This window comes from Vibrio sp. St2, from assembly GCF_947311885.1.
GTDB classification, from domain to species: Bacteria; Pseudomonadota; Gammaproteobacteria; order Enterobacterales; family Vibrionaceae; genus Vibrio; species Vibrio coralliilyticus.
Genome location: NZ_CAMZNA010000001.1, coordinates 288,358 through 403,700, shown reverse-complemented (window position 1 = coordinate 403,700; position 115,343 = coordinate 288,358). Strand labels below are relative to the sequence as shown.

Sequence of the window (115,343 nt, the reverse complement as noted above, 5' to 3'; positions counted from 1 at the left end):
CCAATGTAGATATGGAAAATAAAGCCACAAATCAGGATCAGAGCAGCAACCATATGGACGAGATTCGACATCTCCATATCACGTCGCGTTTGTCCGAAGATCGGGAAGTCCAGAACTAAGCCACTCAGCGCAACCGCGGTTCCAACTACGATAAGTAGCCAGAACAGAGCCTTTTCACCTGCATTGGAAAACTCAGCAGAAGGATGAGAGCCTTTGTGTTTACCGACCATGCCACCCAACTTCATAAACCAAACAAGGTCGACTTTCTTGAAGATCGACTTGCGCCACCATTTCACTAGTACGCAAATCAGCAGCACATAGAAGATTGGCCCAATGTAGTTGTGGTATTGCTTGGCCAACATAATGATGAAACCCCACAACTCTGATGGAATGTACGGCTTAAGGAAGTGTTTACCGTAAACCAACATCAATCCACTAAAGGCTAATGTTAAGAACGTAAACGCCATACTCCAGTGCAATGCTCGATCAAATCGAGACCAACGCTTGATTTTTTTACCTGTTCTTGGCGCACTGAGCATCAGAGGGCCAATCACGATGTACATCAGTGTCACGAACGCAATACTGCCAAAGATGGCGACTGCGCCTGCCGGAGACATCCACTTTTCTTTGAGAATGTACCAAGTCTGGCCGGGAGCACTGATCAGCATCCCATGCTCTGGGAATTGAGAAGTCGTGTAGCCCTCTTCTCCCTGACGAACCTGACGCCAGAAATCCGCGCCAGCCAATTGAGACATTTCTCGTTGTGCAACATCAGCTTCTTCTTGCTCTGCCTGAGCAGGCAATGAAAAAGCAAACATTAATGCTGCCATGATCGACAGCATTAAAAGAGATGCACGTTTAAACATTGAAAACATGACCATCTCCAACGTTAGCTTTTGGTGGCGTCGTAAGACAGGTCATTACCGTTCGTCCAGCCTGCGCCCTTCGCGCCGCGCTCAACTACACGCTGACGGAAAATGTCCGAGACTTTCTCTGCATCACCCGCTAGCAAAGCTTTCGTTGAACACAAAGACGCACACATAGGCAGCTTACCTTCAGCAATGCGGTTTGCACCGTACTTCTGACGCTCTTCCACTGACCCTGCTTCGGTTTCAGGGCCACCAGCACAGAAAGTGCATTTGTCCATTTTTCCACGCTCGCCAAACGCTTCCTGCTTAGGAAACTGAGGTGCACCAAAAGGACAGGCAAACAAACAGTAACCACAACCAATACAAAGATCTTTGTTATGAAGCACAATGCCATCTTCGGTGTGTTCAAAGCAGTCTGCCGGGCACACCGCCATACAAGGTGCATCGGTACAGTGCATGCACGCCACAGAAATCGAGTTCTCGCCCGGTTCACCATCATTTAAAGTGACAACGCGACGACGTTGGATACCCCACTCTAGCGCATCATCATTTTCATTCTTACACGCAGTGACACAGCCGTTACATTCGATGCAGCGCTTGGTATCACAAAGGAATTTCATTCTAGCCATTGGTTAACTCCTTACGCTTTACGAATGTTACAGAGGGTGACTTTGGTTTCCTGCATCTGAGTGACAGGATCGTAGCCATAGGTAGTGGCAATATTGGCGGAATCACCAATCACGTAAGGGTCCGTACCTTCTGGGTATTTATCTCGCAAATCTTCACCCTGGAACTTGCCACCAAAGTGGAATGGGATAAATGCCATGCCCGGCTTCACTCGACGTGTCACCATCGCTTTGACGTGAATACGGCCTTTCTCGGCACCTTCAACCCAAACCATGTCTCCGTCGCGGAAACCAAGATCATTAGCATCTTTCGGGTTCACCTCAACAAACATTTCTTGTTGGAGTTCAGCAAGCCAAGGGTTTGAACGGGTCTCTTCACCGCCACCTTCATATTCGACCAAGCGACCTGAAGTCAGGATGATCGGATACTCGCCAGATTTATCCTGATCCTGAATTGATTTGTACATGGTTGGCAGTCGATAGATAGATTCACTGTCATCCCAAGTCGGATAATCCGCCACTAAATCTCGACGTGGCGTATACAACGGCTCACGGTGTAAAGGCACGCGGTCAGGGAATGTCCAGACAATGGCACGAGCTTTCGCGTTGCCAAAAGGGATACATCCGTGCTTAATCGCAACTCGCTGAATGCCTCCAGACAAATCTGTCTTCCAGTTTTTGCCTTCTGCCGCGGCTTTTTCTTCAGCGGTTAGATCATCCCACCACCCCAGAGATTTTAACAACTTATCGCTGAATTCCGGGTAGCCGTCTTCAATCTCACTGCCTTTTGAGTAGCTATCTTCTGCCAGAAGATTGTGGCCTTCATACTCAACACCATATCTAGCACGGAAATTACCGCCGCCCTCCGCAACCGGTTTAGACGTATCGTAGAGAATGTGTGTCCCTGGGTGTTTCATTTCAGGGGTGCCCCAACACGGCCAAGGAAGCCCATAAGTATCACCATGCGCTGGGCCACCTTCTGCCTCCAACGAGGTTTTATGGAAGGTGTGCCAGTTTTGCTGATGAGACTTCAAACGCTCTGGGCTTTGCCCGGTATAACCGATAGTCCACATCCCGCGGTTGAACTCACGTGTGATATCTTCGATGACTGGCTGGTTGTTTTCGACTTTAACATTCTTAAATAGCTGCTCTGCAAAACCGAGTTTCTTGGTCAGCAGATACATGATTTCGTGATCAGGCTTAGAGTCGAAAAGTGGTTCCACGACTTGGTCTCGCCACTGAATCGAGCGATTTGATGCTGTCACACTGCCGTGAGTTTCGAACTGCGTAGTCGCAGGAAGAAGGTACACGCCATCGGTACGATCGTTCATGACCGCTGCCACTGTTGGGTAAGGGTCCACAATGACCATCATCTCCAGTTTCTTCATCGCAGTGCGCATTTCAACACCACGAGTCTGAGAGTTCACTGCGTGTCCCCAGTAAAACATTGCGCGGATATTATCCTTTTGCTCGATGTTGTCTTTGTTTTCAAGCACACCATCAATCCATCGCGAAACAGGAATCCCCATGTTGTTCATTGGCTTTTTGCCGCGGTACTCATTTTGATCGAAACGCTTCTGAACCCATTCGTGATCGAGCCCCCACACTTTCGACCAGTGCTTCCAAGCACCATCTGACAGGCCGTAATAGCCGGGCAAAGTATGCGACAAAACACCAAGGTCGGTAGCGCCCTGAACATTGTCGTGACCACGGAAAATGTTTGCACCACCGCCGGATTTACCCATATTGCCCAATGCGAGTTCCAACACGCAATACGCACGCGTGTTGTTGTTCCCTGTTGTATGTTGAGTACCGCCCATACACCAGACAACACAACCCGGTCGATTTTCAGAAAGCAGCTTCGCAGTTTGGTATACATCCGCTTCAGTCACCCCCGTCACACGCTCTACTTCTGCTGGCGTCCATTTCGCGACTTCCTGACGGATTTCATCCATACCAAAAACGCGCTGACGAATGAATTCTTTGTCTTCCCATTGATTGGCAAACACATGCCAAAGGATGCCCCAGATAAACGCCACATCTGATCCCGGACGAAGTGACACGTAATGGTCAGATTTGGCCGCAGTACGTGTTCGGCGTGGATCTGCGACAACGATCTTACAGTTATTCTTTTCCTTGGCGATTAAGATGTGTTGCATCGCTACAGGGTGAGCCTCCGCGGGGTTAGAACCAATGAACAGCATCGATTTGCAGTTGTGCATGTCATTGAACGAGTTGGTCATCGCTCCATAGCCCCAAGTGTTCGCTACCCCTGCAACCGTGGTCGAGTGACAAATACGTGCCTGATGGTCGACATTGTTTGTTCCCCACAATGAGGCCATTTTACGGAACATGTAAGCCTGTTCATTACTGTGTTTCGCGCTACCTAGCCAGTAGACAGAATCTGGTCCGGAGTCTTTTCGGATATCCAGAATCTTATCGCCAATTTCTTCGATAGCCTGATCCCAAGAAAGCTTCTTCCACTTACCGCCTTCCAATTTCATCGGGTATTTCAAACGGCGCTCGCCGTGGCCGTGTTCACGCAAAGCGGCACCTTTCGCACAATGCCCACCAGCGTTAAATGGGTGGTCGAATGCAGGCTCCTGCCCTGTCCAGACCCCATCTTGAACTTCAGCGTAAATGCCGCAACCAACAGAACAGTGAGAACAAATCGTCCGCTTAACTTCTGTTTCCGCTTGAGGATCCACAGACTTTGCTTCTGCTTTTCTAATCATCCCTGGAGCAAACAATCCAGCGCCTACAACAGCGCCACCCGCCGCCAACGAAGAGTTTCTCATGAATGCACGACGCGATACGCCAAGCGGGTTCCGTTCTTTGCTCACGCTGTCTGAGCGTTTAACTAATTTCATTGCTCTGCTCCTTACAGCGTGTCGTAGTAATCACGAATATGTTGGGTTTCGCGATAACCTTTTGATTTCGCGGTTTCTTTCTCCGGCTGTACAGCTTCAGCCGCTGCCGCAGTTGTTCCTGCAACCACAGCCCCGGCAACAGCAGCTGTAGTCAGCCCCTTTAAAAGGTCTCGACGGCTGGTATTAACATCTTTATTGTCTTTCATTTTGCTTCCTTACCAATAAGGTATCTGGAGACTGTTGTCTCTCTTCTCGACGTGAATGCTTTATCGTTGAGTCTGCTCGTATTCAGCGGCGTTTTTCACATCAATTCTTGAATTAGCTTTAGCGCCCTTCACCTTTTCGCTGAACCGCACCTGTTCTAGTATTAAGAACGCTTCGCATAGCTGAGCCACAGAAAGGTAAAAACGTGCGTGCTGAGCCTGCTTAACCTGACGAACAAATGAGGTGAACCAAGGCGAAATGTGAGTATTAAAGAAGCGTTGTTGCTGAGGATCCTGCTCGCGCACGAGCACCGCCATCACTTCGCATAAGGCTGAAATATGGTCTTCTGGCTCTTTGATGTTTTCTTCTCTCTCCAGACCTAACAACTTCAGATCATGGCGGATGTTGGCAAGCGGCTTCTCCATCAAAGAACCAGTACGATGCCAAGATGCAAACGGAACGACTTCGCCACGGCCGATACCAATAAACAGCTCGTGATACTCGTCTTCAAGTGCTGAGGCATTTACGTCAAGTGCCGCCTGCTTAAGAGCCTGCCATGCCGACTGCATATCACTAGGCGCGTTTTCAATTTCCAAATCAGCCAAAAATCGCACCAATTCCACAGTAGGACATTGGCGATACAACGCTGATAACATCAAGTAGATGTCTGCTCTTAAAGTAAGTTGTTCTTCCACTTTCATCTCCTAATAGTTCAGCTGCTTGGTCGGATCGTCAGCCATCGCTTCAAACATATCGATGACTCGGCAGTCCTGACACATCGCGATACGGTTGAGCGCACTGTCATCATTAAAGTGAGAGTGACCACGTAACTTATTCTGAAGCATATCGATCATAGATTGAGGCGCGAAAGGTTTGTGGCAGCGTATACATTCCGCCGCCTTTTCTTCGTGAATGGTCGTAACTGACTGCCGACCAGTCGCATCCCAGTTCATTCGAGGCGTCATAGTGAGAGCATTTTCAGGGCAGGCTTTGGTACATAGCCCACATTGAACACAGTCTTGCTCAACAAATTTAAGCGATGGTGATTGTCCGTCAGTATGAAGTGCTCTAGTTGGACAAACCGCAACACAGCTCATGCATAATGTGCAGTCTTTACTTTCGCAAGAGATATTGCCGTATGGCGCATTAGCAGGTAGCTCAACAAGGTTTTCAATCGGAGTTCGAGTCTGGGCGAGCGAATCAAGAGCCGTAAAGAGTCGCTGCCTTTTGTTACCTTGTAAATCACCGAGTAACAGATCAAACGAGTCTACGCGCAATTGTGGGCGACTCTCACTTAGCGATTCCATGTAGAGAATATCGATAGTGTCTCGTTCTATGCCGATTTGAGACAGTAACTCCTGCGCTGTGGCAACTTCATTTTGCAAAACGCGTAATATCGTCGCTGGCATACGCTTGCTTGCGGCAAACAACACTTGTGTTGCTCCATTGACCAAAGCTGCAAACCAAGAGTCGATACCTACCGACGGAAGATCTTCAACCACAATAGGAACAACGTTGTCCGGCAACGCATTTAGCGCCATAACGTTAAAGTTTTCGTGACGCTCACTGCATATCAGTACAATCGGAGCAACTCCTCCAGCTTGGTGATAATTCGCCAAAGTACGCTCAATAAATTGCTGAGTTTCTTGAGGGTTCGGCAATGCATAGTGGATAGCTTCTGTCGGGCAAGCCGTTGCACACGTACCTACGCCCTGACACAAATACGGGTTGATTTCGATTCGATGACCCGTTTTGTCACTCCCTTCACTAGACAAAGCACCTGCGGGGCAAGCGTCAACACAGCGCTCACAGCCTTTAACCCCTCGCGAGCTATGCGCACAAAGGTCGGTATCTAGTCGAAAAAACTTCGGTTTATCGAACGTCCCCATTAAGTTTGGGATCTCTTCCAGAGCATCCGCAAGCTTTGGATAGCCTCTGCCTACAGGGAAGTAACCCGGAACAGGCACCTCCTCATCCATACAGCTATTGAGGCAAAGATCTAATACGATATCGAAGCATTGTTGATTGATGGCGACCTGAGCCAGATTGCTGCTCAAGCCATGGTTTTGTGTATGCACATCAAATGCGCCGAGAAACCCTGAGACTTGAACCTGACTGGCGTAATAAATATTGCCATGGCTGCCAGGCTCACCATCAGTAGATAGCAGTGTTAAGCTTCCCATTTGAGACAACTGCGCTGCGGCGCTTTCAATAATTGAAGTCGGCCCGATGATGAGTGTATGTCCTCCACTCTCATAACTGACCGTGGGAGGAATGAGGTTTGTCAGTTCAACGGTATTCTCAAACGCATAAAGACGCGCTTTACCATTCACTGACTGAGATTGTTGTAATAGTTGTTTTAGCATTGCTCTGTTCCAGCATTAAGAACATGAATTTTGTTTTATCCGTTCATTAGCAATTGCTATACCAATTTTAATATCAACCAGTTACAGTCATTCTTCTTACTAGAGAACCGAATAAAAAAAGGGTGAGACATTTTGTCCCACCCTCGTAATTGATTGTTTAGTCAAAATGTACCTATTTTTTGTGTGGTATATTTTGTCCCATCTCATCGACATCGGTTTCAGCACTTAAATCATTTTCTGTATTCATAGGCTGTTCAACATCTGAACTATCAGACTCCACGTCAGTGGAATTTTCTTGCTCATCATCTTGATTCACCCACTCCCGAAGCTTGGCGGCTACGTCGGTGGATAAACTCTTCACCGCTTTATAGTCGTGATCATAGTCATTGAGTCGATCGATCTCACTGAACTCACCGGATAAGAGCAGCTTTCTCAACGCCGCTTTCTTTACGGCTGATTCGGCTTCAGAGACCAATAACGCTGCCACACTCGTCTCTTCAGAGTCTTGTTCTAACGCGTTGTCTGTAGACCCATCGTCACCTTCGGCTTGCGCTACCACTTCTTCCGAAGGCAGCTCAGATAGGGAAGCGTTTTGCTCCTGTTCTCCATCAAGCTTGCGTTTAGACCAACGCGATATAAAGCTACTTGCCACTTGAACGCCCCGCTCCTTTACGCTTCTTACGTCTCACTTCAAGCAGTTCACCATGACGACCAATGTACGCCTCAATCCAAGCTTGAACAGGCAACGGCATTTCATTAGATAACACCAGATAATCACCATCCATATACTGGCCAGCCGCACTCTGCGAAGCCGTCAGTGAAACGATATGAGGTTGTTCTTCATTGTCTACAGCATCCAGGATCAAAAAAAGCTTTGGCTGTTGAGAACTCAGGTTGAAGCGGTAATCTGTTCTTTCATCTCGATGTAGTTGTAGCGTCGTTGTATTTTCGCTGTAACTGTCAGGTTGAAGCTCAAACCCAAGCAGCTGCCATTGCGTGGTTGACCATACTCCCGTCGAGATTTCATGGGATTTGAGGTCACAGTTCATTGACCACAGAGACTCAGATTTCTCTAGCTGAGCACCAACAATTTCTTGTTTTGACATACTTATTCGCTCAAATATTCATTTTGTTGTTTTCTAGCAATAACTGTACCTAAGGTCTGTGATTGGATTACGTCATGGGAACGGTATTTGCTTACCCCTTCAAAACCGCAAACAATCTAAAGCAGGAAACCTTGTAGTGAAACCTAACATCATCCGAACCAGTGAGAATCCACTGCAGACCATGGAAGTAGAAGTCTGCGATGAATATGGTGAAAAAATTGTCAAACAGATCGCCTGTGAACGCCCTCTTACTGTGATGCTCAACTGGAAAGAAATCGTCACGCTGATGACATTAGGATCACGCCCTGAGTCTCTTGTACTTGGATACCTAAAAAACCAGAGTTTTCTTTCAGACCCAGAGTCACTTGAGTCAGTCATCATCGATTGGGAAACCCATAGCGCAGCCGTTATCACGAAAGAAAACACTGAGCATCTTGAAAGTGCACTAAAAAAGAAAACCGTTACCTCAGGCTGTGGTCAGGGCACCATGTACGGCAATGTCATGAAGCAGCTTGAGAACTATCAGGTACCACAAGTGAAACTCAAGCAATCGGAGATTTATTCTGCACTTGAGGTGCTCACTCACTACAACGACACCTACAAAAAAGCTGGTGCTGTTCATGGTTGCGCGATCTGCCGACACAATGAAGTGTTGTCTTTTGTCGAAGACGTCGGTCGGCACAATGCTGTCGACACACTGGCCGGAGAAATGTGGCTAGAGAATCTGAGCGGCGAAGATAAAATCTTCTACACAACGGGTCGACTAACGTCAGAAATGGTCATCAAAGTAGCGCAGATGGGTATTCCAGTATTACTTTCACGCTCTGGCGTTACCCAAATGGGGTTAGATTTAGCTAAAAAGTTTGGAATTACGACGATAGCAAGGGCCAAAGGGCTGAGATTTCAGGTTTTCACCGGAGCAGAAAAAATCGTATTTGATGTAAAAGGTGATATGAAATGATATTTATAGCCAGCTAACTTGCAAAACACCTCTCCAATGCTATTAGTTTTATATTCGCATTAACAAAACTGTCATAAAGCACATAATTAAAGCGAATATTCAATGTCATCAGGCTACAGGGAGGTGTCCATGAACGGCTCACCTAAATCAGAGCGGTTTGCTTTTTCTTTTTCCATTCGTGCTAAGTTAATTCTTATCAATTTGACTTTACTGGTTAGCGTCGGCTTGTACGCTTATTACGAGCAAGTCAGTTTTAACAGCTTCGAATCCTTAGAACATGCGGCCATAGATAATCTACAAAGCTCCGTCGATCTGCTTATGTTACGTCGTCACGAAAAGGATTTTCTTGCGCGTAAAGATATGAAATACACTCAACGTTTCGACAAAACGTTTCAAGAGTTATCAGAACGTTTATCGGCCCTTACCATCGTTTTAAAGTCTCACAATCTTGATATGGAACAACGTACCTCCACTATTGTATCAACTCTCAATCAGTACCAAGTCCAGTTTCACCAGTTGGTAAACCAAGTTAACGCAATTGAAGGAGTTGATGTCGCGTCCAACTTAATTGCAGAATTGGAACGCTCTAGAAAAGCATTGAAAGTGGCTGCAGCAGACAAAGACAGTTTTGCGTTAGAAGTTGAACTACTTGAGCTAATGGAAGCGGATTATCGATATCTCGCTAATACCAATAAAGAAACAAGTGCCTCCTTCCTTGCCTCTCTAGATAAGTTTTCTGCAAGTGAGCATGTTCCTCAATCACTTCAGCCGGTGTTTACTGAATACCAAAGCAACGCAGAAAAATTAGTCGAGGCTTGTGAAATTCTCGGTCTGACCTCTAGCGAGGGGCTTAGAGGCGCACTAAGAGCTAACGTTCATAATACTGAAGAAGCCATCAACGGCCTGCAAACTGAGATAAGCCAAGTCATTTCTCGAAAGTCCTCAGAAATCAAAAGTCAACTTTTCTTAATTGGAGGAGCAATTGTTGTCTTACTCTCAAGCATGTTATTCCTTATTGGGAGAAGCATCCTAAGCCGTATTCAAGCCATAAACATTCTCATGGAAAACATTGCCAGCGGGGATGGTGACCTAACAGTCCGTATGAATGCCAAAGGTGATGATGAATTAGCCCAACTTGCTAACTCTTTTGACCGATTCATATCCCAACTTCATGGTCACATTAAAGAGTTAGCCAGTGTTATGTCGGTGTTGAGTGAAAGCTCATGCAGTTCAGAGCATGCCGCTGTAAAAAGTATGAATAATGCTGAGCAGCAGAAGGTACAGTCAGAATCTGTGGCGACTGCGGTCAACGAATTAGTGATGACCAGCAATGAGATTACCGCCAATATCGAGTCCGCAGCTCAAAATGCTGAGAGTATGAAACATCAGGCCGACAGCGCTCTAAATGTCACCCACTCAACCAGTGACAGTATTGAAGCTCTCTCGACGAATATTGAAGAGTCCCAAGCCTTAATTGAGGACCTAGCTGAGCAGAGCAAAGAGATTAATCAGGTGATCGCGACCATCCAAGGAATTGCAGAACAAACTAACCTCCTTGCTCTAAATGCTGCAATAGAAGCCGCTCGGGCGGGTGAAAATGGCCGTGGCTTTGCTGTGGTAGCCGATGAAGTCAGACAGCTATCGCTGATGACAAACAATTCCACCCATCAAATAGAAACCACAATTCAGACTCTGACATCCGGTATACAACAAACCGTTACGAAAATGTCTTCAAGCTTAGATCAAGCGCATCATACCAAGGCCAGTACCAAGGAAGTGGTCAAGGCGATTGACGCGATGACGTTGCGGATCAGTGAAATGTCGGACATGAATACACAAATAGCAACCGCTTCAGAAGAGCAATCCATGGTATCTGCAGAGATAGACCGCAACATTACCGAAATTGCACATTTAGCAGGCGATACACACCAAGTAGTAGCAGGTTCCGTTCGTTGTAGCGAACAAGTGTCAGGTGTTAGCCACAAACTGGAGCAAATTGTCGCTAACTTCAAATATTAATCGATTGATAGCTTTGGCCGTATCATTTGGGCAATGAAAATGATACGGCCTTTTTTGTGCGCCCAGCTCACCGATTTTACTTGACGGGTCTTCTTGACACTGGCGCATTTATAACTCCATGTGAAACATTAGAACGGTACCTAAATTTACGTAATTATCGACCTAGCATTCGCAGCAGCGTTCTGTCTTTGTCGATTAAGTGATGCTTGAGTGCTCCGACAATATGAAGAATGATCGCAGCAGGCAAGAGTGTTTCGCCGATGAAGGAGTGGATAGTATCCCCAATATCATCAAGAAGCGGATAAATAACCAGATTTTCTCCTGGATTAGCCGAGTCTGACGTAGCCGCTAAAAGATCAAAACTAAAAAAGTGTAAGCCATGCCCGCCGCCAATCGCCATCATCATGCCTGATAACGGCATAAGTAGAGTCGCAATCAGAAGTGCCCAATGTACTGCCTTACCACTTATTTTTTCAAACTGTGTGTAGTCTCCTACATGCTCCGGCCAGCCATTAGAGTAACGCCAGATAACTCTAGGAATGACGACCAATAAGATTGCCACACCAAACGAGGTATGAGAATCAAACAGCCATTGAATTCCGATGTCTTCCATAAAGAGGCCTGACATAACCATGTAGAGCATTAATACACCTACGACCCAGTGAAGTGTGATGGTAATCGATGATAGTTTTTCTTTGGTATCCATTTTCCTTTCTCCGCTAATGAAACTAGCAACAGGAACAAACTACTATTTACTACGTGAATGAAACATGAACACCTAATATGGATACTGAGCTACACACGACGCGTACCTGTATGCCATTCAATCAGTTCTTACTTAGGACGGAGCATCTCCCAGATAAAAGGGAGCCTCTACTTAGGCGCCCCTTTGTTTGAAAAACAGTGCTTACTTACACAAAGTCTAAAACGTCTAACGTTTCTCCATTGGCGCTACCTTCGATTGATGCGACGTACGCCTGAGCGGTGTCATCAGCAGAAAGGCCAGAGGTTGGATCCATACCCATCATCTCCATGGTTTCCTTTACAAACACTGGGCTGACAACGTTAACACGAATATTACGCTCTACTTCCAACGCAGCCGCTTTTGTAAATGACTCTAAAGCGCCGTTAACCATACTTAACGTGACTGAGCCCGGCATTGGCTGATGCGATAGCACACCTGATGTTAAAGTGATTGAACCACCATCAGACAAATACTTCTGCCCTACTCTCACCAGATTGACTTGTCCCATCAATTTATTGCCAAGTGCAAGTTGAAAGTCTTCATCTTTAGCTTCATTTAACGAAACGAAGTTGGCGGCCCCAGCAGTACTTACAATAGCGTCCAATGTCCCAACTTGATTAAACAGCTCCTCGATCGACGCCTTTGAAGACAGATCAACCTGGACATCTCCTCCTTTATAACCTGCACGGATAACCTCATGCTGCGTTGATAACTGTTCGACAACCGCCTTACCAATGGTACCTGTTGCGCCGATAACCAAAATTTTCATATCTTCTCTCCTAAACCATTACTCAATCTCAAACCTCAGGGCTGCCAACTGTTATTGGCATACCTTAGTTGATGAAGAAAATATAATTCGATAGTCTGTGCACGTAAATTAAGCAACATTGCAAAGGATGCTTGCATGAATGCACAGGACTTAGATTGGAATGACATTCCTTTTGTGTTAGCTGTTTGCGAGACAGGGTCGCTCTCTGCTGCGTCAAGAAAGCTGGGAGTAAATCACTCGACTGTATTTCGCCGTATCGAAGGCGTTGAGCTAAAGCTTGGCGTCACACTCTTTGAAAGGTTGCAGACCGGCTATGTAATGACAGCCGAAGGAGAAAAATTTTTCCAGTACGCTCAGGAACTAAAAGAAGGTGTTGACCGCATTCACAGAGAGCTAGGCGGCCAGAATTCTAGGCTTGAAGGCCAACTCACCATTACGACTACTGATTCTCTGATGTATACGCTGGTGGATATCTTTAGAGGATTTCAATATGCCTATCCAGATGTCGAATTGTGTATTTTAACCGGTGCGAAAAATTTAGACTTGGTTCAGCGTGAAGCCGACATAGCTTTACGGCCAACACGAAACCCACCAGAACACTGGGTTGGTCGGAAGCTCTCCGAAATATCTTATGCCACATATGCAAGCCACAATTATATAGAAACTATGGCCGACGATAAGCCAGAGAACTTTCACTGGTTAAGATTGATCGACAACCTTAATCAGTCATCAATGAACAAGATCGTTCACCAACTCAAACATGCCGATGCACCGGTAACAATTTCGAACTCGTTGATGGGTGTTCATGAATTTGCTGTCGCAGGCTTCGGAATTGCTGCTCTTCCACGTTATCTATGCGAAAGTAACCCTAACTTGCATTCGATACACAGGAACTTGAGCCAATATGACACTGAACTATGGCTGCTGGCGCACCCTGATATGAGGCGTAGTGCGAAAGTTCATGCGTTCTTCGAGTATGTGACACCATTAATTCGAGAAAAATTCGCCCAACTTTGAAGACTCGTACACCAATCAACACCTCCCGAGCAAGAACCAAGAGAATATGGCAGCTATCACTGGATCGTATTTAACAAATCAACGGGAGCCGAGGTGACGGTTACGTAAAAACATCGTGTTGCTTTTAGGCCTCCTGTACCTGCTTAATATTCCATCGAAAAAAGCACAAAAATCTATCGAATAAATTCATTGTTGCCTTGTCGTCTATGGGACTACTATGAGTCCGAACACTTATCAAAAGGATTACAATAATGAAAAAAGTTCTACCGGTTTTAAGTCTTGCTCTGGCTTTGGCATCTGCTCATTCGTTTGCTGCAGATAATTACCAACTGGATCCCTCACTTTCTTCAGTCAGCTTCGCAACGATTAAAAATCAGTTTGTTGTTGAGCCTGCAACAATTAACACTTTATCGGGCACTTTTGACAGTAGCGGTAAGTTTGAAGTGTCTATTGATTTAAAAGGCATCCAAACAGGCATTCCAATTCGTGATAGTCGCCTGAACGAGCTGTTCTTTAACTCTGCTAAGTTCCCGACAGTAACGGTAAGCGGTAACGTTGATACACAATCATTGTCTGATGCTCCACAGAAATTAAGAGTGCCCGCCCAGGTCACCCTTTATGGACAAACTAAGACCATTAACTTTTCAGTCGTGGCGTTCAAATCAGACGGTCACGTAATGGTCAGTTCGCTTTCTCCAGTGATTGTTGGTGCATCGGATTTTGGCATCCCTACTGAGAACTTAACAAACCTAGCAGCGACGGTTGGGGGGATTAAGATTTCAGATCGTGTGCCGCTTAATCTGACTCTGACTTTCAAAGAGAAGTAAGCTGGATCGACATAGAACTCTCTTCTATACATTTATCCCACTGTAGCTCTGCTTATACTCTCATCTAGAGGCCTTGTAGTCAGAGCTATCATCCATTTTTTGCCTCTCACTCTTCGCCATCGACACAAGTTCTGTTCATCATTCTATACAGCGTACGACAAAGCACTATTTTGGTACTAAGTGCACTACTTATTACACTTTCAAAACGGCAGAATTTTACTCTATTCAACATCGGCATATCAGGAGTAACACGCCGTATTAGGCTTAAGAGTCATTGGCATTTATTGCTAGTGAAGATCGCTTGCAGTGCTGCAATGATCAAAAGAGAAAAGATTACGAGCAGTCGTTCTCCTATGAACTCGCTGTCAGCTCGTAAGTTCACCATGTTGGGGCTTGCAAGCATAACAGTTGGCTGGAGAACATTATGAAAACACAACTTGGTACCTTGCTAATACTTTTTAGTGCGCAAGGATTCTCGCACTCTATTCTACCTACTATCGACACAGGTGAACTTAACCTTTCGACATTGGAGCAGCACAATATTCCAACTCTACTCACAGAGCAAAGTTTCGTCTACAGGCCAGTAACATACCCATTTTTGATCACTGATTACTTCGATGAAAACTCTAAGTGGCTAGTATTAGAAGAGGAGCTCAACCATTGGAGCGGAGCAATGGGGGTTGATCCTAGAGTGATTTTAGCAACACTGGCGGTGTCTCATGGCTGGACGCTTAATCACACATTATCTGAGGCTGAGTTAGAACACGTTAGGAGTGAAATTAGACACGTTGCAAATCGCCTTTCACAGTTTTTTTATCACACAAAGCAACAGCTGGAGACACAAGATCTCGCTGCAACCTATGCTGTTGTGTCATCACTCCAGAGTGTCGAACAATGGCCTAAGTGGCAGACGTTTTATTCTGAGCAATTTGGGACACCGATAGCTGCTGAAGAAACCTCTTTCGTTTCTCCCCCTGATATGCAGTGGCCTTGGAGGGTGGGATATAACTGGATACCAAACGGCCCACATTCGCACACAGGATCTGGCTACCCTCTGTCTTCAGTTGACGTATCTTATGACTGGCCACGCTGGGGCGAGCAAACTTATAGTGTCACCGCTGCACATAAAGGCTATGTTTCTGTATTTTCTCGTTGCCAACTGAGAGTAACGGCACCAAACGGATGGGCAACAAACTATTACCACATGGATGGAATACAGGTTCAAGATGGGGCTTGGGTGTCCAAGAACCAAAAGATAGGAACGTATGCCAGTCAAAGAAACATTGCTTTATGTCAAGGTGGTTCTTCAACAGGGCCTCACCTGCATTTTTCGTTATTGTATAACGGACGTTTTGAGTCGCTACAAGATATTTCATTTGGCCCATACACTGTTGACGTAGGCCGTTATAGCTATGATAACCATTGTAGCTATACGTGGATGCTAGATGCGAGAACCAACTCAAAACGATGCTTTTGGTATCGAGTAGACAATCCTTAATATGATGCAGCTATCTCTCGATTTCTCTTCGGGAGATAGCTTTAAGATTCATTGATTTAATAGAGATGTTCAGCTTGCAAGGTAATCTTCAAAGAAGTCTATCAAACAACGCACTGTCCGTGACAAGTGCTTTCGGGAAGAATACAAAGCATACACCTTCATCTGTTGTGGCCTCCATTCGGGGAGTATTTGTACAAGCTTACCGCTCGATAAATATTCATCAGCTAAGTACCTAGGCTGAATCGCTAAACCAGCCCCGGTCAGCGCTGCGTGTAATAACACGGTAGCCTCATTCGCGGTTAACTGACAATGCACCTCTACCGCTTTATGCTCGTCGCCTTTACTCAGATGCCATACGTGGCGCTGGAAGTTTTTGTACCCTAAGCACTGAAATTTCGATAAATCTTCCGGTGTACTCAGCTCGACATTTTCAACATAACTCGGAGAAGCAACAATCACAGAGTCACATACGGCTATCGGCTTGCCAATCAAAGACGGATCTGGATTAGAAGCGATCCTGACCGCTAAATCAATCTGGCTGTCTGCCATATCTGTCACTGAATCTTGAAGATCGATGTCAATACTGACCTTGGGATGCAGCTTCATAAACGCAGTAATCGCAGGTATGAGCTGTGAAAAGCCAAATGACATACTGGTCGCAATTCTCACCGTCCCTGTTAGTTCATCACCAGTATCCGTTGTCGCTGTTAGCTTATCAGCCTGCTCCAACCATTGTTCGACTTGCTTAAGGCAAGATTCACCTGCCGTGGTGAGAGAGACTTTTCGGGTCGTCCGGTGCAAAAGCCGCACACTAAGCCAGTCTTCCATTGCTTCAATGTATCTGGTGACCATCGGTCTCGACATATCTAGCCTATCTGCTGTGGCAGTAAAACTGCCCGACTGTGCGACATCGATAAATACTTTAGCAGCGGTAAGTCTATCCATATATATGTTCGAATTAAGAAACAATGTTGTCAACTTTGAGGTATTTTTCCGGTCAGGTCAATTTCCTATCATCCTCATGTCCCAACACACAGCCCAGTTAATGGAGAGAATGATGAAAAAACTTACCCTACTTGCAGCTTCGATGCTGATCGCGACGAATACTTTGGCAGCTGAACAATCAAACCTCACTTTTGATGTTTACAACGCTGACCAAAACAGTTTCCACGTTAATTCAACACTCATAATTGGCGAAAATGAGGTTATGGTTATCGACACTGGATTCACCAAAGCAGATGCACTTCGCATTGCAGCCAAAGTGCTGGATACAGGTAAAACCTTGAAAACGATCTTTATTAGCCAGGCGGACCCGGATTATTATTTTGGTGCGGAAGTCCTGCATAGCTTGTTCCCAGAAGCGCAAATCATTACAACGCCTGCTGTAAGAAAAGTTATCGAAGAAAAACTGCCGACCAAACTTAAGGTGTGGGCGCCGCGCATGGGCGATAACGCACCAGTAACACCTTATATTCCAACAGCATACACCGCTTCCAGTTTAACCATTGACGGCCATACCATTGAAATTCATGGTACTGATGGTGACATTGCCCACCGACCTTATCTTTGGATTCCATCAGAAAAAGCGGTACTTGGTAACGTTTCAATATATGGCACGAACCTCCACCTATGGATGGCAGATGCCCAAAGCAATGAAAGCCAAGCACTTTGGTCTAAACAATTGGAAGAAATCCAGTCACTGAAACCAGAAATCGTTGTTCCGGGCCATATGATCTCAGGCACTGAGTTAAACGTGAGTTCCATTCAATATTCTCGGCAATATCTCCAAGACTTTAAGCAAGCTAAGAAAACAACCAACAACAGCGAGCAGCTGATTGAGAAAATGAATGAGAAATATGGAGATGCGGCGTTGCCTGTTGCTCTCAGTATTGGAGCAAAAGTCCATAAAGGAGAAATGGAGTGGTAAGAATCAATTTGTGGTAAAAAACAATGTGTGGTTGGTGCTTCAGCACCACCACATCAACGGAGATAATTGAAAATCAAGCGTATTTCATTCTCTCTTGTACTCTATCGATATGATAACGCTTTAGCGAACAGACACTGTTTTCAATGTCTTCACCAGCAAATCATGAAGATAGTCTACCGCTCTGGAGCCTTTGGACGCTTTGCTACGATAAACAGCGACTTCCATTGGCTCCAATGGGCCCAATCCATGTTCGTGCCCCAATACTTCAAGATGCTCGGGCACACTACACTGGGTAAACACCGCTACAGCCAGTCCACTCTCAACTGCTGCAATTTGTCCAGCAACACTGGAACTGTTGTAAACCACTTTATAAGGCCTGCCATGCTGAGCCAAAGAGTTGATTGCACTGCGCCTAGCGAGACTTGAGCTTTCATAAACGGCAATAGGCAGAGTTTCTCTGCGCCAAACTTCAAATTGTGGCGCTCCAACCCAGACCATTGGCTCCTGAAAAAGCAGTGTTCCCCTACTGGCGTTATCTCTTGAAACCAAAGCCAAATCCAGATCGTTACTTTCAACTCTAGGAATCAACGAAGTGGACTGCTCACAATCAAGTTCGATTTCAACGCCCACAAAGCGAGAAGCAAAGTTTCTTAATATGGGAGTTAAATATTCAGCAGCATAGTCTTCGGGCACTCCTAATTTCACCTGGCCGACTAACTCATTACCATGAAAAGCAGCCTGCGCTTCTGAATGCAAATCGAGTATGCGCCTAGCATAGCCCAGCAACACCTGACCTTCTTCAGTTAAGTCGATGCTTCGACTGCCTCTGACGATAAGCCTCCTACCCGTCGCATTTTCCAGTTTTTTCAGATGCATGCTCACAGCAGATTGTGAACGGTGGACACTTGCCGTGGCATTAGATAGAGAGCCAGCGTCTACGATAGCTACAAAACTCTTTAACCAGTCAATTTGAAGATCTTGATTATTCATCATTCGATTTTCGAATGGGTAATTTCTGAATTATGCGCTTTTCGATTTCATCATTCCAGTTTACTGTTTGATTCACTTTGCATCACTCATAAAAATGGCTAACTCCATGCTCGAAAAAGAATTAAAACTAGAGTATCAATCCGTACAACAAGGCTTTATCAGCTTACTGCCGATCTCAATATTCGTTGTGGTCTTTGGCACTGCATTTGGTCTGGCGGCCGTTCAGGTCGGGCTGAGCGAATCTTCTTCTTTGTGGATGAGCACGCTGGTTTTTGCTGGCGCATCTCAGTTTGGCGCTTTAGATCTGTGGGGAACGCATGTCCCTGTTTTTCCTTTAGCTATCACGGTATTTGCCATCAATGCCCGCCACCTTCTTATCGGCGCAACACTGTATCCTCACATTAAAACCATGAAGGCTTTGCCACGTTACGGCGTGATGTTACTCGCTTCAGATGCCAACTGGGCAATGTCGATGAAGGCGTTTGCTAAAGACGAACACTCGAAAGGACTAGGTATTCTGTTTGGTGGCGGTCTGGCGATTTGGATTTTCTGGATTATCGGCACTTGGATCGGTGTTTATTTTGGTAACGCGATTCAAAACCCATCCGCTTATGGCATTGATATGGTCATGGGGTGTTTCCTGCTTACCATGGTGCTTGAGGGTAATAAAGACAACGGCACTTACATTATCTGGGCGTCTGCGGCGCTCTCATCCATTGCCGCGTATTTGTATCTGCCAGAGAACGCTCACGTGATTGTTGGTGCTTTAACCGGAGGCATTGCTGGTGTGCTTGTAGGAGAAAAGAAAAATGAACATTGAGACAACGGATCTAGGCACCTTGGCGATCATAGCGGTTATGACCATCGTCACCATTATTACTCGCTGGGGTGGCATCTATGTGATGTCTTACATTCCCATCAGCCAGCGCGTTCAGCAGTTTATCGCCGCTATGTCGGGCTCAGTGTTAGTAGCGATTATAGCGCCACTGTTTATTACCGGAGACATAGGCGCGAAGGTCGCCTTACTGGTGACGGCTATTGGCACACTGGCCTTTAAACAACCACTTACATCCATCACCCTTGGTATCGTGCTGGCAGCTTTGACTAGAGCTTTTTAACGGGAATGGCTATAGAAAGAGCCTTATTTGAGGCTCTTTCTAATTGAAGCTAAGTTGTCGCTGTTTTCAGGTTTCTAAACCACTTTTTAATCGGTTGAGCAATCCAGTATCGTGAAATAAAGAGCCCAATCTGAAATAAAATATACTGACGCCGGCAGTAAAGCATACAGACATAATCAAACTTCTCAGTTGGGCCTTCAAACAGGATATTGGGGTATATATACTTCTGTCTTTCAGCGACTTTAGGGTTGCGGGCACCTGACATGAAATAACGCTTCTTCATACGGTACGCGTCCCAGCTGGCATAGATAAAGACAAAACCGCGCTCAAAATCAGATAGCTCTCGCTCGACCCAAAGCCCTCCACCTTCAACGATGTTTTCCGTCGCATATTGAAGGGGGTGCGCTTCCATGTCTTTCGGTAAATCCGCGATATAGACCAAGGGGTTGTCGCAGTTGACGGTATACCCTGCGCACATCTCTCCTTTTGAGTCGTAAAACGCACGAACACACGTTCGGCTCTTCAATTGCTCTATCTTGCTCGTATTGCCTGATATGGATTGATAGTGCTTGGCAAACTCCAGAAAATCACTATCTCTGGAAAGGCGTTTGCTCGGTAAGATCATTCTTAACTGTCCTCCGAAAATTGGTAAGAAACACCCATCTGATAACGACCCGGAGAAACAATGTCATCGGGATCAAACGCGGCTTTAATACGGCTGCGCAGTTCTAGTGCGTCTTGCTCCAGCTCTAACTCACTATTGAATGGCATTTCATCAACGGCACGTCGATAACACGGCCACTGGTAGCGTCGATATAAGGCGCGCAATTTACGTACTAAATCTGTCGCTCTGGTAACTTCATCAGGATTACCAGAGTCATAGTAAATACTGATAATCGCCTGGCACATGTAAGCATTGACGGCAGTTAACGTGACACCAAATTCAAACCCTGCTTTGTCGAAGGTTTGCTGTGATAGACGCATACACTTTTCGACATCTTCGCCAACCATCGGTAACGTAGGTGCAACCCAATAAAAGCCAGCCCCGTCTTCCACTGGGTTCATTTTTTCGGGAATATTTCCGCGATAGCGCCAATAACAACCTTTGAGTGCCAAATCTTTAGGGTTCCCCTCTAGCATATCCATCATCTCAGTAAAATCATTGAGACTACTCTGCAAGCGCTGGTAAACGGGCAAGCGCCCGAGCAAACGACTGGCACTTATTGCTATTTGGTTCATTTGTTTCAGCTTTGCCAAGCTAACTACATTTACCTTAGCGATGGGCTTAAGCAGTGCTTTTACACGTGCGGCTTTAGCTTTTGCTACTGCCGTAGTGCCTGTGATAACAAACGCACCCGACCAAGGAGATAAGTTGTATTGGTTGCACAGCGATTCAATATCCGCCTGGTTCGCACCATCACTCGTGCTCCATTTGGTAAAATCGAATCGTTCCATCATGGTTAGCATTCGGTAGGTGTTACCCAAGTGAGGCAAACCATCAATGTTGCCTTCTGATTTTAAGCGGCGCATGATATCGATATAGGCAGGTAAATCATTCGCGCTTTTCAGGCGTACTAAACAACGCAAGCTCGCTTCTGGCCTAAGCATCAGTTCGAACTTAATTTTGCTGATCACGGCAATATTGTTCTGAGTGAACAACTCGTGAAGATTGGCAGCAAGGCCAGCTCGGCCACAATATCGCGCGCTCTGGTTTAGCTTCATCACGTTACCATTGGCTAAGATTAATTCGCTAATCGTAAAGTGCTGGCTTCGGTTACCAACAGGACCGTGACCAAATCCTCTCTCTAATATATTCCCCATCAGGCTGGTATCTGGCCCTGCTCCCGTGCAATCCAACATCCATGGCGTATGTTTGAGATATCCAGACACTTGACCTTGTGTTACACCCGGCTCGACCTCAATAACTCCAAGCTCTTCATCAAAGCTCAGTATTCGGTTCATGCCGCTAAGATCGAGTAACGTACAACCATCACTGGCAGGTGTTTTGTAACCGTACCCCCAGTTGTTGCCTTTCCCGACAGGATAAACAGGCAGTTTTTTTAAATACGCCTGTTCAATAACTTGTTGCAGCTCCATACCATTTTGAGGCTGAAGAATTTGCGGGACGATGCGCGAATGATGACCAAGGCCACTGCGCAGTTCGATTGGCTGATGCAATTCAACCTGTTCCACAACAGATGACACGTGTAGCTCCTTTACTGGTGAATAATACGGCTATCAAGGGATTACTCGATAACTTTGTCTGCTGTCTCAATTAGGGGCAGGATTATCTCAGCAGCTCAAATATCAAACAATACACATATCTGCGGGGTGAATGCATTCAGCAAAAACAAGTAGATAACAACATTAATATTGACGAAATAAATGCATAAAGACACGGAATTACAAACAATTAATGAGATGGGAATTCATGAGGGGAAAAGAATGTGCTCATATATTCAATGAGCACATTGAGGCTATCGGTGATGCTGGTACAACTCATCCAATGCGACAGATAATCCGTCTTCTTTAACAATACGTATATGTTCGCGAGCCAAGTCACGGGCATTGGTCACGCCACATGAGTGAGCGATCAGGCCAATACCGTAGTGGATGTATTTGTTGTAATTCGCGACACGCTCCATTTTGTCTTCAACGTTCAACCCTTGTTGCAGGCGCACGTCATGAGTGGTGATGCCTGTCGGGCACGTATCTTTATTGCATTGCAGCGCCTGAATACAGCCCAGTGCAAACATGTGGCCTCGAGCAGAAACAACAAAATCGGCACCTAGAGCAATCGCCCAAGCTACTTTGGAAGGCGTGATGAGCTTGCCAGAGGCAACCACTTTAATTCTCGGGATTAGACCACGCTCACCAAGTAAATTTACTACCAGAGGCAGGCTTTCTTTCAACGGCAGCCCTACGTAATCCATCAGTGGTTGAGGCGCGGCGCCGGTGCCGCCATCAGCGCTATCAATCGTAATAAAATCGGGGGCACTGTCATGGCCTCGCCTCTCTATTTCATCGAGAAGATCTTTGAACCATACTTGAGAGCCAATGACACTCTTAAAGCCAACGGGTTTGCCCGTCACCTCTCGAATACGGTGGATCATATCAAGTAAATCGCCCACATTACGGATATCTTTATGCCCATTCGGGCTGATAGAGTCGTGCCCCTGAGGGATACCGCGAATTTGAGCAATTTCAGCTGTGACTTTGCGCCCGGGTAGCATGCCGCCTTTGCCAGGTTTCGCTCCCTGACTGATTTTTATCTCAAACATTCTGACATTATCATGTGCGGCCAGTTCTCGCAGTTTGTCATCAGAAAGATGGCCTTCTTCGTTTCGAACACCGTATTTAGCTGTCCCGATCTGGAACACAATGTCGCAGTCGCCTTCCAAGTGATACGAGCTTAAGCCGCCCTCTCCCGTATTCATCCAGCATCCGGCGATCTTTGCGCCTTTAGACAAGGCTCGAACCGCGGGCTTTGATAAGGCACCAAAACTCATTCCGGAGATATTGAAAATCGATGACGTGGTATAAGGCGTTCGGCAACCTTCACCGATGGTGACCGCGGCTGGGGATACGGCATCTTCCTCCAAAGTGGGAAACGCGCAGTTCATAAACATGATGGTGCCCGTCGCGTCCAGATTACGGGTCGAGCCGAAAGCTATCGTACGATCAACATTTTTCGCCGCTTTGTATACCCAGCTACGTTCTGCACGATTGAATGGCATCTCCTCTCTGTCCATAGCAAAGAAATATTGCCTGAAGAACTCCCCCTGTTTCTCAAACAAGTAGCGAAAACGCCCAATAACAGGATAGTTGTGTCGAATGGCATGTTTGTGCTGGCGTTTGTCTGCAACGTACATGTACAGAACACTGATTACACCAAGCCCAATCGCGATAATGAAAAGCCCTGAGAATAGATCGATCCCGATGACAAAAAATTCACCCATTTTATGCTCCAGTAGCCTTTGTATTTTCTATTTGTATAGACCGTCTTCATCAATATAGTTGACGATCTGGAGCACTTTGAATTTTTTCAATCAATTAGCGGTTTCAATTCGTGATAAAGTAACTTGATCTACAACGCTCTGTTTTCTCGCTGGCATCTTTTCCGATCGTAAACCTTGGTCTTCAGCTCTGCTATTCCAAATGTAAACGGGGCCACTGCTTGCACAGTCATTGCAAATAATATGGTGTTCCAGCTCGTTAGAGTTCCACGCGCTTGGCTTCATTTCCTTTACCAAATGCGTGCTTCCACAGAATGGGCAGGGTTTTAAGTTCATGTTCAACCTTTGATTACAGAATGTTGAGGATTTCCGCTGCAGTACTCTTAAACGCGAACAGCAAAAACAATGCAAGAATGAAAAATTCGAAGCGCAGTAGTATTGAGTTCACCACCAAAAGCTGAGGCTGGGCGATACCTTTTATACCTCGTTTTTCAGTCTGGCTGTTTTCGTTGCTCGACTCGCTAGCTTCTGACGGATTGACTGCACTTAACGTGATGACTGACGCAATAAACTCGTAACCAGACTTTGGAACTGTTTTGATAAAGGCTGGGGACTTAGTAGAGTCGTTGAGTGCTTTTCTTAACGTCGATACTGATTGAGTCAAACTGGAGCTATCGACAAAAATCTCTCGCTCAATCCAGAGCACTTCGATTAACTCCTTACGCTGAATCGTTCGATGACTATGCTCGACAAAGTAATCCAGTAAACGACATTCGTTTGAACCTAAAAGTATGTCGCTATCGTCGCCTTCGATGTAGCTCAGCGTGTTTTTCTTAGGCCTAAAGAGAAATTGATTACCAATGTTATAAATTCTATCCATCGCAATTTAACCTAGCTCAAGTAAATGAATGGGAAAGAACGGTAGGAAACCATTTCCTACCGTCCAACTTGCTATACAGCGTTAGCTTCTGTCGTCAGCGTTCGCTGTGGTTCACTGACTTTGTTTTTATTGAAATCTTCAGCGATAGCAAGGTACACCGCGGGTAACACGAACAAGGTAAACAAGGTGCCGATAATCATGCCTGCGACTAATATGATGCCTATGCTGTTTCGTGCTTCTGCCCCGGCTCCTGTCACCAATACAAGCGGGAAATGCCCTAAAACCGTTGCTGCGGTCGTCATTAATATGGGTCTTAGACGAATCTTTGCCCCTTGAATGACAGCTTCCAGTTTCTGGTGGCCCTGATGTTGAAGTTCATTGGCAAATTCAGTAATGAGGATGCCATTTTTAGCCACCAACCCGACTAAGGTGATAAAGCCAATCTGAGCATAGATGTTCATACTCGTGAGCCCGAGAAAAGCAAACGACATTGCACCAGCTAACGCGAGAGGTACTGACCCTAACAACACAACCAGAGGTGAGCGGAAGCTGTTGAATTGAATCGACAACACCATATAGACAACGAACAATGCCACAGCTAGCACGGTAAACAGGCTGTTACCTTCTTGTCTTAGCTGGCGACTACTGCCTGCATAGTTGACTTGGTAACCTTTCGGCAAAATGTCACTCGCGGTTTGTTCCAGTAGAGTAAGCGCTTGATCCGGAGTCACGCCAGGGACCAATCCACCTAAGATTCGGAATGAGTTGAGCTGATTGAATCTTGAAATGCTGCGTACATTAACGGTCTGATCCAGCGATGCGACACTACTTAGAGGCACAAAGTCTCCTGCGGGCGTTTTGATCTGGAGATCCAGCAGTGATTCGCTGGTTGAGCGAGACTGCACATCGACCATAGGAATCACCCGATAGGCTTTCCCGTTGCTGTCAAAACGGGTCACCTCTTGTTCAGACACCATTAATGAAATTTGGTCTGTCACTGCTTTGGTTGTCAGGCCAAGATCCACCATTTTCTTATTGTCGAAGTTGAGCCGAGCGTGTGGCATATCAATTTTCAGATCGGTATCAACGAACATGAACTTCCCGCTTTGCTGCGCGGCTTCAAGCAGTTGATATGCGTACTGAAGCATGTTTGCGTAACTGTCTTGAGACTGAATTACCATTTCTACATCAAATTGTCCCGCAGTAGGCAATGGCTTCGGCATGGTTGGATAAACGCGAAGGCCCGTAACATCTTTTAGCGTAAAGTAAATGTTCTGCAGCATATCCGACACCGAGTAAGCACGCTCTTCATAGGGGACAAAATTAATCCCACTAAAGCCACCTTGCTCAGTCACGGTTTGCCAGACGATATCCACACCTTCCATCGGCAAAATTGAGCCGACAGCTTGCTGCATGTACCGATTGTTATATTCCAGTGCTCCACCTGATGGCGCTTCTGAGATAACAAAGATAGAGCTTTGATCTTCAACCGGAGCGAGCTCTTTCTGGGACAACAAATAGAAAGGAACGGTAAGCAATGACAACACAACCGCTGAAAACAGAATCGCTCTGCGATGAACAAAGACACCACGCAATGCAGACTCATAAACCGTCGATAAACGCTCAAATGCGGAGTTGATCTTCTGGGTTAGCTTACCCTCTTGGCCTTTTTCCGGCGACACATAGGCGCTCATAATAGGTGACAACGTAATGGCGACCACGCCAGAGAACAACACCGCAATCGCAAGCGTGAACGCAAATTCTTTGAACAAAGCACCGGATAGACCACTAACAAAACCTATTGGCGCAAACACGAGTGCAAGTGTAATCGTCATGGAGAAAATCGGGCGCAACAACTCCCGCGAACTGATCAATGCAGCCTCAATCCGCCCTTTCCCACTTCGCATATGGCGAGCAACGTTTTCAACCACAACAATCGCATCATCGACGACAAGACCAACAGATAGGACAATGGCTAGAATGGTCAAAAGGTTGAGTGAAAAGCCCGCCATTGCCATCGCAGCAACACTGCCCAAAATGGAAATCGGTATCGTGATCAAAGGCACTAATGCGGTACGGAATGACCCCATCAGAAGCAAGATCACAATGCCCACTAAGAGTACTGTTTCCGCCAGCGTGGTAAAAATTTCACGCAGTGCATCACGCATGTACAACGTACCATCATAACCAATCGTTATCGCTGTGCCTTGTGGTAAACGTTCGTTGACGACAGCCAACTGCTGGTAAAGCTCGTCACCAATTGTGATTTCATTTGACCCCGGAGAAGTGACAATACCAATAAAGACAGACTCATTCAGGTCAAGACGTGCCGTGTCAGAGCCTCGGTCTTCACCCATTTCAATTCTGGCTATGTCCCCCAAGTGAACCAATGTATCGCCATTTTTCTTGATGATTAGATCTCGAAAGTCCTGCGCATCCCGCTGAAGGGCATTACTCATGATGCTTATGTTCTGAACATCATTTTCCGCACTGCCCAGCGACGCGATAACATTGTTATCGTTCAGAGCCTGATGAACCTCTTGCGCGCCGATGTTCAAGCTCGCCATTTTTAGAGGGTTCAGCCAAACTCGGATTGCAGGCTTACGGCCACCTAATACATCTGCACTTTGCACACCTTCAATTGACGCGAACCATGGCGTCACATTTCGTTCCAGATAGTCAGTCAGCGCCGGTCGATCCATGGTTTCGCTTGAGACGTTCAGGTAGAAGGTAGCACTTGGTCGATCAACACGAGCCACTGAGACACTAGGATCTTGTGCACCTTCAGGCAATTCATACGCTATCTGGCTAAGCCTTGAGTTCAGCTCTGCAAGTGCATCCGTGCTGTTTTCATTCAGTTTCAGCCACGCGGTTACTTTACTCACGCCCGCAGTGGTCGAGGAGTCAACATAGTCAACACCAGGCACACTCATTGCGACCTTTTCAATTGGCTCAGTAATAAAGCCTTTAACCACGTCAGACGAAACCCCGACGTATTCTGTCGTGATAATCAGAGATGAGCTCTCAATTTGAGGAAACTGAGAGATAGGCAATCGGGAAGATGCCATTAACCCTGCGATTGTAATCACCAATGAAATGACAATCGCAAACACAGGTTTTTTAACAAACACATCCATGTTTACTCTCCAACCTTAGCCACAATAGATACTGGATCGCTTTGCTCAGGGTCCTTTGTGCGTACTAACAGGCCATCATAAAGCTTGAACGCGCCTGCAGCCGCAATGCGCTCACCTTCTTCGATACCATTCAGAATGAATTTTGCGCCTTCTCTTTCAGCAATGACCTCTACAGGGCGGCGGTTCGCACGAAAAGCGCCTGAACCTTCACCTTCCTCAGACAAACTGACAACGTGCGCACCATAGAGATCTTGGTTCACTGCTGCAACGGGTACTCTATATACGTTCGCGTCCGCACTGACCGGAATCTGAACTTCCATTGGCGTATTCGGGGCGTAGTCGACCTGCTCTCTGCTAATTTGAGCACGGTACTTTAGGCTTCTTGACGTGTCAGAAACACGAACGTCACGAGCAATGACATCTGCGATTTGGTAGGTTGCCTGACCAAACGCGTCAATGTGTCTCACCTCCACTTGATCGCCGACGCTTAATCTTGGATAAAACTGAGGCACGCTGAACTCGATCCAATTGTACTCTGTAATCCCTACAAAACTGGTGAGCATTTCATTCGCAGAAACGTAATCCCCGACTTTGACGTTATGCATCCCCACCATGCCGGTGAAAGGGGCATAGACTGACTTTTTCTCAATCGTTGTTTCAAGTACGTCAATTTCGGACTGAATTACAATCAGATCCGCATAAGCTTGATCATGCTGTTCTTGACTGATCGCGTTGGTCTTAAGAAGTTTTGTTGAACGTGTGTAGACGGACCGCGCGTGTTGTTCACGTGCTTTAGCTGAGCGAATACGTGCTTGTTCTTCAGATATATCGAGTTGGAACAAGAGATCGCCACTTTGTACACGCTGACCAGCCATCGAACCAACATGCGAGACTTTTCCTGAAAGCTCAGTAAAAAGCTCTGTTTGCAATGGAGAAACTGTATTTCCCAACACACTGACCGTAGGTACGTACTCGGCCCTTTCTACATAAGCCGTTTCCACCACCTCATAGTGCTCTGGAAAAGATTCCGCGATAGCAATCGCTGTCGTGATTTCTGAATATTTGTAGTATGCCAAGCCACCTATCACTGCGGTTAGGCCAGACGCGGCAAAAAGCCACGCTTTGATTGAAGACCGATTTTTTCTCATAACCTCACCGTTATTATCTGTACAATTCATTTATATAAACACATTCGAATATCATTCGAATATATTTCAAATGCTAATTTTGCAGATTTATCTTGTCAAACCATAGCGAGGCGGATAGTCATAAAAGAAGCCGTGAGGAAAATAATTTATCTTTTAGATAACAAACAGATAGAGCCTTATCATTGATATGAAAAATATATCAATTGACATTAATTGCTACTTGAGTACAGCTTTGAGGTAAAGATTGACTCGTCCAATCAGATTCTTTAGCATTCAAGCGAATGTTATTCGAATGAAGATCCAATATGCCCGCACCAAGACACTCATTTGCCGAACAAGAACGACTCGTGCTAGACGCCGCCGCTCAAAGCATCTTAGAAAGTTCACTGATTGATTTTAAGATGTCCAACATTGCTAAAAATGCGGGCTTGTCCATGGGGTCGGTATATAAGCATATTCAGTCCAAAGAGGATGTGCTTGTTGCACTATCTGTGCGTTTGGATAAACAAGCCACTGCCGCTGTAAAAGAAGTCTTAAGCCTGCCGTACTCTCTCCCTACGAAGATTGTTGCAATTAATCTTCTTTCCGAGAAAGCCATGTATCTCTACCCTTTCGGTTATCAATTGATGACAATGCTCAGTAGCCAGGATTTATTGGCCAAAGCATCAGAAAAATGGCTGAATAAGCTGAGCATTGCAGCAGAAGAAATTAGGCTTTGTTTTGAACAAGCACTTCGACAAGCCATTCAATCCCAAGAACTGCTTTGCAATGAAGACGAGCAAGAGTCACTCATCGAAGAGTTCTTACTCCTTAACTGGGCAATCAGTATCGGTTTTCCGCAAATCGTTAATCACCCGCATGACGTCTCAATCACTGAGTCAAAGCGAAACGTTAATATTCCACTTTCCCTTGAGCATCCGTTGATACGTGCAACGATTCGTATGACCAATAGCTACCCTTGGAGACATCCCGTGTCTATTGAAGAGTTATCAGAGATTGAACAAATTCTTCAGTCTCGTGGTATGAGAGAAAATAGCGAACCTAGTGCGTAAAGAGCCTCACATGAGGCTCTAATCAGAGCTGACATTTTCATAAATGTTTTTTCTATTTCCTGTAGCACAAATCAAACTTCCTACTCTGTTGACTTTCCCTTTACATCCATAGTGAGCCTTCAGCTAACGTATTGTTTTAATATGACTAAATCCTTTTAGAACATTTTACATTAGTAAGCGTTAATCAGTCGTAAAAATGTAAACACCACCACTAGAATGCAACAAGCTCGTTACATATATAGCAAGCAGTAGTGGATCACGGGTCATATCACACTAGAGATTTACCATCTTCAGGCACTCACCTATTGAAGGAATATTATGAAACTAACAGGAAAAAAAGCGTTCATTACTGGAGCAACTTCAGGCATCGGCTTAGCTATTGCGCGTCGTTTCTTTGAAGAAGGCGCGACAATTGCTATTAACGGACGAAATGCCGAAAAGTTGGAAACAATTAATAGAGAGTACTTCTCGAACAAAGCACTCGAAGTGGTCGCAGACATTTCCAAAGTGGAAGATATTGCTTCAGCGTATGAATTGCTTAAAAGAGAGTTTTCTGAACTGGATGTATTGGTTGTTAATGCGGGGGCCTATCAACTAAAGCCGTTTACAGAAACAACTGAACAAGACTTTGACGACATGTTTGCACTCAACGTTAAAGGCGCTTTCTTTACTATGCAATATTCAGCGCCACTATTGAGTGAAGGAGCATCGGTTATTTCTATTTCCTCTGTTGGTGCGATACATGCCAGTTGGAACCAAGCGCCTTACAACGCCTCAAAAGCAGCTATCTCTTCTCTAACGAAGAGCTTTGCCTGTGGACTCACTCATAAAAAGATCCGCGCCAATACCATTTCACCCGGCGTAACCGAAACTGAAATTTGGGACAAGGTTGATTACCGAGAGCAGGTTGACCAAGTTGCTAAAGACGGGATTCCTCTCGGAAGAAAAGGCGCGGTCGAAGAAGTGGCTGGCGCTGCGCTATTCCTTGCCAGCGATGACTCAGCCTTTATGACCACCAGCGATCTGATGATGGATGGCGGCGTCACTTATATCAATGACCCAGAGGAATGGGGCCATAAGCAGTAAACAAATAATTCCATTTTAAAAGAGCCTCGTCTGAGGCTCTTTTCGTTTTTGGAATAATCGGTTAAATTTTTTCCATTTTTGGAAATTAAAGTTTAACACCATTATTTCATCGCTCGATTCAATACTATCGCTAATCAATCCACGCCCACCTTCAAGCCAGATCATGTTTAGGAGATTCCTATGTCTAAAGCGATCCTAATAATCGATTTAATCAACGATATTGTTCATCCCGACGGAAAGATACCAAGTTGTGCTCAGCTTGCTAGTGAGATGGAGACAATCACTAATACCAATCATGCGTTGAACTATGCGATAAAAAACAACTGGTTAGTGGTTCACATCAAAGTAGGTTTTGATACCAACTATTCGGCGCAGCCCAAGTCCTCGCCTATATTTGGTAAGGCAGACCAGTATCAAGCGTTACAACTGGGAAGCTTTGGTACCGAATTTCATAGCGATATAGACGTTCGAGAAAATGAATCGATCATTGTGAAACCAAGAATTAGCGCGTTTTACAACACATCACTAGAGGCCACGCTCCGAGCTAACCATGTGACACAACTGTATCTTGCGGGTGTAAGTACAGAATGGGCAATTCAATCCACAGCCAGAGAAGGTCATGATCGAGACTATAAAATCACCATCTTGGAAGACTGTTGTGCCGCCTCTTCAAAAGAAGCTCACTCTACTTCCCTCGCTATGCTCAGTCGCATTGCGGACATAGTCACAGCTTCGAATTTATCAACAAAAGAACTTTAAGCGGCTATCTACGTTATAAAGGAGCTCGTTCAAGCTCCTTTAATCCCTGATAAGTGACTTTTGACTTAAATACCATAAGCCACAAATGACACCACTACTTAGTCACACATGACGGTAATGGTAAATCGGTCAGACGTTGTCGACGTTGATTTTACTGTATACGTTGACGGGCAATAACTTAGCTCTTTGTTCCATTGAGCAAAGCGCTGAAGATTCGTTGACTCGTCAAACGATTCTTCATCTGTGTAGGTGACTTGGACTTTTCCATCGACCACTTTTTGTGACACTTCTGCGGTGTATGAAGAAGCACAACCTGCCGCTACAGCAATACTTAACAAGACGAGTAATTTTTTCATGAGATACACCTTTCAGTTTAACCAGCATAGCGCTGACCTTGGATAAATTCGGACATTAGCCAATGCAACTGAAAGTATCTCTATCCTTTTCGCTAATCTACCATTTAGAGAAAGCTTTATGATTAATAATGCTTAACCATTCTTAACGCATTGAAGTAAAAAGCAGAAATAATATTTAGAAGGTAAGTTTCGTTGTGAATAAGCAATAAAAAAGCTCCATATCTATTATGGAGCTTTTTGCTTTTGTGATGTCAGCTAATTAACCGTCTATACCACGTGATTTCAGGAATTCAGCATACGTTCCTTTGAAGTCAGTGATCTTGTTGTCTTTGATTTCAATAATGCGCGTCGCCAAAGAGTCAACAAACACTCGGTCATGCGAAACGAAGAACAAAGTACCCTTATATTGCTCAAGTGCCGAGTTCAACGACTCGATGGATTCCATATCCATGTGGTTAGTTGGCTCATCCATTAATAACATATTTGGTTTATGCATCATGATTTTACCAAGAAGCATTCGACCCTGTTCACCACCAGACAGTACCTGAACAGACTTTTTGATGTCGTCTTGAGAGAACAGCATACGCCCTAGGAAACTGCGTACTACCTGCTCATCTTCACCTTCTTGACGCCACTGGCCCATCCAATCCATCAGATTCATATCTTCAGCAAAATCTTCAGCATGATCCTGAGCGTAATAACCGATGTTGGAGTTTTCAGACCATTTGAACTCACCAGAACGTGGTTCAAGAGCACCCGCCAGTGTGTTGAGAAGCGTCGTTTTACCTACGCCGTTCTCACCGATAATTGCAACGCGCTCACCAACTTCGAAAATTGCGTTGAAATCTGAGAATAGATCGTCTTCAAAACCTTGAGAGAGGTTTTCTACAATTAGAGCATTACGGAATAACTCTTTAGACTGCTCAAAGCGAATAAACGGGTTTTGGCGGCTTGATGCTTTCACTTCTTCTAGCTGAATCTTGTCGATCTGCTTAGCACGAGAAGTCGCCTGTTTGGCTTTAGATGCGTTTGCAGAGAAACGTGCAACGAAGGTTTGTAGCTCAGCAATTTGCGCTTTCTTCTTCGCATTATCAGACAACAGACGCTCACGAGCCTGTGAGGCGGCCGTCATGTATTCATCATAGTTACCTGGGTAGACACGCAATTCACCGTAGTCTAGGTCAGCCATATGAGTACATACAGAGTTTAAGAAGTGACGGTCGTGCGAGATAATAATCATGGTGCAGTTACGCTGGTTCAGCGTTTCTTCCAACCAACGGATAGTATCCATATCCAAGTTGTTGGTAGGTTCGTCAAGTAGCATGATATGCGGGTCTGCGAACAGTACCTGAGCAAGAAGAACACGCAGTTTCCAGCCAGGAGCAACTTCGCTCATCAAACCGTAATGCTGCTCTTCTGGTATACCAACAGCTAAAAGAAGCTCACCTGCTTTTGCGTCGGCCATGTAACCGTCCATCTCAGCAAATTCAACTTCAAGCTCAGCAACTTTGATTCCGTCTTCTTCGCTCATCTCTGGCAGAGAATAGATACGGTCACGCTCTTGCTTTACTTTCCACAGCTCTTTGTAACCCATGATAACGGTATCGATAACCGTAAACTCTTCATAAGCGAACTGATCCTGATTCAGTTTAGCAACACGCTCATTTGGATCGTAACTAACGTTACCTCCAGTCGGGTCTAACTCACCGCTCAGAATCTTCATGAAAGTCGACTTACCACAACCGTTAGCACCAATCAGGCCGTAACGGTTTCCTTCACCAAATTTCACTGAAATGTTTTCGAACAGCGGTTTTGCACCAAATTGCTGCGTGATGTTATTTGTACTTATGATGAGAGTATCCCCCTACAATTTCTCTATACTTTTCATCAAGATAGAGAAATCATTATTGAAACAGATAAGAATTTTCGCAGAGTATAGCAGTTTGGAACTGTGAACTACATCAATTGTTCAAATCCATTTAATTTTCAAGAGGTCTTTTGTCACCGTTGGTGGTTGCTCAAAAATACAAACGCCCTTTGAAGGGCGCTTTTCTTATATGGTTTAAATAGCTTGCCAGCTACTTAGCTCGACGCAACGTCCGCGATACAAGACTGCACTCTCTGGATCGCGATTTGCAGTCACCAATAGCTCAGAGCTGTTTTTTAACGCCTGCCACTCTGTAGGCGACATATAACGAACGTCATTCACGTTTTGCAAGCTATCGATCAGTTGGAGTTCACCAGTCTCGGAGTTTCTCATCCACACCATCGCCCTTTCCATCGGCACTTTATCCATGTTTAGATTGCGTTGCATGCGCAGACTTGATTGACCGGGTTTATCGCCTTGGTATGCCACCAGCGCAAAATGATTCTTCTGGGTGTCTGAAGACATCATGGCCAAATAACTCACAGGACGTACCTGAACGGTTTCAACAGGTAACGGGTTTTGCAACAAAATCGGTTGCAGCCAAACACCCGCAAACAACGAGAGCGCCATACCTGTTGGTAGCCACCACCAACGTATACGCTTTGCCCCACGACTAGGGCTAAATGTTTGCTCAGCGATATTTTTCCAAACCCGTTTTGGTGGGCGTTTTAGGCCATGTTCAGACGATCCAAGCTCTGTGGAAGGATTCAGACCAGATAAATGCTGTTGCCACTGTTCTACATGCTCCCACCACGTCGGGTCTGCTTGCATCAGAGCCTCTAGCCTTCGCCGCACCCGAGGCGTCTGCGTACCCAATACGTACTCACTGGCCAGCTTATCTCTTAGCTCAGAGTTCTGGTAACGGCGGCTCGTTAATCGGTCAGACATCGTTTCAGCTCCTGTAGCCCACGGCGAATCCAAGACTTTACCGTGCCAAGTGGTGTTTTAATGTGTTGGACGATCTCCTGATGGCTCATCCCGTGTTGGTACGCTAGCACTATCGCATTTCGCTTTTCTTCGCTGAGTGAATGTAAACAGCGATCGAGCCCAGAGTCTGAAGTCGATACAGCTTGCCGATCAACTTGATCCAATGACTTTTCCAGCGGTTCTTCTCCTCGCCTGCTGCGTTTCCTGACTTCATCAATAGCAAGGTTCCTCATACTTTGACACAGCCACGCCCATGGATAATCTAATGGGTATCGGTGGTCGCCATACCAAAGTTTAACGAAGCCTTCCTGAAGTAATTCCGCTGCGACTTGCTCGTCTTTTACAACACTGCAAATCAAGCTGAAAAGTTTTGTGCTGGTTAACTGATAGAGCGCTTCGAAAGCCTCCCGGTCTCGAAGCGCTACTTTGGAAAGCAGTAAACCTATTTGCTGTTTATCTGTACTCACACTTTCCTCATTGGGTAACAAGGTGCCAAACGTTTTTCACACCATCACCACTGGTGTCACCCGGATTCTGGTCTTTAAACCAACGATAAAGCGGCTTGCCCTCAAATGTCCATTGGTATGAGTGATCATTTCGCTGCGTAATCCCAAACCCTCCGGTTAATTTTAGGCTGTCGATGCCTTTCTCGGTCAGCTTAGAATCAACGTATGCTGGCGGCCATTTCACTTCGCAATCCCCATAACATGCTGACTTGTTCATCTTGTCTTTATCGAACGTATAGAGTGTTTGGTTACTACTATCGACCAAGAAGCGGCGCTTGCCATCGTTAAACAGTTTAATCGTCACATCGTCTGCTCGGGCAAGTGGCCACACACCTTTGACACCTGCTCCCGAAATATCCCCCGGCTGCTTATCTTTAACCCATCGGTACAGTGGTTTTCCTTCTAATGCCCACTGTTTGGCGCCATCTGCACGAACAATCTGGCTAAAACCTGCCTGACCCGCGAACTGCATACTATTGTGCCCTTCAGCCAATAGCGGTGGCCATAACGCCTCACAGTCTCCCTTACATACCGATTTCCCGATTGGGTCCTTAGCAAAAGTGTAAAGAGATTTACCTGTATCATCCGCGTATACCTCGCCGAAGCCAGTATCGACTGTCGATGCTGACGCCATGGCGTAGCTGGTTGGAATGAGCATTAGTGTTGAAACGAATAGTGCTTTCATTGTTGTTTTCCTTATTATCGGGTCCAGCCTTCGCGGGTGAAAAAGGGGCTACCTTCACTGCTGTTGACAAAGTTGATGAAGTCTTGAGTTTGCGGATCTGCCCCTTTCGTTTTAGCCAAGGTTAGATCACGGTAGATACGTCGCTCTGGCTCTATTTCCACGTAGTCAACCTTGTCCGCATGATTGAGAGGCCAGTGAATCCATGTAATCCAAGCGTCCGCGTTCTGCTGTTGAAACGCTTTAAAACTCGCACCACTGCCCTTGGCGTACGCAATGATCTTCTCACGGAAATTTTGCACATCAGCCAGCGAACCCGTTCGACCTGCAACATCTTCCCAGACACCTGTTCCAGAGGTGTTGTACACACCTAGTCCTTCGGTGACGACAATACGTGCGGGCTTATCCAGTAAATCTTTAATCCCCGAAATGTTTTTGGGGTTGCCTTTTGGAACTGCGATAACAGCACGGCGAAGGTAAACAGGCTCCACATCCTGATTGGTGATGAAAGGATACGTTTCAACAAAAGCACTCATTGATTGTTCAGAGGAACCAAAGATTAGGTCAGCATTCTTTTGTGCATCCTGAGTCCATTTCGACTCGGGACCGGCAATCACATTGACCTGTACACCACTTTTCTTGGTGAAAGCTTCAGCAGCGTGACGCAAAGCAGTATCAGGGCCTCCTGGTCCATAGACGTTAATCACATTATCTTTAGGCTGATGCGTGATGCTTGGTTCAAGCTGAGGTGAAGCCAATGCTGATGCACTTGCAATTAGCATGGCTAGGCTGGTCAAAGTCAGGTGACGCTTCATGTCTTCTCCTTAAATAAACGACAGTTTCAGACAAGAGACGTACGGCGATGCAGTTTGGATGCAGGAAAAAGAAAATATTTTCAAAACGTGTTGGCGTTGGGCGATCTTGCCCAGCGCCAACACCGGAGATGATTACAGATTGGTGATTTTCAAAGATGTGTCGGCGCGCTGTGGCAGGTATATACTGAATTTACTGCCTACACCCCATTTCGACTCGGCTTTGAGTTCTCCGCCAGTTTGACTAAGAATGCTCTGGGAAACGGATAAGCCCAGCCCTGTTCCCTCCCGCTTCGTCGTATAAAAAGGTGAGAAAATACGCGCTAAATTTTCTGGTTTGATACCGCAACCTTCGTCAGCAACGTGGATGATGGCGCCCAACTCCTGATCGTTTTCAATCCAATCTTCACTGCTTATCGTCAGTGTACCTTCTCCACTCATCGCATGAATGCCATTCATTTCAAGGTTGACCAGAATTTGCAGCAGTTGATGGCGGTTAACTTCGACAGAGTTTTTGGCTTTAAGATCAGTGACGAACTGGACCGCTCGCTTTTTTGACCCCGTTTTCACCAAAGTGATACTTTCTTCGATAATCGGGTTGATATGCTGCCAGGTGATCTCATCTTGTACTCCACCTTGGCGACTGTATTGCAGCAAACTTCGGGTGATATTCCTGACTCGATCAATCTGAGCGTGGATCGCGTCAATTTCCTCTTGTACCCGCTGAGAGTCGTCACCTAATTCAAACTGCATCAGTTCAACATTGCCGAGAATAACCGCTGTCGGGTTGTTAATTTCATGGGCGATGCCAGCCGTCAATTCGCCCAGTGCCGCCAATTTTTCATTAATGACCAACTTGTCACGGGTCTGATTGAGAAGCTGAATATGAAGTTCCAACTCTTCTGTTTTTTCTTTAAGGCTCGCCGTCCGCTCTTGTACTTTTTCTTCCAGCTCTCCTGCGGCCGCCTTTAGCTCATTCTTTCTTTGGTTGAGTAAATCGAGCATGTTATCAAACTGCTTTGCCAGTTGTGCCAACTCATGATTTTCATCAAGCCCAAGCGGACCAATGCGAGTTTCTTTCCCTAGCTGAATCATCTTTACGACGCGGTGAATGTGCTCGATTGGATTGAACAAATCACGCGACCCTCGATATACCATTAACCCAGACACCAGCAGAAGCACTAGAGTTGTAATGGAGATTTCAGCAATGTTGGTCATATAAGCTTCAACAAATGGCCACAACAAATACCCGGTATAAAGCATGCCAATAACATTGTCGTATTGGTCTCGAATCGGCTGATACGCAGTGATATACCAAGCATCATAAACATAAGCTCTGTTTACCCATTCCTTGCCTTCATGCAGCACCGTTCGATTAACCTGAGGTGATACGCGAGTACCAATCGCACGACCGATTCTTCCTTCACTGTCGAGAGGAACATTCGTGCTGACTCGAAGGTCATCAAGGAAGACTGTCAAGGTGCCAACTGGGCGCAAGCTGTCTTCTTTTGTTGGATATATCAGGTCACGAATTTGATCGACCAATACCGTGCTGTTGTTGAGCAGCAATCCTCCATCAAGAAAACCAATGATGTCATTATGGCGGTTGTAAATCGTAATTACTGTACGGCTGACCAGCCCTCGACCTTCGACTCGCTGACTTTTCAGGATCGGAATTTGCGCTCGTCTGGCTAATTCAGGATCAAGCCAATTCAGCTCATCTTGTTCTAAGACATCAAAGAACGACTCCTTACGAGTCAAATCGAGATAGCGGAACTTTTTTTCAATCGTATCAACGCGATGAAAACGAAGAAAATCCAACTTATAACGCTTCTTTTGCTCGGAAACCCAACGTTCAAACTCTTGGGTGTCACCGACTTGCTTCACTCTCGATACAAACCCATAGGACTCAGCAAACGCTTTAACGTGATTGGCCTGTTTTTCTTGTATCAATTCAATGCTATTTTGCGCCACACCTAAGCGCTCAGAGACATCAAGCAATGCACTCTGCCAAGTGTAGTGAATTGACCAATAAACCGTGATTCCAATGAGAGCAATCAATGTGAGTAAGATTGGCGCAGAAGTCAGAAACATAAGGCGATATCGAACCATAGTTTTGAATCGATAACGCCATTTGGACCACAAGCCGCCTTTACTCGGCATAGTTGGACTCCGCCACTTCCCACTCTTTAAATTTGCGCTCTAGTGTCTTGCGCGCCACGCCTAAATCACGTGAAGCCGCGGATTTGTTTCCATCGTGGTAATCAACCAGTTGTTGAATATGCGCTCTTTCAACTTCCTTGAGCGACCAGCTATTGGGGTAACCTTCTTTGGCTCCGCTATCATCAGGTAAATCCAGTACGGCGCTGCCGCTCGATACAGTCACAGACACATGCGTTTGAGGCAGGTATCCATTCACTTCTCGCCAATAATGCGCCGGTGGTTTGCCAAGTAAAATACAACGTTCAATCAAGTTTTTAAGTTCACGAATGTTGCCCGGCCAGTCATAGTCGTTCATCGCGATAATATCTTCATGCGCCCACTTAGGGTCAGGCATACCCAGTTCAGCCGCTAATAAACGGGTAAAGAAAGGGACCAAATCAAGCAAGTCGGCTTTGCGTTCTCTAAGCGGCGCGACATCGATTTTAAGCACATTCAATCGATAAAAGAGATCTTGGCGGAAATTGCCCTTCGACACTTCCTCTGCCAAGTTTCGATTGGTAGCCGCCACGACTCTGACGTCAACGCTGATCTCTTTTTCACTGCCCACGGGGCGAATCGTTCTTTGTTCGAGAACACGCAACAATGCCGACTGCATTTGCAATGGCATCTCGCCAATCTCATCAAGAAACAAGGTGCCGCCGCTAGCGACTCTAAATAACCCTTCGCGGTTTTTTTTCGCACCAGTGAAAGCACCGGATGTATGACCGAATAGCTCACTTTCAAGCAACTCAGGTGCTATCGCGCCGCAGTTGATAGGTACAAACGGCCCTGTTCGCTGACTCGCATCGTGAACACCACGAGCGACCAGCTCTTTACCTGTGCCGGATTCACCTTCGATTAATACAGACGCACGTGAAGGGGCAAATTGAGTAATAAGCTGTTTCAGTTGGCGCGTTTTTTCTGAACTGCCAACCATGTCAGTTTTTATCAGTCGCTTGAAGTCATGTTTTAGTGCATATTGAAGCCGCTCGTTCAGGCGCTTGTCCATGCAGCGTTGTACCGCTTTGAGCATCTGATCAAGGTTAAAAGGTTTGAGAATAAAGTCGGACGCACCGAGCTTAAGTGCTGAAATCGCCGTTTCCAAATCGGCATAACCCGTCATGAAAATCACATCTGACTTTCGGTCTTCGTCATTAAACGCCTCTTCCCAGTCGATTCCTGAGCGCCCCGGTAAGTTGATATCCAGTATGATCAAATCATAGTGGTTGACGACCCTAAGCGACTCCGCTTCCTCAATACTCCCCGACGTGTCCACTCTCGAAAACCACTTGCTGAGTGCTTTCTTGAGAATCGTCTGCATTCCCACTTCATCATCAACCACTAATACGGAAAATGCTTGATATTGCGCCACTTTATTGGGTTCTAACGTTGGGGACATATTGACTCATTACTCATTGTTATAATTGGGACAGAGTGTACCAAGAAAATTTAGGACGACGAGAATTAACGTGCGACATTTTGTCCCACATCAAATTTGCAAATACTATCTCATTGATATTTAAGACAAAGATATTCAGTATTTATTGGCATCAAGATTGCTATTCATAGGCGTTAAACATAAAGCCCTCCATAGATTGCTCAGAAGCGGTCGTTTGAGCAATAAAGTTAGTACGGAATAAATAGCCATGAAAGCAACAACGTTTACCCTTGCAGCGGCGTCTTTAGCCTTTATCAGTTCTTCAGCCTTTGCGGCGGATGACAGCCACCACATTCGCTTGGCGACCACCACCAGTACCTACCATTCTGGGCTGTTGGATTATTTACTCCCTCAATTTGAAAAAGAAACGGGCTACCAAGTCGATGTCATAGCTGCGGGCACGGGGAAATCACTCAAAATGGGCGAAAATGGCGATGTCGATTTAGTCATGACTCACGCCCCGAAAGCAGAAGCCAATTTCGTTCAAAAGGGTTATGGCGTCTTACCTCGTAAACTCATGTACAATGACTTTGTGATTGTCGGCCCCGACGCTGATCCAGCCAAGGTTCACGACTCACACGACGTTGCGGAAGCGTTTAAACACATCGCTAATATGAACGCGACCTTTATTTCCCGTGGTGACGATTCAGGCACACACAAAAAAGAAAAAGGGATTTGGCAACAGACCAAAGTCGAGCCAAACTTTGGCGGCTATCGCTCGGTGGGTCAGGGAATGGGCCCTACCCTGAACATGGCGAATGAGATGCAAGGCTACACCATGACTGACCGTGGTACTTGGCTGGCGTACAACAATAAACTCGATCTCAAGATCCTGTTTCAAGGCGATCAAAAGTTGTTTAACCCTTATCAGGTAATTTTGGTGAACCCAGAACGTTACCCAAGCATCAATTATCAAGGGGCTAAAGTTTTCAGTGATTGGTTGGTCAACCCTAAAGGACAGAAGCTAATCAACGACTATAAATTGCATGGCAAACAACTGTTTGTTGCCAATGCAAACGAAAAGTAACCCGTGATGAGCTTAGGGCAGACAACAATAGACGCCTTGGCGTTATTGGTCAGCTTTGATCGGGAGCTGTGGGAGATCGTAGCGGTCTCCTTCAGCGTCTCCATTACGGCCATTTCACTGGTACTGCTGCCAGCGATTCTGTTTTCTTTCATTCTTGCTTATACAGATTTTCGCGGAAAGTGGATTTTTTTGTCCCTGATTAATACGTTACAAGCAGTTCCAACGGTTGTAATTGGCCTACTCCTTTATATGATGTTATCTCGCTCAGGTCCTCTCGGGGACTGGCAAATGCTGTTTACCCAGCGAGCGATGATTGTAGGTCAAATGTTGATCGGCTTTCCGGTTCTGGTCTCTATGATGCACGGTGCGCTGCAATCCAGTGATCGCCGCGCTGTCGAAACGGCCATTACACTGGGAGCATCCCCTTCACGCCTTGCGGCGACCATGATTTGGGAAACAAGGTTTCCACTCATGGCAGCCACAATCGCAGCGTTTTCACGCATTGTGACTGAAGTTGGCTGTTCCACTATGGTGGGGGGAAACATTATGGGGATGACGCGTAACATCCCAACCGCGATCGCGATGGAGAGCCATAAAGGCGCTTTCGCCCAAGGCGTCGCTCTGGGCATGGTTCTACTCGCGCTGGCACTTGTCCTCAACTTTTTCCTGACCAGTATGCGCGGCAAAGGCTACCTCAGAACGTAAAGGCGAATTATGACCATCAAAATCACGGCACAAGATATTTCGATGCGCTTTAAAGAACGGGTACTCTTTCATATTCCCACTTTGAGCATTGGTCCGAACGACGCCATTTACCTCAAAGGCGACAACGGGGTTGGAAAAACGACGCTACTCAAAATTCTGTCTGGTCTGGCGAAGCCCACAACTGGGTACGTCAACGCCCCCTATGATACTTGGGTTAAGCGATTTTTTAGTCGAACAGGAAGAAGAGACGTCATCTATCTGCACCAGTCGCCTTACCTGTTTGATGGCACGGTTTATCAAAACGTCGTCTATGGCATCAGATACCAACAAGAATCACCTAAAATTAAGCGAGCTCAAGTTATTACTGCGTTACGCATGGTAGGCTTGGAAACTTTAGCGGATGAACATATTTCTGTGCTTTCGGGCGGCGAGAAACAACGCGTTGCGATGGCCAGAGCCTGGATACTCAAACCATCCATTCTTTTAATGGATGAGCCCAGTGCATCTCTCGATCAAGAGTCCATTGATAGGTTGGTGATAATGGCGAAAGATCTTCTGGCTCGGGGATCAAGTATCGTTATCACTAGTCACCAGGAAAATGCACTGACAGACTTATGCCGCAGGCAGTGGTGGATTAAAGATACGACTCTGATAGAGTCGCCACTGCTACACGTTATTAAAGATACAAGGCAAGAGAACACTTATGCTTCTTCCAACGCAAACTAGTTGGGTTATTTTAGCTGGCGGTCAGGCCAGACGTATGGGCGGGAAAGACAAAGGCCTTATTGAACTCGACAATAAGCCTTTGATTCAACATGTATATGAACGGCTGTCCACGCAAGTTTCTGACATCATGGTCAATGCAAACCGCAATCAAGATACCTATTCAAAGTATGGCGTCGTGGTCGGCGATAAAATCAAAGGTTTCCCTGGCCCTATGGGTGGTATTCACGCAGGCCTAGCGGCAGCAACTAAAGACTGGGTTGGGTTTGTTCCCTGCGACAGCCCACAAATCAGCATGGATTTGGTCGCTCGTTTTTGCTCTGCAGTTAAAGATGACTCTGACATTCTAGTCGCCCATGATGGTGACTATCAGCAGCCCGTCTTCACGCTCTACCACAAGCGTGTACTGCCGAAACTGACCGCGTTTCTTGAGCGTGGCGATAGAAAAATCATTCTTCTTTATAAAGAGTGCAAGACGCACTATGTGGATTTTAGCGATGCTACGGATTGTTTCGTTAACCTGAACACCCCAGAAGAACTGGCACAATTTGGAACCATACATTCATGAAACACTCGCTCCCTATCCCAATTCTGGGGTTTGCTGCTTATTCTGGAACCGGTAAAACCACGCTGTTGGAAGCTTTGTTGCCAAGATTAACTCAGGCAGGATTACGCATTGGTATGCTAAAACACGCACACCATAATTTTGATGTAGACAAAGAAGGCAAAGACAGCTTCCGACTGCGTAAAGCTGGCGCGTCTCAGATGCTCATTTCATCTCGTAATCGATACGCTTTAATGACTGAGACTCCCGAAGCTGAATCTGAATTTGAGTACCTACTTAGCCGCTTCGATACGGACACGTTAGACGTCATCTTGGTTGAAGGGTGCAAAAACATCGCCTTTCCAAAAATCGAGCTGCACAGAGAAGAAGTGGGTAAACCTTGGCTGCACCCTAACGACAGCAACATCATAGCTATCGCTGCAGACACGCATGTTGAAGATGCATCCCTACCTCAGATGAATATTAATGATCTTGATGCTATCGCACGTTTTGTTTGCGACTACATCAAGCCCGAGAAGCGAGAGCAAGTCGCTAAGACTTCAGGCTGTTGCGACACTTTGTCTCCCGCATTTCTTTCTGTCAGCGAAGGGCAAGACAAAATCCTTTCCTCAGTTCAATCCCTGACAGACGTGGAAACATGCGCTATCGAGCAAAGCTACGGACGCGTGCTGGCCAAAGATGTGAACTCGCCAATTAATGTGCCTCAATACACTAACTCGGCAATGGATGGCTATGCCATTCGCGGCGATGATCTGGAAAGAGAACAATACACCGTCGTTGCTGAAGTGCTTGCTGGGCACGCCTACGATGCACCTCTTCACAAAGGTGAAGCGGTAAAAATCATGACTGGCGCGCCAACGCCAGAAGGTGGGGACACCGTAGTAATGCGTGAGCAGGCAAAGCAAACTGGAAATCAGGTTTCTTTTGCGGGTGCATCAATTAAAGCTGGTCAAAATGTTCGTCAGGCCGGTGAAGACCTCCAAGTCGACAGTGTAGTTTTCAGTCAAGGCAAAAGACTAGAGTCACCCGAAATGGGGATGATCGCCTCATTGGGTTTTGCAGAATGCCCTGTTTTTCGCCGCTTGAAAGTCGCGGTGTTCTCTACGGGTGATGAAGTGCAGGCGCCGGGTACCGAACAAGCTCCGAATTCTATTTATGACTCCAACCGCTTTATCCTACTTGGCCTGTTAGAAAAATTAGGCTGTGAGATCCTCGACCTTGGTATCCTCGAAGACAATGAACAGAGCATGACGGAGGCCCTGCAAGCAGCCTCGGCTCAAGCGGATGCCATTATCACGTCAGGTGGTGTTTCTGTCGGTGATGCCGACTTCATCAAACTCGCTTTAGATAAATTGGGCAGCATTGACTTTTGGCGCATCAATATGAGACCGGGTCGCCCGCTGGCCTTTGGTCAGGTGAACGATAAACCCTTCTTCGGTCTACCGGGTAATCCCGTAGCCGTGATGGTGTCGTTCATTAACTTTGTTGAGCCTGCACTGCGAAAAATTCAAGGAGAGCAAGGTTGGCAACCATTGAAAGTCAACGCGGTCGCACTTGAAGACTTACGTTCTCGTCAAGGCCGTACCGAATTCAGCCGTGGCGTTTATGAGATAGGTCCTCAGGGGCAATTGACCGTCAGAAGCACAGGGAAACAAGGATCTGGCATTTTGCGTTCAATGAGTGAGGCCAATTGTTTAATTGAAGTTTCGCCAGCGATCGATACAGTAAAAGTCGGAGAAAGCGTGACAATCATTCCTCTTCAAGGCAGAATCTAGCGCAATCAAAGGCCAGCTCAGCTGGCCTCATTTATCTTAAGAGAAAGACATATGGCTCGCACAATCCTGTATACCTATAAGGGTGAAGACAAAACGCTGACTTTTTCCTATCAGCAACATCGTAATATTCATGAAGCAGTAGCCGAAGCAGAAGGTATCGATATTTCAGAGTTCCTTAAGATGGAACAACAAATTGAAGCGGTGTCAGATACTAAAGCAATGCGCAATTATCGCGACAACCATTTCAGAAAGTTGGGATTTGAGAAAATCACTCTCAAGCAAAAAGAGAACCGTGGTGTTGGTAAAAAGAACAAGTAGTTGTAAACAGGAGCCTAACGCTCCTGTTTTGCTTTAATTGCTTTGTAATTTTTGAACCATATGGATAAGCTCCCAACTCTCTCCGTCGAATTCTCGAACGCCTTGCTCTCTCTTCACTTCGACAAAACCTAGGGAGTGATAACAGCGAATAGCAGAATGATTGTGACTAAATACGCACAACGTAATTTCGCGATACCCTTGGTTTCTAGCTTCTCGAATCAACGCTTGCAACATGGTTTTCGCTACACCCTGCCCTCTAAATTGCGGAGCAACGAAGACCCGACAGATTCGAGCAATATCATTCGAATGATGATATAGCTCAACGAAACCAGCAGCTTGGCCCTGATGAGCGTACAAATACGGTTCAACCTCAGCCTGCGAGCAATGGGCATCGACGCTCTCAACTGTTAATGGATACTGATACGCAGGTCCACCCCACAGATAGTTAAGCTCAGCGGAATCGATCCAGTCGATAAGTTGCTTATAGTGTTCTTGTTGAAAGGCGAGCAAAGTCATTGTGATTACCAAAAAAAAGAGCCTGCCTAAGCAAGCTCTCAAATTTATGCAATCAAATCAAGATTATTTGATGTTGAGGAAGGCAGCCCCACGCACACCACCAGAATCGCCATGTTTTGCTTTGATAATCTTCGGACACTTAGCAACAGATAGCAGATACTTAGGCACACGCTTTGGCATCTCTTCGTAAATGAGTTCGAAATTAGACAACCCACCACCTAGTGCAACAACATGTGGGTCATTAGCAGTAAAGATATTAGCAAAGCAAATTGCCAACAACTCCATAAAGCGCTCAACATGCTCTGCTGCTTTAGCTTCGCCTTCCTTATATTCATTGATGATATCAATCGCTTTCTTCGCTTCGCCGTAATAGTGCTCGTATATTAACTCGAAACCACGACCCGATAAGTAGCTGTCCAAGCAGCCTTTTTTACCACAGCCACAACCTAGTAGTGGCGCGTTGTCTCCTAGGTGGAACCAAGCATCAATCGGTAAACGCATATGTCCAAGCTCACCCGCCACGTGGTTACGACCAGAAAATACTTTGCCGTCGTAAATCAATCCACCACCAAAGCCAGTGCCAAGAATCAGCCCCATAACCGAAGGCTCATCTTTAAGCTCTTCATCCCACGCTTCAGAAAGTGCAAAGCAGTTCGCATCGTTTTCAATTTTAACGCTACGGCCAATTTTGGCTTCAAGATCAGCGCGAAGTGGCTTACCTTTGGCCGCAGGCACATTGACCGTCAGAACGGTAGCATCATCGGCGTCTTCCATTCCAGGTAGACCTAGACCGATCTTTCCTTCGCAGCCAAACTGTTTGTCATACTTATTCACCAGTTCAGCAATCGTGCTCACCAATAAAGAATAGTCTTCCGTTGGCGTTGGTACGCGCTCTGTGGCAACACGCTCTAATTGTTCATTAAACGCACCAAATTCAATCTTAGTGCCTCCAACGTCAAAGCCGTAGTACATCGTATCTCTCCCAGAAACAAATATAAAAAAGTCAAAATCGGTTCATTATCCACATTGGTACGCCTACAATCCGTGACGTGGAACGAATTTAACCACTACCTAGACTTAACTGTGCAGACTATCGCCAACAAGCCCATTATTTTCAGACTGAATTCTCGTTTTTCATCTTCTGCAGATAATGCAGCAGCTGTGGTCGGTCGAAATTTGGCTTAATTCGGGTTTTGCTTAACAAGTAACTTTCTTTAAACACGTCAAACCACAGTTTAAGCGTTTGCGCTGTCTGCTCTTCACCTAGCTGTTTAAGTACTAACGTGGCGACTTCCGCCGTAGCAAGATGTTGCTCATTTTCAGAACGTCTCATGACGTACTGAGAAATTGATTCTGGCGACACTGACAAAACAGGAAGCGCGTTCAAATATGGCGACTTTCGAAAAACGCGCCTAGCTTCTCTCCAGCTTCCATCAAGAAAGACGAGTAGTGGTTTTTTATCACCACACTGCTGACGGGCGTCTTCTCCAAGCAAGCGAGACTTATCTTCAACATATTCATCAGGAAACACGACGATGGGCTGGTAATCTTCATGATTGAGCAACGACAACATCGCCTGATCGGGCTGTGTGCGACTCCATTGATACACATAACCTTCTTTTACCGTATCAAGGATAAGCCGCCCAGTATTGCTTGGTTTGAAGACTTCGTTTTCAGACACTAGCAGCATCACCGCCACTGAGCTGGAGACATCTGGCTGATATGCACAGATACAAAAGTGTTCAGCTACCTGACAGTACTGACAACGCTGGACTTTACAGCCTCTTGCATTAAACGGCTTAGTCGAGTGCTCTAGGCGATGTTGATAGAGACGGTGAAAAGCGTGGATTCTCATGTAAGTTGATGGATAATGATAAAGGGTGCAGAGTTTACCTTGAGACTAATCCGTTGCAAGTTCCATGTGGGAGAAAAACGTCGTATGCAGAATCCAGATCTTATTCGCTTAAGCTTTTTTCTTTCTGTGCTGATACTTTGTGGATTGTGGGAGTGGCTAACTCCACGAAAAAAGCTGACCCAGAATAAGCTCTATCGCTGGATGAACAACCTTGGCTTAGTAGCGTTTAACTCGGTCTTTCTCGGCATCTTTATGCCAGTGCTCGCCTTTGAGGCAGCAAACGTTGCTCTCAAACAACAATGGGGCTTATTCAATCACCTCGATTTCCCCTTATTAGCGGAACTCATCATGTGTGTCATCTTTCTCGATCTGGCTATCTACCTCCAACATTTGGTCTTTCATAAAGTCTCTTGGCTATGGCGATTACACAGAATGCATCATGCGGACCAGGATATCGATGTCACGACAGGCAGCCGCTTCCATCCAATTGAGATCGTGTTGTCGATGTGGATTAAAATTGGACTTGTGGTCGCACTGGGTGTTTCTCCTGTTGCAATCATCGTGTTTGAAATCGTTCTCAATGCAAGCGCGATGTTTAATCACAGTAACGCCAAGTTGCCAATCATGGTGGATGCTGTTCTACGCAAAGTCATTGTTACACCAGACATGCATCGTGTTCACCACTCAGTAATACCGCGAGAAACCCATTCTAACTTTGGTTTTTTTCTCTCTATCTGGGATCGCTGGTTCGGTACTTACATCGATCAACCTGAGCGTGGACACAACGACGTAAAGATTGGGATTCCACTTTTCCAGACGCCAAACGAACAAAGGCTGGATAAGATGTTAACCCAGCCCTTTCGAGAGAAATAAGTTACTGAGTCAATGACTATTGTGGCAAGTCGTACTTATGAAGCATAGCTTGTTGATGACCTGCAATTTCTGCAACTTGTTCTGAATTTTCAACCATTGATTCAAGTTGAAGTTTAGTTTGCTCTCCCTGTTCCGATACATGAGCGATGGACTGGCTTACATCCGCTGTTGCCCGCTCCTGTTCTTCCGTCGCTACAGTAATTTGCTCCACTCGAAGACGTATCTGATTAACCGCTTTCTCAATGTTTTCAAAGGTACTTTTTACTTGTTCACTGGACTCAAGAGCGAAAGTCATTTCCTCACGGCTAGCTGAAACTGCACTACGCGATTTCTCGGCAGCAGCAACCAATTCGCTCATGCGGTCGCGGATGTTTGACGTCTGTTGTGATGTATCGCTGGCCAGTTTACGTACTTCATCAGCAACCACGGCAAACCCTCTCCCTTGCTCTCCTGCTCGTGCAGCTTCAATAGCAGCATTGAGCGCTAATAAATTCGTATTCTCTGCAATACCGGAAATCATATCGACCATTTCACGAATCTGCTTCACTCGATTATCCAACTCAATCATGGAGTGTTCATTCATGTTAAGTGTGTCTTCTAAAGATTGAAGCCTGACTTGATTCAGCTCGATAACTTTCACCCCATTTCCGGAATACTCTGCCGCTTGTTGGGATTCACTGTATGACTCGTTGGTCACGGTTGCGATTTCTTTTATCGATGCTTCGAGTTGCGTGACTGTCTCAACCATGCTTGTGAGGGATTCATTCTGACGTGCCAAGCTCAGATTGGATTGCTCCGCTGCATCATGACTAATTTCCGCTGTTTGATATAACGTCTCGCAGTTTCTCGTCACCGTCGAGATAGAACCACGGGTTGACTCGATAACCTGATTCAGTTTGCGCGCCACTTCTTTCATTTCAAATGGTCCGAGCAAAGTAACCGTGTTGGTAAAGTCATGCTCAGTTAGCCTATTAAGATTACCAGTGATGTTTTTCAAGCCTCGATTAATCCAAGTTCGTAAAGAAGCCCAAGAAACAACAATAATAGCGACCAACACCAGACTACTAATAATCAGTACCGTATTGATGGAGTAGATAGTATTGCTAACGACACGTTTACTGTCATCGATTAGCGCTTCTGCTGTCTGAGAAATGTTGTTAAGCAGTTGGATTGTGTCATTGGCCAAAATCGCCGCTTGGGTAAGCTTTGCGCTCTGATTTTGTGCCAGTTCTAATTTTTTCAAAATTTGCTTTAACACCCCTGAGTCAGAAAACCCATCTTGGACCATATCGTATGGGGCGATTAAACTCGCAAACTCTTTAACCTCGGGGTGCCATTCTGAAAAGTCATCGAATGCTAGATTGATCCCAGCAATACGATTACGCATTTCCTTATACTCTTGCATTGCTTTGTCTTGATCCGTTTGCATCATCAAAACTAGAAATGTACTTTCCATAGAGCTCGCGCTGGCAATAAATCGATTCGCAGCATCTGAAGATTCAGGGTTATCAACGGCAAGAAAGGAACTGATTCGATTCATTTCTGGTCCGATTGAGCTCAAGCCATAACGGAATTCTGTCACTTGTGAATCTATACTCCCCTGCATTGTCAGTAACGACTTCTGAGCTGAAAGTATTCTGTTGGTTAAATCAGATAACGCTTCAATATTTTCTCTAAGTTCTAGTTCTTGCTGTTGCGATATGGCTTGATTGAATTCCGAGGAAATCGCAAAGACTTGCTCCACTAACGTCGACGTTTCATCCGAACTGTTAACGGTTTGTTCCTTGATTCTATTCAAGCCCTCAATATCTCTAACTTGAGAGCCGTAGCCGAGTTGCTTAACTTGTTCCAGAATGGCTTGTGTGAGCTTTGCATTGGTCATTGCAAGAGGAAGGGCCTGATCGGAAAGCGTCTCAAATTGAGCTCCAACTCTCTCAATCCCTTTAATACTGGTGACAGATAATCCAATGACCAGTATGGTTATCGTTAAGAATACAGCACTGATAGTTTGAATGAGCGAGAGTGAAAAACTCGTCTTTTGCTTAGGCATAATTTTGAACCGACATCATACAAAAGTTTAATCAGTGTGCGATTCTATTTAGATAATATTACATACAAATGTCATTAAGAGGTGAAATAGACGCCATGAATAGAGTTGCGCCGCAATTTTCAATCGCTTTGTTAATTCTCCTCTTAGCAGGATGCTCCAGTTCCCCTTCCTCAACAGACTTCAATACCTTAGATAGTGGTAAAAATATCTCTTCGTATGAAAAAGGTGTGCAACAAGAGTTTCTTGAGGTCTATAAGGATTGGAAGGGAGTCCCCTATCGCCTAGGGGGCAACAATTACAACGGTATTGATTGTTCCGCTTTTGTTCAAGTAGCTTACAGAGACGTCCTGAACATCCACTTACCCCGCACCACATTGGCACAGGTAAGCATCGGAAACGAGCTGAGTTATGAACAAGTTCAAGTGGGAGATTTAGCCTTTTTCAAAACATCAAGAAAGGTTCGTCATGTAGGCGTGTATATTGGTAACAAGCAATTTATGCATGCTTCAACATCAAAAGGCGTCATAATTTCTAGGCTTGACAATCCCTATTGGGCATCGAAATTCTGGCATTTCAGACGGGTTGCCAAGCCGCCTGTGGTGAATTGAAATCAGTCGTATTTGGCGACTGCGGAATCAAATAGATTTTTGACCAGTGCGATATACTCATCAAGGAATGTTATCTGATCATTGGTTGCAGGTTTAGCCCACACACCCGCTAACACCTCTCCTAAATCTTCTACAACTGAATCTGCTTCCTTAAGCAATTGGAAGCGAACACTAGAGTGCAGTTCTGGGTTCTGCTCAAAAATGGCCATGATGTTACTCGCTACCATATCGGTAACGACATCTTCGACACTTTCAGCACCCGTGTCTCCATCGTCAGATGAAAAGACATCAAGATTAAAAGCCAGATGCTCAATAAGTGCTAGGTAGCCATCGGTTTCAACAACCACTGTCGTTCTCCATTCATTATTCTACTTTCGAGTCACTATCTAATACTAAGACATATCAATGAGTTTTCACAACTCAACTCGACTCGGACGCTGATAAAATTCAAAAGTTGTTTATACCTTAGTTGAAGAGTTTGGTTTAATTTCCAACTTATTGCTTTGAACTAGGATCAACTTTTATCAGGCTAAACTATTTTACTAGCTTATAGGCTCTAACCAGATATGACAAAGTTCACAAATTGATAAGCCCAATGAATCCGCCCACTAAATGATTGAATTTTTTGCAGTCTGATTCAGAATTAACCAATTCCTTATTCTACAATGTTAATACTCAACTGCGGAAACGGATCTTGATATGTGGCAAGCCATAACTGAGCAACTGTCTGAAGCATTAATGTTTTCTTTTGATATTGTCGAAAAAAACCGCTTACATGGCGGTGATATCAGTGACTGCTACATGATAAGCGATGGAGAGCAGCGCTACTTTGTGAAAGTCAATCTGCGAGACTTTTACGCTAAGTTTGAAATAGAAGCGGAAAACATCCGAATTTTACGTGAGAGTTCCACCGTTTTCGTACCGGAACATATTCTTACTGGAAAGAGTAAAGAACATGCCTTCCTGATTCTGAACTATCTCCCTACTAAACCACTCGATGACAGCAGTAACAGTTACAAATTTGGCCAACAGCTTGCCAAACTCCACCAATGGGGAGAACAGAAAGAGTATGGGTTTGATCAAGATAACTTTATTGGCTCCACCTTACAGCCCAATAAGTGGGACCGAAAATGGGGGCGTTTCTTTGCTGAACAGCGAATTGGCTGGCAACTTCAGCTAATGAAGGAAAAAGGAGTCACTCTGGTTGATATCGGTGATTTTACCCATCTAGTAAAGGACAGGTTAGGTAACCATAACCCTCGTCCATCTTTGCTGCACGGTGACCTCTGGCATGGTAACGCAGCCAACTCAGTATTTGGCCCCATTTGCTACGACCCTTCCTGTTACTGGGGAGATCGAGAGTGCGACATTGCGATGACCGAGCTTTTTGAAGGGTTCCAGCCAGAATTCTATCAAGGCTATGAGAGCGTGCTACCGCTAGATCTTGCCTATAGTGAACGTAAAGATATTTACAACCTTTATCACCTACTCAACCACTATAATCAGTTTGGTGGACATTACTTAGATCAATGCGAACGCTTAATCAACAAAATACTCACATACTAATTTGTAGGAATTTTCTTATTTAACAACAGATTAGAATCATTCAATCGAAAAACTTTCAATCCAAATCAAAACACTGAGCCCAGCCTTGGTGTTTTTTATTAGCTATCTCAAACTTTGTACTTAATTTACGTCTATTACTAACTTAACGACTTAAGATTAATTTGTCGGAGCCAATAATAACGGATTGAACATACTCAAAGCGTGACCAAGTAAATCACGGGTATGTAAGGCTTGGGCATTGATCTCATCAAAGACGTAAGGAAGAGAGCTATGCGAAAATACACAGAGAAAAGAGTTACCTGCCCCCATTGTGGGCACTCAATTGGTATCACGTTAGATGCAACGAATGGTAGCCAGAATTTTTACGACGACTGTCCTGCCTGTTGCAACGCCATCCACCTCAGTATGATGGTTAACGAACAGTTGGACGAAATCGAACTCTCAATTGATGCCGACGATGAACAAATTTTTTAAAAAGCGCCGAAAGGCGCTTTTCTATTTCTCTATGCTCAAAGCATCTCTTTAGCTGCTAGAACACGCTCGACTGAATCCACGATAGCCTGAGTCTGAGGATCAATTTCGACATTCACTTTGTCACCTTGCTGACGCTGACCAAACAATGTTCTCTGTAAGGTTTCCGGAATTAAATGAACGGAGAAGCGATTACCTTCAACTTCACCAATGGTAAGCGAACAACCATCTAACCCAATGAAACCTTTCGCCAATACATACCTCATCATGTTCTCAGGTAACTCAAGCCAAACCGTCCTATTGTTCGGTGTATCGATCACTTCAACAATTTCACTCATCATGGAAATATGTCCAGACATGGTATGACCGCCAATCTCGTCACCAAATTTGGCAGCGCGCTCAATGTTAACCGAATGACCAACCTCCAGCTCACCAAGATTGGTTAGCTTTAAAGTAGACTGTATCAGATCGAAAGAAACGTGTTCTCCATCAATTTTTGTTACGGTCAGACAACAACCGTTATGCGCCACCGATGCACCTATAGATAAGCCTTGACCCATTGATGAATTCAATCGAACTACATGAGTTTGAAACGACTCTTTCTTCTCGATAGCGATGACTTCCGCCATTCCCTGAACAATTCCAGTAAACATTGCAAATTCCAACAGTTTTTCGTGGAGGTTAGTGTGACATTTAATTATCATTTAGCACAACAGCACCATGTATAAATTATCGATAACAATGGTGTTCACCTCTTTGATTTTCGTGTTGATTCCATAATTTGATTCTGCAGAAGTCAAAGCATCTTTGCTTTCATTGGAGTTTTTACGTGCATCGTTATAAACAAGAAGCGAATAAGCTGATCAAATTGGCCACGCCAGTACTGATTGCTTCCGTCGCGCAGACAGGCATGAGCTTCGTCGATACCGTCATGGCAGGCGGTGTCAGTGCGACCGATATGGCTGCTGTATCCATTGCATCAAGTATCTGGCTACCTTCAATACTATTTGGCGTTGGCCTGCTCATGGCCTTGGTCCCAGTTGTCGCTCAACTCAATGGATCAGGCCGACAGGTTAAGATTCCGTTTGAGATTCAACAAGGTGCCGCAATGGCATTGCTCATCTCTATACCCATTATTGGCGTGCTTTTTCAGACTCAAAATATAATGGGTTTGATGAATGTCGAGCAGTTAATGGCTGAAAAAACCAACGGTTACATGCATGCTGTCATTTACGCTGTGCCCGCCTTTTTGCTTTTCCAAACCTTGCGCAGTTTTACTGATGGTATGTCACTCACCAAGCCCGCAATGGTCATTGGTTTCATTGGGCTGCTGTTTAATATCCCGCTAAACTGGATTTTTGTTTACGGTAAATTTGGTGCTCCTGCGCTGGGCGGTGTGGGTTGTGGTGTCGCAACAGCCATCGTTTATTGGCTAATGTTGTTTATGTTGCTGTTCTATGTCGTGACATCCAAACGTGTTGCCCATATCAATCTGTTCGGCCAATTCCACAAGCCTCAGCTAAAACCTCTTGTTCGTTTATTCAAGCTAGGCTTTCCAGTAGCAGCCGCGTTATTCTTTGAAGTTACCCTATTTGCTGTCGTTGCACTCTTGGTTGCCCCACTCGGCTCGCTGATTGTCGCAGCGCACCAGGTTGCGATTAACTTTTCGTCGTTAGTCTTTATGCTGCCAATGAGCATTGGTGCAGCGACCAGCATTCGTGTTGGCCACAGCCTTGGAGAGAACAATGTAGAAGGGGCTGCAATCGCATCTCGTGTAGGTGTCATTGTTGCTGTGTTGCTGGCCTTATCCACTGCACTATTCACGGTTCTGTTCAGAGAGCAAGTTGCATTACTTTACACTGACAATCGCGCTGTTATAGAGATTGCTTTGCAATTGCTGCTATTTGCTGCCATCTACCAAGTAACGGATGCCGTGCAAGTCGTTGCGGCTGGTGCCTTGAGGGGATACAAAGACATGGCCGCAATATTCAACCGTACTTTTATCGCCTATTGGATTTTAGGCCTCCCGATTGGCTATGTTTTAGGAATGACAGATTGGATTGTTGAGCCTATGGGCGCTCATGGCTTCTGGATGGGTTTCATTATCGGTCTTTCATCAGCTGCAATCATGCTTGGTCTGAGACTTCGTTGGATGCATAGACAACCTGATGATATCCAATTGGAATTTTCCTCTAAATAACCGAAAAAGGTCAGCTATGCTGACCTTTTTTGCATTTACTTCGTAGACTAATAACAAATCTTGATTGTTTCCTTATTTATCACACCTATGCGTATCTTTATTGTTTTGGTATCACTCTTGTCCCTTTCTGCTTGTGATTTTATCAAGAGTCCAATGGACGCCAGTTTGGACACCTATTTAGCCCGTATCGCCAATGTCCAAGATAGACCAGCGATACCAATGCCGGATAACGTCAATGTCTTACTGCCCACGAAACGAGAACTGCATATTACTATCCCTAGTATCAGCATAGGACTACTCGACAGTTATGAGCTTCGAAAATGCGGTTTATTCAATCTTGTTGCAGAGAAAAACTCGGTATTAGGAAAGATTCAGGACCAATTTCGAAATTTCGATTACCAACTCCAAGTGAGTTACGGCATAGAGCGCTGCTTAATGAGCCCAGATATATCCTCTGCACTTAAAACACAACTAGCTTCAATCCAACAACAGAAGCTCAAACAATTACCAGCGCACTTTACCAATTTGGTGTTTTCAAGTGACGCAATGCGTAATCAACTAGAAGCGACGGGATGGTTATCCGTCGATCAAGGTAGAGGAAGCACTCAAGTCATACAAGCGCTCGATCAAATAGATTCCGGATTTTCAGCTAGCAAAACACTGGATTACACCAGCACTTTAAACGCACTAACACCCTACCAGGAAGTCTTAGAAAAAAACGCAGTTTTAGGCTCGCTCAGCTATTCAATGCTCAACGCTGGAAACAAGTTGAGCGTCATCACTCAACAACTAAAAGCTCACGATGAGGCTATCCTATGCGGTCAGGGAAGAAATACAACTAAATTTCGCTATCTCAGAAACGTGTTTAACGAGTTTTTCATTGGTCAAATACAGCCATACCTCGCCAAAATCGATAGCATTTACAATGAACTGAACCCTTTAATAGATTTTGTTGATACAAGCCACGCCAATTACCAATACCCGATTAAGCAATATCACCAAGCTTTCAGAGCTGCTACAAAAGAGCATGTTGAGTATTGGCAAGCCTTGTTCAAACGTTGTGGAGCATCCCCTACTCGCTAGTATATTCTGGCCTTTCTCTCATATAGCGCGCAAATTTAGGAATACCGTTTTGCGTATAGCCATTGTATCTAAATGTAATGATTGAACCGAGCTTAGGGGGCTGGCGCCGCTGCTCATCAGTAAAGCCACTACCTATATAAAATTCTATACCTGAATCCAGCTGGATAAGTAACGCCCCCATCTGCCCGCTGTACTTTCCCTTACCGACTTTGTAGCCAACAACTAAGCCTTCTGCGTCCTGATGTTTCTTCATCTTCAGCAAGTCACTACTACGACCAGCCTGATAACGACTGGTCACCTTCCTTAACATCAACCCTTCGCCTTTTTGCTCGCTGACGTTGTCTAAGTAATGAAAAAGCTCCTGCTCAGAGCGAATTGGCGTATGCTCGACTAACTTGATGTGTGGCGCGTCAATTGAGTCAACCAAATATCGAATATTGTAGTAGCGCTTTTGATAGTCTCCCGCAGCTTGCGGCATATCAAACAACATGAAATCAATCTGCTTCCAAGAAGGTTCAACGGGTACTTTGTCTAAAACCGTCTGTTGGACAATATGGAACTTTCCTCTCCCCGCCCATAGCTCTCCCTCGACGGCATAGCTCGGTAGAGGTTTAATGAACCAATCAGGCGTATGTATGACTTTACCATTGCGCGTAGTTAATTGAGAACCATCCCAAATAGCACGAATACCATCTAGCTTTTCACTTTTCCAGTAATCCTCAATATTCGTTCCATACTCGTAGTCATTGGCCTGAACCAAAGGCATATAACTCAAAGAATGACTCTCTGACCAAGCGTTGCAAGATATAGCAACAGCAATCGCGACACTGGTTAACTTAATTTGCATCCCTAACTCCAGACATTTCCATCCGAAGTGATTTTCAAGGCTCGATGCATAAGTTCAATCAATGCAAGCTAACAATACGAGTAACATCAAAAGTTCTTTCCTCCTACAGATGTGTCAGTTACAGCCTCCAGCGCCATTTTTCATTTATAGACATGATTCTCAGTCTGAGAAAACACGTTTCTCAAATTGAGAAATATAAGAACCATCAACTTAACCAATTGATTTTAAAGTGCATATTTTTTGGCACACAAAGTGCCTTATCTAAGAAAACTATCTGAGGAGATATCGTCATGGAACTACGTAAAATTGAACTAACAAATGAAATTCTTACCCTTCAAATTGATGGCAACTTAGATGCTGACGGCAGTCGATACGCTCAACAACATATTGACGACATTATCGCTGATCAACATGGCGAAGTTGAAATTGATTTCCGCAATGTTCGTTTTCTTGATTCTTCAGGTGTTGGTGCACTGGTTTACCTATACAAACGCCTAGTCGAGCGTGAGCGTCAGATGCGCATCGAGAATGTCACTGGCCAACCACTTGAAATCATCAATCTGCTTCGTATCGACAAAGCAATCCCTGTGAACTCTCGCACTCACTAAAACAATAAACGAGATTTCACCCACTAACAGAGGAAGTTGGCATGGTTAATTACATCAAACACATAGCCCTAATTGTACCTATAGTAAGCTCGATTGGCTGTAGCAGTTACCCCGAAGAGGGTCGCGGAGGCCTTGCTGAACAGTACATCCAATCTAATTTCACTCCAGTCATGCCTGACGAGCCTCTTGGCCCAGAGCATGGCCTGCGCTTCGATTGGCAATTAGCAAAACTTCACCTCGATGCACTCATTCGTGAAGGTGCTCGTTGGTGTTTCCCGGCAGCTGTCGTTCAGGCTCTTGAAAAACAGAATCGAATTGCAAGGGAACTAGAAGGTGGGTTGTTGTTAGACGCCGCGAACGACATCGTTATTCAGCGTAAACGCCTGGATGAACTTGAGAGGCAGCTTGATTATGTGACATCTCAAGCTAAATGTGTCCCACCACATGATGAGTTTTCTTTCAAACAACAATTGGCAATCATCGACAAGCTCTACAACCTGCTAAACGTTGATAATCAGTTTGCGTTCAATTCTACAGAAGTGAACCCCAAATATATGGGGCACCTTGCCCAAGCAGCCAACATTCTGCGAGAGCATAAGTCACTAAACCTAACAGTCACTGGTCATGCCGATTCGGTTGGCGATGAACTCCAGAACCAGCAGCTCGCAATGGGCAGAGCAAAACAAGTGAAACGCTACCTGACCATTTTTGGCCTTGAGCCGAAAAGAATAGAAGCAAAATCGCTTGGTGAATCCCTACCTCTTTTTGAAGGTGAATCAGACGGAGTTCGACTCACAAACCGTAGGGTTAGCATCGAAGTCGTTGAAACCAACGAGCTAGCAGAGAACAAGTTGAATGGAGGCTATTATCATGTGGAATAAACTCATATTAATCACCCTAGCATTCCTGTTTGCAGCTTCCGTAAATGCCGAGATGGAACGTGTTCAAGTCGGTGACATGATTCAGGTGAATCTACCAGGCGAAGAAACATTAAATAAAGGATTCCAAGTTGATAAACGAGGCCGAATCAACCTACCTGAAGTTGGTGCGCTATACGTCGCAGGATATACAGAAAACCAGCTTCAACAGTCAGTGCTAAATGCACTAAGCAAAGTTTATCGAGATCTTTCTACTGCATCGGTTTACATCTCAGAGCAGCAAGTTCTTATCTCTATTCAGGGGTACGTAAACTCTCCCGGCGAATACACTTTATCGAAAAGTGCAGATGTTCAAATGGCAATTCACGCTGCTGGTGGATTACGTTCGGGTGCGCAGTTAAATAACCTGCTTCTTAAGCGCGGCAAAGACAAATTTCCTTTTAATTACAAAAGCTTTTTAGATACAGGTGATGAGTCCCTGCTACCTAAACTCAAATCTCTAGACACTATATTTGTACCAGCTTCCCCCTTGGTGGGTAACATCGAGCAACAGTTTGATGCCAGTAAGTTAGCTAATTCTGGTGATAGTGCTGACAACAGAACTGCGATCAAGGTATTTGGTGAAGTAAATGCACCGGGCTCTTTCACTTTCAAAAATACTGCAGATTTGGTTGATATCCTCATGCGCGCCGGCGGCGTGACACGTTACGCTTCTGTGGAACAGATCCGTGTTATCAGCAACAACAAGCCTCAGATTTTCAATCTGAAAGAGTATTTAGACAGCGGGGACACTTCTCTGCTTCCTAACCTTCAACCAGGCACAACGATTTTCGTCCCTAAACAGGAAGAGGAAATCCGCGCAGGTTCGAACGTTATCTACATCATGGGTGAAGTGAAGAGCCCTGGCGCCTACGAAGGTAAAAAAGGTGCTTCTTTTATGGACATTCTGGCCAACGCCGGCGGTCCAACCCGTTACGCAGAATCTCGTCAAATTCGCCTTATCAAAGCGAATGGGCAAGTTATCAAGTTTGATTTAACGGCTTACACAGAAGGTTTGACTACCAAGGCTCCACCTCAAATCAATCCCGGTGATGCGATATTTGTTCCAGAGAAAACCGACATGAATGAGAAGTCGTGGCTAAAGATCTCGCCAGACCGTGCTGTTAATGTCATTGGTGAAGTGGTTCGCCCAGGACGCATCGAATGGTCTGATGAAATGGACATGATGCACCTGCTGGCACATGTTGGAGGGCCAACTCTCCGAGCCGACACGTCAAAAATAGAAGTGGTAACACCTAACGGAAAAATGAAAACGTTCAATCTGGACGAGTTCATTTTAAACGGAGCACCTATGGCGGAGCTGCCTGTCATCAGCGCTGGTACTATTATTCGTGTTCACGATTTACCTCAAGATCCATCTGACAACAAATCACAATGGGTACGTCAAAGCTCTGATGCTTCTATATACGTCTTCGGTCAGGTTAATGCTCCGGGTCGCTACCGCTTTACAAAAGAAATGCATTTTCTGGACATCCTGTCTGCGGCTGATGGTCCAACTAAAGATGCCGATATCCATAACATCAAAATCACTCACAGAGACAAAACCTATTCAAAAGTCAGCAAACTTAACTTGTCCCTGTATTTCGAAACTGGGGATGAGAGCCTTCTACCAAAGATAACCATGGGTGATACCATTTACATCCCTGAGAAAGATAAGATTTGGTTGGATACCAGCAAAGAATCAACAGTTCGAGTGCTGGGTGCAGTTAACAGCCCTGGTCGCTATGTCTTTGATGACAACATGACGATTCTGGACATTCTAGCTGAAGCTGGTGGCCCCTCTGAGCGTGCATATTTGGAAAAGATTTCAATCGTCAATATGTCCTGCTGCCAAGGACAGGCTCGTACCTTTGACCTAATAGATTTCAGCAAAACTGCCAATATTTATAAGCTTCCAGTGCTTCGTGCAGGTGACACGATTTACATCCCAGACCGCAGCGAAAGCATTCTTGAGAGAGCACGAGTAGGCCTTGAAGACATCCTACGATTGACAACCACCATCGTATTGATAGGAGCGCTGTAATGATTATTCCTGCTACATTAACCGAGGTAGAGCAAATCTACCTCGCGGCCGAATTGGCCGAGGCGCGTTCAGTTTGCCTCACAGGCTGCAACTCAGGTGACGGCGTCACGTCAATTGCATCTGCTTTGGCGGAGCGATACTTGCTCGGTGGGCATAAAACCCTTCTGGTGGATCTGAACTTATTCCATCCTGCATTTGAACCTGCACTAGTCAACGCTGACCAGGGTGATGACATAGGTGTGTTACTGGAACATAAATCATCCCACCAGCTTTTCACGGGCTTACCTGTGCCGGAACAGACTTCGACGCTTCTAGCTTATAAAGATCCAAGTGTTTTAAGCAACTCAGTAGATAAATGGTTACAGCACTACGATAGAGTCATTTGCGACACCTCGCCTCTGCTTCATGTAAACCGAGGGAATATTCCCGCCCAGGTCGTCGCCAGCGCATGTGACCAAACCGTATTAGTGGTCATGGGAGGGAAAACATCAACCGGTCAAATCCAGAAATCGCAAGAGCTCCTCCAAAGCCCGAAAATCTCACTACTAGGCTCCATTTTGAACTTGAAGAACCAAGCAACACTGGGGCAGGAAATGGCGAGAGAGATAAGAAGACTGAGGTTTCTTCCTCAATCATGGAGAGAAAAATGGGCACAAAAACTCCTGGCTAACGAGTTTCTGGCTCATTCAGCCTAAGGATTGATTATGAAAAAATTTACTTATCTTGCTCTGCTTACACTCCTCTCGGCGTCCTTACATGCTGAATCAATCACTTTTGGTGTTGTTCCCCAGCACTCTGCGAGCAAGCTTGCCAAACAATGGGCCCCTATCATCGAGTACCTTTCCGAAAGAACAGGGCAAAAGATCATATTTAGCACAGCATCTGACATTCCAACGTTCGAACAGCGTCTGAGAAACGGGGAGTATGATCTCGCTTATATGAACCCCTACCATTACACCGTCTTCAGCGAATTGCCTGGCTACAAAGCGATTGCAAAAGCTAAAGACAAACGGCTTAAAGGTATCATTGTCGTCCGAAAAGACAGTGATATTTCCAAACCTGAACAACTGCAAAATACAGAACTTGCTTTCCCCTCACCTGCGGCCTTCGCGGCAACTGTATTGACTCAGGCCTATCTGAAACAAAACAACATAACGTTTGAGCCGTCTTACGTATCATCTCATGATTCCGTCTACTTAGCTGTCGCGAAAGGCTTCTTCCCCGCAGGTGGTGGAATAATAAGAACCTATATGGCGTTACCTGAGGAAACTCGTGATCAACTGACTCCGATTTGGACCACCAAAGGGTATACCCCCCACGCTATCGCAGCTCACCCCAATCTCGATAGCAACATGAAAAGCAAAATTCAACAAGCGCTTATAGAGTTTGACGACTCCCCAGAAGGCCTCGCTCATTTGGAGAAACTTAAACTCAAGGGTTTTATTTCGGCACAAGATAGCGATTGGAATGACGTTAGAGCGCTCAACATAACACTATTGGATTAGTCATCGACGGGAGTACCTTGCTATGTCATTTAGAATGAAAACCATACTTGGGATCGCCTTTATTGAGGTCGTTATGCTGGTAGCGCTCACATTCAGCGCGATGAGCTTTCTCTCTGAGTCAAATGAAAAACAGCTAATCCAGCGAGCTCATTCAGCCGCTTCAATGTTTGCTCACGCAGCCAAGGATGCGATGATCGCCACCGACATTGCGACTTTAGACGACTTGGTACAAGAGTTTATGACCATCGAAGACATCGCATACATTAGAGTGACGCGCGGTGACAAAGAACTTTCCAGTGACGGTAATGAAGCATTGCTGCAACGAACAATGTTGATCGACTACAACTTAGATTCTGTCGTTGATGGAGTCTTTGACACTCAGGTTCAGGTCACTAACGGAGGAGCAAGCTATGGCACTATAGACATTGGTTTCGAAGTCTCCGCCATCAACTCTATGTTGACCAGTGCCCAGAAAGCAATAATAGGTATAGCTTCCATCGAAGTCATATTAGTAGCAATCTTTTCGTTCTTCCTTGGAACCTACTTAACCAAAAGCTTGGTCAAGCTTATCGAGGCAGCGAATACCGTCAGTGAACAAGGGCCTGGTTTCCAGCTTAATGATCAGTCTAAAGACGAGTTGGGGGACGTTGCACGAGCATTTGACGATATGTCTGTAAAACTCGAAAAAAGCTATCATGACCTTAAGAGCGCTCGCTTCGAAGCAGAACAGGCAAACGAATCGAAAAGCCGCTTCTTAGCCTCGATGTCACACGAAATTCGTACACCGATGAACGGTGTGTTGGGCATTTTGAACATTCTTGAAGAATCAAAACTCTCTCGTGAACAGAAAAAACTAGTCAACACAGCAACTGAGTCAGGCCAATTCCTCCTTAGTATCATCAATGACATTTTGGATTTCACGCGAATGGAGTCCAACACACTACGATTAGAACACAAGCCGTTTAATTTTCGTCAGTGTGTCGAAAATGTTGTTGAAACATTTCAACCATCAGCGAAAGTCCGCTCTCTTGACCTGAACTGTATTCTTGATGGTTCAGTACCCGCCAATGTGCAAGGCGATGAAAACCGCGTTAAACAGATCCTTCACAACTTGATTGGTAATGCAATGAAGTTCACCAAAGAAGGCAGCGTGACAATTCAGGTACACGCCGACATCCATGAAGGAAATCAAGTCAAGATAGTTTGCAAAGTCATAGACACCGGTGTCGGCATCAACCGCAGCGCAATGGATTATCTGTTTGATGAGTTCACCATGGTCGATCAAACCTATTCTAGAAGTCAGGAAGGCTCCGGGCTGGGTCTTGCTATATGCAAACGCCTATGTGAGTTGATGGACGGCTACATTGAGGCAGAGAGTACGCCATCAATTGGCAGCACTTTCTCCTTTTCAATCAAACTGGAACTCGCAGACCAACTCATTAGCTCAACTCACCAGAGCCAAAACAATACCGAATTGCTGGTATCAGATGCCAGCATATTAGTGGCAGAAGACAACAAAGCGAACCAATTGGTGATAAGAGAGATGTTTAAGCGCATGGGGCTCTCGATGGACATCGCAGAAAATGGTCGTCGTGCCATCGAGATGGTCGAACAATACCATTACGATCTTATCTTTATGGACATATCTATGCCAGAGATGGACGGAATGGAGACCTGCAGAGCCATACGTTCAATGACTGATGAGAAGACATGTCAGATACCTATCATTGCACTGACAGCCCACTCTTTATCTGGAGATAAAGAGCAGTTCCTTGATGCAGGGATGAACGACTATTTGTCAAAACCGATTCGCTTGTCACAACTAATTGAAAAAATTAATCTATTCTTAAGTGATGACGCGATCAACTTTGCTGAAAAATCTGATAATTTAGAGAGTGAATCGCAAACTCTTACGCAGGCTGTAATCAATCATTCTATGAATCAGGACGTACAAGTGGATTTAGAACTCGTCGACGAAGAAGTCTTAGAGCAAATGATAGAAGACACAAGTGCTGATGTTCTTCCTATGCTAATTGATCATTACATCGAAGAATCTAATGAGCGCTTAAGAAAGATTTATCAAGCAATGCAAGACCGAGACAAAGAAACGCTAGAGTTTGAAAGCCACACACTAGGCAGCTCTTCTCTAGCGTTAGGAAATCGAGTGTTGTCCAATCTTGCACGAAAGATTGAGTGTATGTGTTTGGAGAATCATGAACAACAAGCATTTGAACTCTCTGAAGAATTAAAAGAGCTAGCTGAAAAGTCGCTCGCTGCTCTTGAATATAGAAAAACGCTGGGCTTCATCGAACCAGCTGGCTAGATACAACAAGGATGACGTCACATGAGAGCAAAAGTACTACTGATTGAAGACTCCACATCTCTGGCAGTCCTTTACAAACAGTACGTAAAAGATGAAGCGTTTGACCTGTTTCATGTTGAAACAGGTCGTGATGCCAAAGCATTCATAGAACGAAACGTACCACAACTTGTGATTTTAGATCTCAAGCTTCCGGACATGAACGGCGAAGATATCCTGGACTGGATCAACGAGAATCAAGTACCAACCTCCGTCGTCGTTGCAACCGCACACGGTTCCGTGGATATCGCGGTAAGCTTGCTTCAGAAAGGGGCTAAAGACTTTCTCGAAAAGCCGATTCAGGCAGACCGACTCAAAACGTCGATAAACCTCCACTTACAGCAAGCTAAACTCGAACACTTAGTCGAAGATATCGAAGCGAAATTCGACAGAAATCGCTTCCATGGATTCATCGGCTCTTGTCTACCTATGCAGGGCGTATACAAAATCATCGACTCTGTTGCACCAACAACAGCGAGTGTTTTCATCATTGGAGAAAGCGGCACCGGTAAAGAAGTGTGCGCAGAAGCAATTCACAAAGAAAGTAAACGAAACGATAAACCTTTTATCGCCATCAACTGTGGTGCTATTCCGAAAGATCTTATGGAAAGCGAAATTTTTGGCCATGTAAAAGGTGCATTCACAGGGGCGACTACGGACAGAAAAGGCGCGGCATCTTTAGCTCATGGAGGAACGCTCTTCCTTGACGAGTTATGTGAGATGGAGCTGGAAATGCAGAAGAAACTGCTACGTTTCCTGCAGACAGGTACTTTCACCCCACTCGGGGGTTCGAAAGAAATGAAGGTCGATGTGCGGATAATCTGCGCGACCAACCGTGATCCATTGCTAGAAGTTGAAGAAGGCCGATTCCGAGAAGACTTGTACTACCGCGTTCATGTTGTGCCGATTGAGATGCCTCCTTTGAGAGAGCGTGGGAATGACATCACAACACTAGCGACTCATTTCCTTAAGCTGTTCGCTAAAGAAGACGGTAAGAAGTTCAATGGTATTAACCGAGACGCTGAATCTTTACTCAAGCACTACTCCTGGCCCGGTAATGTGAGACAGCTGCAAAATGTCATTCGCAATATAGTTGTTCTCAACGACGAATCAAAGCTCTCTGTCGCTCACCTTCCTGATCAGATTTCAAAAAGCAATAAATCGGCTAAGCCCAGAGCGGCCCAAGCAGCAATCCGCTATGAAGCTCCTGCTCAAGCATCACCAGTAGAAGCGGTGGATACGGCAATACAAGCATCAACTCCAGTGGTTGAGAGTGTTAACACACAAAGTTCTACGCCGGTAACAATACGGCCAATGTGGCAGGTAGAGAGAGAAACCATTCAGCAAGCCATTGATTTTTGCGATGGTAATGTCCTCAACGCAGCGGTATTACTCGAGTTGAGTCCATCAACCGTTTATCGTAAAAAACAGGCTTGGGAAGCCGAAGAAGATGAGCAGCAATACGCGGATTGATGTTTGGCTAGTCATCGATAGCCTGACGTTTGGCGGCATTGAAACCTACGTACTTGAGCTCGCTAAAGGGCTCAAGCATCACAACACAAGTGTTGAGGTGTTGCTGATAAAACGTTATCAACAGCGTTCTCCCCTCGTAGAAAAACTGGAAAAAGAAGCGATCCCTTACCAGTACTTATCTGACCTGGCCACTCAACCTTTGTTCGCACTTATCCAGAAAATTAAACATTCACCAACAACTCTTATCCATGCTCATGGGTACAAAGCTAGTCTGCAGTCTAAATGTGCACGTGTTTTGACCGGAGCCAAACAAATAACCACCTATCACGCTGGCGAAACACCAACAGGTAAAGTCTGGGCTTATGATTTTGTCGACCGCTACACGGCGCTTATTTCTACGCTCTCACTTGCCGTCAGTGAGAAAGTGAGCCAAAAGATCCCTGCTACCACCCTTAGGTTGAATAATTTCATTGATGATTCAAAAGCCAGTGTAAGCACAGGAGAGCAGATCGCCTTTGTTGGTCGCCTAAGCCATGAAAAAGGACCGGACAGGTTCATTCGATGCGCTAAAAGCCGCCCAGATTTATCCTTTCACATCTATGGCTCAGGTCCGTTAGAAGCAGAGATTTCTCAATTAGCGCCGCAAAATGTTCAACTCCATGGTCATCAAAGCAACATGGATTTGGTTTGGGGACACATAGGCGTACTTATCATTTGCTCTCGATTTGAAGGTTTGCCTATGGCGGCGCTTGAAGCCATGTCCAGAGGGTGTATTGTCATCGCGTTAAAGGTTGGAGATCTTCCTAAACTGATTACCAGTGGTCAGAATGGATATTTGGTCGATACGGCTGCTCAGATTGCTGATGTTTTACGAACTCTAGAACAGTTAACAGACGACGAAAGACAAAAGATATCTCAGCAAGCGATTTGCACAGTTCGAGAACAATTTTCCTCTTCTGCAGTCATTCCTAAATTGCTACAACTCTACAAAAAATCTGGTCGTCAATCTGATTCTCATATTGAGAAAAACACTCTCGTAAAATAGTTAATATTTTTTTTGTCTACTTTTCATAAAGTTAGACAGCCTTAAATCTTGGCATCTCAATTGCGTTGTTCCTCGTATAAATGGCAAAGGGGAATAACAATGAAGAAAAAAATACTGTTTGTTCACTACGGAAATGACTGGATTCGCGGAAGCGAGCAGTGCCTCATTGACCTAATGGAACAGTGCTCTGACCAGGGATTCTCTGTACATCTATGGACCAATAACTCTTCTTTGCACCGTTATGCCTTGCGTAACAACATCTCATCCGAAGCCGATGCATTCCCTCTCCTACTTGGATGGCTCGCCCCCAGATTCGATTTTCTAGGTTGGGGCTATCTGGTCCGTAAAGCTTGTAAAATCCTCCAAAGAGAAAGCATTGACGTCGTTCATGTCAACAGTGGTGCCCCATGCCAATGGATGGTACTCGCAGCCCGAATTAAACAGGTTCCAATGGTGACTCAGCTACACAGCCCCTATCCTGCAAGAGACCGATTAACACTAGGCCTGCATTTATCCCCACACATCATCTCTGTCAGTGAATATGTTGCCAGCCAGCTCAAATCTGAGGGGTACCCTCGTGAGCATTTGTCAGTCATTCATAACGGATTGCATGTTTCTAAACTCGACGAGCAACAGACTGTCGAAACGAAAAAAGTACTCGGAATAAACGACAACGACTTCCTTTATGCAACAGTCGGTTCTCTAATTCACCGCAAAGGTATCGATCGGCTTATCGTAGCGTTAAGGCATTTGAACTTTGAATATCCGAATACACACCTTTTGGTCATTGGCGACGGTCCACTCAGAAACGAGCTAGAGAAGCACGCCAAGAAGTTGTATTTGGAAAACAGGGTTCACTTTGTCGGTGAACAAAACAATGCAGTAGGTTGGTTGAAAGGCTGTGATGCCTTTGTAAGCGGTGCTAGAAGCGAAGCTTTTGGACTTGTTATTGCTGAAGCCGCTGTTGCCAAGATTCCAGTTGTAGCACCTTTTGAAGGTGGTATCCCAGAGTTTGTTCAACATGGTGAGACCGGTATTCTCTACCCCAACAGTGGCGTGGGTCCATTAAGCAAGGCCATGAGAGTATTAGTCGACAACCCTGACTTTGGGCGACAACTCGCCAGTAATGCCAGTGAACACATCGAAACCAAATTCAATGTTTCGCTATCAAGCCATCGTATCATCGGTGTTTACAAGAAAATTATGGTATCCCACCAACCTTCAGTCTCTTTCTGGCGCACATTTATCCCGCTAAAAACCTATTTGGCAAAGCGCATTGCTATGGGAGGTCAGCATGGTTAATTCAAACGTGACAAAAACACTGATCTTCGATCCAATAACATTCAAAGGCGGATCAAAAATCGCCACTGTCGAAGCGTTAAGTTTGTGTCGAGCCGATATCAACCACTTTGTTATCGCCACAGCTGATGTGGAATTCTGGAAGAGCTGTAAGCTTACAGCATCACACTCAGTAGATATAGTTGCATTGCCTCTTATAAAACCATTGGCTAAGCAGCATTACGGCCTCCTATATTGGCTAAGCCAGTGTTATACCGCCTTATGCCTTCTATTTTTCTTGATCAAGTACAAGAGCATTGACAGAGCTATCGGCGCATCTGGGCCAGGTATGGACATGCCACTTTACATTGTAAAGTTATTAAAAAACATTGAATTAGTTCAGTTTATTCATGGGCACGTTGGAAATTCAAGGTCTATCGGTTACTGCTTAACTGTTGCTGACAAAGTGTTTTATCTGCCCTCCTGCAGACCAAGTATTTCTGTCGCGCTGAGAACATATCTGGAGCGCAAAACGTCCATAGAAGACTCAGGTTCCCTTGTGGAGATGTATTTGACGTCTCGCAAATACCATACCTTCGTTAACGGTTTACCCGAGGACAGATGGCCAACACGTTGCCAAACAGATTTCCCCGTCTGCTTTTGGGCTGCATCTTTATTAAAATGGAAAGGACTGGACTTGTTTGTCGAGGCACTTAAACATGCTGCACATATCAAACCAATTGCATCTAACATCTGTTACATCAGGCCCGTTGATACAGCCATTCCGACAAGTACCGCGCCCGTTGTAATTAAGTACACGAATTGGTACCAAGACCCGCAAGAATTAGACACGATTAGAAGCCAATCCAACATCTTTGTTTCCACCAGCCACAAAGAACCGTTTGGTTTGTCCATTTTAGAAGCCTTAGCTGCGGGGATGTGTGTCGTTATCCCTCAAGATGGTTCTTACTGGGATAAACGCCTGACACACAATCTCAACTGCATCAAATATTTACCTGATGATGCTAACTCGTTGTGTGATGCCCTATTATATGCCGTTAAAGATCGCACCAACTTCAAACGCTGTATTGATAATGGAATGATGATTGCTGAAGAGTATCGAGCAGAACAGCGCTACTTAGACTTTGTTAAAACCATAGACCCTAATCCGTACCTAAAGCTATCTCGTGAGCCTAAACCTCAGAGCCACTAAGGAACATGTTATGCGACATAGAATATTGCAGTGGTTTAAACAAGACAACGTCACCAGTATGGCGCTCTATGCTCTGAGCCTGCTTATGATGAAAGGGACATCACTACTCATGCTCCCCTTCATGGCAAGTTACTTAACACCATCACAGTTTGGCCACCTTGAATTACTTTCTATCACCACTGTTTTTTTCAGCCTGATGGTCGGTTTAGCAATGCACGAAAATCTTTATCGCTTCATCGGTACGATAAAGGATGCATCAACTCGCTTTGCTCGAGTATGCGAATTGTACTCCAGTTCTTTTTCGACATCCTTGCTACTCGCAGGGGTATTATTCGCAGGTTATTTTGCCGTGTCTCATGCAGCGTTAACCATCAACACTGAACAAATGACACTGATAACGATCGTAGTAATAGTTGAGGCACCTCTCGCAATTTGCTTAGCTTGGTTAAGACTAAACAACAAGGCGGTGACTTTTTTCAAAATCAGTTTTGTTACTTTGCTCATTCAGGTCTCTCTGGTCATTTTGATACTCACCAACAATCCAGACGTTACTTTATTATTTAGCGTTGGCGTTCTGTGTGCCGTACTTCAGGTAACTTATCTCCATTTCCACAACAAGCTTTCTTTCAAACTGCCTACCCTTGTTCACTACAAACGCTACATCCAATACTCGTTCCCTTTGATGCTATCAGCCGCAGTCGCGTTTGGACTTTCTGGCGCCGAGCGATGGATCATTGCCGAAGCGCACACATTAGAAACCTTAGGTATCTATGCAGTTGCCGCCAAATTTGCCCTTGCGTTGGGGATTCTGATTCAACCCTTCCATATGTGGTGGATGCCAAAGCGCTTTGAAGTACTTGAAACTGTCGGCAAAGAAAAAGTCGCGCTTAACACTCAACACGGCATTATCGCTTTGTGCTTCCTGGGTGTCATTGTTATGTGGATTAGCCAATGTTTTATCAGCCTTGCGCTACCCAGTGACTACCAATCTGCTGGTCAGCTTGTTGTTCTGTGTATCGTAATAATGTTGCTCAAAGAAATGGTAGAAATGCTCAATATCGGTGTGTTGTATGCAAAGCAGACAAGCAAGCTTTTTGTCATCAATATTGTTGCGACAGTAGTGGCACTCGTCAGTGCTTGGCTGACTAAAGAAACAGGCGTGACAGCTATCCTACTCTGCCTGTGTATGGGCCAATTTATTCGCCTTACTTTGATATACCACCTAAGCCAGTCACTATGCCATATTCCCTATCGGTATGGCGCATTGTTGGCGTTTGTCCTTATTAGTTCACTATTCACGATCAGTGGGTGGTTCAATCACTCATTAGAAACAGCTGGAGTAATGCTTGTATTGCAACCTATGGCGCTAATCGCATTGCTGCACAAACTAAGATTTATTTCGCTTTCTGCAAGTTCTGTCCAAAAAGCTCATCGTCATAATCATGTGGAGCGCACACTATGATACATGCAGATAAGCTTTATCCGGCCGTCATTACCTCTGGCGTGTGTATCTTTATTGCACTGGTTTGGAAGCTCGTCCCTCATCCCGCTGTTGCCATTGTGCTTAGCATGATGCCGCTTGGGATACTTTTCGTGCTAAACCAAACTTTTTGGTTGGTCAGCTTATTTGTCTTGTTTTCATTTTTCAGAATTCACGAAGCTATCCCTGCTCTTTACTCGCTAAAAATCCCTTTGTTACTTTCAGTAGGAGCCTTAAGTGCTCTGTTGTGGCACAGTTTAATCAGCAAGAATCTTCAGATGTTCTGGCATCAAAGCCTGACTTGGTTCGCAGTGTTTTGGCTGTTGGTGCTCGTTGGAGCCGTATTATCATCCAATCCCGGTTTAGCTATTACCTACTTCAAGTCGATCTATTGGAAGATCATCGTCATGACTCTGGCAATCGCATGGCTCGTAAATAGCGTTCAAAATGTCAAACGCATTAGTATTCTAATCGTATTAGCAGGAAGTCTGATTGCATTTGTAGCCCTATCCAACTCCATTAATGGCATTGGCCTAGTAGAAGGAACACGTGTCACCATTGGCCGTCAACTTGGTTCAGTTTTGGGTGACCCAAATGATTTGTCACTAGTGCTTATGTTCCCCCTTGCCTTTGCCATCAGTTTGATGACCACAAAAAACCTTGGCAGCGTTCGAATTCTGGGTTTAGTCGCTACGATATTGGCGTTGAATGCTGTTATCGCAACCCAAAGCCGAGGTGGATTACTCGGCTCAATCGCGGTATTCGGAATATTCGGCTTGCGTATTATACGTTCCAAGTTTCTACTCGCGTTGATTGGAACTATCGGTTTACTTGTTCTGTTTGCAGCAGCGGGGATTTCTGACAGACAATCAGGAGGCGCCGCTGAAGAAGGCATTGATGCTTCAGCGATGGGTCGGCTCTATGCTTGGGAAGCGGCATTTGGTATGGCTGTCGCCAATCCTTTAACAGGCGTTGGACTGAACAACTTCTACGCTAATTACTTTTTCTATAGCCCTCACTGGGACGGACTAAACCATGCCGTACATTCGACCTGGTTTGGTGTGCTTGCAGAAACAGGTTTCCTTGGCCTGATTGTATTCATTGGGTGTATTTACTCACTGGTCAAAACCAGCAAACAAACGCTGTCACTTCTAGATGCAGTGCCAGATAATTACTCTCCTTACCTTCATGCAACAGCCGCAGCAGTATACGCTGGCATTATGGGGACAATCGTGTCGGGCACATTCCTCACTCAAGGTTTTACCTGGCCTATTTATATCCTTGCCGCTCTATGTATCGCCCTGAATCGTATTGTTCAAAACCATTCTCAAAATGAGAATACGCAGATAAGCGACAAGATTAATACATAACCAATTGTTTTTAATAACTTTAATTTTTGGCACGTTACGTGTAACACCTCCTATTGAATTATAAATATGCGGAGGCGCTTATGCTGGCTACACACATTAACGAGGTCAAGATTTGGCTAAAAGAGAACCCGAACCCTGTTTATCGCAAATTGTTTGTCATTTTGAAAAACATTCGCGCTTGCGACCTTCCAACTCCAAGTATCTTCAATAAAACAACTGCTTTTCTCTACAACGGAAGCAAAGCCCTCTTTGCCAATATGGTTAGAATTCTGATTCAAACGCCAGCCTTTAAAGGCCGCCTCACTCAATTTGGCAAACGACTTTATCTATTTGGTGGTGTTCCACTCGTAACCGGCCCCCTTAAAATTTATTTGGGAGACGACTGCAGGATCTCAGGACAAAGCACATTCAGCGGTCGCACCCAATCATTAGAAACAGAGCTTATCGTTGGCAATAACGTCGACATAGGATGGCAAACTACAATAGCGGTTGGTAAACGCATTGTTATTGGCGACAACGTAAGAATGGCCGGTAGAGCGTTTCTCTTTGGTTATTCTGGCCATTCTTTACACGCGGGGAAAAGAGCCTTGGGGGCTGGCGATAGTGAAAGAGACATTGGCAACATCACCTTAGAAAGAGACGTTTGGTTAGGCACAAATGTTACCGTCTGCCCGAACGTTACTATCGGTCAAGGTACCATCGTAGGGGCTGGCAGTGTCGTAACGAAAAGCCTTCCTTCCTATGTTGTTGCAGCTGGCAACCCCGCCAAAGTGGTTCGTAAACTAACGAGTAAGGAGATGGAATAATGCGTGATCTCATCGTATTTGGTGAAGACTTTGGAGGCTTACCTTCAAGTACACAACACATCGTTTCTCGACTAGCTGCGAATAGAAAAGTGCTTTGGGTTAACTCAATCGGCCTACGTCAGCCTAAGCTTAATAAAAAAGATTTTGCTCGTGCTTTCGCCAAACTACTAGGCCAAAGCAAAAAAGGCTACTCGTCGAAGAATGAGCAACTGAGTACAAATATCACTGTCGTAAACTTAAAAACTATCCCTGCTCCAAAATCTTCGTGGGCAAGGGAAATAGCAAAGTCCATGCTATTAGCTCAACTCAAGCCCATCATCGAAAAGCTGGGGCTAACAAAACCGATTTTGTGGACTTCTCTTCCGACTGCTGCGGATTTATGTGGCAACCTAGATGAAGCTGCGGTTGTTTATTACTGTGGAGACGATTTCAACTCGCTTGCTGGTGTTGATCATGAAACAGTGAGTAATCATGAGAGAAAGCTAGCTGAAAAAGCTCACCTTATCTTGGGTGCAAGCGAGGAAATCTGCAAAAAGTTTGACGGACTAAAAACCGCGCACATCCCTCATGGCGTAGACTATGAATTGTTTAACACCTCAATAAGCCGTGCTCGAGACCTTCCCTTAGACGGTAAGCCTATTGCTGGTTTTTACGGCAGCATATCCCAATGGCTGGACTATAAATTGATAGCTCAAGTCTGTTTGGATAATCCTCACTGGAACTTCGTTTTTATCGGGCCATTGGAACTAGATCATAATCCTTTGCCGAATTTTCCAAATGTATTTTACTTAGGCCCCAAACCACACCGAGAGTTGCCTCGATACAGTCAACACTGGGATGCGAGCATGCTGCCTTTCTTGTTCAATGATCAGATTCAAGCCTGTAGCCCTTTAAAACTGATGGAGTATCTAGCAGCCGGAACACCTGTTGTTACAACGCCGTTTCCAGCACTTGCTCCTTATCGATCACACGTCAGTATTGCCAACGATGCGAGACAGTTTAGCCAATCACTCAATCAGGTTCTCAGTATAGAAAACACTGATACCGAGATTGTTCGTCGCGACAGCTGGGATGCTCGAAGTCGAGTTGTCAATCAGCTTCTGGAGTCACTATGAATGAACTGAAACTGCGCTTTATAATTATCCTTAATGCAGCTTGGAGGCAGAGGTACGTAATTGTTCTACCAATGCTGATCATGCCTTTTGCTGGATACTTCGTCGGGAAAATGGCTCCGGAGAAATACGTTTCCCATACCAGTATGCTGATTCAGGAAACAGCAAAAATGAACCCGTTTCTGGAAGATATCGCAGTTTCAACCATGCTCAAGGAGCGTTTGGCAGCTCTGAGTACCTTGCTCAAGAGTCGACATATTTTAAGATCCGTTGCCAAAGAGCGTGGACTGATTGACGATTCAATGTCCCCTTTTCAAGTGGATCAAGTTATCGCAGAGCTCGCAGCAAGCTTAACGGTTACCCAACCTGGAAAGGATTTCCTTAAAATCCAGCTTTCTTCTGCTCAACCTCAAGGCATGAAAGAACTATTAGAATCTGTCAGCGAGCACTTTATAGAGCAAATGCTGGCCCCAGAACGCTCTTCAATCAAAGATTCAAGTGAGTTTCTCACCATGCATATTGATAAACGAAGAGAAGATCTCGACTTAGCAGAAACAGCGCTTGCTAATTTTAAGAACAAAAACGCCTCCGTTACGCCTGAAATGCAGAGCCAGAGTCTTGCGAGGCTTGCTAGCCTGAAGCAAAACTTAGCCGAGAAAGAGGCGGAACTTGCTGGGGTTGAGCGGAGTCTGGGCTCACTCGATCAGCAACTGTCTAAAACCAACCCCGTCGTTGGTAAAATTGAAGATCAAATCATAGAAATTCGCAGTGAGCTAACTTTACTAAGAGCTAAATATACTGATAGTCATAGCGCTGTACTCGGCAAACAGCGGGAACTTCGTCGACTTGAAAACGAACGTTCGGAACTTCTTAAAGTTGAGCAGCCAAATATCAGCAGCGACCAACTTTGGGATATCGCGAGTAGCAACACATTGTCTGACATCAGCCAAATTCAACCTTTGCTCGTTACCCAACTACACAGCCTTCAGCTAGTGCGGGGAAGGTTTGAATCCCTGAGTGAAGAAACCAAAAGCTTGCGTAAAATGATTGAAGAGCTTGAACAACAAGCGAACCGCTTCGGCGACAACGCAAAAGACATGTTCCAGTTGCAGAGGGATGTTCAAATCAAAAGACAACTCTACGATGAGTTGATTCAAAGGTATGAAATGGCTCAACTTACTGGCTCATTAGGTATCTTTGAGCAAAACAAGCGAGTCAAGATCATTGATTTACCTTATACGCCAAGTTCACCAGCTAACCTACCCATAGTCATATTTATTATCGCAGGGTTCGTCGCAGGTATTGGCCTAGGCTGTGGTATCGCTACGCTCATTGAGCTTTTTGATACTTCGGTTCGAAGCGCGAGTGAGTTGCAGTCTCTAACAGGCAAACAGGTGATCACTGCAATTCCTAAAATAAAACCGTTTCAATCATAAAGAATCTCAAAATAAAACACCTCACACATGAAAACTTAACACACTGTTATATAGGGACTTTTTTTTGGCACAGGTTATGCTATTTCTAATTTAAACCATCGAACACCAAGGAAATAGCATGACCAGTCAACCGAAAACAACCATACATGTTGTTCAGCATTTGGCACCAGGTGGATTAGAAACATTAGCCATCAACATGCTCAAGTTTGCTAAACCAGACGAGAATGTTTTCCTGATCAGTCTCGAAGGAAGTCGCTGCGAAACATTGGCTAACTGGCCTAGCTTAAAGAACGTTGAAGATAAACTTATCTTTCTAACAAAGAAGCCCGGTTTTGATTTCGAGGCGATATCTAAACTGCGTAAACTATTCAAACAAATTAAACCTAGAGTCGTTCACACTCACCACATTGGGCCTCTGATTTATGGAGCGACTGCAGCTAAACTGGCAGGTGTACAACACATAGTCCACACAGAACACGACGCTTGGCATCTTAACAACCAAAAACATCTTCTGTTGCAAAACCTTGCCTTGAAACTATCCCGTCCCAATCTGGTGGCAGATGCTGGGCTAGTTAAAGAGCAATTAGATGAGAAACTCAACTATGCCAATATCACTGTAATAAAAAACGGCATAGACTGTGAAAGATTCAAACCGGGATCTCAGGCACAGGCACGCTGTGAGCTTGGCCTACCTACGTATGGAAAAATCATAGGCTCCGCTGGACGCCTCGAAAAAGTAAAAGGTCACGATATCCTACTCAAGGCACTCCCTCTCATTAATAGCAATGTGACTCTCGCTATTGCAGGCATAGGAAGCCAAAAGGACGCATTAACACGACTGGCTGAAGACTTATCTATCTCTCATCAAGTACGGTTTCTCGATTTAGTTGAGGACATGCCAACCTTTTATCGTGCTCTCGATGTATTTTGCATGCCATCAAGATGCGAGGGTTTCCCCCTTGCTCCACTGGAAGCGCAAGCGTGTGGCGTTCCTACCGTCGCGACAAACGTTGGTGGCACCAATGAAACGTTATGTCCTATAACAAGTCAGCTCGCGGAAGCAGAAAATAGTAGCGAGCTTGCTTTGAAGCTATCCCAAATGTTGCTTGAGTCCCCTCAATCCTCACCACGCCAGTTTGTTGTCAACAATAACGACATTCGAAAAATGGTGGATGCCTATAGCGCAATAACACAGGAGGAATACGCATGATTGATCTGACTATTGGAATTTTCTTCACAATCTGTGCTGGGCTCATCGTCTATCACCATGTTGGCTACCCTCTTGTACTTGCTTGGTATTCTAAGCGCCACCCTGTGGAAGAAGTAAAACCAATCGAACGTGGTTACAAGATCGCTCGTTCAGATAGACAATGTGCTGACATCACCATTCTTATCCCTGCATATAACGAAGAGCAGTGGATCGCAGACAAAATTCGCAACTTAGCCTGTCTGGATTACCCGAAAGAGCACTATAAAGTCATCGTCGCTTGTGATGGTTGTACCGACAATACTGCTCAAGTGGCTCAGAACACGATTCAAGAAGCCATTTGCTGTGATACACATTTTGAAATTCGAGTCTTTGAAGAGAACCGCGGAAAGGTTGCACTAGTGAATGAGCAGATGCTAACGATATCAAGTGACATTACAGCATTGAGCGATGTGTCAGCTCTGATTTCTGTCGATGCCCTGCTGGTCGCCAACCAACACTTCAAAGATAAAACTGTAGGTGCTGTTAACGGACATTACCAATTACTTTCTAGTGGCAGTGAAGGTGAAAGCAAATACTGGCAATACCAAAGCAGAATGAAACTGCATGAGGCGAGTTTGGGTAGCACACTTGGCGCTCATGGGGCTTTCTATTTGTTCAGAACTCACTTGTTTGAACCGCTCAAGCAAAACGTTATCAACGACGATTTCATCATTCCAATGGAGATTATTCGTAAAGGATATCGAGTGGATTATGACAAGGACATGATCGCATTAGAGCTTGAAGCAACCAACACCGACAACGATTTTAAACGTCGACTCAGAATTTCTGCTGGCAACATGCAGCAAGCCCTGCAATTGGCGGAATTGTTTTTGCCACGATACAAAGGCGTCGCTTTTGCTTTCTTTTCAGGCAAAGGTTTAAGACTAATAACACCATACCTCATGATTCTGTGTCTAGCGCTTTCTGTCGTACTTATTCACCACCCAATATTTTTCATTGGGACCATTGCACAACTCGCTGTTTACTCAATTGCGATTCTTGGGCATGTGTTCCCACATATATTTAGCCATAAATACTGTCAGTTAATCACATACATAGTAGCAGGACACTTTGCCAACCTAATTGGTGGCTTACGCTATTTGTTCGGTTTCGAAGCCACTCGTTGGACAAGAATTCAATGATAAGGAGCATCTTATGAGCAACGTATCTTCTTTATATTCAATCTGGTTAGCAAAACGTATCTTCGATTTTCTATGCGCTGTAATCGGGCTTTTGATGCTTTCACCCATCTTGCCCGCGATTGCCTTAGCCATAAAACTCGACTCCAAAGGACCTATTTTCTATAAGCAGCTGCGTGTGGGCAAATCGACACCAGAACAAATGATGTTCTTTGAAATCATTAAGTTTCGCACCATGTATGTCGATGCAGAAACGCGTACAGGTGCAGTCTGGGCGACAGAGAACGACCCACGAATTACTCCAGTTGGTCGTTTCCTGAGAAAGACACGCCTAGATGAGATCCCGCAGTTGTTTAATGTAATCCGAGGCGATATGTCATTGATTGGCCCACGCCCTGAACGCCCTAGCTTTTATAATAAGCTAGAAACGGCCATACCTTACTTTGCTGACCGTACCTATGGAGTAATGCCAGGCATCACAGGGTTAGCGCAAGTTAACCAAGGCTATGACACCTGTATCGATGACGTTCGCAGAAAAGTCGGCTTTGACCATAGTTATGCCTTATCACTGCGTTCGCTAAAATCTTGGATTCTGATGGATATCAGCATCATTACCAAAACACTCATCGTCATGGTCGACGGGCGAGGACGATAAATCAATCATTTAGAGGAGAGCAATCCCGCTCTCCTTTTCCATTTTGGTATAAAAAAACGCCAATTCGATTAGTTGTGAAGCAAACAGTTTAAAAACCAATAATTTGCTCTTGCACGACCCAAAAAGTCTCGGTAATATCCATCTCGTTCTTAAGGAATGGGTCCGTAGCTCAGTTGGTTAGAGTACTACCTTGACATGGTAGGGGTCGGCGATTCGAGTTCGCCCGGACCCACCACTCCTTGCTTAAATGCACTAAGAACAAAAATTTGGGTCCGTAGCTCAGTTGGTTAGAGTACTACCTTGACATGGTAGGGGTCGGCGATTCGAGTTCGCCCGGACCCACCACTCCTTGCTTAAATGCACTAAGAACAAAAATTTGGGTCCGTAGCTCAGTTGGTTAGAGTACTACCTTGACATGGTAGGGGTCGGCGATTCGAGTTCGCCCGGACCCACCACTCCTTGCTTAAATGCACTAAGAACAAAAATTTGGGTCCGTAGCTCAGTTGGTTAGAGTACTACCTTGACATGGTAGGGGTCGGCGATTCGAGTTCGCCCGGACCCACCAAATTTTATAACAAAGCCCGCTGAAAGCGGGCTTTGTTGTTTTTGGAGATATCTCATTAGATTGAGTTAATCTAATGCGCTTCCTCTAGCCGTTTTTCATTACCGAGTATCGTGTACTCTTGGCTAGCCTGCTCTAGCGTGTTCTGATATCCATCATAAGAACACTCTCCAATATCGTTTCTCGGACATATGGAAACATGATTCTTATCGATCATCTCTATTCCACAGTTCGGGCAATATCTATCCATGGCAACCTCCTGACGTTGTCTGCCTTGTACATACAGGTTCATAACCCTGCACTAGTCACTCTAGCTATTTTCAGATTCGAAACCAGCGATACCGCTCTCGGGTTTACAGCTTTTTACACTCTATTACAGTATCTGCTGTACTCATCATCATGTTTGCATAACAAACATGATTTCCAGCACAAGCTAACTTTCTATTGCAAATTCAGGCTTGGCTTGTAACGTTCTTGCAATATAGGCAATTATCAAGAGATTAACGATAAGTATCACAGCTCCAATTATGCCCGGGTGATGAATCAGGCCATACACTTCGAAAGGCACGTAGATCACACAGCCTATCAGTGCTAGCCACTCCGTCCAACGAAGCCCTTTCCATAAGCCATAAGCCTCAACCCATCGAATAACTGTGTATGCCAATGCGCCCAACATAAACCATTGAACATTGCCTTGCGGAAATCGCCCCATCGCTTCTATGAACACACCCGGTAAATGATGGGCAGGGTTTAAATGAGCATGCAGAACTAAAGACTCAGCCCACTGCTGCAAATCTTTTCCGGCTAAAAGGTGTAGACCTAATGCTACCGCAAACGACAGCAGCCCTTTCAGTGCTTCGAGAATCGCAATCAGCTTTAACCCTGGTTTCGCTTGTACTTGCATCTATTCAACTTCCTCATGCAATACGTTGAGATATAACCCAACCGAAAGTAACACGTTGATTAATTGCTTCATGAAGATTGTGTCAATTTTTCACTTTGACCGAACATGCTGAATCACGCATAGAAGAAGAGAAATGGCCTAATATGGATTAGGCCATTCGATTTACTACGTTTAATAAGGATTGGAAGCTTCGACACTCTGCTGAGTAAATTGCGGGAACCCAGCTGGTCGCCACTGATTAATGTGAGTCAGAAAAGAGCTGTCTTTCACTTTGATTGACGCTTTTCCGTAGTCAAAACTATTGAGTTTATTGCGCATAGCTTCATTGGAGAGATTATCACCTGACAGTTCATACCAAGAAGTTACTGGCGGCGTTACAAACTGCCCATAGTGGTTTTCTGCAACCTCATTGTCTTTGGCAAAACGGATACAATGAGTCAAAATACCATCCTTGTGGTAAACCACTTTTAGATGTTCGCCTTCCATTGGTAATTGTTCTCTTGGCTTGGTTTCCAAATCGCCATGACAGCTCACTGAACCATATGCAACAGCATCATCAATTGTCCAGATGATGACTGATTCCCAGTCGTGGCGATGGCCCCCTAACCCTATCCCCGGAATTGCCTGATCTTTTTCGTAATAGGTGTCATAGGCTTGAGCACAGTACTCCTGCCCATCACTTCCCTGTATGCAAGCGTAACGGTGAAGGGTATTGGAAATATCGAGAAAGCCTGCATCTCTACAACTTCCATTGAGCGCTCCAGTTGGTTTCAACCCCGGATTCATCTCTCCATTACGGCTTACACCCGCTGCGGGATAGCAACCATCACCATCCCAATCGAAAACAGGAACCTGAGCCGATATATCAATCAAACTGGGTAGTGCTTCATCCAATCGTGGGAACTCTGCTGCATTGAGCGAAATAGGAGCACTGAGTAGAACGGTAGTTATTATTTTCTTCTTCATAAAAGCCTCTGGACCAACGTTGTGTTTAATGTGGTGGTTTTATAACCAGCACAAACATAGGCGTGATGAAGAAACAACCGTCAGAGCTCGCTCACAGTTCTTTGATTCTTCTTAGTTATAAAGCATGTTTTTGTTTATTAAACTCTTAATTATCAATAAGTAATTCCAAAAACAAAAAGGCCGTAACACTGTATGTTACGGCCCTTATAGTCTGTTTGATGCTTTATGCTTCTTCTGCGACTTTTTCTGTTTCAAAGTTCGCAAATAGCGAGTCTACAATCTCTTTCGAACGCACTGCCAGAACAGAAAGCAAAGTATCGCTCAGGCCATGGGATGATTCACAGCAGCCTTGAAGGAATACGTTCACTTTGCAAGATTCCTGCATTGGAAGACGATAATGACGCTCAACCTGCTTGTCCGACATTAGTGGTTCTAGCTTGTTCAACATTTGGTTGAACTGATCGTAGCGATAGCCAGTAGCAAGGACAACCGCATCGTAGTCGTGCCAGTTTTGCTCGCTATGAATGCGATCGTTATAACGAAGCGCAATCTTACCTTCTTTCTGCCCTACTTCTTGAATATCGTGGCAGCGCAGATGTTGGTGCTTGCCTTCGCCAGTTACGCGCTGAAGGTATAGACGCTCATAAATCGCGCTAAGCTCTTCGGTATCGACAACTGAATAGTTTGTGCCATTGAATCGAGAAAGGATAGTTTTACGCTCTTCATCAGTGCTCTTGTATACGTGATCTGTGAACTCAGGATCGAAGATCTCGTTAACGAATGCACTGTCATCTGCTGGGTGTAGGGCAAAATTACGGTTAACTAAGTGAACTTCACCTTCTTCATAACGGTTTGTCAGGTCAACGAAGATCTCGGCAGCACTTTGACCAGCACCGACAACCGCAATCTTAGGTGTCTCCGTACCAGCATTAAACTGTTCACGCCACACCTTGTATTTCGATGAATGGATCACCTTCTCGTCACTCAGGCCGTTAAACAGCTCTGGAAGTTTCGGCATACCACCCATACCAATCAATAGGTTTTTCGCAATACGTACTGTTTGATTGCCGTTGATATCCGTTGAGACAACGCGAACTTTAGTAATTTCGCCATCAACTTCAATCGGTTCGATGTCGATAACGCGTTGTCCATAAGTCACGACAGAATCAAACTGGTTTGCAACCCAAGTCAGGTAGTCATTGAATTCGACGCGTGAAGGGTGCAAAGAGCCCAAGTTGATGAATGAACTTAAGCGGTCATGTGAATGTAGGTAGTTTACAAAGGAATAAGGGCTGGTTGGATTGCGCAGCGTCACCAAATCTTTCAAACAAGAAATCTGCATTCGAGTGCCATCTAGCAACATGCCACCATGCCATTCGAAATGAGATTTCTGCTCTAGGAAGCAGTAGCTTAATTCTTGGTTCTGCGCCGTTTCTTCTAACGCAATCGCAATTGACAGGTTAGCAGGGCCAAAGCCCACGCCAAGCACATCATATTCCTTAATCTGGTCTGTCATTTTTGTAACCTCATGTTTTTCCGTTGAGCTCTTTGGCTCTCTATCCCCGAGACACCCTAAAACTGGGTCGCGATACTAAAAGCAATCGCTAAAGAAGGTATCTCTCAACTGACACATTAGAGCTGCCCTCTTATGAGGGAAGTCGAATTCTTTTAATTTGGCGAAACCGAATTTCTGCAGATAGCCAATCATCTTGGCGTTATCTGCTCTTGGTTCGCTGACGATTTTCTCTGTCCTAGGATCGGACAGGTAAAGGAAGTGGCATACTGAAGGGAGCCAAGCGGCCACCTTATGACTGCCGCGGTGATGCTCTTCACCAACAAGCATGTGAATACCGCGATCGTAATCACCTGCTGCATAATAAGGCGCGATGCGATCTTCTTTTGTCCAATAGGCTTCAATGTAAGCAAAGGGTTCGTTATTGAGGCACACAATCAAGAGTTGGTTTTTATCATTGACCAACTGCTCTTCCAGATAAGCTTTATGCTCTTCTAAAGTACCAGTCTGCTCCCAAAACGCAGCCACTCGTTCACTGTTTTGCCATTTTGAAAACAGCTCAGCATGCTGCTCTACATCAAGCCCAACCAGAGACAGCGTCTGCTCTAGTTCTGGAATATAGCGGCTGTATAGCTCACCATTTTGAGGTCTTGGACGAAGAGGATGGTAGCCATTAGAAGCGAGAATCTGCTTATGCGGAATAGCGCGACGCTGCTGCTTTAGCCAAAGTTCTGGCAACTGCAGCAAAGCCTCTCGCCAAATCAGACGAATACCTTCACCTGTGACATGAGTGATGTCGTTTAATGATGAGAAAGTAAACTCGCCAACATCAATACAACGAATATCCATTCGGTGCTCAAGCAAAAGTACAAAAGCTTGAACTACTTCCTTATCGTTGATGGCACTGCTGGTCACACGCCAATAACCGCCACTTTCCTTGCTAAGTGTTAACTGACCACTTGGCATCTCAACGCAACATGTATCCCCTTGTTGCTGAACACTCTGCCCAAAGGACAGAGTGTTGAGGGTATCGCTGTTACCAGTCATAGCTCACGCTCGCGATAACATTGCGGCGGTCACCGTAGTAACACCATGTATTACTCGTACAAGTTGCCACATACTCTTTATCAAAGATGTTTTTCGCTGCAACCTGAAATTTATAATCATCAAATCGATAACTAACTGTTGCATCATAAAGTGTGTATGAAGGCACTGTATTCTGGCCGTTGTTGCCAGTATAGGTATCACCTGTATAACGCAGGCCGCCACCAACACTTAACCCATCAAGAGCACCACCAAAGAACTGGTATTTAGCCCATGCAGAAGCCAATTTGTCAGCGACTTGCTGTGGTTGCTTGCCGATAAGTGAAGCATCTTTGTCGTCTTTGATTTCAGAATCAACGTACGACAAGTTTCCTATTAGGGTTAAAGCTTGAGTCACATTCGCAACGGCTTCTAACTCCAAACCGCGGTTACGAATTTCACCAACTTGCTTGATGTCAGTGCCATCGACTTGTACAACATCCTTCTTAGTAGCTTCGTAAACAGAAACATTAAAGTAGCCGTCGAAGCTTCTAGGTTGGTATTTAACACCGGCTTCATATGCTTCACCACGTTCAGGTTTTGCGGGTTGGTTATTTACAGTCTGAAGCTTAGGCTCAAATGACTGCGCATAGCTAACATACGGTGTAAAGCCATTAGACATTACATATGCTATACCCGCATTGGCAGTCCATTCTTCATAATCAGCTTTATACGTCACATTTGTTGATTGGTTAGTTTGCTCGTTGGAAGTATCATCATAGCGAGCACCTACCTGGACGACCCAATCTTGGTAGCGAATTTGATCTTGTACATAAAGACCAAACTGACTGTTATCGGTTACAGTCGTTTGCATATCCGATTCACTTAACTGACCAAAGGTCCCTGAGTTAGAGTCGAGTAAAACAACATTGTTACTGTAACTAGGGTTGAAAACGTTAAACGTTGGGCCAGCGATAGTACCTAGACCAGGAACAGTAACACTACTGTTGCCGTCAGCGACTAAAGGATCATTACCAGCATAGTCTTTACTATCAATTTCGATCACTTGGTAATCTAAACCAGCAAGCAGAGTATGTCTGACATCACCAGTTTTAAAATTGAACAGCAAGCGGTTATCGATGTTGAACGCGTCTGAATGACCTTGCTCTGTCGTCACACCTCTTAAGATGGTCTGTCTAGAACTGGTTGGATCAAGCACTGCTCCTAGAGCAGAATCAGCAGCGTAACCAGCAAAATACATCTGACGAAGATCAATATCCATACGACTGTATCGAGCAGATTGAGCAAAACTTAGTGCATCACTAAACTGGTGTTCAAACTCGTAGCCTAAAGACAATTGCTCGCGCTCAAACTTTTCCCAATCGGTGTTACCTATTGCCAGCTCATCGCTAATCTGACCGTTTGGGTTGCTGGTCAAAGTACCTTCAACAGGCAAAAACTGTAGATAAGGGTTGGAATCGTCTTTCTGGTAGCTTGTCAGAAATGTAATACTGTTCTTATCGTTAATATTCCACGCTAATGATGGTGCTACAAAGATACGCTCTGCATCAACATTGTCGACTTTAGTACCATTCTTGCGGCCCATAGCCACTAGGCGGAAAGCGACATCTTCATTAAGTTCGCGATTAACGTCCAAGCTAATTTGAGTTCTATCATACGAACCATATTCAACGGCCACTTGACCTGAACCGCCATCAAATTGAGGACGCTTGCTTACCGTATTGATCAACCCACCCGGTGGATTTTGTCCGTACAAAACAGAAGCAGGGCCACGCAGAATCTCTACGCGCTCTAAACCAAACGGGTCAATCTGCCAGCTGTAAAAGCCTGCTGAATATAGACGCGTACCATCTTGATAAAGACCTGTACCTGCCTGTTCAAAGCCACGTACAACAAACCAATCTTGCTTGTTATCATCGCCGTAATAGTTGGTCTGGATACCTGGAGTGTACTGAAGTGCGTCTGAGATGCTGATTGACGCGCGGTCGTCCATTTGTTCGCGAGTAACAACCGAAACAGCTCGTGGCGTTTCATGGATTGCTAAATCTGTTTTGGTTGCTGTACGACTTTTTTGTCCTAGATAACTGAAATCTGGTCCTACGGCACTATCGTGCTCTTGACCTACTACCACTACTGTTTCGTCTTCCGCTGCGTTAACTACGCCAGCAGACAGAGCGAACGCTACTGCCAAACAAGCCGGGCTCAGCATAAACTGCCGATTCATGTCTTTCTCCTTAACTCTCGGTTTTACCGAATATTATATTAATAATTATGATAACCATTATCATTAGCATTTCGAATGCGAATGGAGTGTAACGAGTTTTATAGAAAAATGGAATCTATAAATTAGTCGTTATGGATCTATAATGTATTGATTATTAATAAGTGGCGTAATTTCTCGATCAGTGCACTGTCTTGCACTATTCCTAAATGATCCGTATCCAGCACTTCACTGCTTAACTGAGCGTTAACTTTCGACAATTCCGAACTCAGCAGTTTGTGTCGACCTTCAGGTTGCCCTGCCCAATATGCGGTTGGTTTGGTATTGATTTCAGGTAACTGATACTCATGACACAGCGCTCTCATATGCTGCTCTACCGCCCAGCTGTAAAGCATTTGCTGTGCACTTTCAGACAAGTAGTGATCGAAGTTTTGTGACGCCAGCCAAGATGAGAATACGTTTGGCCATTTATCCGGTGATGATTGGTCAAACCCTGTAAGACAGGTTTGCTTTTGCCCTTCCGATAACTTACCTAATAGCAATTCTAGATGCTCAATCAGCTTGGCTTTTGCTTTCGGCGATTCCCATTGGTCTTCTGCGATTTCAGTGCCCGGAACATAGCAGTCCAACAGCCCGAGGAAAGCAACACTTTCACCCGCCGCCTCGAGACGCGCTGCGACTTCTTGACACAACGCGCCGCCGAGCGACCAACCAATCAATGTGTAAGGCCCTGATGGCTGTATTTCACGAATAGTCGCGCAATAAGTATCAGCCATTGCGCTAAACGAAGTGTCAAAGCGATTTGGATAGACGAAGCTCTGAGACTGAACACCATAAACGGTGCGTTTGCCCGCCAATGCTTGAGCTAATTTTTGATAACCAACTGTTCGGCCCGTCACTGGATGAATACAGAATACAGGTGAAATCCCGTCAACATCGGTATTAAGCTTTTCGATCAATTTGAGGTCAGCTTTGGCTGCTATCTCCTCGCCTTTTTGAGACTTAGATGCCGAGTGTATCAATTCAAGCTTTTCTTTCCATATAGTCGCTTTGGTCTCGATATCTGATTGCGAATAGTGACTCGTAGCATATTCAAAATCAGCGCTCAATACACCATCCACAACTTGGGCATTGATGACCAAAGGCGTCAACATGGTGTTATCATCTGCTTGATCACGCGAGTTTGACGACACTGGTTGGCACCAATGAGCAAAACTATTGCCTTGATACTGCCCTAGGTAATTGAATGTAAGCTCCGCAGTTTGTTCTTGAGGCTCACCCTCTAAGTAGCGCAGTCCATAGCCAATGCCTGAGTCTTGGCTCAATAGTGCCATACGCTTAGCGATATCATCTCGAGAATCTGAGGTATTCAAAGTCATCGGATGTAGGCTCGTCATCCAGCCCACCATGCGGCTTAGATCTAACCCTTCAAAGACAGACTCGTCGCGACCATGACTTTCTAGGTATACGCTTTGACCATCTTCGTTGCTTCCCACAATTGCTGTCAAAGCAGAAACAAGTTCAACGGTGATGTTTTCAGAACTCAGTAAAGCTGACGTCACCTCACGGCTTAGCTCAACCTTGAGTGAGCGCTTGTTACCATAGATTGCTTTAGCGTGTGTATTTTCCAAATGGAAAGCTTGTTGTTCCCAAACTGCTTTCCTAGCTTTGCCCTGTTCTGTTGATGCCCAGTTGTTGAGGCTATCCACCGCCATATCCAAAGAGGTGTAAACAGGTGGTAGCTCAACTGTTTTCGTTGAGTTTTCGTCACTAGAAAGCGTTTGCTGATAAGCACGCCATAAGTCATCCATAAGGATTCGCCACGAGACGCCATCTACAGCCAGGTGATGAATTACAATCATCAAGCGAGATTTCTGCCCCTCGATTTGAGCGTAGCCTGCTTGAATCAGTCGGCCTGCTTCGATATCAAGGCTTGTTTGCAACTCGTGAGCAAACACTTCGAATGCCTCTAAGCTGTCTAGCTGAGTTTTCCATAGAAGATCATGGGAAACATGCTCGACGTATTGCTGCTGCCATTTACCTTCAGTTTGAGAAAACGACAATCTCAACGCGGGATGATGCTCCACCAACCCTTTAAGCGCAGTATCCAGTGCCTGAATATCCATGTCCTGCTTCAACTCAACACACACATGCTGGTTCCAGTGGTTTGGCTGAGCAAAGTTTTGCGCCATGAAATGAGCCTGAATTGGCATCAGACCAAATGGTTCTTTTGGTAACTCTCTTTGCTCTTGCTCAACCGCTGCTTCAAGTACTTGTGCTAACTCGCTCAGTACTGGCGCTTGGAATACTTGCTTTGGAGATACGTTGAGACCTGCCAGTTTCAATTTACTCACTAGCTGAAGGCTCAATATAGAGTCTCCACCTAGCGCGAAGAAGCTGTCTTTTCGGCTAACAGAATTAATACCGAGTAGCTCTTGCCAAATCTCAGCAAGGAGAGTTTCTTTCTCACCTTCTGGTGGCAAACCTTGCGACAGCTCAGATTTGAATTCTGGTTCCGGCAGCGCTTTTCGGTCCACCTTACCTGCTGGAGTTAACGGCAATTCACCTAGCACCACAAGATGCGCTGGAACCATATACTCAGGCAGATGCTCAGCAAGCTCAGATAATATCGAAACGCTATCAGCCTTGTTTGCATCAGCGCCATGCAGGTACCCGACAAGGTGGGTCATAGAGCCATGACGATGCGCCGCAACCACGCAAGTCTCGACACCGGATATTTGCTGAAGCCTTGATTCGATCTCACCCAGCTCGATTCTGAATCCACGGATTTTTATCTGTTGGTCAACACGGCCAAAATACTCCATGACACCGTCTTCTCGCCAACGAACTAAATCACCAGTGCGATACATACGCTCGCCATTATTGGTAAATGGATCCGGCATAAATCTCTCAGAGGTCATATCCGGCTTACCCAGATACCCGCGTGCGAGGCCGACTTCTTCACCAATGTACAACTCCCCGACTGCGCCTTCGGTAACTTGGTTAAGCAAACCATCTAACACATAAAGTCTGCGAGCCCCAACAGGTTGACCGATGGGTGCATAGGCGCTGGTTAGCTTATCTTGTGAGTAAGCACGCCAGATCATTGGTGTCACCACGGTTTCCGTCGGCCCATAGCCGTTGATAATACGTGGTGGGTTTACAACAGATTGCAGGCGGTCATAGGTTTCACGAGTAAAGGCTTCACCACCCAAAGTCCAAGAACGTACATTCAACTTAGGCTGAGTCGTCTCTATCCAATCCAGCAACGGGCCAACATAACTTGGAGGGAAACAGGCTATCGTAACCCCTTCCTGTTTGAGAACATCGCAAGTCTTTTCCGCACTCCAAAGTTGCTGATCGCGAATCACCAAACGAGAACCAAACGCCAATGGCACTGTCCAGCGCTCTACCGCTCCATCAAAACTGATTGACGCAAAGTGAAGTTCAACGTCATCTTGCGTCATTCCATATTGAGCACCAATCGTCTGGACATGCATGCTCAGGCCATCATGAGCAATCGCCACACCTTTAGGTTTACCCGTCGACCCTGATGTATAGATGATGTAAGCCAACTGCTCTGGCAAGAGTTTTACTTCTGGTTTGGCTTTTGAGAGACCTTGCCAATCTAGCTCACCCATATAAAGCGGTGAAACTGAAGTCGCCTGCTCCGCATGTGAGAGGACGTGCGAATTAATCTCTTCCCAACGTGAGCGCAATGATTGATCGCTGATGACCAAGCTCGCAGCAGAATCCTCGATCATGTAAGCCAGTCGGTCAGTCGGATAATCAGGGTCAAGTGGTAGAAACGCCCCACCAGCCTTCATAATGGCGATCATTGCTATGATCATATCGTTGCCGCGCTCAAAAAGAACGCCCACAGCTTGATCGCGAACGACACCCTGTTCCACTAACTGGCTCGCCAGCTGGTTCGATTTTTCTTCCAGCTGTTTAAACGTGACACTTTGCTGACCATGTTTTAATGCAATGGCTGACGGTTGCTCAATACCCTGAAGATCGAACAACTCAGTGACTGGTTGATAACGCCATTCACCTTCTGGCTGCGACAGTTGCGATAATCTGGCGAGTTGAGCCTCATCCAGTGAGTTAAGCGCAGCCAATGATGTATTCAGGTTTTGTTCTGCTTGTGAGACCAACAGATTCAGAGTACTAGTAAGCGAAACCATCATCTCGGGGTCGATACGATCTTTGGCATAGGTCAGCGTAACCTGAGTACCGCTAGAATATTCCAACACATCCAAAGCAACATCAAACAGTGCGAAGTTACCTTTAAGCGCCAGTGGCTTTACCGCTACACCCGGAGAAAACTCGACCGACTCGATTTGATTGACCTGATGATTAAACAGCACTTGAAAGTAAGGCGTTTCGCCAACCAACCTTTCCGTCAACAATGAAGAAACCACACGATCAAACGGCAATAGTTGGTGCTCCTGAATCTCCAGCACTTTGCTGTGAGCTCTAGTCATGATTTGACCAAAACTCTGATCAGGTTTTACGTCTTGCGCGACCACATTAGTGTTTACGAAAAAGCCAATAACGTCAGACACTTCTGGTCGGGCGCGGTTAGCCATTGGCATACCAATATTGATATCGTTACGTCCTGTCAACTTGAACAGCGCAGCCTGCCAAATGGCTAGCCAGAAACTCGAAGTGGTGACGTTATTTTGCCTTGCAAGGCGTGCAATGCGTTCAGAAACATTACCATCAAACTTTAGGCTTACCTGCTGTGCTTCTCGACGCTGATTAGGTGCAATATCGCCCGTCCACTCAAACAGTTTTGGCGGCTGCTTCTCACCTAACTCTTGCTGCCAGAATTGAAGATCCTCATCCCCTTTACCCGCTTTTAGCAGTGCATCCTGCCAGACAGAAAAATCACTGTACTGAATGCTCAATGGCTCTAGAGACTCACCCTGATAGGCGGTGACCAAGTCCCGCATAAATAATCCGATAGACCAGCCGTCAGACACAATATGGTGCATCACGATGATCACATGAGTTTTGTCTTCAGATGCACGAATACACGCCATTCGCACCGGCATCTCATGAAGCAAATCAAACGGCTTAGCGATAAATTCCGCTGTCCATTCGCACAGCTGACTTTCCGTTAAGTGCCTAGCATCTTTAAGCTCAACGTGAGCAATACAGTGCTGGTCAACATGTTGCTTCGGTTCACCTTGGTTCGAAACAACAAAGCGTGTTCTCAAGGCGTGGTGCTTGCTCATGACTTCAGCAAGCGCCAGTTCCATTTTGTCGGTAGAGAGATCACCAGTGAGCTCAAAACCACCACTGATATGGTAAGCACTATTACCAACATCAAGCTGGTAGATGTCCCAAAGTCGTTTCTGCGCCGGAGAAAGAGGCACATCACGCACCTCTTCTGCTGAGACAATCGGTAGCTTTTCAAAGCTCATTCCTTTGACGTCAAGCAGAGCGATAAATTTCGCCTGCTCTTGCTCGCCAAGGTTTAGAAAACGTTTTGCTAATGCAAATTTGTCTATTTTTGGTTTTTGTTGTGCTTTTGAATTTGATTCTTGGGTCATAACAATTCCAACTCGTCCATTAGTGCTGCCATGGCGTCGAGTTCATCCTGTTCTTGTTCATTGTTTGCCTGATACTGAGACTGAAGTGCATCCGTTAACGCCTGTAACGTCCCAGCGGCAAAGAAGTCTTTTAATGAAATAGCTAAGTCGAGCTCTTTTTGTGCTTGAGCAACGATACGTGTGGCTAACAGAGAATGGCCTCCGAGCACAAAGAAGTTATCGTCTAAGCCCACTTTTTCTGAGCCAAGGACTTGCTGCCATGTGTTGGCAAACCAAATTTCCAGTTCACTCTCTGGGGCGCGATATTCCACCCGACTCCACTCTGGAGAAGGCAGCGCTTTGCGGTCACGCTTGCCATTTGGTGAAAGAGGCATTTCATCCAGTGCAACGTAGATGGCCGGAACCATGTAGTCGGGAAGGTGGTCATTCAAATGCGCTTTAACAGCGGTTTCTTTTTCTGAGTCCCACTCACCACAAACCACGTAAGCGACAAGCTGCGTACCTGTTTGATGTTCATAAGCAATGACTGCCGATTCATCGACGTCATCATGTTGGTTAAGAACATTCTCAATTTCTTCCAGCTCAATACGAAGCCCACGAATTTTTACCTGATGATCTAATCGGCCCAGATATTCAAGTCTGCCATCTGGCATGCGGACCACTTGGTCACCGGTGCGGTACATACGAGAACCGATGTTTCCATCTTGCTCGCACGCAAAAGGATTTGGCACAAAGCGATCGGCGGTCAAATCCGGTCTGGATAGGTACTCACGCGCGAGGCCATCCCCCGCAAGGTATAGCTCACCCGGCACACCGACTGGGACTGGATTCCAACAATCATCCAATACATGAAGCTGAGTGTTGCTAATCGCATGACCAATCGGGATGCGCTTACCGACAGGTAAATCACATTGCCAGTAAGTCACGTCAATAGCCGCTTCAGTCGGACCATAAAGGTTATGCAGCTGGCAACCTGGCGCGCCCGTCAACACTTTTTCAGTCAACTCAGCAGGTAAAGCCTCACCGCTACAAATAATGCGGCGCAGGCTGCTGCACTCCCCAATATCAGTCTCACTTTCAAAAGCATGAAGCATTGAAGGAACGAAATGGATCGTCGTTACGCCCTGCTCGCGAATAGTGTTATGCAACAGCTCAGGTTGTCGGTGATGATCTGGCTCAGCAATAGCTAGTCTTGCACCATACATAAGCGGCCAGAAGAACTCCCATACAGAGACATCAAAGCTAAACGGTGTTTTCTGGAGGACACAGTCACTGGCATCTAACTGATACTCGTTTTGCATCCAAGCCAAGCGGTTGTGCAGTGCCGACTGGGTATTTACCACGCCTTTTGGTAGTCCTGTAGAACCGGAAGTGAAGATGACATACAGCGACTGTTCAGCCTGCCAATTTACCACCGGAGCCTCAGTGCTCTGCTCGTTAATTTGCTGTAAGATCTCAGCCTGATTTAGCGCCACATACTGACATTGAGGATTTTCTGGCCATAGTGGCAAGGTCTCACTATCGGTCAGTAAGATGGATACGTCCGCAGACTCAAGAATGTAATTCAAACGTTCTGCTGGATAACTTGGGTCTAATGGCACATAAGCACCACCGGCACGAGTAATCGCGTGTAATCCAATCACTAGTTCAAACGAGCGTGGTAAACCAAGGCCGACTCTGGTTTCTTCGCCCACACCTTGTTGGCGTAGCCACTGAGCCAACTGATTAACTTTGCTGTCGAATTCAGCGTAAGTCATTGACTGCTGCCCCATGGACAAAGCAATCGCCTCAGGGGTGCGCTGTGCTTGAGCTGCAACAGCGACTGGTGGAGGGAGCATTTCACCCCAAGATTTCTTCGTCGCGTTGAATGCTTCAATTTGTGCGAACTCGTCAGAATCAACCAACTTGAGTTCAGACAACATCGAGTTAGGATTCAATGCAACTTGCTCAAGCAGCTTGAGCCAGTGACCAAGTAACGCTTCTACAAACGTTTGATCGAATACTGGTGCTGCATAGTTAACAAAACCACTCCATTCGCCGTCATCATAGGCCTGAACATCTAAGCTCAACTCTAACTGAGCCGCGACCACTCCCGGATCAAACGCTTCTGCTTGTAATCCTCCCCATTCAGCGAGAATTGAGCGCTCAATACGTTGGAAGTTGAAACTCGTCTGGTACAACGGATGGTGCTGCAAATTACCCGTCACGCCAAGTGACTCTACCAATACCTCAAATGGCACATCCTGATGCGTCAACGCCTGCTCAGTAAAACGTTTTGTGTCTTGGAGCAGATTGTCGTAACTCATTGCCGCGTCTAACTGCGCAGGGATCACCAAGTTGTTAATGAAGCAGCCTTGCATCTGCTGAGTGTCTGGCTGTGTTCTGCCTGCGACAGGGATACCAACTCGAATTTCATCACGCCCAGAATACTTGTGAAGCAATAAATACCACAGGCTTAACATAACGTTAAAAGGAGTCGTTGCGCTTTGTGCAGCAAGAGTCTCAATCGCGTTGACCTGCTGCTTGGTCAGAGTGAAGTGATGACGCTGACCGGTGGTTTCGAGCTGATCTCTTGCGACATCGCTATGGAGAACAAGCGGCTCAATATCTTTCGCTAATGCCGCTTTCCACCATGAAAGTGATTCTTTGGCATTATCTGACTTTAACCACTCTTGCTGCCAACTAGCGTAATCAGCGTAATCCAGAGCGTCAGTCTTTATGTTTGACTCAAAGTGTCCAGAATGACTGTACGACGAATAAACAGCCGACAGCTCTCGCATTAGGTTTTGAATCGAAATGCCATCAGAGACGATGTGATGGACAACTAGAAGTAGCTCAAATTCCTGTTCTGGATGCTTGATTAAGTATGCTCTCAATAATGAAGGCGATGACAAATCAAAGGTTTCACCGATCCAGTTAAGGCGCTGATCCTCTATGCTAGAGAACTCATCAGTTGAGTATTCTTCTAATGCAAATTGACTTACATCGTCATCAGAATGGATAGACTGCATCAGCTCACCATCTACCTGCACGAAGCTGGTACGCAGAGCTTCATGGCGGCCTATCACAGTGCGCAACGACTGCTCTAACCACTCTCTATTCACTTCACCTTTTAACTTAAGTCCAAGCGGCATGTGATAAGCAGAGCTTTCAGGCATCAGCTGTTGAACAAACCATAAACGCTTCTGTGAAGCGCTCACTGGCATGTATTCCATGCGCGGTACTGCTTTGATCGTGACTGCAGGTTCTTTGAGCGATGTACACTGAGTTGCCATCACATCTAGTCTTGGAGAATCAAAGACACTCTGAAGTAAAAGACGAATCTGGTGTTTTTGCTGCAAACGTCCAACGAGCTGGGTAGCAAGTAATGACTGACCACCCAAAGCGAAGAAATCATCATTACGACTCACCTTCTCTAGCCCAAACAAGGCTTGCCATTCTTGTGCAAGAAGCTGCTCAATCTCACCTTCTGGCGCTTCATAGGCTTTGTGCTGAACATGGTTATCAGGCTGCGGCAGCTTTTTCTTGTCGACTTTACTTGCTGGCGTCAATGGCATCGAATCCATAACCACAAGCTGTGAAGGCACCATATAGTCAGGCAGTGATTTCGCCATTTGAGCGAGAATATCATCGCCGTTTATTAGGTCTGCCTGACCTTCTACGTAGCCGACCAAGTATTTTCCAGCTGAACCTTCAAAGGCGGTGACAGCACTCAATTTACTACCACTGATACTCTGTAATCGTGACTCGATTTCACCCAATTCGACACGGAAGCCTCGAATTTTTATTTGGTCATCAGCTCGACCCAGATACTCCATTACACCATCTTCGCGCCAGCGAACTAAGTCGCCAGTGCGATACATACGCTCTCCATTATTCGCAAATGGGTCTGGAACAAAACGCTCGGCTGTTAAGTCTGGACGATCAAGATAACCGCGAGCTAAGCCAACTTCTTCACCAATGTACAGTTCGCCACTGACACCAGACGGAACCGGACGAAGGTCGCTGTCCAATACATACAGACTACGTGCACCGACAGCAGTACCGATAGGGGCATAAGCACTTTCTAGCGGCGTTTCAGGATAAGCCTGCCAGATCATTGGTGTCACAACAGTTTCCGTCGGGCCGTACCCGTTGATTATACGCTTCGGATTCAGTACCTGCTGAAGCTTGAAATAGGTCTCTCGTGTAAAGGCTTCACCACCCAGAGTCCAAGAACGTACGGCTAATGTTGGCTGTTCAACCTCAATCCACTCTAGCAGTGGTCCAACATAGCTTGGCGGGAAGCACGCAATGGTCACGGCTTCACGCTCAAGCACTTCACATGTCTCTTGAGCACTCCAAAGCTGCTGGTCTCGAATCACCAGCTTTGAACCAAAGGCCAGAGGGACAGTCCATCTCTCAACGGCACCATCAAAACTGATCGAAGCAAAGTGCAGCTCGACATCTTGTGGCGTCATGCCATATCGTTGGCCAATAGTTTGAACGTGCATACTCAGACCTGAATGAGAAACACACACACCTTTAGGTTTACCCGTTGAGCCGGAGGTATAGATCACATACGCCAGCTGCTCTTCCAAAATTTCAGGGCGATTTAAAAGAGGCTGCTGAAGGTCGATTTCAGAATACGCAATGATGTTATCTGGCTGACAAATCTCACTTGCCAATTGTTGCGAACTACCGTCAGAAATCAGCCATTGAGCATCGCTATCTTCAACCATGTAGGCCAGTCGGTCTTGAGGGTATGAAGGATCTAAAGGTAGGAATGCAGCTCCGGCTTTCAAGACACCGATCATTGCCACCAGCATGTCTGCGCCACGGGCAAACATTACACCAACTCGCTGATCTCGTTGAATACCGCGCGCAATTAGCTCAGCAGCCACACCATCACTGAAGTTATCCAGTTGTTGGTATGTCAAAGCAAGCCGTTCCGAGCCATTAGTTGATAAGGCCGTTCCCCCAAGAGGATTCGCCACAAGCGCTTCACTATCTGGTTGTGCAAGCACCTGCTCTTTTAACAGTTCAGTGAAGGGTTTGTAAGTCCAAGGTTCAGACGTTTTTACATGACCAGACAAGCGAGACTGTTGCTCGGCGTCCAATACATCAATATCACTCAGATTATGAGCCAACTTATCGACAAGCTGCTCAAGATAATGAGACGTCGTTGCTGACAGCGCATCAATATCTGACTGTGAGAATTTCGCTGAGTCGTACGCAAAAACAATGCGTAATGATTCACCTGGCAATACCGCCAACGTTAGCGGGTAATGTGTAAACTCATAACTGTCAGGCTCGCCAATTTTAAGGCCAGTTTCACTAAACAGGCTCTCATCCAATGGGTAGTTTTCAAACACCACCAACGAATCAAACAGATTCTCACTAGCCAGTGGAGATTGTGCTTGTACCTCTGACAAAGAGACGTGGCTGAATTCACGCTGCGCGCTAGCCTGCTCTTGTATATCGGCAAGCCATTGATTGGTTTTCGCCTGCCAGTCCACCATCGATGTAACAGGCAAGGTATTAATGAAAAGCCCAACCATGGCTTCACTGTTTGCCAGTGACGATGGTCGACCTGCAACCGTATTGCCGAAAACAGGCTGAGACTGACCCGTGTAACGTTGAAGCGTTAGTAACCATGCGCCCTGAATGAGAGTGTTTAGCGTGATGCCAGATGACTTCAGTTGAGACTGCCAACCACTTAGTACCTCAGCACTGAAGTCCATGTTGTGGCGCACATGCCCTAGTTTATCTGTGTTCGAACCGTATTGTTCAACCAACATTGTTGGCGCTTCTACACCATTCAGATAACCACGCCAGTACTCTTGAGCACTTTCAGGTTCTTGCTGTACAACCCATTCCAAATAATCCGCAAAATCATGACTGACGACAGGCAGGCTCATGTTTTGATAGTGGGCAAACAGTTCGCTGAGCAAAACACCGGTGCTCCAACCATCCATCAGAATGTGGTGAATCGTGAAGATACAAGCGATCTCATTGTCGCCCGTTGTCACTAGATCTACTCGCCACAAAGGTTTTAGCTGCTGGGCGCTCGTATCTTGTTCCAGTTCGAAACCTTGTTCAATGAGTGAACGTTTATAGGAATCCAGTTCAAAGCCAGCTTCCTCTCGCCCATCAAAGACTCTGCTCGTGATAGGAAGGTCATCCCAAACATACAGGTGTGCCTGACCTTCTACTTGATGCAGCGTACTACGTAGAATCGAATGACGCTTCATCAAGGCTTTCCAACCCTCTTCTAATTGAGCAGCGTCAGCTCCCGATATAGGCAAGGTAATTTGGTTGACGTAGGTACTTGTGTCTTGCGATAGTTGAGCGTGGAAGTACAAACCTTGCTGTAGCGTAGACAACGGTAGAATTTGATTCGGAAGTTGATGAGCGTTACCACTTACTTGGCTTAGCGTCACGAGACTCAGGTTAGTGTTTGGCGCATCAGCTTGTGTCAAAACGGCTGAGTTAGACGTACAATGTTCCGTTACTACTTTGATTGCTGCCTCTAAGTGATGAACATACGCTTCACACTCAGATTTCGATAAAGCAGAAAGTGAAAACTCCAATTCTACATCAAAGCCATCATCAGTTTCGCTGATATTCAGTACAATTGCAGCATCAGCTTTAGCGTCTTCTGGTCGCCATAAGCCAAACTCACCCAGTTCAGCCCCTTTCACATCAGCCTGCGTTGCTCGGCCTAGGAAGTTAAATAGCACATCAACATTGTCTTGATACTGCCATTGCTGCTGAGCTACGCCAGCTGAGTAACTCAAGCCACCATCGGTGATTGCATGTGAGCCATCTTTTACACTCGCTAACAGTTCACTAATGCTGTCACTTAACACAACTTTTTGCGGGAACAGCGCAGTATGCCAGTTAACACTGCGTGAAAGATCCAATCCAAACGACTCACTGAATCGACCATGGCTTTCGCGATGAATTACGATCTCATTTGCAGAGGTTATTTGTTTTACTGCAAGTGCAGACAATGCCATTAACGTCTGCTCTTTGCTCATTCTGGCGAAGGCCTGAGTCGATGCAAACAATGTCTCGGCGAGCTCTTTGGTTAAATGGTAACTGTGCTTATGAATTCCTTTGCTTTCGCCCTCCTTAGCTGAACCTTCAGCAAAAGCAGGTTCTGCTCGCTGAGCATTCCAGAATTCGGACTGTTTATGACTGATATGAAGATTCTCTAGTGCCTCATACCAATCGGCCTGATTGTGAGTTTTAGAGGCAAACACATAAGAGTCAACACCCATTTCTTGCTGGTAACTTCCAAGCAAATCTTGAATTAGCACAGGCCAAGAAAGCGCATCAATGACAAGGTGGTGAACGGCAACCAGCATTTCGCCCGTCTCAGTATTCAGGCCAACGGACAATTGCTTACCAACAGACGGATTAATCGCACTCTGCACAGCATCGATGTCTATCTGCTCGGCATAAAGGTGGAATGCAAAATCTGCGGTAGTCACATATTCAGCTAGATACTCTGCTGCATTAGGTGTTGTGGTATTGGGAGCCTCGAAAGAGAGGCGCAAACTATCGTGATGCTGCACCACTTGCTTGAGTGCTCGGACAATCGCGTCTGCATTAACCGGAGCTGGCAAGTTGAGTTTTGCGTACTGGTTACATAGTTCTAGCTGACCATTCTTATCCAGATAGTTCTCAATGAATCGCTTCTGCATTGGCAGCAAGGCTACTTTGCCATTCAGCTCACCTTGTTCAGCTGGTTTGATTTGGCTATCGAGAACACATAGCGCCATTTCACCAAGTACAGGGTGGTCAAACACTTGCTTTGGTGTCAGCATCAAACCTCGTTGACGAAGCTTCCCTACCATTTGTAGCGCAGTAATTGAATCTCCACCAAGTGCAAAGAAATGGCTGTCAGAGCCAATAGACTCTAGTTTTAGCAGCTCACACCATATTTCAGCCAGCTGATGTTGGATGTCTCCTTCCAGCGACGCTCCCGCTTTCTGTTCTTCATCCCAATCCGGTGCGGAAAGTTGCTTACGATCCACCTTACCAGCAGGTGTCAGAGGGAGTGTCTGGCTAACAATGATGCGTGACGGCACCATATAATCTGGCAACTGGGAGGCTAACTCTATACGCCATTGAGATTCAGATTTTTGCTCTGTTTCACTCAATTGAACGTAACCGACTAGGCGCTTTCCTGTCGGCGACTCGTGTGCGACAACAGCACAGAACTCAGCGTTAGAAAGCGTCTGTAGGCGAGATTCAATCTCTCCGAGCTCGATACGGAAACCACGAATTTTTACTTGCTGATCGGCACGGCCAAGGTATTCAACAACACCATCTTGTCTAAATCGAACCAAATCACCAGTGCGGTACATACGCTCGCCGTTTTCGGCAAATGGATCCGGAATAAAACGTTCAGCGGTCAAGTCAGGTCGTTTCAAGTAACCACGAGCCAGGCCAGACTCCATGCCAATGTATAGTTCGCCAACCGATCCAAATGGTACCTGTTTAAGGTTCTCATCCAGCACATACAACTTACGGTCACCCACAGGCTGACCAATCGGTGCGTACGAGCTTTCCAGTTTATCTTCTGGATAAGCACGCCAGATCATCGGAGTAACGACCGTTTCTGTCGGGCCGTAACCATTGACGATACGAGGTGGATTAACCACCCGTTGAATTCGTTCAAATGTTTCTCGGGTAAATGCCTCACCACCTAGTGTCAATGAGCGAAGAGCCAAATCTGGCTGAGTTTGTTCAACCCAATCTAGCCAAGGTCCTGCATAACTTGGCGGGAAACAAGCGATGGTGACTTTCTCGTCTACCAATACTTGAGTCGTTTTTTCTGGTGTCCACAACTGTTGGTCACGAATGATCAGCGTTGAGCCAAACGCCAGTGGAACAGTCCAACGTTCCACAGCGCCATCAAAACTGATAGAAGCAAAATGCAGCTCTGTGTCTTCAGGCGTCATGCCATATTGCTCGCCAATCGTCTGGACGTGCATTGTCAGTCCGCGATGACTGACTGCCACGCCTTTAGGCTTACCTGTTGAGCCAGAGGTGTAAATCAAATACGCCAGCTGGTCTAAGTGGATATCTGGATATGAACACTCACCAAGCTCAGAGACTGGAACCTCAGTTGCTAACAAAGATTCAATAGCAATACACTCTTGAGCACTTTCAGAACGGGTGAAAAGATCTTGAGCCTTACCCATCAAGTGCTTCTGAGTCAGTAACTGCTGAGCTTCGCTGTCTTCAAGCATAAAGCTAATGCGTTCCGCAGGGTAATCCGGATCAAGCGGCAGAAATGCGCAGCCTGCTTTCATGATGCCCAGCATGGCGACCAGCATATCGGTGCCACGCTCCATCACCACACCGACAACACCTTCTGATTGAACCTCTCTTTGACGCAATGAGTGTGCGACTACATTTGATTGAGCATCTAACTCAGCGTAAGTCAGTGTGTTATCGCCATGTTTTAAGGCAACTTTTTCAGGACGCAGTTTTGCTTGCTCAGCCACCAGCGCCATAAAGGTCACTGGAGCCCATGTTTGTTGTACCGCTGAGTGCGTTTCAAAGGCCAGTGTATCTGAGCTAGAAAGCGCGTTAGTCTGTGCTAGAGACTGTTGAGGAGATTGGCAGATCTGGTTCAGAACATTTTTGTATGTGCTTAAAATGCTGTCAATTTGAGCTTGTGTGAACTTCTCTTGTGCATAAACAAGTCGCAGCGATAGTTGCTCTCCTGCAATAGCATCAAGGACAAGTTCAAAGGGTGTTTCGGTCACTGGGAATTCTTCAAAAACGCCTTTAATTGTGTTGCCATCCTCGCCGATGCTTTTCACAGCGAGCTTATGCCCGTGACTACGATAATTGAATGCAACAGTAGGAAGCGGCGTCTGGCCTAAAAGCTTCTCAATAGGTAAATGAGAGAACTTCAATGAGTTGCGCAGATTGCTTTTCACCTGCTGCACAACTTCTTTCAAGTTCAACTCTGGATTTGCCTGAACACCCAAAACAGCATTATTAACGTAAAAACCGATATTCCTCCTGTTCGCAGAGTCTCGATTCAATGCTGGCACGGTGATCGTTGGTTGAGAATTGTTGGCATATGAAGACAGAGTCAACAACAACGCAGAAGACAACACCTCGAATTTAGTCACACCAAAATGTTTGGCAGCCTTTTCGACCAAGACTGATTCATTAATACCCAATGACTCTTCTATATGCCCGGCGGTATAAGCGCTCTGCTCCTGAGTCGTCTTGCCTTGAAGAATACAGGGCTCCTCACCCATTAACTTCAGAGCTTCCCAGTCCGCTTTCTCTTTTACAGGATCGAGGTCATTTTGACTTTCAGAAAAATCAAAGTAACTGATCCCTTTCGGGCTTTTGGGTGGCTTTCCTGATACAAATTGAACAATGGAGCTTACAAACAACTGTAGTGACCAAGCATCGGTAATCAAATGATGCGCAGCAATGCTTAGAGCAAACCTATCTTCAGCTAACTGGTATAGGTGGAATCTACACAGTAGCTCATTTCCTAAGTTATACGGCTGATAAGTCTTAGTTTTGGCTTCTCGCTTTACAATGTCAGCAGCATCGGCTTCATCGGTCAAATCAACAAAAGCCACTGGGATTCGGTCATAATACGCAAACTGCTGAGGTTGTCCGTCCCTTTGTTCGATCTTTATACGTAAGACTGGGTGCATTTCTAATATCTTAGAAAGTGCGTCTAGGACTTTTTCTTTAGTGATTCCCTCACCCGATAACCATGCAACACCACCTAAGTTATACGCAATACTTTCTGGCATGAGTTGATGGAACAACCATAGACGTTGCTGAGAATGAGAAAGTGGACTCCAACCACCATTGGCCGGAGTCATCGTGATATCATCCACTGACATACATATACCTAAAAACTGTTAAATGTCAGGTACCTAAACAGCAGGTACCAAAATTAAGCAAAAGCGAGTGCTCTTATTCAGCTAACGCTTCTCGCAGGCTTTTCGGACGCATGTCAGTCCACACTTCATTAATGTGGGCAAGGCAAGTTTCTTTGTTGCCAGTAACACCAACGGCTTTCCATCCATTTGGAATTGGATGATAAGTAGGCCAAATGCTGTACTGTTCTTGTGGGTTGATAACGACGGCAAATTCTGTGTTTGGGCTGTCAATACTCATAATATCCTCAACTAGATCGTTGTTCTTATTGTTTTGATTTTCTGGATTGTTGTTTCGTTAAGCGACGACACTTTCTACTGCTTGCTGAGCTTGTGATTTATCCGCAGTATCCAGTTCTGTCAGTTGCCCACTGTCCATTTTGAAAATGCGATCTGCCGCATCAAAGTAACGGTCATCGTGGGTAATAGCGATTACAGTCACGCCACGCTCTTTAAGCAGAGGCAGTAACTGTTGGTAAAAGACTTTTCTAAAGCGAGGGTCTTGATCTGCCGCCCATTCGTCGAGAAGCATGCAGCCTCGCTGTTCAGCAACGGCCATCAGTAACGCAAGACGCTTACGCTGCCCCTGTGAATAACGAACATCCGACAAGCGACCATTCTCTTGAGTCACTTTGTGGCTCATTTCCAGACGCTCCATCCACTCTTTGATATCGCCCTCTGGAACATCTTGGCCTTGTCCATTGGTGATCTGGTGGAACAAGTAGAAGTCACTGAATACCGTAGAAAACTGCTGGCGATAGTGAGGCCAGTTGAGCTCAGTCATAGGTTGACCGTTCAAGAGAACGTTACCTGTATGCGGGCGATAAAGGCCGGTCAGTAAACGAGCAAACGTTGATTTTCCGCTGCCATTACCACCAATGATGAAGATCATCTCACCTTTTGAGGCTTTAAAATTGATCGGGCCAACTTTAAACGGACGGTCATCGCCATCAGCGCGGTATTCGTAAGTCACTTGCTGAAGATCGATGCCTTCAAATACTTCTGGTTGCTGGTTAGCCTCAACGAGATTTTCATTGTCACTTAAGTCAAGTGATTCAAGCTTGCGCATAGAGATATTGGCGCTAATAAGACCGGGTAATGCACCAACCGCGGCCATAAGTGGCATGCGCATAAAAAGAATGACCAGAGCAAAGGTAGAAGCAACGTCAAATCCAGCCCAGCCTAAACCCAGCGCCAGATAAAAGTTCAGACCAATCAGTGCCAGTACAATCGTGTTAGCCATGTTGGCAGCAAAGCCATTGTAGATGTCCGCTTTTGTGACTTCGTCTCGATAACCTGCGGCATTTGGACCAAACTCATCTTCGAAATAACGACGAGCACGACTAGGATTCAGTGATAGCTCTTTGCGCCCGTCAATCAATGCCTGATAGTCGTGATAAAGCTTGTCTTCCAACTCACGTACTTGGCGAACGTGGAAAGTGATTCGAGTTACCAGCCCATAGCCGATAACACCAGTCACACTTAACATCAGCAGACTAACACCAAATAACGGTAGTGAAAGGAACGCAAGATAGGACAATGCAACTACGGTAAGTACTAAACCGTAAATCATTTCCGGCAAGGTAACGAAGGCAATAGTGATGTTACGAATGTCGGTGTTCAGTGATGCCAGCACCCCAGCACTACCGACATCTTCTATTTGTTCAATATCCGTGTTGATCAGTTGCTTAACCAATTGACAACGCTTTGAATAGACAAATTGGTGGCCTAACTTGTGCAGTGACACCTGCGCGACGGTCGCCGTGATCAATAGCAGCACCAGCAATCCAGCAAATTGCCAAATAGCACTATGGACACTGGTTGTCTGACTCAACAGTTCATATTGAATAAAAGCAATCACGCCAATACTGAGAAAGGCGCTTGCCACACTCAACAAGATAACCAAAGCGAGCGCTTTATGTTGTTTATGGGCCAACTGAAAAAGTAATTTCATCTCAAATCCATATATTAATTATTATTGTGATTATCATTATCAACAAATTTCAAAACAGCATTGAGGAAAGCTGGGCATTGCCTCCCTCATGACTAAAAATTAGAGTCTGCGAAGTCCCCACATCAGATACATACCGCCAATTAAAGACGCCACCAAACCGGCTGGAATTTCTTGCGGGTACAACATTTGGCGTCCTAGCCAATCAGCGAGAAGCATTAGCCCCATGCCGACAAGCGCTGAACAAATCAGGTGTTCTCGAGCTCGACTAAAACCAAATAAGCGAGCAAGATGCGGTGCCATCAAACCGATAAAACTCAATGGGCCAACAACGAGAGTGGCACTAACTGTTAGCAATGCCACCAGCAGTAATAGCAAGCCTCTCGCCTGCCCTACTTTCACTCCAAGTGCGCGAGAACTGGCCTCTCCCAAAGGTAATATGTCCAACCAGCGAGCCGTTAAGAAACTAAAGCCAACAAGCACGAAAGTTGCAACGGCTAAAGGAAGTAAGGTCGCCTCTGTAACAAAGTAAGTTGAGCCAGAAAGCCAGGCTAAAACTTGATAGCTCCTAGGGTCACCGCCCGCCAATACGAAGCTTTGTACCGCGTTCATCAGAGCTGTGATAGCGACACCAGTCAGCAACACACGTTCTGGTTGGAATCCAGACTTGCGGTTCAAAAGAACAATCACAGACAGCGAAGCCATCGCGCCCACTAGTCCACCTAGATACAAGCCAACGAGACTAACGCCAATGCCAGAGAACATGGCAATGATCAAACCCAAAGCGGTACCAGAGCTGATGCCGATCACTTCAGGGCTCGCCATCGGGTTACCACTTAAACGCTGGATCACCGTACCTGCGGTAGCCAACATCACACCAGCTAAGGCGGCAGCAACAAGTCGGGGCCAACGCCACTCAAGCAGGTTCCACTCACCTGAGAACACTAGCCACTGCCAGCCAGAGCTTTGAATTGAAGTGGTACTAAAGATAAATAGAGCAACTGGAATAACGAGCGCAACCAATGCAATGGCATGACGGTTGAGGCTCTTAACTTGCTCACTATGACGCGTCATGACTGTTTGCGTCTGGGTTTGACTGCGCATCGACAACCTTGGCAGTAACCACAATAAGAGAGGAGCACCTAATGCAGCAGTAGCGGCACCAGTTGGCACAATCATAGCGGCAATACCTGGGAGCTGCTGGATAAGCAGATCCGTAAGCGTTAGTAGTAAACCACCTAACAGCATGGAGACGATTAACTTAGGCACAAGACGATGCACACCAGTTGCGCGAGCAATCGCTGGGGCAGCGAGGCCTACGAAGCCAATCACGCCAACTTTAGCAACCACCCAAGATGTCAGTAACACTGCGAGGCCAAGACATATAACGCGCAACTTTGCCAGAGACACGCCAAGGCTTTTCGCTCCTTCTTCGGATAATTCTAACAAGGTTAGCGGCTTAACAAATAAGAATGAAATACCAATCGCTAACCCGAGTCTTGGGGCGAGATAAGCAATATCAGACCATCCTGTCTGAACGAGAGAACCCGCACCCCAAATCATTAAACCAGCCAGCTTATCCTGATTCATCATTAACAGAACAGTGCTGACGGCGCCGAAGTAGAGGTTAATGACCAGACCCGAAACCACCACAACTGTCGGTGAAAGTGCACGACGCCATGACAGTGCAAATACCAGTGCCATTGTTCCCACGCCACCAAGCACAGCAATCAGTGATTTAGAAAACGTCAGTAACCAAGGGGCATACAAGGTTGCCATCATAAGGGCAAAACTGGCACCACTTGCCACACCCAAAGTGGATGGTGACGCCAAAGGGTTGCGCAATACTTGCTGCATCAGTACACCAGCAGCAGCCAAAGCCGCACCTGCAATCAGTGTCGTGAAAAATCTAGGCCACCAAGTTAGATGCAATCTAACCGATTCTGGCGACATCCAATCTGCTTGGAAAAGACTATTCACGCCTGCGGAAAAATTACCAGAGGCATTCAACTGAAAGCCTGCAATGGTCAGCATAAATGCCGCGAGTATCGCGACAAGACTCAGAGATAAGATTCTCATCGGGTGACCTCCTCAGCCAGAGCAGAGGTGACCAAATTAGCGAAACGCATCGCTGAGGGTAAACCACCAAAACTCCATGTTGGTTTTACGGTGATTACCGGACGACCCGTTTGCTCAATCAAATATTGCCAATATTGGTCGTGCGCTAAATGTTCCTTTACGCCAACAGGAAGAGGTTCTATAACGACAAATTGCGCATCGATACCCTGTAACTTATCAACACCTGTGAGAGCAAAGCCCCACGCGTTAGTGGCTTTGTCCCAAGCATTTTGAATGCCTAACTGATTCAATGCCACTTTATAGATGCTGTTCTCACCAAATACTCGAACATGTTTGGTGTCCATAAACTGCACTAAAAGCACTGGAGGCAGGTTGTCAGGCAGTGCTGCCTTGAGGCCATTCAACTCAGCTTCACTATTGGCGATAAGCTGTTCAGCTTGTCTATCAGCGTTAACTTCTTTTGCCATGCGGCGTGTGAAATCAGTGACGGCTTCCCAGTTAACCTCACCCACTTTATACAGGCCAAGGATTTTGACGGGTGCAATACGAGATAACTGAGTCTCAAGCGAAGCGAAACGAGGAGACAGGAATATGGTGTCTAGGTTTAGCTCAGATAATCTTTCTAGGTTGGGTTGAGTGCGCAGGCCAACATCCACAGTCTCATCCGGTATTTTCGGACTTCTCACCCAGTCGTTGTAATCCGACTGTTGAGCCGATGCCACAGGCGTAACGCCAAGAGCAATCATGGTTTCCGTCTGAGACCAGTCAATGGACATCACTCGTAATTTATCTTGTGAAACCTCTGACCCAGCCATGGCAGGCATTACTGCAGTCAACGTAGTAAGGCAGGCGATTGTCATTCGTTTGATGTTTAGCATGGCATGGCAACCGGATAGCCTGCAGCGTGGTCGGTGATCTGCATTTCGATACCATAAATATCGTTTAGCTGCTGTTCGTTAAACACTTCAGAAACAGAGCCTTGAGCGATCATTTTACCGCTATGAAGTGCCACTATATGGTCGCAGAAGCGAGTGGCCATGTTGATATCGTGTATCACGATAAGAACGCCTAATTCGAGTTCAGTTGCCAGTTTCTTTATTAGTTCAAGCATTTCTACTTGGTGAGCGATATCCAGAGCAGACAAAGGCTCATCCAAAAGCAGATACTGAGTTCTCTGAGCCAGAAGCATGGCTAACCACACTCGCTGACGTTCACCACCCGACAATGTATCAACCAAGCGGTCTGCATACTTTTCCGTATCCGTCATCTGCATCGCTTGTTGGATGAATTCTTTATCTTTCGTACCTAAACGCCCAAGTAAGCCGTGCCATGGGTAGCGGCCAAAACTCACTAGGTCTTTTCCTGAAAGGCTATCGGTAGGTGGTAAATGCTGAGGAAGATAGGCGATTTGCTGAGCGAATTTCTTATCTGACCAATCGGAAACTGATTTGCCTTGTAGCAAGACATCTCCGCTGGTGGATTTTTGTTGCTGTGCGAGAAGTTTAAGTAGCGTTGATTTACCTGAGCCGTTATGGCCAACCAGAGCGTAAATCTTGCCTGGTTCAAAATTCATATCAAAATCTGACAACAAGCTTCTGTCGCCAACGCTAAATGCTAGTTTTCTAGCTTCGAGCATATCCGTTCCCTTAAACTCTCTTTTTACATAGGGTTAATCAATAAAAAACGACTGATTAACAAGGTGGAAGTTATATAACAGTAAATATATAAATGCAAACCATTTTCATTTGCAATTATATACACAATTGTTAAGGTATTTGGTTGATATATAAGGCCTGAGCTTAGGTTAAGAGCGGTAGATTTAAGAAATGAACACGCTGACTGAAAGTACTAAAAATAAACAAAACTGGCTTCAAGGGCTTCCAAACCTGCCATTCACTGTTAATCAAACGGAACTGGTGGTTTGCATCGTGTCATACGATAAGTCACTGTTCCCTAAGTCACTTTATCCGAGAAAAGAGCTACCCTATTCCATACAGAAGGCGCACTTTTCACGTCAGGCTGAATTTGTCGCAGGTCGCTCTGCGGCTCACAATGCTCTTGCTCTCCTTGGAGAATCTCATCAAATAGGCATAAATTTAGATCGTTCTCCCAATTTCCCACCTCACCTTAGCGGCTCAATTTCTCACTGTGAAAACTACGCGGTTGCAGTGGTCGAGAGGAAAGAAAAGCTGGCAGATCATCATATCGGTGTCGACATCCAACGTCTCCTTTCAGGTCAGGAAGTAAAAGATGCTCACGCTTTTATCGCTAGAGAAGAGGAGATAGATCTGCTTGCTCAAACAGGTCTGAGCCGAAATGAAGCGGTCACTTTATTGTTTTCAGCGAAAGAATCACTCTACAAAGCTATCTACCCTCAAGTTCAGGAGATCCTTGAGTTCGATGTCGTTCGTTTAGTGAAAAGTGGTAAAAATAGTTTAAGGTTCGAATCGAACCAGTATCTGATTTCGAAAGGAATTTCTAGGACTTTGGAGAGTCACTATGCATGGTTTCAACAGTGTGTGATTTGTCTATCTAAAGTGGCAGCATAATGACGGCAGTGCTAATCACTGCCGTATTCGCTGAACCTAGTGACTTATCTGATAAGTCCGAGCCACGTTTTCCGCAACGTTTGCTAGATTGCTTGCGGCTTCATCAAATGCTTCTTGCAGCGACATTGGCCTAGGTAAACAGGCATAGACAGCATCAATACCGTGCTCATAGACTGCTTGGAAATTATTTCCAGTACAACCCGCAATCGCAATAACAGGAAGATTAAGTTGCTTAGCCAGTTTTGATACGCCTACGGGAGTTTTGCCATGAACCGTTTGGTCATCAATTTTGCCTTCACCAGTGATCACTAAATTCGCGCCTATCAGTTTCGATTCTAGCTCAACCGTATCCAGAACAATCTCTATACCCGGCTTTAACACTGCATTAGCGTAACCAAGTAAAGCCGCACCCATTCCACCAGCTGCACCGGCACCAGCCGCAGTAAGCACATCAACGCCAGCATTTTTTTCTGTTACTTGGCCAAAAATCTCTAGAAATTTATCCAGCAGGGCCACATCTTGCTCAGTTGCCCCTTTTTGTGGTCCAAATACAGCGGATGCACCTTTATCACCACAAAGAGGGTTATCTACATCACACGCGACGACCACTTCACATTGCTTTAGTCGCGGATCCAGCTTGGAAGTATCAACACTTTCTAGGTTTGCTAGGCTTGCACCGCCAACAGGCACAAACTCTTCGTCTGTTTTATCTAAGAAAGTAACACCTAATGCGGCAAGCATTCCAGCGCCAGCGTCATTAGTCGCGCTGCCCCCCAACCCAACAATCAGCTTGGTTACACCTTGATTTAATGCGTGCTTAATCAGCTCACCAGTTCCGAAGCTGGTTGTAATCTTAGGGTCTCGTTTTTCTGCTGGGACTAGGTGTAAACCACTTGCTTCAGCCATTTCGATCACAGCGGTTTTGCCGTCACCCAAAACGCCATAGAAAGCTTGCACTGGCTTACCTAATGGTCCCGTTACCTCAGTGAATACTTTTTGTCCTGAAGTGGCGTCAATTAAAGACTGAACCGTCCCTTCACCACCATCTGCCACTGGCACTTTTAAAAACTCAGCATCAGGCCATACTCTTTCCAACCCCGTCTGGATTGATTGAGCAACTTCTATTGCGGACAAACTTTCTTTGAATGAGTCTGGAGCGATAACAATCTTCATACTGGCCTATTCCTTTCCACTGATGACTGTAGACATTATGGGACAAAAAAAGAGCTGCATCATTGTGCAAATCAACAAAATACAAGCTAAATAAAACTTAATTATGGTAAATATGCACAATCTAACTAAGCTTACCAAGCTGAATCGCCAGATAAAGCTGCGCCATATGAGAGAAATCTGTTGTCTCAAATCCTGTAATTTCAGTGATCTTGTCCAAACGGTATTTCAGAGTATTTCGGTGGATAAACAATTTGGAAGCCGTGTCATTTGCACTGCCATTTGCATCAAAGTAGGCCTCCAAGGTCGCGATAAGCTGGCCTGATTTATCATGCTCGACCAAGGTCGCTGTCATTTGTGACAGTTGCTCTCCCTGCCAAGTACCATGTAATGGCGCTAACAAAACAGGCAATTGATAATCATCGAGAAGGTACACCGCATTCTTGGGACGTGCCGCCTTCCCTATTTTCATTACCTGAAGCGCCGAGTTGTAAGCGGTTTGCCACTCCTCAAGACTGCGGGCAAATTTTCCCGTTGAAACCTTTAGATTTCGACATGGTGTTTGCTCTAACCAGTGAAGCCACTCATTTACGCTATCTGCACTCAAGGGCTGTTCTGTCGGAACAAAAATGACTAAATGGCGTGCTGACAAATGAGCACAAAGGTGATGACCCGGTTTTTGGTAAAGACGTTCTGTGAGTGTTGCTGTGGAGCTATCTTGAGTAGGCATCTCGACCAGTAACAACTCCCATGAATCACTCGGATTCACTGAGATTTGTTCAGCACCATCTCGCATTTCGGAGGAAGACAAGCGCCCTGTTAGACAAGCTAAGATGAACTCATCTCTGTATCGTCTATCACGTTGAACTTTTTCCAATAAGTCGGCTTGGTCGATGATAAGCTCAGCCGTCATTGCCACAAGCTCAGCTACACCACGAATCTCATTAGGTTCACCAGTGATGCCAACCACACCTAGAATGGCATTTTTATGTTTGAGAAGAAGGTTAACACCAGGTTTGACGCCAGAGAGGAGTTTGCAGTCTTCTGAGGTCACTTCAACTGAAGCCTTTCTGCTTAATGCCAACAATGCCCCGTCGTGTGTCTGACCTATACGCGAGCTTTCTCCACTTGCGACCACAAGACCTGCATTGTTCATCACGTTAATGTTGTAGCCAATAATCGGCATTGTGCGATCAACAATTCGTTGAGCGAGCTGAGCATCTAGCATGATCGTCCCTGAACTCTTTGATTTCTTATACTTTAGAGAGTCTGACAGATCTCTAACCTTGCTCCTACAAGATTTTCATTGTTTTGCACAAAAGTGACAAACGGGCCTTATTGATACTGCTTATGAGAGTGAACGAGTAGAATGGTATCCGCCCCGCCACCCCTCACCTTGCAGCCGTGGCAAATGCGTCAACCAGATGCTTCAAAAACAGAGTGAGACGTTTAGGCTGATATTTACGATCGCGGTACACCGCATAAAGCTCAGAATCATTGTTCGAAGAAAATGGTTTAAAGTCGACGCGAAAATCCGGCAGTAGGATTTGTAGTGTGCCTGCCTTAACGTCAGCCTCAACATCTAATCGAGACTTAAGTGCAATACCAACACCTTGCTTTGCCCAATGCCGAATCACCTCACCATCGTCTGAACAACGAAAGCTCAGCACCTGATGCGATGATGTCTCATCAGACTCCTTGTGCTGGAAGTACCAAAGCTTCATTTCCTGTTCATTTCTCAGCAAAGATAAACATTGGTGTGAGCGAAGTTGTTCAGGATTGTTTGGCATGCCGTGATTATCAATATAAGCAGGAGATGTGACTAAAACACGCTCACTTACGGCTAGCCTTTTGGCAATCATGCCGCTATCTGGAGGAGAACCATAACGTATCTGGAGATCAATGTTGTTTTCCGACCAGCTCGATAGGTTGTCATGCAATAGCAAGTGAGGCACAACTTTGGGATAGAGCTGCTGAAAAGTATCGATAGCTGGCATCACAAACTGCTTACCAATATCTTTAGGGGCTGAAATTCGAATTTGCCCTTCTATCTGAACAGCAGTGTTATGCAGTTTTGCTTCCGCTTCACGGACACTTTCTAATATCTGTAGACAAGACTCATAATAGTTGAGACCGGAATCTGTTAGCGCAATATGCCGTGTACTGCGGTTGAGTAGCTTCACACCGTGCCTCTCTTCAAGTGCTTGAAGCCTTGCCGTTACGCTGGCCGGCGACAGCCCAAGCTCTCTGCCTGCACTTGCCAACCCTTGATGTTTGACAATCAGAGTGAACAATTCCATATCCGCTAGTTTGTTCATTGTTCCTCACCAGCATTATTCAGAAATAGTGAATTATGAATTCGATTCTCACCCAATTATCAACAATGTGCAAATACATAAAATGGAATCATCAACTTCATTACCGAGATACATTTATGACGAATCAGAAAATGCCATTGCAGGTTTGGATACTTACACTATCCGCATTTGCTATTGGCACCGCAGAGTTTGTAATTGCTGGAATATTAACCCAAGTTTCCGGCTCGATGGGAATCACCGAGGGCCAAGCTGGTTATCTCATTAGTGCTTACGCTCTGGCTATTGTGTTTGGCGGGCCAATTCTCACTATTTATCTGGCCAAATTTAACAAGAAACCAGTCTTGCTGTTTTTGATGTTGCTGTTTATCGCGGGCAACTTAATTTCGGCTTTCGCACCAAACTATACCGTGTTGATGGTGAGCAGAGTCATTACTGGATTGGTACAAGGGCCTTTTTACGGCATAGGTTCCGTTGTCGCAACTAGCCTGGTGGCAGAAAAAATGGCAGGTCGTGCTGTAGGTCAAATGTTCGCAGGTTTAACACTCGCGAATGTGCTTGGCGTTCCCGGAGGTACGTGGATAGGGCTTGAGCTTGGCTGGCACACAACGTTTATTACTGTCTCCGCACTCGGCATTGTTGCATTCTTAGCCATTTCTATGTTCATCAAGTCTGATCACGCTCATTCTCAGTCTGATGTTAAAGACCAGCTCATGGCCTTTAAGAACCCAATGCTACTGATCAGCCTTTCGATTACAGTACTTGCATGGTCAGGCTTCATGACCTTTTACGGCTATATCGCCCCTATTGCTCAGCATGTCGCTGGTTACTCTTCACATGCAGTAACCTGGATTCTGGTCGTTGTCGGCTTTGGTCTGATTGTCGGGAACCACCTTGGCGGCCGCTCATCAGATAAAGATTTAGCAAAGGCGTCACTTTGGTGGTCTGTCGCTATGGTTCTCTCACTCATCGCGGTAGGACTCGTCTCAGATAACCAGTGGCTGTTTGTGATTGCTAGTTTCGTATTCGGCATTGCCTCTTTCGCCAATGTACCTGCAATGCAACTGCGCGTCATGAAACATGGTGGTAAAGGTCAGGAGCTGGCGGCAACAGCAAATATCTCCGCTTTTAACTTAGCTAACGCGTTTGGAGGTTTTATCGGTGGGACGATTTTGGATAGCCCGCTGGGTGCCGGTATGATTCCTTATGCGGCCATTGTTGTTCCGCTTGCAGGTGTATTGCTGATTAATGCAGCAAACAGACGGGAAACAGCGCTTCAATAAATGAGAGAGCCAAGCGGCAGGTTACCGCTTGGCCCTCTTTGCCTTCATAACCTAAGTAGTTACTGATTTGGCAAGTTGTTGAGAAACTCTTGAAACTCAGCGCCCCGAACATGACGCAACACCTTTCGCAGTGCTTCAATTAAGTCTCCATCCGCCCAATCAACTCGAATATCAACGGGCGCCTTCGTCATACTCTCTACTCTTAAAGACGCAGAAAATGTTCCTCGCTTATCCCCGCCAGCTTGTAACGACTTCTCTAATGCGGAGATCAAGGTTTCAGGCAGTTGGTCTTCATAATCATGACGATATTTGGGAACGCCGCCTGCCCTAACCGACTCCGCGTTAATGGCCACTTGTTCTAAGAAGCTGTCTGCAAGGGCCGCCAGAACCGAGTCACTCTCCAGCATATTTCCGGCAACGGCTAGCGTTGGAAAGGCAATGGAGCCTGTCACTGCAACATTGTCGTTACCATGGATAAAAGCACTGTTACCGTTTCTATCCATCACTAAGCACTGACGCTTTGAAAACTCATCATCCCCCGCTTTCAGAGCCTCGACTGTCTCTGCAGCACTCATGCCTTCGGTTAAACACTTTCGAGCCAGATCTGCATACCATGGGTTGGTGAACAAGCCTTGGGTGGCGCAACCACCTAGAT

General features: G+C 45.6%; 94 protein-coding genes and 4 tRNA genes (2 of these 98 only partly in view). 47 read left to right on the top strand and 51 right to left on the bottom strand.

Annotated features, from left to right (window positions below):
- The 8 genes from QMA41_RS01780 to QMA41_RS01745 all read right to left on the bottom strand — a co-directional run.
- Positions 1-875 carry the 5' portion of a formate dehydrogenase subunit gamma gene (locus QMA41_RS01780; RefSeq protein ID WP_281628692.1) on the bottom strand. The gene continues 172 nt to the left of window position 1, outside the view, so 875 of the gene's 1,047 nt are visible here — the first part of the coding sequence; the start codon lies at positions 873-875; its stop codon lies beyond the left edge, outside the window.
- A gap of 14 nt (positions 876-889) precedes the next feature.
- Entirely contained in the window at positions 890-1,498 is a 609-nt protein-coding gene (fdh3B, locus tag QMA41_RS01775; protein ID WP_006962293.1) for a formate dehydrogenase FDH3 subunit beta, read from the bottom strand.
- Positions 1,499-1,509: 11 nt separating this feature from the next.
- Entirely contained in the window at positions 1,510-4,365 is a 2,856-nt protein-coding gene (locus QMA41_RS01770) for a formate dehydrogenase subunit alpha (protein WP_281628691.1), read from the bottom strand.
- A gap of 11 nt (positions 4,366-4,376) precedes the next feature.
- Positions 4,377-4,571, bottom strand: coding sequence for a transcriptional initiation protein Tat (locus QMA41_RS01765; RefSeq protein ID WP_281628690.1), 195 nt, complete (start codon positions 4,569-4,571; stop codon positions 4,377-4,379).
- Positions 4,572-4,631: 60 nt separating this feature from the next.
- Complete coding sequence (locus tag QMA41_RS01760; RefSeq protein ID WP_281628689.1) at positions 4,632-5,270, bottom strand: molecular chaperone TorD family protein; 639 nt, start codon at positions 5,268-5,270, stop codon at positions 4,632-4,634.
- Between the two features lie 3 nt (positions 5,271-5,273).
- Complete coding sequence (locus QMA41_RS01755) at positions 5,274-6,935, bottom strand: 4Fe-4S dicluster domain-containing protein (protein ID WP_281628688.1); 1,662 nt, start codon at positions 6,933-6,935, stop codon at positions 5,274-5,276.
- A gap of 172 nt (positions 6,936-7,107) precedes the next feature.
- The gene (locus QMA41_RS01750) at positions 7,108-7,587 is read right to left on the bottom strand and encodes a DUF3306 domain-containing protein (protein ID WP_281628687.1); all 480 of its coding nucleotides are present in this window, start codon (positions 7,585-7,587) and stop codon (positions 7,108-7,110) included.
- Positions 7,577-8,041: a DUF3305 domain-containing protein gene (locus tag QMA41_RS01745; protein ID WP_021457226.1), complete on the bottom strand. Its 465-nt coding sequence runs from the start codon at positions 8,039-8,041 to the stop codon at positions 7,577-7,579. Before QMA41_RS01745 ends, QMA41_RS01750 begins: the two co-directional genes overlap by 11 nt.
- Before the next feature lie 181 nt (positions 8,042-8,222).
- Here QMA41_RS01745 and QMA41_RS01740 point away from each other — a divergent pair, with 181 nt between their 5' ends.
- Positions 8,223-9,002 carry a formate dehydrogenase accessory sulfurtransferase FdhD gene (locus QMA41_RS01740; RefSeq protein WP_281629152.1) on the top strand — a complete coding sequence of 260 codons (780 nt, stop codon included), beginning with the start codon at positions 8,223-8,225 and terminating at the stop codon, positions 9,000-9,002.
- Positions 9,003-9,131: 129 nt separating this feature from the next.
- Positions 9,132-11,021 carry a methyl-accepting chemotaxis protein gene (locus QMA41_RS01735; RefSeq protein ID WP_281628686.1) on the top strand — a complete coding sequence of 630 codons (1,890 nt, stop codon included), beginning with the start codon at positions 9,132-9,134 and terminating at the stop codon, positions 11,019-11,021.
- Between the two features lie 154 nt (positions 11,022-11,175).
- On the opposite strand, the gene QMA41_RS01730 is transcribed toward QMA41_RS01735, so the two are convergent.
- Positions 11,176-11,727, bottom strand: a complete 552-nt coding sequence (locus QMA41_RS01730) for a cytochrome b (RefSeq protein WP_281628685.1) — start codon at positions 11,725-11,727, stop codon at positions 11,176-11,178.
- Positions 11,728-11,932: 205 nt separating this feature from the next.
- The gene (locus tag QMA41_RS01725) at positions 11,933-12,535 is read right to left on the bottom strand and encodes a short chain dehydrogenase (protein WP_281628684.1); all 603 of its coding nucleotides are present in this window, start codon (positions 12,533-12,535) and stop codon (positions 11,933-11,935) included.
- Between the two features lie 135 nt (positions 12,536-12,670).
- Between QMA41_RS01725 and QMA41_RS01720 the strand changes: the two genes are divergently transcribed.
- From QMA41_RS01720 to QMA41_RS01710, 3 genes are all read left to right on the top strand, one after another.
- Complete coding sequence (locus QMA41_RS01720) at positions 12,671-13,552, top strand: LysR family transcriptional regulator (protein ID WP_281628683.1); 882 nt, start codon at positions 12,671-12,673, stop codon at positions 13,550-13,552.
- A gap of 251 nt (positions 13,553-13,803) precedes the next feature.
- Complete coding sequence (locus QMA41_RS01715) at positions 13,804-14,379, top strand: YceI family protein (protein WP_281628682.1); 576 nt, start codon at positions 13,804-13,806, stop codon at positions 14,377-14,379.
- Between the two features lie 424 nt (positions 14,380-14,803).
- Complete coding sequence (locus QMA41_RS01710) at positions 14,804-15,877, top strand: M23 family metallopeptidase (RefSeq protein ID WP_281628681.1); 1,074 nt, start codon at positions 14,804-14,806, stop codon at positions 15,875-15,877.
- Between the two features lie 69 nt (positions 15,878-15,946).
- Here QMA41_RS01710 and QMA41_RS01705 read toward each other — a convergent pair whose 3' ends face one another.
- The gene (locus QMA41_RS01705; RefSeq protein ID WP_281628680.1) at positions 15,947-16,822 is read right to left on the bottom strand and encodes a LysR family transcriptional regulator; all 876 of its coding nucleotides are present in this window, start codon (positions 16,820-16,822) and stop codon (positions 15,947-15,949) included.
- A gap of 112 nt (positions 16,823-16,934) precedes the next feature.
- Between QMA41_RS01705 and QMA41_RS01700 the strand changes: the two genes are divergently transcribed.
- The gene (locus tag QMA41_RS01700; RefSeq protein WP_229630740.1) at positions 16,935-17,804 is read left to right on the top strand and encodes an MBL fold metallo-hydrolase; all 870 of its coding nucleotides are present in this window, start codon (positions 16,935-16,937) and stop codon (positions 17,802-17,804) included.
- 120 nt (positions 17,805-17,924) lie between these two features.
- On the opposite strand, the gene QMA41_RS01695 is transcribed toward QMA41_RS01700, so the two are convergent.
- Positions 17,925-18,797, bottom strand: a complete 873-nt coding sequence (locus QMA41_RS01695) for a LysR substrate-binding domain-containing protein (protein WP_281628679.1) — start codon at positions 18,795-18,797, stop codon at positions 17,925-17,927.
- Between the two features lie 103 nt (positions 18,798-18,900).
- Here QMA41_RS01695 and QMA41_RS01690 point away from each other — a divergent pair, with 103 nt between their 5' ends.
- On the top strand, positions 18,901-19,614 hold the full coding sequence (locus tag QMA41_RS01690) for an AzlC family ABC transporter permease (protein ID WP_281628678.1): 714 nt from the start codon (positions 18,901-18,903) through the stop codon (positions 19,612-19,614).
- On the top strand, positions 19,604-19,912 hold the full coding sequence (locus QMA41_RS01685; protein WP_281628677.1) for an AzlD domain-containing protein: 309 nt from the start codon (positions 19,604-19,606) through the stop codon (positions 19,910-19,912). The genes QMA41_RS01690 and QMA41_RS01685 overlap by 11 nt, the downstream gene beginning before the upstream one ends.
- Before the next feature lie 49 nt (positions 19,913-19,961).
- On the opposite strand, the gene QMA41_RS01680 is transcribed toward QMA41_RS01685, so the two are convergent.
- The 7 genes from QMA41_RS01680 to QMA41_RS01650 all read right to left on the bottom strand — a co-directional run bounded on the left by QMA41_RS01680 (position 19,962) and on the right by QMA41_RS01650 (position 29,033).
- Positions 19,962-20,537 carry a hypothetical protein gene (locus QMA41_RS01680; protein ID WP_019276888.1) on the bottom strand — a complete coding sequence of 192 codons (576 nt, stop codon included), beginning with the start codon at positions 20,535-20,537 and terminating at the stop codon, positions 19,962-19,964.
- 2 nt (positions 20,538-20,539) lie between these two features.
- Positions 20,540-22,117 (bottom strand): FAD-binding protein, encoded by a 1,578-nt coding sequence (locus QMA41_RS01675; RefSeq protein ID WP_281628676.1) that lies wholly within the window; start codon positions 22,115-22,117, stop codon positions 20,540-20,542.
- Between the two features lie 272 nt (positions 22,118-22,389).
- Positions 22,390-23,871, bottom strand: a complete 1,482-nt coding sequence (locus tag QMA41_RS01670; protein ID WP_281628675.1) for an FMN-binding glutamate synthase family protein — start codon at positions 23,869-23,871, stop codon at positions 22,390-22,392.
- Positions 23,872-23,961: 90 nt separating this feature from the next.
- Positions 23,962-24,204, bottom strand: a complete 243-nt coding sequence (locus tag QMA41_RS01665) for a Lar family restriction alleviation protein (RefSeq protein WP_281628674.1) — start codon at positions 24,202-24,204, stop codon at positions 23,962-23,964.
- Positions 24,205-24,217: 13 nt separating this feature from the next.
- The gene (locus QMA41_RS01660; protein ID WP_281628673.1) at positions 24,218-24,748 is read right to left on the bottom strand and encodes a winged helix-turn-helix domain-containing protein; all 531 of its coding nucleotides are present in this window, start codon (positions 24,746-24,748) and stop codon (positions 24,218-24,220) included.
- Between the two features lie 71 nt (positions 24,749-24,819).
- Positions 24,820-27,885, bottom strand: coding sequence for an efflux RND transporter permease subunit (locus QMA41_RS01655; RefSeq protein WP_281628672.1), 3,066 nt, complete (start codon positions 27,883-27,885; stop codon positions 24,820-24,822).
- Positions 27,886-27,887: 2 nt separating this feature from the next.
- Entirely contained in the window at positions 27,888-29,033 is a 1,146-nt protein-coding gene (locus QMA41_RS01650) for an efflux RND transporter periplasmic adaptor subunit (RefSeq protein WP_281628671.1), read from the bottom strand.
- A 305-nt stretch (positions 29,034-29,338) separates the two neighbouring features.
- Between QMA41_RS01650 and QMA41_RS01645 the strand changes: the two genes are divergently transcribed.
- The 3 genes from QMA41_RS01645 to QMA41_RS01635 all read left to right on the top strand — a co-directional run bounded on the left by QMA41_RS01645 (position 29,339) and on the right by QMA41_RS01635 (position 31,930).
- Positions 29,339-30,085 carry a TetR/AcrR family transcriptional regulator gene (locus QMA41_RS01645; RefSeq protein WP_021457542.1) on the top strand — a complete coding sequence of 249 codons (747 nt, stop codon included), beginning with the start codon at positions 29,339-29,341 and terminating at the stop codon, positions 30,083-30,085.
- Between the two features lie 318 nt (positions 30,086-30,403).
- Entirely contained in the window at positions 30,404-31,171 is a 768-nt protein-coding gene (locus tag QMA41_RS01640; RefSeq protein ID WP_171352662.1) for an SDR family oxidoreductase, read from the top strand.
- Between the two features lie 180 nt (positions 31,172-31,351).
- Positions 31,352-31,930, top strand: a complete 579-nt coding sequence (locus QMA41_RS01635; RefSeq protein WP_281628670.1) for an isochorismatase family cysteine hydrolase — start codon at positions 31,352-31,354, stop codon at positions 31,928-31,930.
- 98 nt (positions 31,931-32,028) lie between these two features.
- On the opposite strand, the gene QMA41_RS01630 is transcribed toward QMA41_RS01635, so the two are convergent.
- From QMA41_RS01630 to QMA41_RS01595, 8 genes are all read right to left on the bottom strand, one after another.
- A complete protein-coding gene (locus QMA41_RS01630; RefSeq protein WP_006962317.1) occupies positions 32,029-32,286 on the bottom strand; it encodes a hypothetical protein in 258 nt (85 codons plus the stop codon).
- Between the two features lie 259 nt (positions 32,287-32,545).
- A complete protein-coding gene (locus QMA41_RS01625; RefSeq protein WP_029236148.1) occupies positions 32,546-34,138 on the bottom strand; it encodes an ABC-F family ATPase in 1,593 nt (530 codons plus the stop codon).
- A gap of 210 nt (positions 34,139-34,348) precedes the next feature.
- Positions 34,349-35,101: a hypothetical protein gene (locus QMA41_RS01620; RefSeq protein ID WP_281628669.1), complete on the bottom strand. Its 753-nt coding sequence runs from the start codon at positions 35,099-35,101 to the stop codon at positions 34,349-34,351.
- Positions 35,086-35,607 (bottom strand): sigma-70 family RNA polymerase sigma factor, encoded by a 522-nt coding sequence (locus QMA41_RS01615; RefSeq protein WP_281628668.1) that lies wholly within the window; start codon positions 35,605-35,607, stop codon positions 35,086-35,088. The genes QMA41_RS01620 and QMA41_RS01615 overlap by 16 nt, the downstream gene beginning before the upstream one ends.
- Positions 35,608-35,614: 7 nt before the next feature.
- Complete coding sequence (locus QMA41_RS01610) at positions 35,615-36,331, bottom strand: hypothetical protein (protein ID WP_281628667.1); 717 nt, start codon at positions 36,329-36,331, stop codon at positions 35,615-35,617.
- A 14-nt stretch (positions 36,332-36,345) separates the two neighbouring features.
- Positions 36,346-37,143, bottom strand: coding sequence for a substrate-binding domain-containing protein (locus tag QMA41_RS01605; RefSeq protein WP_038159180.1), 798 nt, complete (start codon positions 37,141-37,143; stop codon positions 36,346-36,348).
- A 132-nt stretch (positions 37,144-37,275) separates the two neighbouring features.
- On the bottom strand, positions 37,276-39,303 hold the full coding sequence (locus QMA41_RS01600) for a cache domain-containing protein (RefSeq protein WP_281628666.1): 2,028 nt from the start codon (positions 39,301-39,303) through the stop codon (positions 37,276-37,278).
- Entirely contained in the window at positions 39,293-40,741 is a 1,449-nt protein-coding gene (locus QMA41_RS01595) for a sigma-54 dependent transcriptional regulator (protein ID WP_281628665.1), read from the bottom strand. The genes QMA41_RS01600 and QMA41_RS01595 overlap by 11 nt, the downstream gene beginning before the upstream one ends.
- Before the next feature lie 247 nt (positions 40,742-40,988).
- Between QMA41_RS01595 and QMA41_RS01590 the strand changes: the two genes are divergently transcribed.
- Genes QMA41_RS01590 through QMA41_RS01565 form a run of 6 tightly spaced genes read left to right on the top strand, consistent with a single transcriptional unit; the run spans position 40,989 to position 45,893 of the window.
- Positions 40,989-41,807 carry a substrate-binding domain-containing protein gene (locus QMA41_RS01590; protein ID WP_065740029.1) on the top strand — a complete coding sequence of 273 codons (819 nt, stop codon included), beginning with the start codon at positions 40,989-40,991 and terminating at the stop codon, positions 41,805-41,807.
- A gap of 6 nt (positions 41,808-41,813) precedes the next feature.
- Positions 41,814-42,512 (top strand): ABC transporter permease, encoded by a 699-nt coding sequence (locus tag QMA41_RS01585; RefSeq protein ID WP_281628664.1) that lies wholly within the window; start codon positions 41,814-41,816, stop codon positions 42,510-42,512.
- Between the two features lie 9 nt (positions 42,513-42,521).
- Positions 42,522-43,238 carry an energy-coupling factor ABC transporter ATP-binding protein gene (locus tag QMA41_RS01580; RefSeq protein WP_281628663.1) on the top strand — a complete coding sequence of 239 codons (717 nt, stop codon included), beginning with the start codon at positions 42,522-42,524 and terminating at the stop codon, positions 43,236-43,238.
- Positions 43,216-43,803, top strand: a complete 588-nt coding sequence (gene mobA, locus QMA41_RS01575) for a molybdenum cofactor guanylyltransferase MobA (protein ID WP_019276132.1) — start codon at positions 43,216-43,218, stop codon at positions 43,801-43,803. The genes QMA41_RS01580 and mobA overlap by 23 nt, the downstream gene beginning before the upstream one ends.
- A complete protein-coding gene (locus QMA41_RS01570; RefSeq protein WP_281628662.1) occupies positions 43,800-45,575 on the top strand; it encodes a bifunctional molybdopterin-guanine dinucleotide biosynthesis adaptor protein MobB/molybdopterin molybdotransferase MoeA in 1,776 nt (591 codons plus the stop codon). Before mobA ends, QMA41_RS01570 begins: the two co-directional genes overlap by 4 nt.
- A gap of 51 nt (positions 45,576-45,626) precedes the next feature.
- Positions 45,627-45,893, top strand: a complete 267-nt coding sequence (locus QMA41_RS01565) for a DUF2960 domain-containing protein (protein ID WP_021457554.1) — start codon at positions 45,627-45,629, stop codon at positions 45,891-45,893.
- Positions 45,894-45,926: 33 nt separating this feature from the next.
- Here the strand turns inward: QMA41_RS01565 and QMA41_RS01560 are convergent, their stop codons facing one another.
- The 3 genes from QMA41_RS01560 to QMA41_RS01550 all read right to left on the bottom strand — a co-directional run bounded on the left by QMA41_RS01560 (position 45,927) and on the right by QMA41_RS01550 (position 48,264).
- A complete protein-coding gene (locus QMA41_RS01560) occupies positions 45,927-46,409 on the bottom strand; it encodes a GNAT family N-acetyltransferase (RefSeq protein ID WP_281628661.1) in 483 nt (160 codons plus the stop codon).
- 63 nt (positions 46,410-46,472) lie between these two features.
- Positions 46,473-47,381: an N-acetylglucosamine kinase gene (nagK, locus tag QMA41_RS01555; protein ID WP_281628660.1), complete on the bottom strand. Its 909-nt coding sequence runs from the start codon at positions 47,379-47,381 to the stop codon at positions 46,473-46,475.
- Positions 47,382-47,523: 142 nt separating this feature from the next.
- A complete protein-coding gene (locus tag QMA41_RS01550; RefSeq protein ID WP_281628659.1) occupies positions 47,524-48,264 on the bottom strand; it encodes a tRNA-uridine aminocarboxypropyltransferase in 741 nt (246 codons plus the stop codon).
- Between the two features lie 84 nt (positions 48,265-48,348).
- On the opposite strand from QMA41_RS01550, the gene QMA41_RS01545 reads away from it, so the two are divergent.
- A complete protein-coding gene (locus QMA41_RS01545) occupies positions 48,349-49,137 on the top strand; it encodes a sterol desaturase family protein (protein WP_281628658.1) in 789 nt (262 codons plus the stop codon).
- A gap of 16 nt (positions 49,138-49,153) precedes the next feature.
- On the opposite strand, the gene QMA41_RS01540 is transcribed toward QMA41_RS01545, so the two are convergent.
- Positions 49,154-51,187 (bottom strand): methyl-accepting chemotaxis protein, encoded by a 2,034-nt coding sequence (locus QMA41_RS01540; RefSeq protein ID WP_281628657.1) that lies wholly within the window; start codon positions 51,185-51,187, stop codon positions 49,154-49,156.
- Between the two features lie 95 nt (positions 51,188-51,282).
- Here QMA41_RS01540 and QMA41_RS01535 point away from each other — a divergent pair, with 95 nt between their 5' ends.
- Positions 51,283-51,795 carry an NlpC/P60 family protein gene (locus QMA41_RS01535; protein ID WP_281628656.1) on the top strand — a complete coding sequence of 171 codons (513 nt, stop codon included), beginning with the start codon at positions 51,283-51,285 and terminating at the stop codon, positions 51,793-51,795.
- A gap of 2 nt (positions 51,796-51,797) precedes the next feature.
- Here QMA41_RS01535 and QMA41_RS01530 read toward each other — a convergent pair whose 3' ends face one another.
- Positions 51,798-52,142: a DUF3802 family protein gene (locus tag QMA41_RS01530; RefSeq protein WP_006962343.1), complete on the bottom strand. Its 345-nt coding sequence runs from the start codon at positions 52,140-52,142 to the stop codon at positions 51,798-51,800.
- 352 nt (positions 52,143-52,494) lie between these two features.
- On the opposite strand from QMA41_RS01530, the gene QMA41_RS01525 reads away from it, so the two are divergent.
- Positions 52,495-53,361 carry a fructosamine kinase family protein gene (locus QMA41_RS01525; protein ID WP_006962345.1) on the top strand — a complete coding sequence of 289 codons (867 nt, stop codon included), beginning with the start codon at positions 52,495-52,497 and terminating at the stop codon, positions 53,359-53,361.
- A gap of 270 nt (positions 53,362-53,631) precedes the next feature.
- Positions 53,632-53,835, top strand: coding sequence for a CPXCG motif-containing cysteine-rich protein (locus QMA41_RS01520; RefSeq protein ID WP_019276122.1), 204 nt, complete (start codon positions 53,632-53,634; stop codon positions 53,833-53,835).
- 35 nt (positions 53,836-53,870) lie between these two features.
- On the opposite strand, the gene QMA41_RS01515 is transcribed toward QMA41_RS01520, so the two are convergent.
- Positions 53,871-54,485 carry a riboflavin synthase subunit alpha gene (locus QMA41_RS01515; protein ID WP_281628655.1) on the bottom strand — a complete coding sequence of 205 codons (615 nt, stop codon included), beginning with the start codon at positions 54,483-54,485 and terminating at the stop codon, positions 53,871-53,873.
- Positions 54,486-54,661: 176 nt separating this feature from the next.
- Between QMA41_RS01515 and QMA41_RS01510 the strand changes: the two genes are divergently transcribed.
- Complete coding sequence (locus QMA41_RS01510; protein ID WP_019276120.1) at positions 54,662-56,032, top strand: MATE family efflux transporter; 1,371 nt, start codon at positions 54,662-54,664, stop codon at positions 56,030-56,032.
- A gap of 153 nt (positions 56,033-56,185) precedes the next feature.
- Positions 56,186-57,115, top strand: coding sequence for a DUF3080 domain-containing protein (locus QMA41_RS01505; RefSeq protein WP_281628654.1), 930 nt, complete (start codon positions 56,186-56,188; stop codon positions 57,113-57,115).
- Here the strand turns inward: QMA41_RS01505 and QMA41_RS01500 are convergent.
- Entirely contained in the window at positions 57,105-57,962 is an 858-nt protein-coding gene (locus QMA41_RS01500; RefSeq protein ID WP_281628653.1) for a DNA ligase, read from the bottom strand. The genes QMA41_RS01505 and QMA41_RS01500 overlap by 11 nt on opposite strands.
- Before the next feature lie 290 nt (positions 57,963-58,252).
- Between QMA41_RS01500 and QMA41_RS01495 the strand changes: the two genes are divergently transcribed.
- From QMA41_RS01495 to QMA41_RS01390, 22 genes are all read left to right on the top strand, one after another.
- Positions 58,253-58,570: an STAS domain-containing protein gene (locus tag QMA41_RS01495; protein ID WP_281628652.1), complete on the top strand. Its 318-nt coding sequence runs from the start codon at positions 58,253-58,255 to the stop codon at positions 58,568-58,570.
- Between the two features lie 41 nt (positions 58,571-58,611).
- On the top strand, positions 58,612-59,451 hold the full coding sequence (locus QMA41_RS01490; RefSeq protein ID WP_281628651.1) for an OmpA family protein: 840 nt from the start codon (positions 58,612-58,614) through the stop codon (positions 59,449-59,451).
- Entirely contained in the window at positions 59,426-61,531 is a 2,106-nt protein-coding gene (locus tag QMA41_RS01485) for an SLBB domain-containing protein (protein WP_031342552.1), read from the top strand. Before QMA41_RS01490 ends, QMA41_RS01485 begins: the two co-directional genes overlap by 26 nt.
- Positions 61,531-62,226, top strand: coding sequence for a chromosome partitioning protein ParA (locus QMA41_RS01480; protein WP_172854820.1), 696 nt, complete (start codon positions 61,531-61,533; stop codon positions 62,224-62,226). Before QMA41_RS01485 ends, QMA41_RS01480 begins: the two co-directional genes overlap by 1 nt.
- A gap of 9 nt (positions 62,227-62,235) precedes the next feature.
- Positions 62,236-63,036: a phosphate/phosphite/phosphonate ABC transporter substrate-binding protein gene (locus QMA41_RS01475; protein WP_281628650.1), complete on the top strand. Its 801-nt coding sequence runs from the start codon at positions 62,236-62,238 to the stop codon at positions 63,034-63,036.
- Positions 63,037-63,058: 22 nt separating this feature from the next.
- A complete protein-coding gene (locus QMA41_RS01470; RefSeq protein WP_281628649.1) occupies positions 63,059-65,359 on the top strand; it encodes a response regulator in 2,301 nt (766 codons plus the stop codon).
- A gap of 21 nt (positions 65,360-65,380) precedes the next feature.
- Positions 65,381-66,868 (top strand): sigma-54 dependent transcriptional regulator, encoded by a 1,488-nt coding sequence (locus tag QMA41_RS01465; protein ID WP_171352681.1) that lies wholly within the window; start codon positions 65,381-65,383, stop codon positions 66,866-66,868.
- A complete protein-coding gene (locus tag QMA41_RS01460; RefSeq protein WP_281628648.1) occupies positions 66,846-67,913 on the top strand; it encodes a glycosyltransferase family 4 protein in 1,068 nt (355 codons plus the stop codon). The genes QMA41_RS01465 and QMA41_RS01460 overlap by 23 nt, the downstream gene beginning before the upstream one ends.
- Before the next feature lie 99 nt (positions 67,914-68,012).
- A complete protein-coding gene (locus QMA41_RS01455; protein ID WP_065740012.1) occupies positions 68,013-69,215 on the top strand; it encodes a glycosyltransferase in 1,203 nt (400 codons plus the stop codon).
- Positions 69,208-70,404, top strand: a complete 1,197-nt coding sequence (locus tag QMA41_RS01450) for a glycosyltransferase (protein ID WP_019275180.1) — start codon at positions 69,208-69,210, stop codon at positions 70,402-70,404. The genes QMA41_RS01455 and QMA41_RS01450 overlap by 8 nt, the downstream gene beginning before the upstream one ends.
- 10 nt (positions 70,405-70,414) lie before the next feature.
- Positions 70,415-71,866: a lipopolysaccharide biosynthesis protein gene (locus tag QMA41_RS01445; RefSeq protein WP_281628647.1), complete on the top strand. Its 1,452-nt coding sequence runs from the start codon at positions 70,415-70,417 to the stop codon at positions 71,864-71,866.
- Positions 71,863-73,254, top strand: coding sequence for an O-antigen ligase family protein (locus QMA41_RS01440; protein WP_281628646.1), 1,392 nt, complete (start codon positions 71,863-71,865; stop codon positions 73,252-73,254). Before QMA41_RS01445 ends, QMA41_RS01440 begins: the two co-directional genes overlap by 4 nt.
- An 80-nt stretch (positions 73,255-73,334) precedes the next feature.
- Positions 73,335-74,060, top strand: a complete 726-nt coding sequence (locus tag QMA41_RS01435) for an acyltransferase (protein WP_281628645.1) — start codon at positions 73,335-73,337, stop codon at positions 74,058-74,060.
- Positions 74,060-75,175 carry a glycosyltransferase gene (locus tag QMA41_RS01430; RefSeq protein WP_038159116.1) on the top strand — a complete coding sequence of 372 codons (1,116 nt, stop codon included), beginning with the start codon at positions 74,060-74,062 and terminating at the stop codon, positions 75,173-75,175. Before QMA41_RS01435 ends, QMA41_RS01430 begins: the two co-directional genes overlap by 1 nt.
- A complete protein-coding gene (locus tag QMA41_RS01425; RefSeq protein WP_281628644.1) occupies positions 75,172-76,608 on the top strand; it encodes a chain-length determining protein in 1,437 nt (478 codons plus the stop codon). Before QMA41_RS01430 ends, QMA41_RS01425 begins: the two co-directional genes overlap by 4 nt.
- Positions 76,609-76,726: 118 nt before the next feature.
- Positions 76,727-77,818 (top strand): glycosyltransferase, encoded by a 1,092-nt coding sequence (locus QMA41_RS01420; protein ID WP_065740007.1) that lies wholly within the window; start codon positions 76,727-76,729, stop codon positions 77,816-77,818.
- A complete protein-coding gene (locus tag QMA41_RS01415) occupies positions 77,815-78,999 on the top strand; it encodes a glycosyltransferase family 2 protein (protein ID WP_172854829.1) in 1,185 nt (394 codons plus the stop codon). The genes QMA41_RS01420 and QMA41_RS01415 overlap by 4 nt, the downstream gene beginning before the upstream one ends.
- A gap of 13 nt (positions 79,000-79,012) precedes the next feature.
- Positions 79,013-79,651, top strand: a complete 639-nt coding sequence (locus QMA41_RS01410) for a sugar transferase (protein ID WP_006962371.1) — start codon at positions 79,013-79,015, stop codon at positions 79,649-79,651.
- A 158-nt stretch (positions 79,652-79,809) separates the two neighbouring features.
- Positions 79,810-79,886: transfer RNA gene (locus tag QMA41_RS01405), tRNA-Val, on the top strand.
- Positions 79,887-79,919: 33 nt separating this feature from the next.
- Positions 79,920-79,996 (top strand) — tRNA-Val (locus tag QMA41_RS01400).
- Positions 79,997-80,029: 33 nt separating this feature from the next.
- A tRNA-Val gene (locus tag QMA41_RS01395) sits at positions 80,030-80,106 on the top strand.
- Between the two features lie 33 nt (positions 80,107-80,139).
- Positions 80,140-80,216, top strand: a tRNA-Val gene (locus tag QMA41_RS01390).
- 70 nt (positions 80,217-80,286) lie between these two features.
- On the opposite strand, the gene QMA41_RS01385 is transcribed toward QMA41_RS01390, so the two are convergent.
- The 13 genes from QMA41_RS01385 to QMA41_RS01325 all read right to left on the bottom strand — a co-directional run bounded on the left by QMA41_RS01385 (position 80,287) and on the right by QMA41_RS01325 (position 109,007).
- A complete protein-coding gene (locus QMA41_RS01385) occupies positions 80,287-80,463 on the bottom strand; it encodes a hypothetical protein (protein ID WP_019277768.1) in 177 nt (58 codons plus the stop codon).
- Positions 80,464-80,646: 183 nt separating this feature from the next.
- Positions 80,647-81,117, bottom strand: a complete 471-nt coding sequence (locus tag QMA41_RS01380) for a DUF2127 domain-containing protein (protein WP_281628643.1) — start codon at positions 81,115-81,117, stop codon at positions 80,647-80,649.
- 171 nt (positions 81,118-81,288) lie between these two features.
- The gene (locus tag QMA41_RS01375; RefSeq protein ID WP_281628642.1) at positions 81,289-82,083 is read right to left on the bottom strand and encodes an NPP1 family protein; all 795 of its coding nucleotides are present in this window, start codon (positions 82,081-82,083) and stop codon (positions 81,289-81,291) included.
- A 223-nt stretch (positions 82,084-82,306) separates the two neighbouring features.
- Positions 82,307-83,599, bottom strand: coding sequence for a lysine N(6)-hydroxylase/L-ornithine N(5)-oxygenase family protein (locus QMA41_RS01370; protein WP_038159101.1), 1,293 nt, complete (start codon positions 83,597-83,599; stop codon positions 82,307-82,309).
- 75 nt (positions 83,600-83,674) lie between these two features.
- Positions 83,675-84,643 (bottom strand): GNAT family N-acetyltransferase, encoded by a 969-nt coding sequence (locus QMA41_RS01365; protein ID WP_281628641.1) that lies wholly within the window; start codon positions 84,641-84,643, stop codon positions 83,675-83,677.
- Complete coding sequence (locus tag QMA41_RS01360; protein ID WP_281628640.1) at positions 84,633-86,864, bottom strand: TonB-dependent receptor; 2,232 nt, start codon at positions 86,862-86,864, stop codon at positions 84,633-84,635. Before QMA41_RS01360 ends, QMA41_RS01365 begins: the two co-directional genes overlap by 11 nt.
- Before the next feature lie 137 nt (positions 86,865-87,001).
- Positions 87,002-92,422 carry a non-ribosomal peptide synthetase gene (locus QMA41_RS01355; RefSeq protein ID WP_281628639.1) on the bottom strand — a complete coding sequence of 1,807 codons (5,421 nt, stop codon included), beginning with the start codon at positions 92,420-92,422 and terminating at the stop codon, positions 87,002-87,004.
- Complete coding sequence (locus tag QMA41_RS01350) at positions 92,419-103,305, bottom strand: non-ribosomal peptide synthetase (RefSeq protein ID WP_281628638.1); 10,887 nt, start codon at positions 103,303-103,305, stop codon at positions 92,419-92,421. Before QMA41_RS01350 ends, QMA41_RS01355 begins: the two co-directional genes overlap by 4 nt.
- Before the next feature lie 73 nt (positions 103,306-103,378).
- On the bottom strand, positions 103,379-103,582 hold the full coding sequence (locus QMA41_RS01345; protein WP_281628637.1) for an MbtH family NRPS accessory protein: 204 nt from the start codon (positions 103,580-103,582) through the stop codon (positions 103,379-103,381).
- A 57-nt stretch (positions 103,583-103,639) separates the two neighbouring features.
- Complete coding sequence (locus QMA41_RS01340) at positions 103,640-105,295, bottom strand: multidrug ABC transporter permease/ATP-binding protein (RefSeq protein WP_281628636.1); 1,656 nt, start codon at positions 105,293-105,295, stop codon at positions 103,640-103,642.
- 99 nt (positions 105,296-105,394) lie between these two features.
- On the bottom strand, positions 105,395-107,371 hold the full coding sequence (gene fhuB / locus QMA41_RS01335; RefSeq protein ID WP_281628635.1) for a Fe(3+)-hydroxamate ABC transporter permease FhuB: 1,977 nt from the start codon (positions 107,369-107,371) through the stop codon (positions 105,395-105,397).
- A complete protein-coding gene (locus QMA41_RS01330) occupies positions 107,368-108,249 on the bottom strand; it encodes an iron-siderophore ABC transporter substrate-binding protein (RefSeq protein WP_281628634.1) in 882 nt (293 codons plus the stop codon). The genes fhuB and QMA41_RS01330 overlap by 4 nt, the downstream gene beginning before the upstream one ends.
- Positions 108,243-109,007: an ABC transporter ATP-binding protein gene (locus tag QMA41_RS01325; protein WP_281628633.1), complete on the bottom strand. Its 765-nt coding sequence runs from the start codon at positions 109,005-109,007 to the stop codon at positions 108,243-108,245. The genes QMA41_RS01330 and QMA41_RS01325 overlap by 7 nt, the downstream gene beginning before the upstream one ends.
- Positions 109,008-109,197: 190 nt before the next feature.
- On the opposite strand from QMA41_RS01325, the gene QMA41_RS01320 reads away from it, so the two are divergent.
- Positions 109,198-109,920 carry a 4'-phosphopantetheinyl transferase superfamily protein gene (locus tag QMA41_RS01320; protein WP_281628632.1) on the top strand — a complete coding sequence of 241 codons (723 nt, stop codon included), beginning with the start codon at positions 109,198-109,200 and terminating at the stop codon, positions 109,918-109,920.
- Positions 109,921-109,956: 36 nt separating this feature from the next.
- Here the strand turns inward: QMA41_RS01320 and QMA41_RS01315 are convergent, their stop codons facing one another.
- The 3 genes from QMA41_RS01315 to QMA41_RS01305 form a co-directional block, all read right to left on the bottom strand.
- Entirely contained in the window at positions 109,957-111,093 is a 1,137-nt protein-coding gene (locus QMA41_RS01315; protein WP_281628631.1) for a glycerate kinase, read from the bottom strand.
- A gap of 121 nt (positions 111,094-111,214) precedes the next feature.
- Entirely contained in the window at positions 111,215-112,318 is a 1,104-nt protein-coding gene (locus QMA41_RS01310) for a sugar diacid recognition domain-containing protein (protein WP_038159068.1), read from the bottom strand.
- Between the two features lie 163 nt (positions 112,319-112,481).
- Positions 112,482-113,408, bottom strand: coding sequence for a LysR family transcriptional regulator (locus QMA41_RS01305; protein WP_281628630.1), 927 nt, complete (start codon positions 113,406-113,408; stop codon positions 112,482-112,484).
- Between the two features lie 116 nt (positions 113,409-113,524).
- Between QMA41_RS01305 and QMA41_RS01300 the strand changes: the two genes are divergently transcribed.
- Positions 113,525-114,688 (top strand): MFS transporter, encoded by a 1,164-nt coding sequence (locus tag QMA41_RS01300; protein WP_281628629.1) that lies wholly within the window; start codon positions 113,525-113,527, stop codon positions 114,686-114,688.
- Positions 114,689-114,747: 59 nt separating this feature from the next.
- Here the strand turns inward: QMA41_RS01300 and QMA41_RS01295 are convergent, their stop codons facing one another.
- Positions 114,748-115,343, bottom strand: partial view of a DUF1028 domain-containing protein gene (locus QMA41_RS01295; protein ID WP_281628628.1) — the 3' portion only. 106 nt of this gene lie beyond the right edge of the window; the window shows 596 of its 702 coding nt (coding positions 107-702); its start codon lies off the right edge, out of view — the gene reads right to left on this strand; its stop codon occupies positions 114,748-114,750.

What these genes read in the sequence shown, in the direction of transcription:
- fdh3B (WP_006962293.1), bottom strand. Translation starts at nt 1,498, where the DNA reads ATGGCTAGAATGAAATTCCTTTGTGATACCAAGCGCTGCATCGAATGT.
- QMA41_RS01770 (WP_281628691.1), bottom strand. Translation starts at nt 4,365, where the DNA reads ATGAAATTAGTTAAACGCTCAGACAGCGTGAGCAAAGAACGGAACCCG.
- QMA41_RS01765 (WP_281628690.1), bottom strand. Translation starts at nt 4,571, where the DNA reads ATGAAAGACAATAAAGATGTTAATACCAGCCGTCGAGACCTTTTAAAG.
- QMA41_RS01760 (WP_281628689.1), bottom strand. Translation starts at nt 5,270, where the DNA reads ATGAAAGTGGAAGAACAACTTACTTTAAGAGCAGACATCTACTTGATG.
- QMA41_RS01755 (WP_281628688.1), bottom strand. Translation starts at nt 6,935, where the DNA reads ATGCTAAAACAACTATTACAACAATCTCAGTCAGTGAATGGTAAAGCG.
- QMA41_RS01745 (WP_021457226.1), bottom strand. Translation starts at nt 8,041, where the DNA reads ATGTCAAAACAAGAAATTGTTGGTGCTCAGCTAGAGAAATCTGAGTCT.
- QMA41_RS01740 (WP_281629152.1), top strand. Translation starts at nt 8,223, where the DNA reads ATGGAAGTAGAAGTCTGCGATGAATATGGTGAAAAAATTGTCAAACAG.
- QMA41_RS01735 (WP_281628686.1), top strand. Translation starts at nt 9,132, where the DNA reads ATGAACGGCTCACCTAAATCAGAGCGGTTTGCTTTTTCTTTTTCCATT.
- QMA41_RS01730 (WP_281628685.1), bottom strand. Translation starts at nt 11,727, where the DNA reads ATGGATACCAAAGAAAAACTATCATCGATTACCATCACACTTCACTGG.
- QMA41_RS01725 (WP_281628684.1), bottom strand. Translation starts at nt 12,535, where the DNA reads ATGAAAATTTTGGTTATCGGCGCAACAGGTACCATTGGTAAGGCGGTT.
- QMA41_RS01720 (WP_281628683.1), top strand. Translation starts at nt 12,671, where the DNA reads ATGAATGCACAGGACTTAGATTGGAATGACATTCCTTTTGTGTTAGCT.
- QMA41_RS01715 (WP_281628682.1), top strand. Translation starts at nt 13,804, where the DNA reads ATGAAAAAAGTTCTACCGGTTTTAAGTCTTGCTCTGGCTTTGGCATCT.
- QMA41_RS01710 (WP_281628681.1), top strand. Translation starts at nt 14,804, where the DNA reads ATGAAAACACAACTTGGTACCTTGCTAATACTTTTTAGTGCGCAAGGA.
- QMA41_RS01705 (WP_281628680.1), bottom strand. Translation starts at nt 16,822, where the DNA reads ATGGATAGACTTACCGCTGCTAAAGTATTTATCGATGTCGCACAGTCG.
- QMA41_RS01700 (WP_229630740.1), top strand. Translation starts at nt 16,935, where the DNA reads ATGAAAAAACTTACCCTACTTGCAGCTTCGATGCTGATCGCGACGAAT.
- QMA41_RS01695 (WP_281628679.1), bottom strand. Translation starts at nt 18,797, where the DNA reads ATGATGAATAATCAAGATCTTCAAATTGACTGGTTAAAGAGTTTTGTA.
- QMA41_RS01690 (WP_281628678.1), top strand. Translation starts at nt 18,901, where the DNA reads ATGCTCGAAAAAGAATTAAAACTAGAGTATCAATCCGTACAACAAGGC.
- QMA41_RS01685 (WP_281628677.1), top strand. Translation starts at nt 19,604, where the DNA reads ATGAACATTGAGACAACGGATCTAGGCACCTTGGCGATCATAGCGGTT.
- QMA41_RS01680 (WP_019276888.1), bottom strand. Translation starts at nt 20,537, where the DNA reads ATGATCTTACCGAGCAAACGCCTTTCCAGAGATAGTGATTTTCTGGAG.
- QMA41_RS01670 (WP_281628675.1), bottom strand. Translation starts at nt 23,871, where the DNA reads ATGGGTGAATTTTTTGTCATCGGGATCGATCTATTCTCAGGGCTTTTC.
- QMA41_RS01665 (WP_281628674.1), bottom strand. Translation starts at nt 24,204, where the DNA reads ATGAACTTAAAACCCTGCCCATTCTGTGGAAGCACGCATTTGGTAAAG.
- QMA41_RS01660 (WP_281628673.1), bottom strand. Translation starts at nt 24,748, where the DNA reads ATGGATAGAATTTATAACATTGGTAATCAATTTCTCTTTAGGCCTAAG.
- QMA41_RS01655 (WP_281628672.1), bottom strand. Translation starts at nt 27,885, where the DNA reads ATGGATGTGTTTGTTAAAAAACCTGTGTTTGCGATTGTCATTTCATTG.
- QMA41_RS01650 (WP_281628671.1), bottom strand. Translation starts at nt 29,033, where the DNA reads ATGAGAAAAAATCGGTCTTCAATCAAAGCGTGGCTTTTTGCCGCGTCT.
- QMA41_RS01645 (WP_021457542.1), top strand. Translation starts at nt 29,339, where the DNA reads ATGCCCGCACCAAGACACTCATTTGCCGAACAAGAACGACTCGTGCTA.
- QMA41_RS01640 (WP_171352662.1), top strand. Translation starts at nt 30,404, where the DNA reads ATGAAACTAACAGGAAAAAAAGCGTTCATTACTGGAGCAACTTCAGGC.
- QMA41_RS01635 (WP_281628670.1), top strand. Translation starts at nt 31,352, where the DNA reads ATGTCTAAAGCGATCCTAATAATCGATTTAATCAACGATATTGTTCAT.
- QMA41_RS01630 (WP_006962317.1), bottom strand. Translation starts at nt 32,286, where the DNA reads ATGAAAAAATTACTCGTCTTGTTAAGTATTGCTGTAGCGGCAGGTTGT.
- QMA41_RS01620 (WP_281628669.1), bottom strand. Translation starts at nt 35,101, where the DNA reads ATGTCTGACCGATTAACGAGCCGCCGTTACCAGAACTCTGAGCTAAGA.
- QMA41_RS01610 (WP_281628667.1), bottom strand. Translation starts at nt 36,331, where the DNA reads ATGAAAGCACTATTCGTTTCAACACTAATGCTCATTCCAACCAGCTAC.
- QMA41_RS01605 (WP_038159180.1), bottom strand. Translation starts at nt 37,143, where the DNA reads ATGAAGCGTCACCTGACTTTGACCAGCCTAGCCATGCTAATTGCAAGT.
- QMA41_RS01600 (WP_281628666.1), bottom strand. Translation starts at nt 39,303, where the DNA reads ATGCCGAGTAAAGGCGGCTTGTGGTCCAAATGGCGTTATCGATTCAAA.
- QMA41_RS01595 (WP_281628665.1), bottom strand. Translation starts at nt 40,741, where the DNA reads ATGTCCCCAACGTTAGAACCCAATAAAGTGGCGCAATATCAAGCATTT.
- QMA41_RS01590 (WP_065740029.1), top strand. Translation starts at nt 40,989, where the DNA reads ATGAAAGCAACAACGTTTACCCTTGCAGCGGCGTCTTTAGCCTTTATC.
- QMA41_RS01585 (WP_281628664.1), top strand. Translation starts at nt 41,814, where the DNA reads ATGAGCTTAGGGCAGACAACAATAGACGCCTTGGCGTTATTGGTCAGC.
- QMA41_RS01580 (WP_281628663.1), top strand. Translation starts at nt 42,522, where the DNA reads ATGACCATCAAAATCACGGCACAAGATATTTCGATGCGCTTTAAAGAA.
- mobA (WP_019276132.1), top strand. Translation starts at nt 43,216, where the DNA reads ATGCTTCTTCCAACGCAAACTAGTTGGGTTATTTTAGCTGGCGGTCAG.
- QMA41_RS01570 (WP_281628662.1), top strand. Translation starts at nt 43,800, where the DNA reads ATGAAACACTCGCTCCCTATCCCAATTCTGGGGTTTGCTGCTTATTCT.
- QMA41_RS01565 (WP_021457554.1), top strand. Translation starts at nt 45,627, where the DNA reads ATGGCTCGCACAATCCTGTATACCTATAAGGGTGAAGACAAAACGCTG.
- QMA41_RS01560 (WP_281628661.1), bottom strand. Translation starts at nt 46,409, where the DNA reads ATGACTTTGCTCGCCTTTCAACAAGAACACTATAAGCAACTTATCGAC.
- nagK (WP_281628660.1), bottom strand. Translation starts at nt 47,381, where the DNA reads ATGTACTACGGCTTTGACGTTGGAGGCACTAAGATTGAATTTGGTGCG.
- QMA41_RS01550 (WP_281628659.1), bottom strand. Translation starts at nt 48,264, where the DNA reads ATGAGAATCCACGCTTTTCACCGTCTCTATCAACATCGCCTAGAGCAC.
- QMA41_RS01545 (WP_281628658.1), top strand. Translation starts at nt 48,349, where the DNA reads ATGCAGAATCCAGATCTTATTCGCTTAAGCTTTTTTCTTTCTGTGCTG.
- QMA41_RS01540 (WP_281628657.1), bottom strand. Translation starts at nt 51,187, where the DNA reads ATGCCTAAGCAAAAGACGAGTTTTTCACTCTCGCTCATTCAAACTATC.
- QMA41_RS01535 (WP_281628656.1), top strand. Translation starts at nt 51,283, where the DNA reads ATGAATAGAGTTGCGCCGCAATTTTCAATCGCTTTGTTAATTCTCCTC.
- QMA41_RS01525 (WP_006962345.1), top strand. Translation starts at nt 52,495, where the DNA reads ATGTGGCAAGCCATAACTGAGCAACTGTCTGAAGCATTAATGTTTTCT.
- QMA41_RS01520 (WP_019276122.1), top strand. Translation starts at nt 53,632, where the DNA reads ATGCGAAAATACACAGAGAAAAGAGTTACCTGCCCCCATTGTGGGCAC.
- QMA41_RS01515 (WP_281628655.1), bottom strand. Translation starts at nt 54,485, where the DNA reads ATGTTTACTGGAATTGTTCAGGGAATGGCGGAAGTCATCGCTATCGAG.
- QMA41_RS01505 (WP_281628654.1), top strand. Translation starts at nt 56,186, where the DNA reads ATGGACGCCAGTTTGGACACCTATTTAGCCCGTATCGCCAATGTCCAA.
- QMA41_RS01500 (WP_281628653.1), bottom strand. Translation starts at nt 57,962, where the DNA reads ATGCAAATTAAGTTAACCAGTGTCGCGATTGCTGTTGCTATATCTTGC.
- QMA41_RS01495 (WP_281628652.1), top strand. Translation starts at nt 58,253, where the DNA reads ATGGAACTACGTAAAATTGAACTAACAAATGAAATTCTTACCCTTCAA.
- QMA41_RS01490 (WP_281628651.1), top strand. Translation starts at nt 58,612, where the DNA reads ATGGTTAATTACATCAAACACATAGCCCTAATTGTACCTATAGTAAGC.
- QMA41_RS01485 (WP_031342552.1), top strand. Translation starts at nt 59,426, where the DNA reads ATGGAGGCTATTATCATGTGGAATAAACTCATATTAATCACCCTAGCA.
- QMA41_RS01480 (WP_172854820.1), top strand. Translation starts at nt 61,531, where the DNA reads ATGATTATTCCTGCTACATTAACCGAGGTAGAGCAAATCTACCTCGCG.
- QMA41_RS01475 (WP_281628650.1), top strand. Translation starts at nt 62,236, where the DNA reads ATGAAAAAATTTACTTATCTTGCTCTGCTTACACTCCTCTCGGCGTCC.
- QMA41_RS01470 (WP_281628649.1), top strand. Translation starts at nt 63,059, where the DNA reads ATGTCATTTAGAATGAAAACCATACTTGGGATCGCCTTTATTGAGGTC.
- QMA41_RS01465 (WP_171352681.1), top strand. Translation starts at nt 65,381, where the DNA reads ATGAGAGCAAAAGTACTACTGATTGAAGACTCCACATCTCTGGCAGTC.
- QMA41_RS01460 (WP_281628648.1), top strand. Translation starts at nt 66,846, where the DNA reads ATGAGCAGCAATACGCGGATTGATGTTTGGCTAGTCATCGATAGCCTG.
- QMA41_RS01455 (WP_065740012.1), top strand. Translation starts at nt 68,013, where the DNA reads ATGAAGAAAAAAATACTGTTTGTTCACTACGGAAATGACTGGATTCGC.
- QMA41_RS01450 (WP_019275180.1), top strand. Translation starts at nt 69,208, where the DNA reads ATGGTTAATTCAAACGTGACAAAAACACTGATCTTCGATCCAATAACA.
- QMA41_RS01445 (WP_281628647.1), top strand. Translation starts at nt 70,415, where the DNA reads ATGCGACATAGAATATTGCAGTGGTTTAAACAAGACAACGTCACCAGT.
- QMA41_RS01440 (WP_281628646.1), top strand. Translation starts at nt 71,863, where the DNA reads ATGATACATGCAGATAAGCTTTATCCGGCCGTCATTACCTCTGGCGTG.
- QMA41_RS01435 (WP_281628645.1), top strand. Translation starts at nt 73,335, where the DNA reads ATGCTGGCTACACACATTAACGAGGTCAAGATTTGGCTAAAAGAGAAC.
- QMA41_RS01430 (WP_038159116.1), top strand. Translation starts at nt 74,060, where the DNA reads ATGCGTGATCTCATCGTATTTGGTGAAGACTTTGGAGGCTTACCTTCA.
- QMA41_RS01425 (WP_281628644.1), top strand. Translation starts at nt 75,172, where the DNA reads ATGAATGAACTGAAACTGCGCTTTATAATTATCCTTAATGCAGCTTGG.
- QMA41_RS01420 (WP_065740007.1), top strand. Translation starts at nt 76,727, where the DNA reads ATGACCAGTCAACCGAAAACAACCATACATGTTGTTCAGCATTTGGCA.
- QMA41_RS01415 (WP_172854829.1), top strand. Translation starts at nt 77,815, where the DNA reads ATGATTGATCTGACTATTGGAATTTTCTTCACAATCTGTGCTGGGCTC.
- QMA41_RS01410 (WP_006962371.1), top strand. Translation starts at nt 79,013, where the DNA reads ATGAGCAACGTATCTTCTTTATATTCAATCTGGTTAGCAAAACGTATC.
- QMA41_RS01385 (WP_019277768.1), bottom strand. Translation starts at nt 80,463, where the DNA reads ATGGATAGATATTGCCCGAACTGTGGAATAGAGATGATCGATAAGAAT.
- QMA41_RS01380 (WP_281628643.1), bottom strand. Translation starts at nt 81,117, where the DNA reads ATGCAAGTACAAGCGAAACCAGGGTTAAAGCTGATTGCGATTCTCGAA.
- QMA41_RS01375 (WP_281628642.1), bottom strand. Translation starts at nt 82,083, where the DNA reads ATGAAGAAGAAAATAATAACTACCGTTCTACTCAGTGCTCCTATTTCG.
- QMA41_RS01370 (WP_038159101.1), bottom strand. Translation starts at nt 83,599, where the DNA reads ATGACAGACCAGATTAAGGAATATGATGTGCTTGGCGTGGGCTTTGGC.
- QMA41_RS01365 (WP_281628641.1), bottom strand. Translation starts at nt 84,643, where the DNA reads ATGACTGGTAACAGCGATACCCTCAACACTCTGTCCTTTGGGCAGAGT.
- QMA41_RS01360 (WP_281628640.1), bottom strand. Translation starts at nt 86,864, where the DNA reads ATGAATCGGCAGTTTATGCTGAGCCCGGCTTGTTTGGCAGTAGCGTTC.
- QMA41_RS01355 (WP_281628639.1), bottom strand. Translation starts at nt 92,422, where the DNA reads ATGACCCAAGAATCAAATTCAAAAGCACAACAAAAACCAAAAATAGAC.
- QMA41_RS01350 (WP_281628638.1), bottom strand. Translation starts at nt 103,305, where the DNA reads ATGTCAGTGGATGATATCACGATGACTCCGGCCAATGGTGGTTGGAGT.
- QMA41_RS01345 (WP_281628637.1), bottom strand. Translation starts at nt 103,582, where the DNA reads ATGAGTATTGACAGCCCAAACACAGAATTTGCCGTCGTTATCAACCCA.
- QMA41_RS01340 (WP_281628636.1), bottom strand. Translation starts at nt 105,295, where the DNA reads ATGAAATTACTTTTTCAGTTGGCCCATAAACAACATAAAGCGCTCGCT.
- fhuB (WP_281628635.1), bottom strand. Translation starts at nt 107,371, where the DNA reads ATGAGAATCTTATCTCTGAGTCTTGTCGCGATACTCGCGGCATTTATG.
- QMA41_RS01330 (WP_281628634.1), bottom strand. Translation starts at nt 108,249, where the DNA reads ATGCTAAACATCAAACGAATGACAATCGCCTGCCTTACTACGTTGACT.
- QMA41_RS01325 (WP_281628633.1), bottom strand. Translation starts at nt 109,007, where the DNA reads ATGCTCGAAGCTAGAAAACTAGCATTTAGCGTTGGCGACAGAAGCTTG.
- QMA41_RS01320 (WP_281628632.1), top strand. Translation starts at nt 109,198, where the DNA reads ATGAACACGCTGACTGAAAGTACTAAAAATAAACAAAACTGGCTTCAA.
- QMA41_RS01315 (WP_281628631.1), bottom strand. Translation starts at nt 111,093, where the DNA reads ATGAAGATTGTTATCGCTCCAGACTCATTCAAAGAAAGTTTGTCCGCA.
- QMA41_RS01310 (WP_038159068.1), bottom strand. Translation starts at nt 112,318, where the DNA reads ATGCTAGATGCTCAGCTCGCTCAACGAATTGTTGATCGCACAATGCCG.
- QMA41_RS01305 (WP_281628630.1), bottom strand. Translation starts at nt 113,408, where the DNA reads ATGAACAAACTAGCGGATATGGAATTGTTCACTCTGATTGTCAAACAT.
- QMA41_RS01300 (WP_281628629.1), top strand. Translation starts at nt 113,525, where the DNA reads ATGACGAATCAGAAAATGCCATTGCAGGTTTGGATACTTACACTATCC.